108 protein-coding genes (1 of these 108 running past the window's edge) are annotated in these 115,343 nt (G+C 75.4%); 75 read left to right on the top strand and 33 right to left on the bottom strand.

Annotated features, from left to right (window positions below):
• On the bottom strand, positions 1-161 hold the start of the coding sequence (locus tag WAB14_RS12685; RefSeq protein ID WP_377003204.1) for an urease subunit beta. It extends 172 nt beyond the left edge of the window; only the first 161 of its 333 coding nucleotides appear in the window; it begins with the start codon at positions 159-161; its stop codon lies beyond the left edge, outside the window.
• Positions 158-475 (bottom strand): urease subunit gamma, encoded by a 318-nt coding sequence (locus tag WAB14_RS12680; RefSeq protein ID WP_340270270.1) that lies wholly within the window; start codon positions 473-475, stop codon positions 158-160. Before WAB14_RS12680 ends, WAB14_RS12685 begins: the two co-directional genes overlap by 4 nt.
• 119 nt (positions 476-594) lie before the next feature.
• Here WAB14_RS12680 and WAB14_RS12675 point away from each other — a divergent pair, with 119 nt between their 5' ends.
• Both WAB14_RS12675 and WAB14_RS12670 read left to right on the top strand, forming a co-directional pair.
• Complete coding sequence (locus tag WAB14_RS12675) at positions 595-2,025, top strand: AAA family ATPase (protein WP_340270268.1); 1,431 nt, start codon at positions 595-597, stop codon at positions 2,023-2,025.
• A gap of 10 nt (positions 2,026-2,035) precedes the next feature.
• Positions 2,036-2,806 carry a ribonuclease III domain-containing protein gene (locus WAB14_RS12670; protein WP_340270266.1) on the top strand — a complete coding sequence of 257 codons (771 nt, stop codon included), beginning with the start codon at positions 2,036-2,038 and terminating at the stop codon, positions 2,804-2,806.
• A 28-nt stretch (positions 2,807-2,834) separates the two neighbouring features.
• Here WAB14_RS12670 and WAB14_RS12665 read toward each other — a convergent pair whose 3' ends face one another.
• From WAB14_RS12665 to WAB14_RS12655, 3 genes are read right to left on the bottom strand one after another with little or no spacing between them, the layout of a single operon-like run.
• Positions 2,835-3,023, bottom strand: a complete 189-nt coding sequence (locus WAB14_RS12665; RefSeq protein ID WP_340270264.1) for a DUF2795 domain-containing protein — start codon at positions 3,021-3,023, stop codon at positions 2,835-2,837.
• Positions 3,024-3,065: 42 nt separating this feature from the next.
• The gene (locus WAB14_RS12660; RefSeq protein WP_340270262.1) at positions 3,066-4,472 is read right to left on the bottom strand and encodes a cytochrome P450; all 1,407 of its coding nucleotides are present in this window, start codon (positions 4,470-4,472) and stop codon (positions 3,066-3,068) included.
• Between the two features lie 41 nt (positions 4,473-4,513).
• Complete coding sequence (locus WAB14_RS12655; RefSeq protein WP_340270260.1) at positions 4,514-6,289, bottom strand: alpha-amylase family glycosyl hydrolase; 1,776 nt, start codon at positions 6,287-6,289, stop codon at positions 4,514-4,516.
• Between the two features lie 143 nt (positions 6,290-6,432).
• Here WAB14_RS12655 and WAB14_RS12650 point away from each other — a divergent pair, with 143 nt between their 5' ends.
• The 5 genes from WAB14_RS12650 to WAB14_RS12630 are packed head-to-tail and all read left to right on the top strand — an operon-like array spanning position 6,433 to position 11,126.
• Complete coding sequence (locus WAB14_RS12650; RefSeq protein ID WP_340270258.1) at positions 6,433-7,371, top strand: methylated-DNA--[protein]-cysteine S-methyltransferase; 939 nt, start codon at positions 6,433-6,435, stop codon at positions 7,369-7,371.
• Positions 7,368-7,958: a VTT domain-containing protein gene (locus tag WAB14_RS12645; RefSeq protein WP_340270257.1), complete on the top strand. Its 591-nt coding sequence runs from the start codon at positions 7,368-7,370 to the stop codon at positions 7,956-7,958. Before WAB14_RS12650 ends, WAB14_RS12645 begins: the two co-directional genes overlap by 4 nt.
• 44 nt (positions 7,959-8,002) lie before the next feature.
• Positions 8,003-8,839, top strand: a complete 837-nt coding sequence (locus WAB14_RS12640) for a phosphatase PAP2 family protein (protein ID WP_340270255.1) — start codon at positions 8,003-8,005, stop codon at positions 8,837-8,839.
• Positions 8,836-9,777: a prolipoprotein diacylglyceryl transferase gene (locus tag WAB14_RS12635; RefSeq protein WP_340270254.1), complete on the top strand. Its 942-nt coding sequence runs from the start codon at positions 8,836-8,838 to the stop codon at positions 9,775-9,777. Before WAB14_RS12640 ends, WAB14_RS12635 begins: the two co-directional genes overlap by 4 nt.
• Before the next feature lie 35 nt (positions 9,778-9,812).
• On the top strand, positions 9,813-11,126 hold the full coding sequence (locus WAB14_RS12630; RefSeq protein WP_340270252.1) for a bifunctional alpha/beta hydrolase/OsmC family protein: 1,314 nt from the start codon (positions 9,813-9,815) through the stop codon (positions 11,124-11,126).
• Positions 11,127-11,141: 15 nt separating this feature from the next.
• Here the strand turns inward: WAB14_RS12630 and WAB14_RS12625 are convergent, their stop codons facing one another.
• Positions 11,142-11,642 (bottom strand): inorganic diphosphatase, encoded by a 501-nt coding sequence (locus WAB14_RS12625; protein WP_340270251.1) that lies wholly within the window; start codon positions 11,640-11,642, stop codon positions 11,142-11,144.
• Positions 11,643-11,784: 142 nt separating this feature from the next.
• On the opposite strand from WAB14_RS12625, the gene dacB reads away from it, so the two are divergent.
• The 5 genes from dacB to WAB14_RS12600 are packed head-to-tail and all read left to right on the top strand — an operon-like array spanning position 11,785 to position 17,263.
• Entirely contained in the window at positions 11,785-13,227 is a 1,443-nt protein-coding gene (gene dacB / locus WAB14_RS12620) for a D-alanyl-D-alanine carboxypeptidase/D-alanyl-D-alanine endopeptidase (protein ID WP_340270250.1), read from the top strand.
• Between the two features lie 54 nt (positions 13,228-13,281).
• Entirely contained in the window at positions 13,282-14,433 is a 1,152-nt protein-coding gene (locus WAB14_RS12615) for a zinc-dependent metalloprotease (RefSeq protein WP_340270248.1), read from the top strand.
• Complete coding sequence (gene tilS, locus WAB14_RS12610) at positions 14,409-15,473, top strand: tRNA lysidine(34) synthetase TilS (protein WP_340270247.1); 1,065 nt, start codon at positions 14,409-14,411, stop codon at positions 15,471-15,473. The genes WAB14_RS12615 and tilS overlap by 25 nt, the downstream gene beginning before the upstream one ends.
• The gene (gene hpt / locus WAB14_RS12605; RefSeq protein ID WP_340270246.1) at positions 15,460-16,011 is read left to right on the top strand and encodes a hypoxanthine phosphoribosyltransferase; all 552 of its coding nucleotides are present in this window, start codon (positions 15,460-15,462) and stop codon (positions 16,009-16,011) included. The genes tilS and hpt overlap by 14 nt, the downstream gene beginning before the upstream one ends.
• Before the next feature lie 4 nt (positions 16,012-16,015).
• The gene (locus tag WAB14_RS12600) at positions 16,016-17,263 is read left to right on the top strand and encodes a YibE/F family protein (RefSeq protein WP_340270245.1); all 1,248 of its coding nucleotides are present in this window, start codon (positions 16,016-16,018) and stop codon (positions 17,261-17,263) included.
• Here the strand turns inward: WAB14_RS12600 and WAB14_RS12595 are convergent.
• Complete coding sequence (locus WAB14_RS12595) at positions 17,250-18,311, bottom strand: PASTA domain-containing protein (protein ID WP_340270243.1); 1,062 nt, start codon at positions 18,309-18,311, stop codon at positions 17,250-17,252. The genes WAB14_RS12600 and WAB14_RS12595 overlap by 14 nt on opposite strands.
• A gap of 110 nt (positions 18,312-18,421) precedes the next feature.
• Here WAB14_RS12595 and WAB14_RS12590 point away from each other — a divergent pair, with 110 nt between their 5' ends.
• From WAB14_RS12590 to WAB14_RS12550, 9 genes are all read left to right on the top strand, one after another.
• Positions 18,422-19,870 (top strand): sensor histidine kinase, encoded by a 1,449-nt coding sequence (locus WAB14_RS12590; protein WP_340270241.1) that lies wholly within the window; start codon positions 18,422-18,424, stop codon positions 19,868-19,870.
• Positions 19,867-20,520 carry a response regulator gene (locus WAB14_RS12585; protein WP_340270239.1) on the top strand — a complete coding sequence of 218 codons (654 nt, stop codon included), beginning with the start codon at positions 19,867-19,869 and terminating at the stop codon, positions 20,518-20,520. The genes WAB14_RS12590 and WAB14_RS12585 overlap by 4 nt, the downstream gene beginning before the upstream one ends.
• 221 nt (positions 20,521-20,741) lie before the next feature.
• Positions 20,742-22,727, top strand: coding sequence for a coiled-coil domain-containing protein (locus WAB14_RS12580; protein ID WP_340270238.1), 1,986 nt, complete (start codon positions 20,742-20,744; stop codon positions 22,725-22,727).
• Between the two features lie 129 nt (positions 22,728-22,856).
• The gene (locus WAB14_RS12575) at positions 22,857-23,279 is read left to right on the top strand and encodes a hypothetical protein (protein WP_340270236.1); all 423 of its coding nucleotides are present in this window, start codon (positions 22,857-22,859) and stop codon (positions 23,277-23,279) included.
• A gap of 210 nt (positions 23,280-23,489) precedes the next feature.
• Entirely contained in the window at positions 23,490-25,622 is a 2,133-nt protein-coding gene (gene ftsH, locus WAB14_RS12570; protein WP_340270234.1) for an ATP-dependent zinc metalloprotease FtsH, read from the top strand.
• Positions 25,577-26,524 carry a dihydropteroate synthase gene (folP, locus tag WAB14_RS12565; protein WP_340270232.1) on the top strand — a complete coding sequence of 316 codons (948 nt, stop codon included), beginning with the start codon at positions 25,577-25,579 and terminating at the stop codon, positions 26,522-26,524. Before ftsH ends, folP begins: the two co-directional genes overlap by 46 nt.
• Positions 26,521-27,504: a 2-amino-4-hydroxy-6-hydroxymethyldihydropteridine diphosphokinase gene (gene folK / locus WAB14_RS12560; protein WP_340270230.1), complete on the top strand. Its 984-nt coding sequence runs from the start codon at positions 26,521-26,523 to the stop codon at positions 27,502-27,504. Before folP ends, folK begins: the two co-directional genes overlap by 4 nt.
• A gap of 6 nt (positions 27,505-27,510) precedes the next feature.
• The gene (locus WAB14_RS12555; RefSeq protein ID WP_340270228.1) at positions 27,511-27,999 is read left to right on the top strand and encodes a DUF3180 family protein; all 489 of its coding nucleotides are present in this window, start codon (positions 27,511-27,513) and stop codon (positions 27,997-27,999) included.
• 61 nt (positions 28,000-28,060) lie between these two features.
• The gene (locus WAB14_RS12550) at positions 28,061-29,305 is read left to right on the top strand and encodes an FAD-dependent oxidoreductase (RefSeq protein WP_340270227.1); all 1,245 of its coding nucleotides are present in this window, start codon (positions 28,061-28,063) and stop codon (positions 29,303-29,305) included.
• Between the two features lie 87 nt (positions 29,306-29,392).
• Here the strand turns inward: WAB14_RS12550 and WAB14_RS12545 are convergent, their stop codons facing one another.
• Positions 29,393-30,316 (bottom strand): hydroxymethylglutaryl-CoA lyase, encoded by a 924-nt coding sequence (locus WAB14_RS12545; RefSeq protein WP_340270226.1) that lies wholly within the window; start codon positions 30,314-30,316, stop codon positions 29,393-29,395.
• Positions 30,317-30,444: 128 nt separating this feature from the next.
• On the opposite strand from WAB14_RS12545, the gene WAB14_RS12540 reads away from it, so the two are divergent.
• From WAB14_RS12540 to WAB14_RS12520, 5 genes are all read left to right on the top strand, one after another.
• The gene (locus tag WAB14_RS12540; protein ID WP_340270225.1) at positions 30,445-31,110 is read left to right on the top strand and encodes a GntR family transcriptional regulator; all 666 of its coding nucleotides are present in this window, start codon (positions 30,445-30,447) and stop codon (positions 31,108-31,110) included.
• Complete coding sequence (locus tag WAB14_RS12535) at positions 31,107-32,309, top strand: CaiB/BaiF CoA transferase family protein (protein ID WP_340270224.1); 1,203 nt, start codon at positions 31,107-31,109, stop codon at positions 32,307-32,309. Before WAB14_RS12540 ends, WAB14_RS12535 begins: the two co-directional genes overlap by 4 nt.
• 62 nt (positions 32,310-32,371) lie before the next feature.
• Entirely contained in the window at positions 32,372-34,444 is a 2,073-nt protein-coding gene (locus WAB14_RS12530; protein WP_340270223.1) for a hydantoinase/oxoprolinase family protein, read from the top strand.
• Positions 34,445-34,447: 3 nt separating this feature from the next.
• Positions 34,448-36,325 carry a hydantoinase B/oxoprolinase family protein gene (locus WAB14_RS12525; RefSeq protein ID WP_340270221.1) on the top strand — a complete coding sequence of 626 codons (1,878 nt, stop codon included), beginning with the start codon at positions 34,448-34,450 and terminating at the stop codon, positions 36,323-36,325.
• Complete coding sequence (locus WAB14_RS12520; RefSeq protein WP_340270219.1) at positions 36,322-36,966, top strand: isochorismatase family protein; 645 nt, start codon at positions 36,322-36,324, stop codon at positions 36,964-36,966. The genes WAB14_RS12525 and WAB14_RS12520 overlap by 4 nt, the downstream gene beginning before the upstream one ends.
• A 4-nt stretch (positions 36,967-36,970) precedes the next feature.
• Here WAB14_RS12520 and WAB14_RS12515 read toward each other — a convergent pair whose 3' ends face one another.
• The 4 genes from WAB14_RS12515 to WAB14_RS12500 all read right to left on the bottom strand — a co-directional run bounded on the left by WAB14_RS12515 (position 36,971) and on the right by WAB14_RS12500 (position 40,729).
• A complete protein-coding gene (locus tag WAB14_RS12515) occupies positions 36,971-37,888 on the bottom strand; it encodes a sucrase ferredoxin (RefSeq protein WP_340270218.1) in 918 nt (305 codons plus the stop codon).
• Positions 37,885-39,069 (bottom strand): cupin domain-containing protein, encoded by a 1,185-nt coding sequence (locus tag WAB14_RS12510; RefSeq protein ID WP_340270217.1) that lies wholly within the window; start codon positions 39,067-39,069, stop codon positions 37,885-37,887. Before WAB14_RS12510 ends, WAB14_RS12515 begins: the two co-directional genes overlap by 4 nt.
• A gap of 80 nt (positions 39,070-39,149) precedes the next feature.
• Positions 39,150-39,413, bottom strand: a complete 264-nt coding sequence (locus WAB14_RS12505) for a hypothetical protein (RefSeq protein ID WP_340270216.1) — start codon at positions 39,411-39,413, stop codon at positions 39,150-39,152.
• 104 nt (positions 39,414-39,517) lie between these two features.
• Positions 39,518-40,729 (bottom strand): ABC transporter ATP-binding protein, encoded by a 1,212-nt coding sequence (locus WAB14_RS12500; RefSeq protein ID WP_377003190.1) that lies wholly within the window; start codon positions 40,727-40,729, stop codon positions 39,518-39,520.
• On the opposite strand from WAB14_RS12500, the gene WAB14_RS12495 reads away from it, so the two are divergent.
• From WAB14_RS12495 to nadC, 10 genes are all read left to right on the top strand, one after another.
• Positions 40,706-41,413 carry an ABC transporter permease gene (locus tag WAB14_RS12495; protein WP_340270214.1) on the top strand — a complete coding sequence of 236 codons (708 nt, stop codon included), beginning with the start codon at positions 40,706-40,708 and terminating at the stop codon, positions 41,411-41,413. The genes WAB14_RS12500 and WAB14_RS12495 overlap by 24 nt on opposite strands.
• Positions 41,410-42,174, top strand: a complete 765-nt coding sequence (locus WAB14_RS12490; protein ID WP_340270212.1) for an ABC transporter permease — start codon at positions 41,410-41,412, stop codon at positions 42,172-42,174. The genes WAB14_RS12495 and WAB14_RS12490 overlap by 4 nt, the downstream gene beginning before the upstream one ends.
• 182 nt (positions 42,175-42,356) lie before the next feature.
• Positions 42,357-43,340: an ABC transporter substrate-binding protein gene (locus WAB14_RS12485; RefSeq protein ID WP_340270211.1), complete on the top strand. Its 984-nt coding sequence runs from the start codon at positions 42,357-42,359 to the stop codon at positions 43,338-43,340.
• A gap of 114 nt (positions 43,341-43,454) precedes the next feature.
• Positions 43,455-44,291, top strand: a complete 837-nt coding sequence (locus WAB14_RS12480) for a hypothetical protein (protein ID WP_340270209.1) — start codon at positions 43,455-43,457, stop codon at positions 44,289-44,291.
• A gap of 128 nt (positions 44,292-44,419) precedes the next feature.
• Positions 44,420-45,010, top strand: a complete 591-nt coding sequence (locus tag WAB14_RS12475) for a PH domain-containing protein (protein ID WP_340270208.1) — start codon at positions 44,420-44,422, stop codon at positions 45,008-45,010.
• Complete coding sequence (locus tag WAB14_RS12470) at positions 45,007-46,605, top strand: PH domain-containing protein (protein WP_340270207.1); 1,599 nt, start codon at positions 45,007-45,009, stop codon at positions 46,603-46,605. Before WAB14_RS12475 ends, WAB14_RS12470 begins: the two co-directional genes overlap by 4 nt.
• Before the next feature lie 577 nt (positions 46,606-47,182).
• Positions 47,183-48,139: a Rossmann-like and DUF2520 domain-containing protein gene (locus tag WAB14_RS12465; protein ID WP_340270206.1), complete on the top strand. Its 957-nt coding sequence runs from the start codon at positions 47,183-47,185 to the stop codon at positions 48,137-48,139.
• 9 nt (positions 48,140-48,148) lie between these two features.
• Positions 48,149-49,015 carry a pantoate--beta-alanine ligase gene (gene panC, locus WAB14_RS12460; RefSeq protein ID WP_340270204.1) on the top strand — a complete coding sequence of 289 codons (867 nt, stop codon included), beginning with the start codon at positions 48,149-48,151 and terminating at the stop codon, positions 49,013-49,015.
• Positions 49,012-50,709 carry an L-aspartate oxidase gene (locus WAB14_RS12455; protein ID WP_340270202.1) on the top strand — a complete coding sequence of 566 codons (1,698 nt, stop codon included), beginning with the start codon at positions 49,012-49,014 and terminating at the stop codon, positions 50,707-50,709. Before panC ends, WAB14_RS12455 begins: the two co-directional genes overlap by 4 nt.
• The gene (gene nadC, locus WAB14_RS12450) at positions 50,706-51,611 is read left to right on the top strand and encodes a carboxylating nicotinate-nucleotide diphosphorylase (protein ID WP_340270200.1); all 906 of its coding nucleotides are present in this window, start codon (positions 50,706-50,708) and stop codon (positions 51,609-51,611) included. Before WAB14_RS12455 ends, nadC begins: the two co-directional genes overlap by 4 nt.
• 26 nt (positions 51,612-51,637) lie before the next feature.
• On the opposite strand, the gene WAB14_RS12445 is transcribed toward nadC, so the two are convergent.
• Positions 51,638-52,018 carry an STAS domain-containing protein gene (locus tag WAB14_RS12445; protein ID WP_340270198.1) on the bottom strand — a complete coding sequence of 127 codons (381 nt, stop codon included), beginning with the start codon at positions 52,016-52,018 and terminating at the stop codon, positions 51,638-51,640.
• Positions 52,019-52,087: 69 nt separating this feature from the next.
• A complete protein-coding gene (locus WAB14_RS12440; RefSeq protein ID WP_340270197.1) occupies positions 52,088-52,864 on the bottom strand; it encodes a class I SAM-dependent methyltransferase in 777 nt (258 codons plus the stop codon).
• A gap of 97 nt (positions 52,865-52,961) precedes the next feature.
• Here WAB14_RS12440 and lysS point away from each other — a divergent pair, with 97 nt between their 5' ends.
• The 4 genes from lysS (at position 52,962) to WAB14_RS12420 (ending at position 56,047) form a co-directional block, all read left to right on the top strand.
• Complete coding sequence (gene lysS, locus WAB14_RS12435) at positions 52,962-54,497, top strand: lysine--tRNA ligase (protein WP_377003184.1); 1,536 nt, start codon at positions 52,962-52,964, stop codon at positions 54,495-54,497.
• Positions 54,498-54,499: 2 nt separating this feature from the next.
• Positions 54,500-54,706, top strand: a complete 207-nt coding sequence (locus tag WAB14_RS12430) for a hypothetical protein (RefSeq protein ID WP_340270196.1) — start codon at positions 54,500-54,502, stop codon at positions 54,704-54,706.
• Positions 54,703-55,572, top strand: coding sequence for an aldo/keto reductase (locus WAB14_RS12425; RefSeq protein ID WP_340270194.1), 870 nt, complete (start codon positions 54,703-54,705; stop codon positions 55,570-55,572). The genes WAB14_RS12430 and WAB14_RS12425 overlap by 4 nt, the downstream gene beginning before the upstream one ends.
• 139 nt (positions 55,573-55,711) lie before the next feature.
• A complete protein-coding gene (locus WAB14_RS12420; protein ID WP_340270193.1) occupies positions 55,712-56,047 on the top strand; it encodes a histone-like nucleoid-structuring protein Lsr2 in 336 nt (111 codons plus the stop codon).
• Between the two features lie 90 nt (positions 56,048-56,137).
• On the opposite strand, the gene WAB14_RS12415 is transcribed toward WAB14_RS12420, so the two are convergent.
• A complete protein-coding gene (locus WAB14_RS12415) occupies positions 56,138-57,229 on the bottom strand; it encodes a TerC family protein (protein WP_340270191.1) in 1,092 nt (363 codons plus the stop codon).
• 494 nt (positions 57,230-57,723) lie between these two features.
• On the opposite strand from WAB14_RS12415, the gene WAB14_RS12410 reads away from it, so the two are divergent.
• A complete protein-coding gene (locus WAB14_RS12410) occupies positions 57,724-60,264 on the top strand; it encodes an ATP-dependent Clp protease ATP-binding subunit (RefSeq protein ID WP_340270190.1) in 2,541 nt (846 codons plus the stop codon).
• A complete protein-coding gene (locus WAB14_RS12405) occupies positions 60,261-60,833 on the top strand; it encodes an amino-acid N-acetyltransferase (RefSeq protein ID WP_377003245.1) in 573 nt (190 codons plus the stop codon). The genes WAB14_RS12410 and WAB14_RS12405 overlap by 4 nt, the downstream gene beginning before the upstream one ends.
• Positions 60,834-60,897: 64 nt before the next feature.
• Here WAB14_RS12405 and WAB14_RS12400 read toward each other — a convergent pair whose 3' ends face one another.
• From WAB14_RS12400 to WAB14_RS12380, 5 genes are all read right to left on the bottom strand, one after another.
• Positions 60,898-61,740: an HhH-GPD family protein gene (locus WAB14_RS12400; protein WP_340270186.1), complete on the bottom strand. Its 843-nt coding sequence runs from the start codon at positions 61,738-61,740 to the stop codon at positions 60,898-60,900.
• Between the two features lie 29 nt (positions 61,741-61,769).
• Positions 61,770-62,852 carry a DNA integrity scanning diadenylate cyclase DisA gene (disA, locus tag WAB14_RS12395; protein ID WP_340270184.1) on the bottom strand — a complete coding sequence of 361 codons (1,083 nt, stop codon included), beginning with the start codon at positions 62,850-62,852 and terminating at the stop codon, positions 61,770-61,772.
• 57 nt (positions 62,853-62,909) lie between these two features.
• Positions 62,910-64,430 (bottom strand): DNA repair protein RadA, encoded by a 1,521-nt coding sequence (locus tag WAB14_RS12390; protein ID WP_340270183.1) that lies wholly within the window; start codon positions 64,428-64,430, stop codon positions 62,910-62,912.
• Positions 64,431-64,506: 76 nt separating this feature from the next.
• The gene (locus WAB14_RS12385) at positions 64,507-64,878 is read right to left on the bottom strand and encodes a hypothetical protein (RefSeq protein WP_340270182.1); all 372 of its coding nucleotides are present in this window, start codon (positions 64,876-64,878) and stop codon (positions 64,507-64,509) included.
• Between the two features lie 46 nt (positions 64,879-64,924).
• Positions 64,925-65,737 (bottom strand): DUF3109 family protein, encoded by an 813-nt coding sequence (locus WAB14_RS12380; RefSeq protein WP_340270181.1) that lies wholly within the window; start codon positions 65,735-65,737, stop codon positions 64,925-64,927.
• 81 nt (positions 65,738-65,818) lie between these two features.
• Here WAB14_RS12380 and WAB14_RS12375 point away from each other — a divergent pair, with 81 nt between their 5' ends.
• From WAB14_RS12375 to WAB14_RS12360, 4 genes are read left to right on the top strand one after another with little or no spacing between them, the layout of a single operon-like run.
• On the top strand, positions 65,819-66,652 hold the full coding sequence (locus WAB14_RS12375; protein WP_340270180.1) for a sugar phosphate isomerase/epimerase family protein: 834 nt from the start codon (positions 65,819-65,821) through the stop codon (positions 66,650-66,652).
• Between the two features lie 20 nt (positions 66,653-66,672).
• On the top strand, positions 66,673-67,620 hold the full coding sequence (locus WAB14_RS12370; protein ID WP_340270179.1) for a proline dehydrogenase family protein: 948 nt from the start codon (positions 66,673-66,675) through the stop codon (positions 67,618-67,620).
• Complete coding sequence (gene proC / locus WAB14_RS12365) at positions 67,617-68,465, top strand: pyrroline-5-carboxylate reductase (protein ID WP_340270178.1); 849 nt, start codon at positions 67,617-67,619, stop codon at positions 68,463-68,465. Before WAB14_RS12370 ends, proC begins: the two co-directional genes overlap by 4 nt.
• 40 nt (positions 68,466-68,505) lie before the next feature.
• Positions 68,506-68,850 (top strand): oxidoreductase, encoded by a 345-nt coding sequence (locus WAB14_RS12360; protein WP_340270177.1) that lies wholly within the window; start codon positions 68,506-68,508, stop codon positions 68,848-68,850.
• A 14-nt stretch (positions 68,851-68,864) separates the two neighbouring features.
• Here WAB14_RS12360 and WAB14_RS12355 read toward each other — a convergent pair whose 3' ends face one another.
• The 6 genes from WAB14_RS12355 to WAB14_RS12330 form a co-directional block, all read right to left on the bottom strand.
• Positions 68,865-69,431, bottom strand: a complete 567-nt coding sequence (locus WAB14_RS12355) for a GNAT family N-acetyltransferase (protein WP_340270176.1) — start codon at positions 69,429-69,431, stop codon at positions 68,865-68,867.
• 50 nt (positions 69,432-69,481) lie between these two features.
• Complete coding sequence (locus WAB14_RS12350; protein WP_340270174.1) at positions 69,482-70,870, bottom strand: TrkH family potassium uptake protein; 1,389 nt, start codon at positions 70,868-70,870, stop codon at positions 69,482-69,484.
• Between the two features lie 82 nt (positions 70,871-70,952).
• Positions 70,953-72,449: a TrkH family potassium uptake protein gene (locus WAB14_RS12345; protein WP_340270172.1), complete on the bottom strand. Its 1,497-nt coding sequence runs from the start codon at positions 72,447-72,449 to the stop codon at positions 70,953-70,955.
• Positions 72,446-73,225, bottom strand: a complete 780-nt coding sequence (locus WAB14_RS12340; protein WP_340270171.1) for a potassium channel family protein — start codon at positions 73,223-73,225, stop codon at positions 72,446-72,448. Before WAB14_RS12340 ends, WAB14_RS12345 begins: the two co-directional genes overlap by 4 nt.
• Before the next feature lie 48 nt (positions 73,226-73,273).
• A complete protein-coding gene (locus WAB14_RS12335; RefSeq protein ID WP_340270169.1) occupies positions 73,274-73,978 on the bottom strand; it encodes a DUF305 domain-containing protein in 705 nt (234 codons plus the stop codon).
• A 13-nt stretch (positions 73,979-73,991) separates the two neighbouring features.
• A complete protein-coding gene (locus WAB14_RS12330; protein ID WP_340270168.1) occupies positions 73,992-74,633 on the bottom strand; it encodes a DUF3105 domain-containing protein in 642 nt (213 codons plus the stop codon).
• A 222-nt stretch (positions 74,634-74,855) separates the two neighbouring features.
• Between WAB14_RS12330 and WAB14_RS12325 the strand changes: the two genes are divergently transcribed.
• The 17 genes from WAB14_RS12325 to ccsB all read left to right on the top strand — a co-directional run bounded on the left by WAB14_RS12325 (position 74,856) and on the right by ccsB (position 91,714).
• Positions 74,856-76,043 (top strand): acetoin utilization protein AcuC, encoded by a 1,188-nt coding sequence (locus WAB14_RS12325; RefSeq protein WP_340270167.1) that lies wholly within the window; start codon positions 74,856-74,858, stop codon positions 76,041-76,043.
• 144 nt (positions 76,044-76,187) lie between these two features.
• A complete protein-coding gene (locus WAB14_RS12320) occupies positions 76,188-76,286 on the top strand; it encodes a 30S ribosomal protein bS22 (RefSeq protein ID WP_012085056.1) in 99 nt (32 codons plus the stop codon).
• A 24-nt stretch (positions 76,287-76,310) separates the two neighbouring features.
• A complete protein-coding gene (locus WAB14_RS12315) occupies positions 76,311-77,366 on the top strand; it encodes an NAD-dependent epimerase/dehydratase family protein (RefSeq protein ID WP_340270165.1) in 1,056 nt (351 codons plus the stop codon).
• Positions 77,363-78,490 carry a lysophospholipid acyltransferase family protein gene (locus tag WAB14_RS12310; RefSeq protein ID WP_340270164.1) on the top strand — a complete coding sequence of 376 codons (1,128 nt, stop codon included), beginning with the start codon at positions 77,363-77,365 and terminating at the stop codon, positions 78,488-78,490. The genes WAB14_RS12315 and WAB14_RS12310 overlap by 4 nt, the downstream gene beginning before the upstream one ends.
• A 13-nt stretch (positions 78,491-78,503) precedes the next feature.
• Positions 78,504-78,854: a glutaredoxin family protein gene (locus tag WAB14_RS12305; protein ID WP_340270163.1), complete on the top strand. Its 351-nt coding sequence runs from the start codon at positions 78,504-78,506 to the stop codon at positions 78,852-78,854.
• A 212-nt stretch (positions 78,855-79,066) separates the two neighbouring features.
• On the top strand, positions 79,067-79,843 hold the full coding sequence (locus WAB14_RS12300; protein ID WP_377003243.1) for a redox-sensing transcriptional repressor Rex: 777 nt from the start codon (positions 79,067-79,069) through the stop codon (positions 79,841-79,843).
• Positions 79,840-81,213: a glutamyl-tRNA reductase gene (locus WAB14_RS12295; protein WP_340270159.1), complete on the top strand. Its 1,374-nt coding sequence runs from the start codon at positions 79,840-79,842 to the stop codon at positions 81,211-81,213. Before WAB14_RS12300 ends, WAB14_RS12295 begins: the two co-directional genes overlap by 4 nt.
• Positions 81,210-82,223, top strand: coding sequence for a hydroxymethylbilane synthase (gene hemC, locus WAB14_RS12290; protein WP_340270157.1), 1,014 nt, complete (start codon positions 81,210-81,212; stop codon positions 82,221-82,223). Before WAB14_RS12295 ends, hemC begins: the two co-directional genes overlap by 4 nt.
• Entirely contained in the window at positions 82,220-83,899 is a 1,680-nt protein-coding gene (locus WAB14_RS12285; protein ID WP_340270155.1) for a bifunctional uroporphyrinogen-III C-methyltransferase/uroporphyrinogen-III synthase, read from the top strand. The genes hemC and WAB14_RS12285 overlap by 4 nt, the downstream gene beginning before the upstream one ends.
• Positions 83,900-83,980: 81 nt before the next feature.
• The gene (gene hemB, locus WAB14_RS12280) at positions 83,981-84,997 is read left to right on the top strand and encodes a porphobilinogen synthase (RefSeq protein ID WP_340270436.1); all 1,017 of its coding nucleotides are present in this window, start codon (positions 83,981-83,983) and stop codon (positions 84,995-84,997) included.
• A gap of 11 nt (positions 84,998-85,008) precedes the next feature.
• On the top strand, positions 85,009-85,479 hold the full coding sequence (locus WAB14_RS12275; protein ID WP_340270154.1) for a MarR family winged helix-turn-helix transcriptional regulator: 471 nt from the start codon (positions 85,009-85,011) through the stop codon (positions 85,477-85,479).
• Between the two features lie 70 nt (positions 85,480-85,549).
• Positions 85,550-86,932 carry a glutamate-1-semialdehyde 2,1-aminomutase gene (gene hemL, locus WAB14_RS12270; protein ID WP_340270153.1) on the top strand — a complete coding sequence of 461 codons (1,383 nt, stop codon included), beginning with the start codon at positions 85,550-85,552 and terminating at the stop codon, positions 86,930-86,932.
• Positions 86,929-87,552: a histidine phosphatase family protein gene (locus WAB14_RS12265; RefSeq protein WP_465251635.1), complete on the top strand. Its 624-nt coding sequence runs from the start codon at positions 86,929-86,931 to the stop codon at positions 87,550-87,552. Before hemL ends, WAB14_RS12265 begins: the two co-directional genes overlap by 4 nt.
• A gap of 2 nt (positions 87,553-87,554) precedes the next feature.
• Positions 87,555-88,160, top strand: a complete 606-nt coding sequence (locus WAB14_RS12260; RefSeq protein ID WP_340270152.1) for a TlpA family protein disulfide reductase — start codon at positions 87,555-87,557, stop codon at positions 88,158-88,160.
• Positions 88,157-88,954: a cytochrome c biogenesis CcdA family protein gene (locus WAB14_RS12255; protein WP_340270151.1), complete on the top strand. Its 798-nt coding sequence runs from the start codon at positions 88,157-88,159 to the stop codon at positions 88,952-88,954. The genes WAB14_RS12260 and WAB14_RS12255 overlap by 4 nt, the downstream gene beginning before the upstream one ends.
• A 25-nt stretch (positions 88,955-88,979) precedes the next feature.
• Positions 88,980-90,662, top strand: a complete 1,683-nt coding sequence (resB, locus tag WAB14_RS12250; RefSeq protein ID WP_340270150.1) for a cytochrome c biogenesis protein ResB — start codon at positions 88,980-88,982, stop codon at positions 90,660-90,662.
• Positions 90,659-91,714: a c-type cytochrome biogenesis protein CcsB gene (gene ccsB / locus WAB14_RS12245; protein WP_340270149.1), complete on the top strand. Its 1,056-nt coding sequence runs from the start codon at positions 90,659-90,661 to the stop codon at positions 91,712-91,714. The genes resB and ccsB overlap by 4 nt, the downstream gene beginning before the upstream one ends.
• A gap of 22 nt (positions 91,715-91,736) precedes the next feature.
• Here ccsB and WAB14_RS12240 read toward each other — a convergent pair whose 3' ends face one another.
• A complete protein-coding gene (locus WAB14_RS12240; protein WP_340270148.1) occupies positions 91,737-93,443 on the bottom strand; it encodes a GGDEF domain-containing protein in 1,707 nt (568 codons plus the stop codon).
• A gap of 128 nt (positions 93,444-93,571) precedes the next feature.
• Here WAB14_RS12240 and pruA point away from each other — a divergent pair, with 128 nt between their 5' ends.
• Entirely contained in the window at positions 93,572-95,245 is a 1,674-nt protein-coding gene (gene pruA / locus WAB14_RS12235) for an L-glutamate gamma-semialdehyde dehydrogenase (protein ID WP_340270147.1), read from the top strand.
• Positions 95,246-95,275: 30 nt separating this feature from the next.
• Here the strand turns inward: pruA and WAB14_RS12230 are convergent, their stop codons facing one another.
• Both WAB14_RS12230 and WAB14_RS12225 read right to left on the bottom strand, forming a co-directional pair.
• A complete protein-coding gene (locus tag WAB14_RS12230; protein WP_340270145.1) occupies positions 95,276-97,024 on the bottom strand; it encodes a GGDEF domain-containing protein in 1,749 nt (582 codons plus the stop codon).
• A 15-nt stretch (positions 97,025-97,039) separates the two neighbouring features.
• Positions 97,040-97,522 carry a DUF2505 domain-containing protein gene (locus tag WAB14_RS12225; RefSeq protein WP_340270433.1) on the bottom strand — a complete coding sequence of 161 codons (483 nt, stop codon included), beginning with the start codon at positions 97,520-97,522 and terminating at the stop codon, positions 97,040-97,042.
• 134 nt (positions 97,523-97,656) lie between these two features.
• Here WAB14_RS12225 and WAB14_RS12220 point away from each other — a divergent pair, with 134 nt between their 5' ends.
• Both WAB14_RS12220 and WAB14_RS12215 read left to right on the top strand, forming a co-directional pair.
• The gene (locus tag WAB14_RS12220) at positions 97,657-102,774 is read left to right on the top strand and encodes an NAD-glutamate dehydrogenase (RefSeq protein ID WP_340270143.1); all 5,118 of its coding nucleotides are present in this window, start codon (positions 97,657-97,659) and stop codon (positions 102,772-102,774) included.
• Positions 102,771-104,276 carry a sensor histidine kinase gene (locus WAB14_RS12215; protein ID WP_340270142.1) on the top strand — a complete coding sequence of 502 codons (1,506 nt, stop codon included), beginning with the start codon at positions 102,771-102,773 and terminating at the stop codon, positions 104,274-104,276. Before WAB14_RS12220 ends, WAB14_RS12215 begins: the two co-directional genes overlap by 4 nt.
• A 72-nt stretch (positions 104,277-104,348) precedes the next feature.
• On the opposite strand, the gene WAB14_RS12210 is transcribed toward WAB14_RS12215, so the two are convergent.
• The gene (locus WAB14_RS12210) at positions 104,349-104,597 is read right to left on the bottom strand and encodes a WhiB family transcriptional regulator (RefSeq protein WP_336923923.1); all 249 of its coding nucleotides are present in this window, start codon (positions 104,595-104,597) and stop codon (positions 104,349-104,351) included.
• A gap of 425 nt (positions 104,598-105,022) precedes the next feature.
• On the opposite strand from WAB14_RS12210, the gene WAB14_RS12205 reads away from it, so the two are divergent.
• On the top strand, positions 105,023-105,454 hold the full coding sequence (locus tag WAB14_RS12205) for a hypothetical protein (RefSeq protein ID WP_340270137.1): 432 nt from the start codon (positions 105,023-105,025) through the stop codon (positions 105,452-105,454).
• A gap of 12 nt (positions 105,455-105,466) precedes the next feature.
• Here WAB14_RS12205 and WAB14_RS12200 read toward each other — a convergent pair whose 3' ends face one another.
• From WAB14_RS12200 to WAB14_RS12190, 3 genes are all read right to left on the bottom strand, one after another.
• Complete coding sequence (locus WAB14_RS12200; protein ID WP_340270136.1) at positions 105,467-106,279, bottom strand: SigB/SigF/SigG family RNA polymerase sigma factor; 813 nt, start codon at positions 106,277-106,279, stop codon at positions 105,467-105,469.
• Positions 106,272-106,772, bottom strand: coding sequence for an anti-sigma regulatory factor (locus WAB14_RS12195; RefSeq protein ID WP_340270135.1), 501 nt, complete (start codon positions 106,770-106,772; stop codon positions 106,272-106,274). Before WAB14_RS12195 ends, WAB14_RS12200 begins: the two co-directional genes overlap by 8 nt.
• Positions 106,773-106,881: 109 nt before the next feature.
• Positions 106,882-107,529: a DUF1684 domain-containing protein gene (locus WAB14_RS12190; protein ID WP_340270134.1), complete on the bottom strand. Its 648-nt coding sequence runs from the start codon at positions 107,527-107,529 to the stop codon at positions 106,882-106,884.
• Between the two features lie 73 nt (positions 107,530-107,602).
• Here WAB14_RS12190 and WAB14_RS12185 point away from each other — a divergent pair, with 73 nt between their 5' ends.
• The 8 genes from WAB14_RS12185 (at position 107,603) to smpB (ending at position 115,071) form a co-directional block, all read left to right on the top strand.
• Positions 107,603-108,322: an SDR family NAD(P)-dependent oxidoreductase gene (locus tag WAB14_RS12185; protein ID WP_340270133.1), complete on the top strand. Its 720-nt coding sequence runs from the start codon at positions 107,603-107,605 to the stop codon at positions 108,320-108,322.
• Positions 108,323-108,341: 19 nt separating this feature from the next.
• The gene (locus WAB14_RS12180) at positions 108,342-108,746 is read left to right on the top strand and encodes a hypothetical protein (RefSeq protein WP_340270132.1); all 405 of its coding nucleotides are present in this window, start codon (positions 108,342-108,344) and stop codon (positions 108,744-108,746) included.
• Between the two features lie 90 nt (positions 108,747-108,836).
• On the top strand, positions 108,837-109,922 hold the full coding sequence (gene prfB, locus WAB14_RS12175; RefSeq protein WP_377003241.1) for a peptide chain release factor 2: 1,086 nt from the start codon (positions 108,837-108,839) through the stop codon (positions 109,920-109,922).
• Between the two features lie 242 nt (positions 109,923-110,164).
• Positions 110,165-111,262: a hypothetical protein gene (locus tag WAB14_RS12170; protein WP_340270130.1), complete on the top strand. Its 1,098-nt coding sequence runs from the start codon at positions 110,165-110,167 to the stop codon at positions 111,260-111,262.
• Between the two features lie 189 nt (positions 111,263-111,451).
• Positions 111,452-112,141 (top strand): cell division ATP-binding protein FtsE, encoded by a 690-nt coding sequence (gene ftsE / locus WAB14_RS12165; RefSeq protein WP_340270129.1) that lies wholly within the window; start codon positions 111,452-111,454, stop codon positions 112,139-112,141.
• Positions 112,138-113,052 (top strand): permease-like cell division protein FtsX, encoded by a 915-nt coding sequence (gene ftsX / locus WAB14_RS12160; protein WP_340270128.1) that lies wholly within the window; start codon positions 112,138-112,140, stop codon positions 113,050-113,052. The genes ftsE and ftsX overlap by 4 nt, the downstream gene beginning before the upstream one ends.
• 59 nt (positions 113,053-113,111) lie before the next feature.
• On the top strand, positions 113,112-114,527 hold the full coding sequence (locus WAB14_RS12155) for a peptidoglycan DD-metalloendopeptidase family protein (protein ID WP_340270127.1): 1,416 nt from the start codon (positions 113,112-113,114) through the stop codon (positions 114,525-114,527).
• A 58-nt stretch (positions 114,528-114,585) separates the two neighbouring features.
• Positions 114,586-115,071 carry an SsrA-binding protein SmpB gene (gene smpB, locus WAB14_RS12150; RefSeq protein WP_340270126.1) on the top strand — a complete coding sequence of 162 codons (486 nt, stop codon included), beginning with the start codon at positions 114,586-114,588 and terminating at the stop codon, positions 115,069-115,071.
• The last annotated feature ends 272 nt before the right edge of the window (positions 115,072-115,343 follow it).

Raw genomic sequence — 115,343 nt, 5'->3', positions numbered from 1 at the left:
GCGAGCGCCGCGTTGGCCTGCGCGAGGTGGAAGTGGCTGCCGACCTGCACGGGCCGGTCGCCGGTGTTGACGACCTCGAGCTCGGTGACGGGCCGGCCCTCGTTGAGCTCGAGCGACCCCTCGGCCGGCCACACCTCGCCCGGGACGACGTGCCCGGTCACGGCCGCGTCTCCAGCACGATCGGGTCGTGGACGGTGACGAGCTTGGTCCCGTCCGGGAACGTGGCCTCCACCTGCACCTCGCCGACGAGCTCGGCGACGCCCGGCATGACGTCGTCGCGGGCGAGCACCTCACGGCCCGTCTGCATGAGGTCCTGGACGCTGCGCCCGTCGCGGGCGCCCTCGAGCACCGCCGACGTGATGACGGCGACGGCTTCCGGGTGGTTGAGGAGCAGGCCGCGACCGCGGCGGCGCCACGCGAGCTCGGCGGCGTAGGAGACGAGCAGCCGTTCCTGCTCGTGCGGACTCAGGTGCATCGACGCTCCTCGTGCCTCGCCACCGGTGGCGGGAGTCAACCCGACCCGGGTTTCGCCCGTGTTTCGTGCCACCGTATGGCTGCCGCGGCGACCACCGCAGCGGGAAGGGGGGTAGAGCGATGTCGGCCTCGGAGCAGGAGGCGCGTGAGTTCGCGGTCGCCTTCACCCGCTTCCTCGACTGGGTCCACGGTGGGGGCAGCGCACGGGCGAGCCACGTGGTGTCGCTCGTCGGTGAGCACCTCGGTGCACACGGGCTCGACCGCTCGGTCGTGACGCGCGCCCTGCCGCCCTTCGAGCACGTCAACCTCCAGCTCGCCCTGGAGGACTGGATGCAGCGCACCGGTCGCGCCGCCGTCGTCCACGGCGTGTCGGTGCCGCCGCACTACGCGGCGATCGGCCTCCAGCAGCTCCTCGACGGCGAGGGGCTGCCCCCGGTGCGGCTGTCGGCGCCACCGCTCGTCGACCTGCCGAGCGGCCCGGGCCGCACCCACGCGTGCCTGCAGTCGGCACTCGTCCTCGTCGAGGACGACCGTGGCAACTACGTCCTGATGCTCCGTGGACCCGTCCCCCACCAGGAGCCGACCCTCTCCCTGGAGGTCGCCGGCCTCGCGGTGGCGGACGCGCAGGCGGTCCTCGCCGAGCTGGACGGGCTGCGTGCGCACCACAACGTCTTCCGGGGCCACGTGCTGGAGCTCGGGACCAGCGACTCCGGCGAGCTGGCGCTGGCCTTCGCCGAGCTGCCGCTCACCGAGCGCGACGACGTCGTGCTCCCCGAGACGGTGCTGCAGCGCATCGAGCGGCATACGGTCGACGTCGCCGCCCACCGCGACTCCCTGCGCGCCGCCGGGCAGCACCTCAAGCGCGGGCTGCTGCTCTTTGGCCCGCCAGGGACCGGCAAGACGCACACGACGCGGTACGTCGTCGGTCGCATGACCGGCTGCACCGTCCTGCTGCTGTCGGGCCGGTCGATGCACCTCATCGGAGCAGTGGCCGGGCTGGCCCGGCAGCTGCAGCCGACGGTCGTCGTGCTCGAGGACGTCGACCTCGTGGCCGAGGACCGCGGCTTCGGCCCCGGCGCGAACCCGGTGCTCTTCGAGCTGCTCGACGCCATGGACGGCGCCGCCGCGGACGCCGACCTGCTGTTCCTGCTGACGACGAACCGCGCGGACCTGCTGGAGCCGGCGCTCGCCGCACGTCCGGGTCGGGTCGACGTGGCCGTCGAGATCGGTCTGCCGGACGCCGAGGCCCGCCGCCGGCTCCTCGAGCTCTACTCGCGGGGCGTCCCCCTCCGCCTGGCAGAGGCCGACGTCGCCGAGGTCGTCGAACGAACGGACGGGGTGACGGCCGCGTTCCTCAAGGAGCTGATCCGTCGAGCGGTCCTCGAGAGCCTCACGGAGACCGCGCCCCTGGAGCTCGTGTCGGCCGACCACGTCAGGGCAGCCCTGTCGGAGCTCCTCGCGAGCGGCGAGCGGATCACCCGGGTCCTGCTCGGCATCACGGACGAGGACGGCGACCCGGACGAGCGGCTCGGCGTCGAGGACGGCTGGTGAACAGCGGGTGGTGAGCGAGGGCAGCCGGACCGGGCCGCTGCGCCGCGGGGTCGACGCGACCGACCGTTCGCGGGTCGCGGCGGTCCTCGGTGTCGTCGTCGCCGACGCGGACGCCGCGCTCGTCCTCGACCCGCGGGGCCGGGCGTTCCAGCGCCTGGAGTGGCAGGGCGACTCGGCCCTCGATGCCGTGCTCGCCCTGCACCGCTGGGGCGACCCGGCCTGCTGCGCGGACCGCCGCTTGGAGGACCTCGTGTCCGACGCCGTGCTCGCGCCGGCCGCGGTGAACGCGGGTCTGCCGGACCTGCTCGACTGGCCCGCCGGCCCCGAGCGGCTCGCCGACACGGTCGAGACGTGCGTCGGGGCCGGCTGGCACGTCGGCGCGCAGGCAGCGGCGACCGTCGTGCGTCGCCTCGTCCACGACGCCGTCGACGTCGTTGAGGTGGGTCCCCGGCCGGAGCTCGCCGACCGTGCGGCGGCTCTGCGGTGCGACGGGCTCGGGCCGCCCGCCCACGTCGGCGCCTACGTCTGCGAGCTGTCCGCCGCCGACCACGCGTACGCACGCGACGACCTCGCCGACGCCGACGAGGGCCGGCTCAGCGACGTGCGCGCGCTCCTGCTCGACGGCGAGCGGGTGCTGCAGGTGGCCGAGGACCTCGGCTGGCTGCCCGGCTGCGGCGGGCCGCCACGGCACGTCCTCGACCACGTCCAGGCGCGGGTGGGGCTCGTGGCGGTGACGGCCGGCCTCGAGGCGGGCGTCCTCGAGGCCGGCCGGCTCTGGTGAGCGCCTCCCCGGCTCGGCGCCGAGGGACTCAGTTCTGCCCGCTCAGCTGTTCGCTGACGCCGCTCGGGCCGTCGTACTCCCGGTCGGCGATGCCCTGGAGCTCCTCGACGACCTCGTCCGGTGCGCCGTTGTCACGGGCACGCCGCACGAGGGCGTCGCGTCCGGCCGGGTAGTCGACGCCGGACAGGTACTTCTGGACCTCGATCGCGTTGGCCATGGCGGCCGGGTACCCGCGCTCGGGCGGTCCACTCCTCCTCGCTCAGCCGTCGAGGGGGTGCGGGCGGAAGCGCAGCCCGAACGGGTCGAGCGTGCCCGGCAGCGGGCCGTCGGACAGCCCCGACCGGTCGAGGAGCTCGAGGTCGTGCTCCTCGACGAGCCGTGCGAGCACCTGGCTCGTCACGAGCAGCGTGATGTTGCGCCCGGGGCAGATGGCGGTCCCGCCGCTGAACGGCACGAGGGGGTGCTCGTCGTGCCCCCGCTCGCGCAGCCAGAGCTCCGGCGCGAAGCGGTGGGCCTGGGGGAGCGTCGCGTCGTCACGGTGGAAGAACGGTGCGAAGACGACGACCGAGGTGCCCGCCCGCATCGTCCGCCCCCGCCACGACGTCTCCCGGTCGGTGTCCCGGAGGATGGCGGGCGTCGTCGGCCACAGCCGCAGGGACTCCAGGACGCACGCCCGCCCGTACGGCAGGTCGGGGGCCGTCCCGAGCTCGTCGCGCAGCCGCGCGGCCGCTCCCTCGTGCGTCGTCACGAGCGCGAGGGCGCGGGCGAGCGCCCAGCCGGCCGCGTCGAACGCGAACAGCCACTGCGGCACCTGCTGGACCGGTTCCGTGCCGGGTGGGGCCGGGGTCCGGCGCAGGACGGCGGCGAGGCTGCCCTCCTCCGCCGCCTCGACCCGGGAGGCGAGACCGGTGAGGAAGCGATCACGGAGCCCGGCGTCCGCCGGTCGCAGGTACGCCCAGTTCCCGTGCCGGCGCAGCCGCAGGAGCCGGTCGGTGAGGGCGTCGTCGTCGCGCGCGGAGTCGCCGAGCACGACCCGTCGCACGACCCGCCACCACGTGCGGACGAGGCGGTCGAAGTCGAGGACGTCGTCGTGGCGCAGCTGCTCCCGCAGACCCGCCACCTCCTCGCGGACGACGTCCCGGGTCCGGTCGCCGATCTCGTGGACGGTGCGACCGGACTGCAGGACGGCCTCGTTGAAGGGTCGGCGCACCTCGCGCTGCCCCGGGTCGGAGGCGAGCACGCCCTCGGGCTGGAAGTGGCCGAGGGCCGGTCGCTTCTCGCGGGTGTCGGCTCGGAACGGCTCGGGCGTGCCGTCGAGGACCCGGTGCACGTCGGACGGGTCGAGGACGAGCGCGACCCGGCGCGCCCCGAGCCGCAGCTGGACCGGGCCCGGCCCGTATCGGTCCCGCAGGTGCTGCATGACGGTGACGGCGCGCGCGTCCGCGTCGACCCGGTCGAGCGCCCCGACGACGCGGGGCCGCCGTGTGATCGCCCCCCGCGCCGCGACGGGCAGGACGACCTGGGCGAGGGCGCGTGCGGTGTCGGCAGCGGACGCGACGGGCAGCTCCTCCGCCGCCTCGCCGGGGGACGGCGGTTCGTGGGCGGCAGCCCGTGCGGCGGCGTCAGCGGCGGCGGGGTCGAGGTGGTCGACGTGCTCAGGGGTCATGCCCCTGACCTACCCCGGGGACGGCAGGTGAAGCGCTCGCGTCAGCGCACCTCGACGAACCAGGCGTTCCCGTACGCGGCGAGCGGCTCGCCGGCGGCCTGCGCGGCCCCGCGCCGGTCCGCACCGGAGTCGACTCGCGCCCAGCGGCCCTCGGGCAGCTCCAGCGGCACCGGGGAGCCGGAGACGTTGACGGCGACGACGGCGCGGCAGCCGTGGTCCGGCACCCGCTCGACGACGACGAGCGCCGGGTCGTCACCCTGGACGACCTGCGCGGCGTCGGGGGAGAAGGCGGCGTGGGCGCGCCGCAGGTGGAGCAGCTCGCTGATCGCCCCCAGCGAGGCGGCCTCGCGCGTGCCCGGCGACGTGAGGAGCAGCTCGAGGTCGTCGGCGTCGAAGCGCATGCGGTTGAGGTCGCGCGCGTGTCCCGTCCGGTCGAACGTCGCCTCGTCGTTGCCGGCGCCGAGCAGCGCCCCCAGGTACAGCAGCGGTACACCGCGCAGGGCGAGGGCGAGGGCGTACGACGACACGTGCCGGCGCAGGGCCGTCGCCTCGTCGTGGCCGGCGCCCATGACCGCGGCCCACGACACGGCGAGCTCGTACGGCCGGGTCGAGCCGTCGGCGCACGAGCGGGCGTTGACGCGCCCGCCGGCGCGCTGCGTGGCGGCGACGAGCCGGTCGAGGGCCGCGTCGTCGAGCAGCCCCTCGACGGCGCGGACGCCGATCCCGTCGTGGCTGGCGAGGAACGTGAGGTACGTGCGGCCGTCGCCGGGGAACCACAGCGCGCGGGCCCACTCCTTGAGCCGCGTGGCGTCACCCCCGACGAACGCGTCGAGGGTGAGCGGGGGCAGGGCGAACTGGTAGACCGCCTGGGCCTCCCGCTCCCCGTCGAGGCCGAGGTACGCGACGTTCTCCGCGTGGGGGACGTTGGTCTCGGTCACGAGGACGAGACCGGGGTCGACGGCGTCGAGGCACGCGCGGAACAGCTGGACGAGCACGTGGGTGCGGGGCAGGTTGAGCGAGGGTGTCGCCGGGTCCTTCCACGCGAACCCGACGGCGTCGAGGCGGATCGCCCGGGCGCCCTGCGCGACGTAGCGCAGCAGCACCTCGACCATCGCGAGGAGGACCCGGGGCTCGCGGTAGTCGAGGTCGACCTGGTCGGGGGAGAAGGTCGTCCACACCCCCACCTCGCGCCCGTCCCCGCGGGTGACGACCGTCCGCAGGGGGCTCGTGCGGGGACGCGTCACCGCCGTGGTCGGCGTCCCGGCGTCCAGCTCGCGGAAGAACCCGGCGTACGCGGGGTCGCCGGCGAGCCAGCGCGTGAACCACGTCCCCTGCGCGGAGACGTGGTTGACGACGGCGTCGGCCATCCACGTGGCGCCGGCGGCGAGCCGGCGGACGTCCTGCGCCGAGCCGTACGCGGGGTCGACCTCCGCGTGGTCCATGACGGCGAAGCCGCCGTCGGAGCTCGACGGGTGCAGGGGCAGGGTGTGGACGCCCGTCACGGCGGGCGACAGGTGGGCGTCGACGAGGTCCGCGAGCGCGGCGAGCGGGCTGCGCGCGCCGCTGCTGTCCTGCACGTGGTCGGGGTAGGCGATGAGCCAGGCGTCGGTCTCGTCGAGCGGCCGGGTCGGTGTGGTGCGCGGTGCGGCGGCGAGCAGCGCCTCGAGCCGGTCCGCCGTCGCCGTCAGCGCGGCCCCGTCGAGCACGCCGTCGTACAGGCGCGTCAGCAGGTGGCGTCGGCGCGCCGCGAGCGGGGAGGGTCCGCGGCGGACGGGTGCGGCGGGCAGCACGGCACGGCCGGTCGATGTTTCAGGCATGTTACGTCGGTGTCCCGTGCGGCTGCGGCGGTGCGAGAAGGGGGGTCACCGAAGAGGTAACGGCACGCACGGGCCCCGGGTCAAGTCGGATCACGGCACGGATCGGGAGGGATCGCCCGGACGCCCGGCCTACCGTCGGGGGTGTGAGTGCGGAGGTGGGTGTGGACAGCGCGGCAGCAGGACCCGACAGGGCCGTCGGCGGCACCGCGGAGGACCGACGGCGCGTCGCCGTCGCGTGCCGCGTCCTCGACGACACCGGCGGTCCGGTCCCCGCCGTGGAGCTCGCCCGGGTCGCCGCCTGCAGCACCCGGCAGCTGCACCGCGCGTTCGCGGCCGTCCTCGGGGTCGGTGCGCTCCAGTACGGCCGTGCCGTGCGCACCGGCAGGGCGCGCGAGGTGCTGCGCGGCGCGCGCGGGTCCGTCACCGACGCCGTGTGGGAGGCGGGCTACGGCTCGGCGCGGGGCTTCTACGAGGAGGTCGGCCGCCGGCTCGGCATGAGCCCCGCCGAGTACGCCCGGGGCGGGCCCGGCCGGCGGCTGCAGTGGTCGTGGACGGCGACCGCGGTGGGGGCGGTGCTCGTCGTCGTGAGCCCGGACGGGATATGCGCGGTCCGCGTCGCGGCCGACGGGGAGGCCGACGTGCCTCGCCTGCTCGACGAGGTGGCGGCCGAGCTGCCGCACGCCGAGCTGGTCCGCGACGACGCCGCCCTCGTCCACGTCCTCGACGCGGTCCGAGAGCTCGCCGACGGGCGTCCCCTCGGCCCCGCCGCGAGGGCCGGGCTGCCCCTCGACGTCGCCGGGACCGCGTTCCAGGCCCGCGTGTGGGAGGCGCTGCAGGAGATCCCCGCCGGCGAGACGCGCACGTACACGGAGGTCGCCGCCGCCGTCGGGCGTCCCACGAGCGTCCGCGCGGTCGCCCGGGCGTGCGCGACGAACCCTGTCGCCCTCGTCGTCCCGTGCCACCGCGTCGTCCGCGCCGACGGGTCGCTCGCCGGCTACCGGTGGGGCCTCGCGGTCAAGCGGTCGCTGCTCGACGCGGAACGCCGGTCGGTGGACGCGGGCGACCGTACGCTGGCCGGGTGAGCGAGGCCCCGGCACGGCCCCGCGCCGGCCGCGGTCGGGCGGTCGCCCTCGTCGCCCTCGTCGTCGTCGTCAACGTCGGGGCGTACGCCCTGCTCGCCACCGACACCGCGCAGCGCTGGCTCACTGCCCTCGAGCAGTACGCCTACGGCGGCTCGTTCCTGCTGTCGCTGCTGACGAACGCGACCGTCGCGGTGCCCGTCCCGTACAACCCCGTCGTCCTGCAGATCATGACGGTGGTCGAGTGGCCGTTCCTCGTCGCGGTGCTCGCCGCGGCTGGCAGCGCCCTCGGGGAGTCGACGGGCTGGTGGGTCGGCGCCCAGGGGCGTGCGGTGCTCCCCTCCGAGGGGCGCTCGGGGCGGGTCGTCACGTGGCTGCACCGGCAGAGCGAGCGGCGCGTTCCGGCCGCCGGGGCGCTCGCGGTCCTCGCCGCCGTGCCGAACCCCGCCTTCGACGTCGCCGGGCTCGTCGCGGGCACCGCCGGCCTGCCATACCCCCTGTTCCTCGTGGCGACGTTCGTGGGACGGCTCGTCCGCTTCCTCGTCTTCGTGCTCGCGGCGCCGGTCCTGCTCGACGCCTGGCCCTTCTGACCACCGAGGGTGCGGATCCGGTCGTCCCCGGGTACCCAGGACGGATGGACCAGCGCGACCTCGCCCAGCGACGCGACGACACCACGGGTGCGCCAGGCGCCGTCCGCCCGCCCACCATGGAGGAGGCCCGGTCCGGCTGGCGCCGCGTCGTCGAGGTCGCCGCGTCCCAGTGGCAGCTGCTCCTCGTCCTCGTCCTCGCGGGCGGGCTGTTCGCCGCCATGGTCGCCGCGGTCGCCGAGGTCTACGACAACGTGCAGGACGGTGACGAGCTCGCGGCGGTCGACGAGCCGCTGCTCCGTGCGGCTCTCGAGCTGCGGTCGCCGTCCCTCGACCGGGCGATCACGCTCTACACCGACCTCGGCGGCACCGTGTGGGCTCCGGTCCTCACCGCCCTCCTCGTGGCGGGGCTGTGCGTCCTGTGGCGCTCGTGGACCCCCCTCGTCCTCATGGTCGTCGCGACCGCGGGCTCCCTCGCGATGACGGCGGTCGGCAAGGCAGTCGTCGCCCGGGCGCGGCCCGACATGGACCTCGCCGTGCCGCCGTTCGAGACGTCCGCCGCCTTCCCCAGCGGCCACACCCTCAACGCCACGGTCATCGCCTTCACCCTCGCCTACCTCGTGTGGCTCCACGTGCGCTCGGGGGCGGTGCGGGTGCTCGTCGTCATGGGGGCGGTCGTCCACGCCGTCCTCATGGGCCTGTCCCGGGTGTACCTCGGCCACCACTGGTTCACCGACGTCGTCGTCGCGTGGGCGCTCGGGCTCGGCTGGCTCGCCGTCGTCGTCGCCGTCCACCAGCTCGTGCTCGTGCGGGCCGGGCGCCGGTCCAGCCGCCACGAGCAGTCCGGGGAGCACCCGGGTGAGGCGGATACCGTGACGTCGTGAGCCCTGCGCCCCTCGCCGCCGCCGTCCCGGCCGGCATCCCCTACGTGCCGTTCCCGACCATCGAGCTCGGTCCGGTCACGATCCAGGTGTTCGGGCTGTGCGTCGCCGTCGGCGTCCTCCTGGGCGGGCTCGTCACGGCCCGGCGCAACGCGCGTCTCGGCATCCCGACGGAGCAGACCGAGAAGATCGTCATCGCGCTCGTCGTCGTCGGCGTCATCGGCTCCCGCCTGCTGTGGGTGCTGACGAACCTCGACGCCATCGAGTCCCCCGTCGACGTCATCGCCGTGTGGGACGGGGGTCTCCAGTTCTCCGGCGGCTTCATCTCCGCGTTGCTCGTGTCCCCGCTCCTCGTGCGGGGCATGTCCTCGGCGCAGCGCTGGCACCTGCTCGACGGGGCGGCCATCGGCCTCGCCCTCGGTCTCGCGATCGGGCGCATCGGCTGCTACGCGGTCGGCGAGCACCTCGGCGGGACGACGTCGTCCCCGCTCGGCATCACGTACCAGGGCACGCCCGGTGACACGGTGGAGGGCCCGCTCGTCTTGGGGGAGACGTACTGGTCGCTTCCCGTGCTGGAGTTCCTCTACGTCATGGCGATCTTCGTCGTCATGGTGCTCGTGGACCGCCGCGGCGAGTACGGCGCCGGCACGCTCGCCGGCATCTTCAGCGTCGGCTACGCGATCACCCGCTTCCTGTCGGACTTCCTCCGCACGTACGACGACACCGTCTACGGGCTCACCGGCGCCCAGTACATGTGCCTCGCGCTGTTCCCCGTGGGGCTGTGGTTCCTCCGTTCGGCGCGACGCCGCGAGAGCCCGGCGGTGTACCGGGCCCGGCTCGCGGCCGGGACGGGGGTCGACGGGCCCGGTGTCACGGTCGAGGAGGCCGGGGACACGGAGGAGACGGACGGGACGACCGCGCGCGACGAGACGCGCGGCTGAGGCGCCCGCGCCCGCCGACGGAGGGGACGACTGCCATGGCCCGGGAACGGATCACCTTCGAGGGCGCGCGCGGCCAGCGGCTGAGCGGGGTCCTCGAGCTGCCCGACGGGCCGGTCCGGTCGTGGGCGGTGTTCGCCCACTGCTTCACGTGCAGCAAGGACAGCCACGCCGCCTCCCGGGTGTCCCGGGGGCTCGCGGAGCGCGGCACGGCCGTGCTCCGCTACGACTTCAGCGGCCTCGGCGACTCCGAGGGCGGGGACGAGGGTGCGCTCGCCGGCTTCACGGCCGACGTCGACGACCTCGTCGCCGCCGTCGGCCACGTCGAGTCCGAGCGGGGTCCCGTCACCCTGCTCGTCGGGCACTCCCTCGGCGGCGCCGCGGTCCTGTCCGCGGCGGCCCGCCTGTCGGGCGTCGCGGCCGTCGCGACGATCGGCGCCCCCGCCGACCCGGCGCACGCCTCCCGGCTGCTCGCGGGGGCGGGGGCCGAGCTCGCGGCCGAGGGCAGCGCGTGCGTCAGCATCGCCGGTCGGGAGTTCCTCGTCCGCCAGGAGCTCGTCGACGACCTGCGCTCGCAGCGGCTCCTCGAGCAGGTCGGGGAGCTCGAGGGCGCCCTGCTGGTCCTCCACTCCCCGCTCGACGAGGTCGTCGGGATCGAGAACGCCGCGAGGCTGTTCGCCGCCGCCCGCCACCCGCGGTCGTTCGTCACCCTCGACGGCGCCGACCACCTGCTGAGCCGCCGCTCGGACGCGCTGTACGTCGCTGACGTCGTGAGCGCGTGGGCGTCCCGCTACGTCGCGGTGACCCCGCCCCGGCGTACGGTGTCGGCGACCGCGGAGGCCGAACCGGTCGTGTCGGACCGGGAGGTCGAGGCGGAGGCGTCCGCCGGCTCCTCGCCCGACCCGGCCGTCGCGCTGGCCGACGGGCAGGTCCTCGTGACGGAGACCGGCGAGGGACCCTTCGCGCAGGAGGTCCGGGCCGGACGGCACTCGTGGACCGCCGACGAGCCGCCCGAGGTGCCCGGCGGCACCGACACGGGGCCGACGCCGTACGACCACCTCCTCGCGGGGCTCGGCGCGTGCACCGCGATGACCGTCCGCATGTACGCCGACCGCAAGGGCTGGCCGCTGCGGCGGGTCGAGGTCCTCCTCGGGCAGGAGCACCGCCACGGCGACGACGCGACCGAGTGCGTCGCCGGGCGCCCCGGCTGCGTGCGGGAGTTCCACCGCGAGGTGCGGCTCGAGGGCGACCTCGACGACGACCAGCGCGCCCGGCTGCTCGAGATCGCCGACAAGTGCCCGGTCCACAAGACCCTCGAGCAGGGGGTGCGCGTCGTCACGACCGCCGGCTGAGGGCGAGCCCGGGCGTCAGTGCGAGGTGGAGTACCCCGCCTCGCGCGCCCGCACCACCGACCGCTGGACCTCCCGCTCGGCCTGCTCGCGGCCCGCCCAGTGAGCCCCCTCGACGCTCTTGCCGGGCTCGAGGTCCTTGTACGTCTCGAAGAAGTGCTGGATCTCGAGGCGGTGGAAGTCCGCGACGTCGTTGAGCTCGCGGATGTGGGCCATGCGGACGTCGTTGTACGGCACGCACAGGACCTTGTCGTCGCCGCCGGCCTCGTCGCGCATGCGGAACATGCCGATCGCCCGGCACGCGATGAGGCAGCCGGGGAAGGTCGGCTCGTCGAGCAGGACGAGGGCGTCGAGCGGGTCGCCGTCCTCACCGAGGGTGCCCTCGATGAAGCCGTAGTCCGCGGGGTAGCGCGTGGCGGTGAAGAGCATGCGGTCCAGCCGGATCCGCCCCGACACGTGGTCGACCTCGTACTTGTTGCGCTGACCCTTCGGCACCTCGACGGTGACGTCGAACTCCATGAGAGTGGCTGACCTTCCTGTCGCTGCCGGCACCTGTGTCGAGCGGCGCCGGGTACGGTGCGGTCGGCCCGGCGCGCGAGGACCCGGCGGCCGGGGGACGGCGCCGAGCGGGGCCATTGTGTCGCAGTGACGGAGGTCGGGCATGACCGGACCGGGGGAGGTGCCCCGCCGCGTCGCCGCGCCCTGGCTCGCCCTGCTGGTCGCCGGTGGTCTCGCGCCCGTCGCGGCGTCCGCGCCCACGGGGGAGCCGCAGGTCGTCGCGCCGCCCGTCGAGCGGGTCGTGCCGCAGGACCCCGCCCTCGACCCCGCCGCCCCGCCGCCCCCCGACCCCGCCGTGCTCGCGACGAGCCTCGCGCCCCTCCTCGCCGACGACGCCCTCGGGCCGTCCCCCGCGGTCAGCGTCCGTGACCTCGCCACCGGCGCCGAGCTCGCGCAGCGCGACTCCACGACCCCGGTCGAGCCGGCCTCGACCGCGAAGATCGTCACGGCGGCCGCCGCCCTCGACGTGCTCGGTGCCGATTGGCGGCTCGTCACCCGCGTCGGCTGGGTGCCGGCCACCGAGCGCGGCGGCGACAGGCCCGCCCTCGTGCTCGTCGGTGGTGGGGACCTCCTCCTCGCGCCCGGCGCGGGGGACCCCGGCACCGTCGACGGCCGCGTCGGGCTCGGCGACCTCGCCCGGTCCGCCGTCCTCGCGGTCCTCGAGGGCGATCCGGGGGAGCGGCTGCTCGCGCCCGACGCCGCGGGGGTCGACGTCCTCGTCGACGACTCCCTCCTCGGCGCGCCCCAGCAGCTGCTCCGCTCGCCGGGCGACGCGTTCTTCGCCGCCACGCCCGCGTCCCTCGCGGTGTCGGCCGGGCGGCTCGGGGCAGGGGCCGGTCGGGACGACGACCCCGCCGGTACGGCGGCTCTCGCGTTCGCCGACGCGGTAGAGGACGAGCTGGCCCGGGTCCTCGGTGCGGACGCGCCCGCCGTCGGGTCGCCGGTGGTGACGACCCGTCCCGTCGCGCTGCCCGTCGTGGTCGCCGAGGCGCGGTCGGCCCCGCTCGCCGACGTCCTCTCCTACCTGCTCGTGACGAGCGACAACACCATCGCGGACTCCGTCGCCGGTCTCGTGGCGGCCGAGCAGGGGCGCAGCACGACCCTCGCGTCCGCGAGCGACACGATCGTCGAGGTGGTGGAGGCGCGCGGCGTCGACCTCGGCGCGACGGACCTCACCGACGGCAGCGGGCTCTCCGACGACAGCGTCGCCACCGCCGCCGGGCTCACGGCGCTGCTCGCGGCCGCGGCCGCCGCCCCCGACGAGGACGACCTGCGGCTCCTGCCGCACCTGCTGCCGGTGGCCGGTCTGGAGGGCACCCTCGACGACCGCTTCGGCGTCGACTCGGCGGCGGCCGCGGGCCGGGGTGTGGTCCGGGCGAAGACGGGCACCCTCACGGGCACGACAGCCCTCGCAGGTGTCGTCACCGCCGCCGACGGGCGGGGCCTCGCCTTCGCCGTCCTCACCGACGAGGTCCCCGCCGGGTCGACCGCGGCGGCCCGCCGCGCCGTCGACCGCGTCGCCGCGGCCGTGGCCGCCTGCTGCTGACCTGCCGCTGACCGGGGCACCCGGCGTCCGCCACCCAGCGCCTACTCTCGGGGGATGACGGCCACCACGAGCACCCGCCACCCCGGGAGCGGCCGGCGTTCCCCCGTCGACTGGGCCGCCGCGGGAGAGGCCGCCGCGGCCATCGCCCCGCCCGGCCCCGCGATGACCCGCGAGGAGATCGCCGAGCTCGTCGCCGAGCTGCGCGACTGCGCGGGCCTCGCGGTCGACCCTGTCGCGGAGACCGCGCAGCTGGAGGCCGGACCGGACGCCGGCGAGGTGCTCGTCGTCGACCGCGCCGGCTGGGCCCGGGCGAACGCCCGCTCGTTCGGCCACCTCGTCGACCCCGTCCTCGCCCGCGCCCTCGAGCGGCAGCGCCTCGAGAAGGGCCGCGACGTCCCCGACGCGTTCCTCGGCCTCAGCCGGGCCCTCAACGCCGCCGAGACCGGGGGGCTCCTCGCGTTCATGGCGACGAAGGTGCTCGGGCAGTACGACGTCCTCGCCCCGGACGGGGGCCGGCTCCTCCTCGTCGCGCCGAACGTCGCGCAGGTGGAGCGGGAGATCGGGGCCGTGCCGGCCGACTTCCGGCTGTGGGTGGCCCTGCACGAGGAGACGCACCGCGCCCAGTTCGGCGCCAACCCGTGGCTCGCGGGCTGGTTCCGCGGACAGGTCACCGACCTCCTCGACGACCTGCTCGCCGACCCCGGCTCCACCGTCGAGCGGTTCGTCGAGGGCCTCGGGCGCCTGCCCGACATCCTCCGGGGCGCCTCCGACGACCCGACGGGCGGCGCCGCGGGCGACGGGACGGCAGGTGGGCGGCGGACGCCGACGGGCCTCGTCGACCTCGTCCAGACGCCGGAGCAGCGGGCGCGCCTCGACGCCCTCACCGCCGTCATGAGCCTCCTCGAGGGGCACGCCGACGTCGTCATGGACGAGGTCGGGCCCTCGGTGGTGCCGAGCGTCGCGCAGATCCGCGCCCGCTTCGACGCCCGCCGTCGCGGCACGGGACCCGTCGACCGCGTGGTCCGGCGGCTCCTCGGGCTCGAGGCGAAGGCCGCGCAGTACCGCGACGGCGCCCGGTTCGTCCGCGCCGTGACCGACGAGGTCGGCATCGAGGGGTTCAACGCCGTGTGGGCGGGCCCGGACGCGCTGCCGAGCCCCGCGGAGCTCCGCGAGCCCTCGACGTGGGTCGCCCGGGTCCACGGCTGAGCGCGGGCGCGGGCGCCGCCGTCGCGCTCGCCGTCCGCCGCCACCTGCGGGACCTGCCCCCCGGGCCGGTCCTCGTCGGGGTCAGCGGGGGCGCGGACTCGCTCGCCCTGCTCGCGGGGGCGCTCGACGTCGCCGACGGGCTCGGCCGGGCGGTCGGGGCGGTGTGCGTCGACCACGGCTGGCGGCCGCAGACAGCCGACGTGGTGCGCCGGGCCGCCCGCGCCGCGCTCGCCCTCGGCGCCTCGCCCGTGCGGGTCGTCCGCGTGGTCCCGCAACGGCACGGCCCCGGCGCCGGGGGAGCGGAGGAGGCGGCGCGGACCGCGCGGCTCGCCGCTCTCGACGCGGTGGCGGCCAGGGACGAGGCGGTCGCGGTGCTGCTCGGGCACACCCTCGACGACCAGGCCGAGCAGGTGCTCCTCGGGCTCGCGCGCGGGTCCGGCACCCGCAGCCTCGCCGGCATGCCCGCGGTGCGGGACGGGCTGCTCCGCCCGCTGCTCGGGGTCCGCCGCGCGGTCGTCCGGGAGGCGACGGTCCCGCTCGCCCCGCTGCTGGCGCCCCTGGGCCTGCCGTGGGAGGACCCGTCGAACACCGACCCGGTGCACCTGCGCCCACGCGTGCGCCACGACGTCGTGCCCGCGCTCGAGGCGGCGCTCGGCGAGGGCGCCGTCCGGTCGCTCGCCCGCACCGCCGACCTCGCCCGCGCCGACGCGGACGCCCTCGACGGCTGGGCGGGCGCCGTCGTCGCCGGGCTCCCGGACCTCGACGCCCCGGACGGCGTGCCGGTGGCGCCCCTCGCCGGGCTGCCCGGCGCCGTGCGGCGTCGCTGCCTGCGCCTGCTCGCGCTGCGCGCCGGGGCCGGGGCGCTCACCGCCGCCCACACCGCCGCCCTCGACGCGCTCGTCGACGACTGGCACGGGCAGGGCCCGGTCGCGCTGCCGGGCGGTGTCGGGGTCCGGCGGTCGAGCGGCCCCGACGGCTGTGGCAGGCTTCGGGCGACCCCCGCACCGAGGCCTCGAGAGGACCCCCATGGACGCCCGTGACGCCGGTCAGGACCTCGAGCGCGTGCTCCTCACCGAGGACCAGGTGCACACCAGGCTCCGCGAGATGGCGGCGCAGATCGACGCCCACTACGCCGGGTCGGATGTGCTGCTGGTCGGGGTGCTCAAGGGCGCCGTCATGGTGATGGCCGACCTCGCCCGTGCGCTCACGGTGCCGGTGACCATGGACTGGATGGCGGTGTCGAGCTACGGCTCGGGCACGAAGTCCTCCGGTGTCGTGCGGATCCTCAAGGACCTCGACACCGACCTCACCGGGAAGAACGTCCTCATCGTCGAGGACATCATCGACTCCGGTCTCACCTTGTCGTGGCTCAGCGCGAACCTCGGCTCCCGCGGGCCGGCGTCGGTGAAGATCGCGACGCTGCTCCGCAAGCCGACGGCCGCGAAGGTCGACGTGGCGGTCGAGTGGGTCGGCTTCGACATCGGCGAGGAGTTCGTCGTCGGGTACGGCCTGGACTACGCCGAGCGCTACCGCAACCTCCGCGACATCGGGGTGCTCGCCCAGCACGTCTACGCCTGAGCAGGTGGGCGCGCGTCACGGGCCCGCGGAGGGCGTCACGGGGGACCGCACCGCCCTGCGGGTCATGCTCGGCGTGCTCGTGCCGCTGCTCGTCGCGTCGGTGGTCGGGCTCGTCGCGGTGTGGCCCTCCGGTGCGTCCTTCGAGGGCGACGAGCGCGGCGGGATCGTCGACCTGTCGGGCACGGAGCAGGTCCCCGGCGAGGTGCTCGCCGCCACGGCCGACCTCTGCGAGGGCGCACCCGACGAGCGGGAGCCGGACGGCTCCATCCCGCTCGACTCCCTGTGCGCCGAGGCGCTCGTCCGCGTCCTGCAGGGTCCCGAGGCCGGCGACGTCGTCACCGTCCCCCTGCCGCCCCAGCTGGTGCAGGCCGGGATCGGTCCCGGCGAGCGGGTCGTCCTCGGCCGGAACCTGCCGACGACCGTCGAGGGCACCGAGGTCGAGGCCGACACCGGCCAGGTCGTCTACTCCTTCGTCGACTTCGACCGGGCGCAGCCGCTCCTGCTGCTCGCCGGGCTCTTCGCGGTCCTCGTCGTCGCGATCGGCCGGCTGCGCGGGGCGGCGGCCATCGCAGGGCTCGCCCTCACGTACGCGGCCATCGCCTACGTCGTGCTCCCGGCCCTGCGCGAGGGCGAGGACCCGGTGCTGGTGGCGCTCAGCGTCGCGGTGCCGCTGATGACCGCGGTCCTCTACCTCGCGCACGGCCTGTCGACCCGGACGACGGCCGCACTGTCGGGGACCGTGTTCGGGCTGCTCGCCACCACGGGCCTCGCGGTCTGGGCGACCCGGGCGGCCGACCTCACGGGCCTCACGAGCGAGGACGCCTACGTCCTCAGCACCGCCACGACCGGTGCCGACCTCCGGGGGATCGTCCTGTGCGGGCTCGTGGTCGCCGGGCTCGGCATCCTCAACGACGTCACGATCACCCAGGTGTCGGCGGTCTGGGAGATCCGGGCGCTGGCGCCGACGGCGGGGTTCCGCGAGCTGTTCCGGGGCGGCATGCGGGTGGGTCGGGACCACCTCGCCTCCACCGTCTACACGATCGCGTTCGCCTACGCCGGGGCGGCGCTGCCGACGCTGCTGCTCCTCGGGCTGTACGGGCAGCCCCTGGAGCAGGTCGTGACGTCCGGCGCCGTCGCGGAGGAGATCGCCCGCACGGCCGTCGGCTCCATCGGGATGATCCTCGCCATCCCCGTGACGACGGCAGTGGCGGCCGTGAGCGTCGGTCGGGCGGCGCCGCTCACGGCGCGCTGACCTCCCGCACCGCCGCGAGCCCGAGCTCGGCCACCACCCGCAGCTCCTCGCCGTCGAAGGGCGTCGCGGTGGGCCGTTCCGCCAGCGGGCCGGACTCGTCGAAGCGCGGTGCGACGAGCACGTCGACCTGCCACGGGCCCGTCACGAGGCGGACGCGCCGCGTCAGGTAGGGCCGCCCCGGTGGCGACTTGCCGAGCGACTGGACGGTCCGCACCTGCCCCCCGCCGTCGCGCGGCTCGAGCTCGCAGACGTCGTAGGCGGTCGGCGCCGCGCAGCGCAGCTCGGTGGGCAGCGCGGTCGTGCCGAAGCGCCGGACGCTCGCCTCGACGTACCACCCCCCGTCGGCGGTCCCGAGCCGGCAGCGGGTACCGGGCTCGCACTGCCAGACCTCGGCGTCCGGCAGCCGGGTCCGCAGTGCCTCGAGCAGGGCCTCGTCGGAGTCCGGGACGCACCGGACGTCCCGCGTCGACAGCTCGGCGGGGGACAGCAGCTGCTCGACCTGCCGGGCGACGGCGACGTGCCGGCACTGCCCGCTGACGAGCGCGTCCGTCGCCCACACGGCCCCGTCCGCGACCTCGACCTCCCGCACGAGCAGCGGCTCCGGGCCCCTCACGCCGTCGGTGCCCACGGCGGTGGCGAGGACGGAACGGACCGCGAGCGGCAGGTCGTCGAGGGGGACGAGGGGCCCGCCGGTGCTGACGGACAGGGCGAGGTCCTCCCCGCACGCCCCGCCGGACTGGGCGAGCACCCGGCCGCGCGGGGCGGGGTCGGTGCGCCACGTCTCGTCGAGGGCGGCGGCGTCGAGCCCGACCTCGGCGAGCCGCTCCCGCGCCGTCGCCACCGCGAGCCCCACGACGTCGGGGACCTCGTCGGCGGTCGGGAGGAGCACGGCCTCCGGCTCGCCGTCGCAGCGCCCGAGGCCCGACCGCGCGGGATCGGCGACGAGCACGGCACCCACGAGGACCGCGACGCCGACCACGACGGCGAGAGCCGCGGGGCGCGACGTGGGTCGTCGTGGGATCCGGACCCGGTCGCTCGGAGCACGCACGGGTCCAGGATGCCCGTCACGGGGCGAGCCCTTCGGGTGATCAGGGTCTGGTCGAACGGTGGACCCCGTCGGGTTGCCCGTGCCGCGTGCCCTCAGCAACAGTCACAGGAGTGCCGACTACCTCCCTCGTGGACCCCGGACCCGGCGCTGTGTCCGCCGGGCCTCGCGCGGCGGGTCCTGCGCTGCGCCTCGTCCGCCGCGCGGCGGTGGTGGCACTGCTCGCGACGGCGGCCGTCGTGGCCAGCCCGTTCCTCGCGTTCGCCGTCAGGGCGCCGTCGCTCCACATCATGCTCGAGACGGCCAACGCCGTCGTCGCGCTGCTCGTGCTGTACCTCGTGTACGGGCGGTTCGTGCAGCACGGACGGCTCCAGGAGCTCCTCCTGGTCCTCGCGCTCGGCGTGGTGGCCGTGGCGAACCTGGTCCTCACGGCAGTGCCGGACGCGCTGACGCCGGGCCGTGGGGAGGAGCTCGCGTACTGGGTGCCGCTGTGCCTGCGACTGCTGGGGACGCTGCTGCTCGCCGCGGCCGCCTGGACGCCCGTGCGGGCACGGGTCGACGCCCGGACGGCGGCTGCGGTGTCGGTCGGGGTCGTGCTCGTCGTCGTGGTGGTCGCCGTCGTCGGGAGGCTGGTCACCGACACCCTGCCGCCCGCGGTCGACCCCGCAGCGGCCGGTGACGCCTCACGCCCCGCGCTCGTGGCGCACCCGGTCGTGCTCGTCGTGCAGCTGCTGGGCGCGGCGCTCTACGGGCTGGCGGCCGTGGCCTTCGCCCGGCAGTCGGACCGCACCGACGACGCGCTGCTGCGCTGGGTGGCCGTCGGGTGCGTCCTGGCGGGCGCGGCCCGGGTGCACTACTTCCTCTTCCCCTCCCTCTACAGCGAGTTCGTCTACACCGGCGACGTGCTGCGTCTGGGGTCGTACCTCTGCATGCTCGTCGGCGCGGCCCGCGAGATCACCGGCTACTGGCAGGCGCGGGCGCGGAGCGCGGTGCTGGAGGACCGTCGGCGCCTCGCCCGCGACCTCCACGACGGCGTCATCCAGGAGCTCTCCTACATCCGGGCCCAGTCGCACCGCCTGACCGCGGAACCCGGTGACGAGGTGGCCGTGGCGCGCATCGCGGCTGCCGCCGAGCGGGCGGTCGGCGAGTCACGGCGCGCGCTCGCGGCGTTGCGTCGGGAGGACGACGACCCGGTGCCGGTCGTCCTGCGGCAGACGCTCGACGAGCTGGCCGGGCGCTACGACGTGTCCGTCTCCGCCTGTCTCGACCCGGCGTCCCACGCCGACGCGCCGATGACGGAGGCACTCGTCCGCATCACGACGGAGGCGGTGGGCAACGCGGTCCGGCACGGTGGTGCCACGCGCATCGAGGCCCGGCTCGACTCGGTGCCGCTGCGGCTCACGGTGCGGGACGACGGCTGCGGCTTCGATCCCGGGTCGCCCGGGCGGCCGGGCGCCTACGGCCTGAGGAGCATGCGGGAGCGCGCCGAGGGCATCGGAGCAGTGCTGGCGGTGGAGTCCGAGCAGGGGAAGGGGACCACGGTGCGGGTGAGCTGGGTGTGAGCGGGGCGCTGCGGGTCGTCGTCGCCGACGACCACGGACCGACGCGTGAGGTCGTCCGCGAGGCCCTCGAGGCGGAGGGCTGCGAGGTGGTCGCGGACGTCGGCAGCGCGTCCGCCGCCCTGGCCGCGGCCCACGAGCACGCGCCGGACGTGTGCCTGCTCGACATCAACATGCCGGGCAGCGGGTTGCTCGCGACGGCGGACATCACGCGCGACCTGCCGGGGACGGCGGTCGTGATGCTGACGGCGTCGCGCGACGACGAGGACCTGTTCGCCGCGCTGCGTGCCGGTGCGTCCGGCTACCTCGTGAAGGACATGGACCCTTCCCGCATCGCCGCGGCGCTCCGGGGCGTCCTGGCCGGCGAGGCGGCCCTGCCTCGCTGGCTGGTCCGCCGGGTGGTCGACGAGCTCCGGTCCGCGCCGGCGCGGGTCGCCCCGCTGCGGGCCCGGCGCTCACCGTCGCAGCTGACACCACGGGAGCAGGAGATCCTCGACCTGATGGCCGAGGGGCTGACGACGGACCAGATCGCCCGACGGCTCTTCGTCGCGCAGGTCACGGTGCGGACCCACATCTCGACGGTCCTGCGCAAGCTGCGCGTCCCGGACCGGGCCGCCGCGGTCCGGCTGGCGCAGGAGGTCCGGGAGCGTTGAGCGTTGAGGACGTTGACCTCCGGGATCTCAACGCCCGGACGGCCCGTTTCCGCTCCGCCGGGCGGTCGACGGCTCGTACGGTTCTCGACGACAGACCGTGACGCACTGATCCGGGGACCAGGACCTGGTCGCTTTAGGCCCCGGGGAGCGAGCAGCGAAACCGACGCGGTCGCAGGCGCAGTCCGTGCGCCTGGAGACCCCAGTCGAGGAGCCGCTTCGTCATGTCCGCACGCACCCCCGCCCGCCGCGCCGTGTCCGCCGTCGTGCTGCCCGGCCTCGTCGCCGGCCTGCTCACCTTCGCCGCGCCGGTCGCCGTCGCGGCACCCGCCGGCACGTCCGGGATCTGCAACGGCGTCGTCAACCAGCTGAGCCACCGCGGAAACGTCCAGGCCAACCTCGTGAAGGCCGCCGCCACGCAGAACGCCGCCCTCGTGGCCCGGCTTCAGGCGGAGCGCGACAGCCTGGTCGTCACGCAGCAGCAGCTGGCTGCCGACATCTTGCTCGTGGAGCAACGACTCGCCGCCCTCGAGACGGAGGGCACACTGCTCGACGCGGAGATCGCGGCGGCGGTGGCCGCTCTCACCGCGATGACCGCGGACAGCACGGAGCGGGCGGCGGCCATCGAGCAGGCGGAGGCCGACCTGGCCGCGTTGAAGGACGACCGGACTGCGCTCCTGGAGGAGATCGCGCCGCTCGTCTCGCTGCTCGAGGCCGCCACGGCAGCGGTCGCCGACCTCGAGGCCGAGCGCGACGGCCTCAACGACGAGCTCAGGACCGCCGCGGCCGAGCTCGCGGCGGCCCAGGGCCGGCTCGCGGCTGCGGACGCGACCGCCGCCACGGCGAAGGCAGCCCTCGCCGACCAGGTCGCGGCCGTGGCGGACTCGACGCAGCGGCTGGCCGACCTCGAGGCCCGCGACGACGCCACCCAGGCCGCTCTCGAGTCGGCCCGAAGCGACCTGGCCGACGCCCGCGACGCCCTCACCCGTCTGTCCGCTGCGGCACTGCAGGCCGCTGCGCACGCATCGGCCGCCGCAGGGACGGTCGCTGCGGCCGAGGAGGCGCTGCGCATCGCGGAGCAGGAGGTCGCGGACCTCACGAGCGAGATCGGCTTCGTCGAGGCGCGGATCTCCGCCCTCCAGACCCAGATCGGGGGACTGCAGACCGACGTCGCGACGATGAGCACGGAGATCGACGCCAAGCAGACGGAGATCGCGATCGTCTCTGCCGAGGCCACCGGCACCGCGGCGGCCGTCAGCGCCCTCGAGGCCGAGATCGCGCGGCTGCGGGACCTGCGGCAGAACACCAACGACAACGCCCTGAAGCAGCAGCTGCAGAACCAGATCCAGGACCTCAACAGGCAGCTGACGACGGCGCAGCAGCAGGCCGCCGCCAAGGCGGCGCAGCTGCAGGCCCTCCAGGGCGACCTCACCGCCCTGCAGCAGCAGCTCGCGACGCTCAACGCGCAGCTGTCCACGAAGCAGCAGGAGAGCAGCGCCCTCCAGCAGCAGCTGTGGTCGCTGCAGTCCGACCTGGCCGGCGCGCAGCAGGAGGTGGCCGCCGGGACGACGGCGCTCACGGCCGCGAAGGAGGCGGCTGCAACGGCGGCCGCCGACCTCGCCGACGCCGACGCGGCTGTCACGGAGGCCGCGAGCGAGGTCGCGAGGCTGGAGGCCGCCCTCGAGAGCGCGTCCCAGGATGCCGACGCGGCCGCTGCGGCCGTCGTCGCCGAGCAGGCACGGCTCACGGCGCTCCAGGCGGGGATCCCCGCCTTCGAGGACGCGCTGGCGGCGGCGCAAGCCGTGGTCGCGAGCGAGACCAGCGCGGTCTCGGCGCTCGAGGCCGAGGTCGACGAGCTGGTTGTCTCGCTCGACGGGGTGAACTCGGCCATCGCAGGCAAGGAGCGGGACATCCTCGACCTGCAGACCCGGCTGGCGCCGCTCCAGGACTCGCTGAACCTGATCGACAAGCAGATCAGCGAGCGGGAAGCGGCTCTCACGGACGCGAAGGCCGAGCTGTCGGCACTCGACGCGCAGATCGTCACCGAGACGTCGAGGCTCAACACGCTCGAGAGCGCGAAGAAGGTCAACCGCACGGCCGTCGCCGCGCAGAAGGCCGTCGTGAGCGACCTCCAGGCGAAGTACGGCGCGGTCCTCGACAGGATCGCCGGCCTCGACCGGCAGATCGCGATGGGCGGCTGCCTCGTCTGAGGTCGGCGCCCGACCGCCCGGCCCCACCCGACCACACCGGGTGGGGCCGGACCCGTCCTCCCGCGAAGCGGCCCTGGCCACGGGGCGTTCCGGGGAGAACACTCGGTCCAGCACGGGAGGAGGCCCGCTGTGAGCGCTGCGGACGACGGCCCGGAGGTGCCCGTCGACGTGTACGTGCCGCTGCAGGAGGCCTCCCGCGCGTACCGCGCGTCCGTCGCGTCCCTGCGCGCCCGCGCCCGGTCAGGACGCCTCCGCGCCTACAAGGTGCCCGGGCCCCACGGTCGTGAGTGGCGGGTGAGCCTCCGGTCGCTGGCCTCCCTCGGGGTGCTCCCGCGGGTGCCGGCGCAGGCCGGCGACTCGGAGGGCCGCGTCGCGCGGCTCGAGGCGGAGGTCCTCGAGCTGCGGGCGCGGCTGGCGGCCGAGCGGCGTCGCGCCGACCGGGCGGACCAGGAGCTCGGCTACGCCCTGCTGCAGCTCGGGCGGCTGCGCTCCGCCGAGGCGGCTGCCGGCGACCGGACGCTGACAGGACACGCGTCGTCCGGACCGGCCTGACGTCCGCTCCCGGCGAACACCCGCACCCGCCGGAACGGGTGGGCGGGTACCCCCGTTGAGCAGGTGACGGGAGACGCGGTCGCGCCTCCTCGCCGGAGCCGGTCCGCGCCACCCGCTGTACCCTCGTGACCAGGGACGTCGCGGGCCGGACGTGCCGGACGACGAACCCGAGACGAACAGGACGGGGCCACGGCCCCGTGTGGTGACCACATGAAGATGCGCAGCTTCCTCCGCAGCGGGGCGATCTGGATCGTCCTCGCGATCGTGATCGTGCTGCTGGGGGCGCGCCTCATCACCGGCGACCGCGTCACGCAGGTCGACACGAGCGAGGCGTTGCAGCTGATCCGCGACGAGCGGGTCGCCTCGGCGCTCGTCGTCGACCAGGAGCAGCGCCTCGACCTCACCCTCCGCGAGGGCGAGGAGGTCGACGGCGCGTCGCAGGTCCGCGCGAACTACGTCTTCCAGCGCGGCGACGAGATCCTCGAGCTGCTCGACGAGCACCCGCCACCGGAGGGCGTCGACGAGGAGAACCCCCAGGGCTCCATCCTCACCGGCCTGCTCTTCACCATCCTCCCGCTGCTGCTGATCCTCGGGCTCTTCTGGTTCGTGCTGTCCCGCATGAGCGGCGGCGGGAACCGCGTCATGCAGTTCGGCAAGTCCAAGGCGAAGCTCGTGAGCAAGGACATGCCGAAGGTCACGTACGCCGACGTCGCCGGGGCCCAGGAGGCCGTCGAGGAGCTGACGGAGATCAAGGAGTTCCTCTCCGACCCGCAGAAGTTCCTCTCCGTCGGCGCCAAGATCCCCAAGGGCGTGCTGCTCTACGGCCCCCCCGGGACCGGCAAGACCCTGCTCGCCCGGGCCACGGCCGGCGAGGCGGGAGTCCCCTTCTACTCGATCTCCGGTTCCGACTTCGTCGAGATGTTCGTCGGCGTCGGCGCGAGCCGCGTCCGCGACCTGTTCGAGCAGGCGAAGCAGAACGCGCCCGCGATCATCTTCGTCGACGAGATCGACGCGGTCGGTCGCCACCGCGGCGCCGGCATGGGCGGCGGTCACGACGAGCGCGAGCAGACGCTCAACCAGCTCCTCGTGGAGATGGACGGCTTCGACGTCAAGACGAACGTCATCCTCATCGCCGCGACCAACCGCCCCGACATCCTCGACCCCGCCCTGCTGCGCCCGGGCCGCTTCGACCGGCAGATCACCGTCGAGGCCCCCGACATGCAGGGCCGGCTCAAGATCCTGCAGGTCCACGGCAAGGGCAAGCCGCTCGCCGACGGCGTCGACCTCGAGTCGATCGCCCGCCGCACGCCGGGCTTCACCGGCGCCGACCTCGCGAACGTCCTCAACGAGGCCGCGCTCCTCACCGCTCGCAGCGAGCAGCAGACGATCGACAACGCGACGCTCGACGAGGCCATCGACCGCGTCATGGCCGGTCCGCAGAAGCGCACCCGGATGATGAACGACAAGGAGCGGCTCATCACCGCCTACCACGAGGGCGGGCACGCCCTGGTGGCCGCGGCGCTGCCGAACACCGACCCCGTCGCGAAGATCACGATCCTCCCGCGCGGCCGGGCGCTCGGGTACACCATGGTCCTGCCGACCGAGGACAAGTACTCGACGACCCGCAACGAGATGCTCGACCAGCTCGCGTACGCCCTCGGCGGCCGGGTGGCGGAGGAGCTCGTCTTCCACGACCCGACGTCCGGCGCCGCGAACGACATCGAGAAGGCGACGGGGCTCGCCCGCAAGATGGTGACGCAGTTCGGCATGAGCGAGGCCATCGGGGCGATCAAGCTCGGCCAGGGCTCCGGCGAGGTGTTCCTCGGCCGCGACATGGGTCACGAGCGGGACTACTCCGAGTCCGTGGCCGCGACGGTGGACCGCGAGGTGCGCCGGCTCATCGAGGCCGCGCACGACGAGGCGTGGGAGATCCTCGTCGAGCACCGCGCCGTCCTCGACCGGCTCGTCCGGGAGCTCCTCGAGAAGGAGACCCTCAACGCCGAGCAGATCGCGGAGGTCTTCTCCGACGTCGTCAAGCGCGAGGCGCGCCCCGTGTGGCTGTCGAGCGAGCGGCGCGCGGTGTCCGACCTCCCGCCGGTCGACGTGCCGCCGCGCGTCAACGGCACCAACGGCGTGAGCGCCAACGGCCACGGGACGCCCAACGGCGGCTCGCACAACGGCGGGGCGCACCCGGGTGACGGCGGCTCCGCCGGCGGCACGACGGACGGCGCGGGCGCGGGCGGTCAGGGCGTCGGTACGCCCGGCGGCGGTGCGCCCGCCGGCGAGCCCGCAGGTGGGTGGAACCCGCCGGCGCCGGGCGACGCCCCCCGGCACCGCTCCTGACCCCTCATGCCGGGCCTGCCGGGCTGCCCGAGGCGGCCCGGCGGCGCCTCGTCGGCCTCGACCGGCCCGCCGTGCTCGCGGTCCTCAACGTCACGCCCGACTCGTTCTCCGACGGGGGGCTGTGGCACGACCCGGACGACGCCGTCCGCCACGGCCTGCACCTCGTGGCGTCGGGCGCGGACGCCGTCGACGTCGGTGGCGAGTCGACCCGGCCCGGCGCCGCGCGGGTCGACGCGGCCGAGGAGCTGCGCCGCACCGTGACCGTCGTGCGCCGGCTCGCCGGTGACGGCGTGCCGGTGAGCATCGACACGATGCGTGCGGAGGTCGCCGCCGCCTGCCTCGAGGCCGGTGCGGTGCTCGTCAACGACGTGAGTGGCGGTGCCGCCGACCCGGCGATGGCCCGGGTCGTGGCGGAGGCGGGCTGCCCGTTCGTCGTCATGCACTGGCGCGGCCACTCGCGGTCGATGGCGTCGCAGGCGACCTACGCGGACACGGTCACCGACGTCGTCGCGGAGCTGCGGAGGCGGGTCGACGACCTCGTGGCCGCCGGGGTCGACGCCGACCGGCTGGTGCTCGATCCCGGCATCGGCTTCGCGAAGGACGCCGGCCACAACTGGGACCTCCTCGCCGGGCTCGACGCCCTGGCGGCCCTCGGCCTGCCGCTGCTCGTCGGCGTCAGCCGCAAGCGGTTCCTCGGCGCCCTGCTGCCGGGGCCGGACGGCGAGCCGCGACCGGTCGAGCAGCGGGACGACGCCTCCGCCGCCGTCGCCGCCCTCCTCGCGGCGGAGGGGGTGTGGGCGGTGCGCTCGCACACGGCCCTGGCCACCCTCGACGCCGTGACGGTCGGCGCGGCCTGGCGCCGTGCGCGCGCGGCCGTCGCTCGGCAGGATCGGTCGACGTGAGCGACGTGGGCGACGACGGTCCCGGCCCCCTCGACCGGGTGAGCGTCACCGGCATCCGGGGCCACGGGTTCCACGGGGTGCTCGCGCACGAGAAGCGCGACGGGCAGGAGTTCTCGTGCGACGTCGCCCTGCACGTCCGTCGCCTGCGCGGCGGGCGGACCGACGACCTCGCCGACGCCGTCGACTACTCGGTCGTCGCCCGCAAGGCCCACGAGGTCCTCACCGGCCCGTCCCTCGACCTCGTCGAGGCGGTCGCCGAGCGCATCGCCGCGGCGGTGCTCGAGGACCGCCGGGTGTCCGTCGTCGAGGTGACGGTCCACAAGCCGCAGGCTCCGGTCGGCGTGCCGTTCGACGACGTCACGGTACGGGTGGTCCGCACGCAGGACGACGCGCTCGCCGACCAGGCCCCCGACGCGCCGCACCGCGCCGTCCTCGCGCTCGGCGCCAACCTCGGGGACGCCTACGCGACGCTCCACCAGGCCGTCCTCGACCTCGCCGACCGCGACGGCGTCGAGGTCATGGAGGCCTCGCCCGTGGTCGACACCGCGCCCGTCGGCGGGCCGACGCAGGACCGCTACCTCAACGCCGTGCTGCTCGTCCGCACGCGGCTGTCGCCGCGGGCGCTGCTGCACGCCTGCCAGGACGTCGAGCAGGCGCACGGCCGCACGCGGGACCTGCGCTGGGGGCCCCGCACGCTCGACGTCGACGTCGTCGAGGTGCGCCGCGACGACGGCGCACCGCTCGTGCTCGACACCGAGGACCTCGAGCTGCCGCACCCGAGGGCGGCCGACCGCCGCTTCGTCCTCGAGCCGTGGTCGCTCGTCGACCCCGAGGCGCGGCTGTGGCACTGGCCGGGGGTCGAGCGTCCCGTCCGCGAGCTGCTCGAGGAGCTCGTCGAGCTCGAGGACGAGGACGACGACGAGGCGGTGGTCGTGCGGCACGACCTCGCGCTCCCCTTCGGGCTGCCGCCGAGCGGCTGAGGCGCCGTGCACGTCGCTCCCACCCGGGCCGGCCCGCTCCTCCTCCTCGCCGGCGTCGCGTTCGCCGTCACCACGGCCGTGCTCCAGGTCCGCAGCGCCGGGGGGCAGGCGTTCGCCGCGCCCCCGCTCGCCGCCTCCGCCGTGCTCGCCGCGCTCGCCGCGGCGATCCTCGTCGTCGCGTGGCCCGTCCGGCGGTGGACGAAGGGGGAGCGGGACCGGCACCTCGACCCGCTGCGCGCCGCCCGGACCGTCGCCCTGGCGAAGGCGGCCGCGCTCGCGGGTGCCGTCATGAGCGGGGCGTGGACCGGCTTCGCGCTCGTCGCCGTCCCGCTCGTCAGCGTGTCCGCGCAGCCGGGCCGGGTGGCGCTCACCGCGGCCGTCGTCCTCGCCTCGCTCGCGGTGACGGTCGCGGGCCTCGTCGCCGAGCGCTGGTGCATGCTGCCGCCGGAGGACGACGACGACGGCCCGCCCGGCGGGGAGGCCAGCCCCGCCTGACGCGGGGTCCCGCGCTCGGGCGCGTCGACGGGTCGGTGTGTCCTCGGCAGTACCGTGGCGGATGGCTGCGACCCAGGTGTGCGTGGTCGGCGGCGGGCCGGCCGGGATGGTCCTCGGGACCCTCCTGGCGCGGGGCGGGGTGCGCGTCACCGTGCTGGAGAAGCACACGGACTTCCTTCGCGACTTCCGCGGCGACACGGTGCACGCCTCGACGCTCACCCTCCTCGACGAGCTCGGACTCGGCGAGGAGCTCGCGCGGCTGCCGCAGCGGCGCGTCGAGACCGCCGAGGTGGTGCTCGACTCCGGGCCGGTGCGCGTCGGGGACCTGCGCCGCCTGCCGGGACGGCACCGCCACATCGCGCTGGTGCCGCAGTGGGACTTCCTCGAGCTCCTCGCGTCCGCCGCCGCCCGCGAGCCGACGTTCTCGCTGCGCCGCGACGCCGAGGTGGTCGGGGTGCGGCGCGACGGCGGCGGACGGGTGTGCGGGGTCGTGGTCCGCGACCGGACGGACGGTGCCACGAGCGAGGTGGGCGCCGACCTCGTCGTCGCGTGCGACGGGCGCGGGTCGACCGTCCGGGCGGCGGCCGGGCTGCCGACGCGTACGTTCGGGGTGCCGATGGACGTCGAGTGGTTCCGGCTGCCGCGCGCGGACTCCGACCCGTCGGGGCTCGTCGGGAGGATCTCGTCCGGCCGGATGGTCGTCATGATCGACCGGGGCGGGTACTGGCAGTGCGGGTTCCTCGTCCGCCACGGGGGCGACGAGGAGCTCCGGCGGCAGCCGGTCGACCACCTGCGCGCCGAGCTCGAGCGCCTGCTGCCGTGGCTCCGCGGGCGCACCGCTGACCTGGCGGGGTGGGACGACGTCAGCCTGCTCGCGGTCCGTCTCGACCGGCTGCGCCGCTGGCACGCTCCCGGGCTCCTCGTGATCGGGGACGCCGCGCACGCGATGTCGCCCGTAGGCGGGGTCGGCATCAACCTCGCGATCCAGGACGCCACGGCGGCCGCGCGGCACCTCGGTGAGGTGCTGCGTGCCGGCGACCCTGCACCGGAGGCGCTCGATGCCGCCTGCCGCCGGGTGCAGCGCCGCCGGTGGCTGCCCACGGTCCTGGTGCAGGCGGGGCAGCGCCTCGCCCACCGGCGGATCATCCGGCGGGTCCTCGGCGGGGACGCGCCGGGCGCGTCGGCGACGCGGCCGCCGCGGGCCCTGCAGGTGCTGCAGCGCCTGCCGTGGCTGCAGGGCGTGCCCGCGCGGCTCGTCGCCATCGGCCCGCTGCCGGAGCACGCCCCGCCGTGGGCTCGACGCTGAGTGCGGGCGGCCCTCGGCCTCGTCCCACGTGGTCGTGAGAGCGGCCCACGTCGCCCGCCGGTGTGATGGCACCGACGGGCGGTCAGGTCACGGCCAGTCGCCTGCCCGCCCGAGGAGACCCGGTGCCTGGTCGGCGCCCAGCGCGCTCGTGACGAAGTCGCGCGGGGCCGCGAGGTCGTCGACCCGCAGGCCGACGTCGTGCCCGGACCGTCCCAGCGCGTACACGAGGTCCTCCGTCGCGATGTTGCCCGTGGCGTTCGGCGCGAACGGGCAGCCGCCGTACCCGCCGATCGAGGCGTCGAGGGCGAGCACCCCCTCCTCGGCCGCGGCGAGGGCGTTGGCGTAGCCGGTGTTGCGGGTGTTGTGGAAGTGGGCGCGCAGCGGCACGTCGGACTCCGCCCGCACCGCGCGCACGAGCCGCCGGACGTCCGCGGGCACACCGACGCCGATGGTGTCGGCGAGGGCGACCTCGACCGGCTCGGCGGGCAGCACGGCCCGCACGACGCGCATCACCTGCTCCGTCGTCACCTCGCCCTCGAAGGGGCAGCCGAACGACGCCGACACCGTCACCGAGGCCGGCACGCCGGCGGCCCGGGCGCGCTCGAGCATCCGGACCGTCGCCGCGAGCACGTCGTCGACCCCCGCGCCCTGGTTGCGGTGGGAGAACGTCTCGGTCGTGATCGCGACGAGGTTGACCTCGTCGACCGCCGCCGCGAGCGCCCGGTCGAGGCCGCGCTCGTTGAGGACGAGACCGATGTGCGCGACCGGCGACCCGTCCGGCGCCGTGCGCGGCACCTCGGCCATGACCTCCTCCGCGCCCGCCATCTGCGGGACGCGGGTCGGGTTGACGAAGCTCACTGTCTCGAGCCGGCGCACCCCCGCCGCGACGAGCCGGCGCACGAGCTCGACGCGCGTGGCGACGTCGAGCACGCGGCGCTCGTTCTGCAGCCCGTCGCGGGGGCCCACCTCGACCACGTGCACACCCGCCGGCCGGACACCGTCGTCTGCCATGGCACCTAGAGTGCCAAGTCCGACAGGTGCATGCAACGGGCCTCCAAAGCGCCGGACAACCCCTTGTGCGACCGGGTCGGGCCTCCTAGATTGCACACACCCCATCCCTGCTGTGTGCGGAGCTGCGCATGGACGGCGTCACGGTCGAACCGGCCACCACGGCCGACTCGCTGCGTGCGCTCATCCTGCGCGGCGTCTACGCGCCCGGCGAGCGGCTCGGCGAGGTCGAGCTCGCGCGCCAGCTCGGCGTGTCCCGCACACCGGTCCGCGAGGCCCTCCGCCGCCTGTCGGCGGAGGGCCTCGTCGACATCACCCCCCACAAGGGCGCCCGCGTCGTCGAGCTGTCGCCGGCCGACCTCGACCACGTCTTCCTCCTCCGGGCCCACGTCGAGGGCCTCGCCGCGCGCCTCGCGGCGGCGACCATCGAGGAGGAGGCCCTCGACCGGCTCCGGGCCGACGCGGAGGAGATGGTCCGCTACGCCCTGCCGGGTCCGGCGCAGGACCTCGACCGGGTGTACGTCCTCAACTCCCGCTTCCACGCGGGGATCGTCCAGGCGACCGGCAGCGGCGTCCTGCCGGGCGTCGTCGACTCCCTCGTCCACACCGGCGCCGTGCTCCGCACCCTCCACGGCTTCGACGACGACGCCATGCGGCGCAGCACCCAGCACCACCTCGAGATCGTCGCCGCGCTCCGCGCCCGCGACGGGCTGTGGGCGGAGTCGGTGATGCGCAGCCACCTCATGTCCGCCCGGGCGTCCCTGCTCGGGCCCCGACCCGCCGAGAGGACCGCGTGAGCGAGCCCCCCCTGCCCCTGTCCGACGTCCGCGTCGTCGAGCTCGGCCAGCTCCTCGCCGGCCCGTTCTGCGGGCAGCTGCTCGGCGACTTCGGCGCCGACGTCATCAAGGTCGAGGACCCCGGCCGGGGCGACCCGATGCGGGAGTGGGGCCGGGAGAAGCCGCACGGGAAGTCGCTGTGGTGGCCGGTCGTCGCGCGGAACAAGCGGAGCGTCACGTGCGACCTGCGGACCCCGGAGGGCCAGGACCTCGTCCGCCGCCTCGTCGCCGGGGCCGACGTCCTGCTGGAGAACTTCCGTCCCGGCACGCTCGAGCGGTGGGGGCTGTCCCCGGAGTCCCTGTGGGAGGTCAACCCCCGTCTGGTCGTCACCCGCGTCACCGGCTTCGGGCAGTCGGGCCCGTACTCGCCGCGCGCCGGGTACGGCTCCATCGGGGAGGCGATGGGCGGTCTGCGCCACGTGACGGGTGACCCCGACGCTCCGCCCGCGCGGACCGGCATCAGCATCGGGGACTCCCTGGCCGCGACGTTCGCGTGCGTCGGCACGCTCGTCGCGCTCCACCACCGCGACCGCACCGGCCGCGGCCAGGTCGTCGACTCCGCGATCTACGAGGCCGTCCTCGCGATGATGGAGTCGCTGCTGCCGGAGTGGGAGGTCGCCGGCTACCAGCGCGAGCGCACGGGCACGACCCTGCCGAACGTCGCGCCGAGCAACGTCTACCCCACCGCCGACGGGGAGATGGTCCTCGTCGCCGCGAACCAGGACACGGTCTTCGCGCGGCTCGCGACCGTCATGGAGCGCCCGGACCTCGCGACGGACCCCCGCTACGCCACCCACGGCGCACGGGGTCAGAACGCCGAGGAGCTCGACGGCCTCATCGCGCGGTGGACGGCGACCGTCCCCGCCGACGACCTCCTCGCCCGCCTCGAGGCGGGCGGCGTCCCGGCCGGGCGCATCTACCAGGCGAAGGACATGCTCGCCGACCCGCACTTCGCGGCGCGGCAGTCCGTCGTCCGGCTCGCCCACCCCGACTTCGGCGAGCTCCCCATGCAGAACGTGTTCCCCCGCCTCTCGGCCACCCCCGGCCGGGTCCGCGCCGTCGGGCCCGCGCTCGGGGAGCACACCGACGAGGTGTACCGCGACCTCCTCGGCCTCGACGACGCGGAGCTCGCGCGGCTCCGCGGCGCCGGGATCGTCTGACCTACCCGGAGAACCGACCGCACAACGGAGTGAGAGGACACGCGATGGCGCACCGTCTCGGCGTGGACGTCGGAGGCACCTTCACCGACGTCCTGCTCATCGACACCGGCACCGGACGGACGTGGCGGGCGAAGACCGCCTCGACCCCGGAGGACCAGTCCGTGGGGGTGCTGCGGGGCATCGAGCGCGTGTGCGCCGAGGCGGGCGTCGGCCTCGCCGACCTCACGGAGGTCCTCCACGGCACGACGGTCGCGACGAACGCGATCCTCGAGGGCAAGGGCGCGAAGGTCGGGCTCGTCACGACACAGGGCTTCCGGCAGGTCCTCCAGATCGCCCGCTCGTTCGTGCCCGGCGGGCTCGCCGGCTGGATCATCTGGCCGAAGCCGGAGCCGCTCGCGGCGCTGGAGAACACCGTCGAGGCCGTCGAGCGGGTCGGCAGCGACGGCAGCGTCGTCACACCGCTCGACGCCGACGACGTCCGGGCGAAGATCCGGACGCTGAAGGAGCAGGGCGTCGAGGCGCTGTGCGTCAGCCTCATCAACTCCTTCGCCAACGGCGACCACGAGAAGCAGGTCGGCGTCATCGCGACCGAGGAGCTCGGCGCCGGCTTCCCCGTCTCCCTGTCGAGCCACGTGCTGCCGGAGCTGCGGGAGTACGAGCGGACGGTGACGACGGTGGCGAACGGCTACGTGCAGCCGCAGGTCGCCCGCTACGTCAGCAGCCTCGCCGAGCAGCTGTCCGGGGCCGGCGTCGACGGCCCGCTCTACATCCTCCGCTCCGACGGCGGCCTCGCCTCCGCCTCCGCCGCGGCCGCGAACCCCGTCAACCTCCTGCTGTCCGGTCCCGCCGGCGGCGTGACGGGCGCGGCGTGGGCGGCCGAGCAGGCCGGCTACCGCGACTTCCTCACCTTCGACATGGGCGGCACGAGCACCGACGTCGCCCTCGTCCAGGACCTCGTGCCGCGCGTGGGGCGCCAGACCCGCGTCGGCGACCTCGACGTCCGCGCCGCCAGCGTCGACGTCCGCACCGTCGGGGCGGGCGGCGGCTCGATCGCCCACGTCCCGCCACTCACCCAGGCGCTGCGGGTGGGGCCGCAGTCCGCGGGCGCCGTGCCCGGACCCGCCGCCTACGGGCAGGGCGGCGAGGCGCCGACCGTCACCGACGCCAACGTCGTCCTCGGGTACCTGCCGAGCAGCCTCGCGGGCGGGGAGATCACCCTCGACGTCGACGCCGCCCGGGCGGCGGTGCAGACCATCGCCGACGCGACGGCGCTGGAGTCCGTGGAGGCCGCCGCGGCGGGGATCGTCGACATCGTCAACGAGAACATGTTCGGGGCGCTGCGGCTCGTGAGCGTCCAGCAGGGCTTCGACCCCCGCGACTTCGCGCTCGTCGCCTTCGGCGGCGCCGGACCGCTCCACGCCAACGCCCTCGGCCGGCTCACCGGCGCGTGGCCGGTCATCATCCCGCCGAGCCCCGGCGTGCTGTGCGCGTACGGCGACGCGACGACGAGCCTGCGCGACGAGGCCGCCCGCACGTACATCCGCCAGTTCCCCGAGACCTCCGACGACGACCTCCGCGCGGCGCTGGAGGAGCTCGCCGCCTCCGCCCGGGCGACGCTGCGGGCCGAGGGCCTCGACGACGCCGACGTCACCGTCGGGTACTCCGCCGACCTGCGCTACCACGGGCAGGGCTTCGAGATCCCGGTGACGATCGACCTCGACGCCTTCGACGGCGAGGGCGCCGGCCTCGCCTCCCTCGCCGAACGCTTCGACGCCGAGCACCAGCGCCTCTTCGGCTTCCTGCTCCGCAACGCCCACGAGGTCGTGACGCTGCGCGCCTCGGCCACCGGGCCCCGGCCCGCCGTGGCGGCCGAGACGCTGCCGGAGGGCGGCGACCCGTCGGCGGCGAAGGTCGCCGACCACGACATCTGGGTCGAGGGCGGCCGTGTGAGCGCCGGCGTCTACGACCGGGCCCGGCTCGGTGCCGGGGCCGTCGTCGCCGGGCCCGCCGTCATCACCGAGATGGACTCCACGACGCTCGTCCTGCCCGGGCACGAGGCCCGCGTCCACCCCAGCGGCTCGCTGCTCCTCACCCCCGTCGGCCACGCACCCACCCACGAGAGCACGGAGGACTGAGCCGTGGCACGCATCATCGAGACCGCCACCGAGCCCGTCGCGCGCGTCGACGTCGACGTCGTCACCCTCGACCTCGTCGAGAACGCCCTGCGCAACGCCCGCTACGAGATGGACGAGGTGCTGTTCCGCACCGCGCTCAGCCCCGGCATCCGGGAGCAGCACGACGAGTTCCCCCTCATCGGAGACCCCGAGGGGAAGATGGTCGTCGGCCAGTTCGGCCTGTCGATCCCGGACTTCCTCGACAACTACGACGGCACGATCGAGGAGGGCGACGTCCTCCTCACCTCCGACCCGTACTCGTGCGGCGCCGCGATCAGCCACGCCAACGACTGGCTCGTCGTCATGCCCGTCTTCCACGAGGGCCGGGTCGTCGGGTGGGCGTCGATGTTCGGCCACATGAGCGACGTCGGCGGCAAGACGGCGAGCTCCATGCCGACGGACGCCCGCACGATCTACGAGGAGGGCGTCGTCATCCCGCCCTTCAAGCTCTACCGGAAGGGGGAGCTCGCCGAGGAGGCCCTCGAGATCATCCTCAACCAGGTCCGCAAGCCGGACTGGAACCGCGCCGACCTCAACGGCATCGTCGCCGCCTGCCGCACCGCAGGGCGCCGCATCCAGGAGATGTGCGACCGGTTCGGCACCGACACCTACCTGTCGGCGCTCGACGCCCTGCTGCAGCGCAACCACGACGCGATGAGGACGCTCCTCGCGATGGTGTTCGAGGACGGGCGGACGATCAGCTTCACCGACTACATCTGCGACGACGGCGTCGGCTTCGGCCCGTACGAGCTGAAGCTGTCGCTCACCCGGCACGGCGACAAGGTCGTCCTCGACTTCACCGGCAGCTCGCCGCAGGCGGCCGGGCCCATCAACTACTACATCAACGAGAACCTCATCCGGATGTTCTTCGGCATCTACATGATCACGGTCGCCGACCCGCAGATCCTGTGGAACGACGGCTTCTACCCGCTCGTCGACGTCGTCATCCCCGAGGACTCCTTCTGGAAGCCGCGGTTCCCCGCGGCCCTGTCGGGCCGCAACCACGGCATCGGGCGGGTGTTCGACCTGCTCGGCGGCCTGCTCGGGCAGACGAACCCGCAGCTGATGAACGCCGCCGGCTTCTCCTCCTCCCCGCACTTCATGTACTCGGGCCGGTACTCCAGCGGCGACCAGAAGGGGGAGTGGTTCCAGCTGTACTCGATCGGCTTCGGCGGCATCCCCGGCCGGCCGATGGGCGACGGCCCGGACGGGCACTCGCTGTGGCCGAGCTTCACGAACATCCCGTGCGAGTACCTCGAGTCGTACTACCCGCTGCGGATCGAGAAGTGGGAGACCGTCACCGACACCGGCGGTGCCGGCCTGCACCGCGGCGGCAACGGGGTCGACGTCGCCTACCGGTTCCTGTCCGACGGCGAGATCGCCATCCACGACGACCGCTGGCTCACCTACCCGTGGGGTGTGCTGGGCGGGGAGCCCGGGGCCCGCGGCACCAAGTGGGTCGAGCGGCTCGACGGCACCCGCGAGGTCCTGCCGAGCAAGTGCCACGACGTGCCGGTGAGGGCGGGCGAGGTGCTCCACTTCGTCACGTGGGGCGGGGGCGGCTGGGGCGACCCGCTCGAGCGGGACCCGGCGCTCGTCGCGCTCGAGGTGCGCCGCGGCCTCGTGAGCGTCGAGGGCGCCCGCCGCTACGGCGTGGTGTGCTCCGAGGCCGGGGACGTCGACGCCGACGCCACGGCCGCGCTGCGGGACGAGCTGCGCGCCGGCCGGCCGGCGGAGGTGCCGATCGTGAACTCCGGGCCTCCGCTGGAGGAGATCCTCGCGAACGCGCTCGAGGAGACGGGCCTGCCCGCACCCTCACCGCCGGTGGGCCTGCGCGCGTGACGCCCGACCTGTCCGCCCACCAGGGCACGCACGACCGGTCCGGCTGGGGCGGCACGCTCCGGCCGGGCCGGCGCACCGCCCTGCTGTGCATCGACATGGTCCGCGCCTACTACGACGAGGGCGGCACCTTCCAGCTGCCGTCGCTCGAGCCGCTCCGGTCGGCGGCGCGGCTCCTGGAGGCCGCCCGGTCCGCCGGCGTCCTCGTCGCCCACTCGGGGGTCCGCTACGCCGCCGGCGGTCTCGACGGCGGGCCCTTCGTCCGGAAGGTCCCCGGGCTCCTCGACTTCGTCGGGGACACCGCGGCCGGGCAGTTCCGGCCGGAGGTCGCCCCGCGCGACGACGAGGTCGTCCTCCTCAAGCAGATGCCGTCGGCGTTCTTCGGCACCACGCTCGCCTCGACGCTCACCGCCGCCGGCGTCGACACCGTCGTCGTGTGCGGGGTGTCGACGTCCGGCTGCGTGCGGGCCACGGTCGTCGACGCGATGTCCCACGGCTTCACGCCCTTCGTCGTCGCCGACGCGTGCGGCGACCGGTCCGCGGACGTCCACTCCGCCAACCTCCGGGACCTGGCGGCGAAGTACGCCGAGGTCGTCGACGAGGCGTGGGCGCTCGAGCACCTGCGCGGTCGGTCGCCGGGCTGACGCGTCAGCGCAGGCCGGCGAGCCGCCACCCCTGGGGCGCGGCGGGACGGGTCGCCGCGCACGTCAGCAGGGTCGGCGCTGCTGTGTCCTCACGGGCGACGGTGACGTCGACGACCTGGTCGGTGCGGGTGCGCAGCAGGCGCACCTCGACGCGGCCCCCGCCGAGCCCGCGCTCGCGCAGCGCCCGGAACGCGTCGAGGCGGGTGACGTCGGGTCCGGCGAGGACGCGGCGGGCGTGGTGCTCGGCCGCCTGGGCGGCGCCGCTCAGGGAGGACCGGCCCCGCAGGAGGTCGGCCACGACGTGGCCGTGGTCGGTCGCCTCGACGAGGGCCGGGGCGGACGCGGGGCCCACGCGCCCGTAGTACAGCCCGTGGGGGAGGACCACGACGTTGGCGGCGAACCGGCAGCCGCCGACGTGGGAGCACTCCCACACCCGCCCGGGTGCGACGTCGTCGAGGGCCGCGGCGACGCCGCGACCGCGGACCGCGCAGCACGTGTCGTGCCGGGCGTGGGTGCACACGAGGTAGACGGTCTCGGCCGGGCCGGCCGCCGCCGGTGGGCCGACCAGGGTCGCCGGGTCGAGGTCGAGCAGCTCCCGCTCGTCGTCGTAGCGGCCCCACCGGAGGCTCTCCGATCCGGGTCGGGAGTCGGCGACCGCCCAGTGCCGGCGGCCGTGGCCGTGCCGACCGGCCCGCCCGTGACGTCGGACGAGGAGCACGCGTGCGCCCACCTCCCGGGCCACCGTCCCGAGGTGGGCCGCGACGTCGACGTCGAGCCGGGACTGCGTGAGCGCCTCCCGGCCCCACGGGCCCGGTTGCTCGACGAGCAGCCAGCGGGCGACGGGGACCGCGGACCCGGCGAGCGGGTCACCGCGTCGTTCGGCGGCGTCCGCGCAGCGCGGTGGCCGGTGCGACGCGCTCACGCCGGCGGTGCCGGCACCACGAGCCCGTCGCGGAGCAGACGCCGCACGAGGTCGACCGCGTCGTCGACGCCGAGGCCGGGCAGGCCGGCGGCCGAGACCGTGGCCCCGGACAGCAGGGTCCGGACGGCGTCGCCAGCGCGCGCCGGCACGGCGAGACGGCGGTCGCCCGTCACGACGACGACCTCGTCGGTGTCCTCGCGGAGCACGTGGCGCAGACCAGGCCGGAGACGCACCCGCGTGGCCGCGTCGGTCGTACGGACGGCCGCAGCCTGCGCGAGCGGTGCCAGCGGCGCGGGGCGGTTGCCCGAGAGCACGGGACCGGTGAGGCGGTCCGCGAGCGCCGCGGGGTCGACGGTGCGCAGCCGTGAGACGAGCGCGTCGACGGTCGCGTCCAGGTGCGGGGCGAGCGCGTCGGGTGCGGTGAGGTCGGTGCCGAGCGGCAGCGTCGACCGCAGGGCGGGGTCGTCGAGGACGAGCCGGGCGAGCTCCTCGACCAGCGCGGCGCGCGTCCGCACGTGGACCCCGACGGTGAGGTGGGCCGACACGTCACCCAGTGCCGTCGCGGCGTGCAGCCAGCCGCGCGGCAGGTAGAGGGCGTCGCCGGGGCGCAGCACGGCCTCGAGGTACGGCGCCTCGGCCGCGCGGGCCTCGACGTCGGCGCGGTGGTCGGTCCACGGGTCGTCGCGCAGCGGGTCGGTGACGACCGGCGCGTGCAGGCGCCACCGCTTCTCGCCCGCGACCTGGAGGACGAAGACGTCGTGGACGTCGTAGTGGGAGGCGAACCCCTGGTTCTGCGGCGGCGTCACGTAGGCGTTGACCTGCACGGGGTGGCCGAGGTCCGCGGCGAGGTCCGCGGCGAAGCGGACGAGCGGCGCGTGCGTGCGGTGCAGCGCCTGCAGCACGACCGTCGCGCCGTCCGCGAAGAGCTCGGCGACCCGGTCGTCGCGGACCTGGTCGGCGATGCCGGCGCCGACGCCGCCACCACCGGTCCAGCGCCACTCGGGCACGACCTGCCCGTCCTTCGCCAGACGCAGGAACGGGGTGCGCAGGCCCTGCTCGGACAGCAGCCGGTCGACGTCGGCGAGGTCGAGGAGGTCGGTGAAGTCCCGCGGCAGGTCGGCGGCGCTGCTGAGGGAGGGCACGCGCGCCCACACGCGCTCGGCGAACTCCCCGACCGGCACCGCGGTGCAGCGCGACAGCGCCGGGCGGTCGGTGACCGCCCGGCGCGTCGTGCCGCCCTGGTGGGCGCTGTCCGTGGTCGTCAGCGGTCCGCCCCGCTGTCGGCGCCGCCGTCCGCCCCGCCGTCGTGCTCCCCGGGGGTGCCGTCGGCGCCGTGGTCGGCCGGGCCGTGCTCCGCCCCACCGTCCGCGCCGCCGTCCGCGCCGCCGTCCGCACCGCCGTCCGCACCGCCGTCCGCACCGCCGTCCGCGCCGCCGTCGTGCTCACCGGGCACGCCCTCGGCGCCGTGGTCCGCGGGACCGTGCTCGTCCCCGCCGGTCGTCGTCATCTCGTCGTCGAGCGCCATGTGCGTCCTCCTCGTGTGGTGGTCGGTACGGGGAGCATCTCCCAGCCCCGACCCGCCCGCGAGGCGGGACGGCCCGGTCGCCGCTCCGGGCGCGGAGCGGGACGTCAGACGGCGAGGTTCACGACCCGGGGGAGCTCCCCGTCGACCCGCTCCGGCAGGAGGCGCCGCAGCGCCCGGTGCACCGAGTCCGGAGTGAGGACGCCCATGTAGCGCTCGCCGTCGAGGACGGGCAGCCAGCCGGCGTCGTGGGCGACGATCTCGCTGAAGCCCGTCTTGAGGCTGTCGCGGCAGTCGACCGTGTCGTCGAAGCGGCGGCGCACCTCCCCGACGGTGTGCCCGCGCCGCAGCGCCTGCTGCGACACCCAGCCGCGCAGCGCGTCGCCGTCGAGGACGACGGCGTAGTCGAGGTGGGACGCCTCGAGGAGGGCGAGGGCGTGGTCGGTGGTGTCCGACACCTGCACCGTCGGCGGGTGCTCGAGGTCCTCGTCGAGGATCGGGGTGACGGCGAGGCGGCGCAGGCCGCGGTCGGCCCCGACGAAGTCCGCGACGAACTCCGTCGCGGGAGCCCCGAGGACGTTCGCCGGCGCGTCGTACTGCTCGAGCCGCCCGCCGACGCTGAGGACGGCGATGCGGTCGGCGATGCGTACGGCCTCGTCGATGTCGTGGGTGACGAGGAGGACCGTGGTCCCCAGACGCTGCTGCAGCCGGCGGAACTCGATCTGCAGCCGGTCGCGCACGAGCGGGTCGACGGCGCCGAACGGCTCGTCCATGAGGAGGACGGGCGGGTCGACCGCGAGCGCCCGCGCGACGCCGACGCGCTGCCGCTGCCCGCCGGACAGCTCGTGGGGGTACCGCGGTCCGTGCCGCTGGGCGTCGAGCCCGACGAGGCCGAGCAGCTCGTCGACCCGCTCGCGCGTGCGGCGCCTGTCCCAGCCGACGAGGCGGGGGACCGTCGCGACGTTGTCGGCCACGGTCCGGTGCGGGAAGAGGCCCCCGGACTGGATGACGTACCCGATGCCGCGGCGCATGGTGGGGCCGTCGGCGTGGATGACGTCGGTCCCGTCGACCTCGATCGACCCGCCGCTCGGCTCGATGAGCCGGTTCACCATCCGCAGGATCGTCGACTTGCCGCAGCCGGAGGGGCCGACGAGGGCGACGAGCTCGCCGCGGCGGACGTCGAGGTCGAGGCCCTCGACGGCGACCGTGCCGTCGGCGTACTCCTTGCGGACGCCCCGGAGCCGGATCATCACCTCACCGGGCGGTGTCGCGGTGTCGTCGCTAGCGTCGGTGGCGTGCCGGGCGCCCTCGTCGACCATCCGATGAGCGTCGCCGAGTCCTGTCTGCAGCGCAACGCGTGGGTCTGCCCCGAGTACGTGACGACGCGCCAGGACATCCTGCTCGACGCCCTCGTCGACCACGTCGGGCTCACGTTCGCCGCGGTCCTGCTCGGGCTCGTCGTCGCACTGCCCCTCGGGGTGCTGGCGAGCCGGTCCGCGCTCGTCGAGACAGGGGCGTCCGCCGTCGCGACGGTCCTCTACACCGTGCCGTCGCTCGCGATGTTCCCCCTGCTGCTCGCCCTGGGGCTGCCCTTCGGTCCGAGCATCGTCGTCGTCGGTCTCGCCATCTACTCCCTCGGGATCCTCCTGCGGAACATCGTCGTCGGGCTCCAGCAGGTGCCCGCCGACACCCTCGACGCCGCCGCCGGCATGGGGCTGAGCGCACGTCGGCGGCTGTGGAGCGTCGAGCTCCCGCTCGCCCTGCCCGCGATCCTCGCCGGCGTCCGGATCGCGACGGTGTCGACAGTCGCGCTCGTGACCGTCGGCGGGCTCTTCGGCTACGGCGGCCTCGGCAACCGCATCATCATCGGGCTCAACAGCCGCTTCAACGCCGAGGTCCTCACCGCGACGGTGCTCGTGGTCGTCCTCGCGCTCGCCCTCGACGGGCTGCTGCTCCTCCTCGAGCGCCGGGTCACGCCGTGGTCGCGGGAGCGTGCCGCGTGAACGACTCCCTCCTCGGCGCGGTCTGGGCGTGGCTCACCGACCCGGCGAACTGGTCCGGCAGCGCGGGCATCCCCGTCCGGCTGTGGGAGCACGTGTGGATATCCGGTGTGAGCGTCCTCATCGCCGCCCTGGTCGGCCTGCCGGTGGCGCTCGTGCTCGGGCACCTCGGCCGCGGCGGGGCGCTCGCGTCCGCGGTCGCGAACCTGGGCCGCGCCGTCCCGACCCTCGCCGTGCTCGTGATCCTCGTCCTGTCGCCCGAGCCCTTCGGCATCACGAACGTCGTGACGTGCACGGTCGCGGCCCTGGTCCTCTTCGCGATCCCCCCGATCCTCACCAACGCGTACGCCGGCATGCGGGGGGTCGACGCGGACCTCGTGGAGGCGGCGCGGGGCATGGGGCTCACGGGACGCCAGGTGCTGTTCCGGGTCGAGCTGCCGCTCGCGGTGCCGCTCGTGGTGGCCGGGCTGCGGATCGCCACGGCCCAGGTCATCGCGACCGCCACGATCGCGGCGATCATCGCCGGGCCGGGCCTCGGCCGGTTCATCACCGCGGGGTTCGGCAACCAGGACACCGCCCAGCTGATCGGCGGCGCCGTGCTCGTCGCGCTGTTCGCCGTCGCGGTCGAGCTCGCCTTCCAGCTCCTCCAGCGGCGCCTCACGCCGGCGAGGTCGAGTCGTGCGGTGGGTGAGGCGGAGGTCGACGAGGCCGAGGCGGCCGACCGGCCGGGCACGACCGACCGGCAGCGGGTCCCGACGGGCTGAGTCCGCAACCGTTCCCGGATCGTGATGTGGGGGACGGCTCCCGTGGGATGCGGCTGTCAGCCGTGGGGGTTAGACAGACCGGACAGGCGGGACGTCCCGTCCAGCGGTGCCGACACCTGCCGGCCACCGTGCACGGCCAGACACGCGGGGCGCAGGCCCCGGGACACAGAAGGCGAACACCCATGACCACCAGCATCCTGCGGCGCGCCCTGCTGCCCGCCGCCGTCGTCGCCACGTTCGCGCTCGCCGCGTGCGGGTCCGGCGACCCGCTCGCGGAGTCCTCCGAGCCGGCGGCGGGCGGCGGTGCCTCCGACGCCGCCGACGCCCCGGCCGGCACCGTCGTCGTCGGCGGCGCCAACTTCACCGAGATGCAGATCATGACGGCGATGTACGCCGCCCTCCTGGAGGACGCGGGCTACACGGTCGAGACCGTGGCGAGCGACTCCCGCGAGATCTACGGCGACGCGCTGATCAGCGGCGAGATCGACGTCGTGCCGGAGTACGCCGCCACGATGGCGGAGTACCTCAACCGCGAGGTCAACGGGCCCGAGGCCGAGGTGGTCGCCACGAACGACGCGCAGAGCACCGTCGAGGCGATGCGGCCCCTCGCCGAGGAGCTCGGTCTCGTCGTGCTGGAGCCCGCGGCAGCATCGAGCCAGAACGGCTACGCGATCCTCGAGTCGGTCGCCACCGAGAACGACATCACGACGCTGTCGGACTTCGCGGCCTTCCAGCCGGAGATCGTCCTCGCCGCCACCGAGGAGTGCCCGACCCGGCCCTTCTGCGAGCCCGGGCTGGAGGAGACCTACGGCTTCGACGTCACCGAGGTCCTGCCTCTCGGCTTCGGCAGCCCGCAGGCCAAGCAGGCCGTCATCGCCGGCGAGGCCGACATGGCGCTCGTCGGCACGACGGACGCGACCCTCGCCGACGACGGGCTCGTGCTGCTCGAGGACGACCAGTCCCTGCAGCTGGCCGACAACCTCGTGCCCGTCGCCAACGCCGGGGCGGCCGAGGACCAGACCCTCGTCGAGACCCTCAACTCGCTCGCCCCGGTGCTCGAGACCGAGGACCTGGCCGAGCTCAACCGCCGTGTCGACGCCGACCGCGAGCTGCCCGAGGACGTCGCCCGCAGCTTCCTCGAGGAGGAGGGGCTGCTCGGCGGCTGACCGTCGTCGTCGCGGGCCCGGTGCGACCTTCGCGCCGGGCCCGTGCCGCGCCCGGTCCGGTGCGCGGCGTGGCGTTCCCGGCGACGCAGGGTGCCGTCCGTAAGATCACGGACCGTGTCCGGTCGTCATCGTGCGTCCACGCGCCGACGGTGGTGGCAGCTCGTCCTGCCCACGCGCCGTCGCGTCGCCCAGCCGTCGCGTCCTGCGGGCGCGCGGCCGTCCGGTCCCGCGCTCGCCCTCGTCGGGGCGGCCGGGCTCTGCGGCGTGCTCGTCGGATCGACCCTCGACCCCGCGGCCGGGACCGCGCTCATGGCCGTGTCCGCGGTGGCGCCGGCGGTCGTGACCGGCCGTGCCCTGGGGCGGGCCCGCCGCGCGCTCGCGACCGAGACGCGCCGCCGGCACGTGCTCGCCGGTGAGGTCGCCGTCGCCGACCTGCAGCTGCGCCGCATGTCCGACCGTGTCGGGGCGCTCGCCGACGCCCGCGCGGACGCCGCGGCCGAGCTCGAGACCGCCCGGCGGCACCTGCGGCAGGTGCGGGTGGAGCTCGCGACGGCGCGGGGCGAGCTGTCGGGCGCCCGCGAGGACGCCGCTCGCGCCCGTGCCGCGGCCGCTGCCGCAGTGGCCGCGCGCGAGGAGCTCCGGGTGCGCCTGCACGCGGCCCGTGCCGAGACGGCGGCCGCGACCGAGGCCGTTCGGCGCGCCGAGGCCGCGGGCGTCCCCGTGGCGTCCCGGCCCCTCCCGATCCGGGGCCAGCGGAGCTTCGCCAGCGTCGACCTGCGGGTGTTCGACGCGTTCACCGAGGCCGACATGGGCCTCGAGGACGCCGCCCTCGACGCTCCCGCCCGCCGGGGCCGTCACGCCGCCGACCCGGTCCTCGAGCCGCGCACGTCCGAGCCGTCGCGCGTCAGCACGGCCCGGTCGACCGTGCGCGCCGCCCGCGACGTCGCCTGAGAGCCGGGGGGGCGTCCACGACGGCGTCCACGGTCCCTGCGGAGCAGGGGGTGTAGCGCCGGAGTGGGCGTTCGGGCGTCCACGGTCCCTGCGGGGCAGGGGTTGTACCGGTGGGGGAGGATCGACACGTGACGACGTCCCAGCCAGAGCCGAGCGGCGAGCCCGAGGCCCCCGGGTCCGCGCACGCCGTCCCGCGCGACATCCCCCCGCGCGACATCCTGCCGCCGGTCGAGGGTGCGGAGCCGTTCGACCCCGAGGGCGTGCGGTGGACCCGGGTGAGCCCGCGCCTCACGTGGGTCCGCCTCGCGGGCGCCGGGATCTTCCTCCTCCTCACCGTCGTCGCCTCGGTCGTCCTCCTGGTCGTCGCCGACAGCCGTCTCGGCCTCCTGCCGCTGGCGGTGGGCGTCGTCGTCGCCGTCGTGAGCCTCGTCGTCGTGCCGCGGCAGGTCCGGGCGTGGGGCTACGCCGAGCGCGAGGAGGACCTCCTCGTGCGGCACGGGATCATGTTCCGCGCCCTCACCGTGGTGCCGTACGGACGCATGCAGTACGTCGACGTGAGCGCCGGGCCCGTCGACCGCGCGCTCGGGCTCGCGACGGTCCGCCTCCACACCGCGAGCGCCTCGACCGACGCCACCATCCCCGGGCTCACGAAGGAGGCCGCCGCGCGCCTGCGGGACCGGCTGTCGCAGGCCGGGCGGGCGCAGCTGGCGGGACTGTGAGCGAGCCGGCCGACCACGGCTCGCCGGAGCTGGCGGCGGCGAGCCGGCAGCTCGGCGCCACCGACTGGCGCCGGCTCCACCCCGTCACCCCCCTGGTCAAGGGCTGGGCGGCCCTCCTCATCGGGCTCGCGATCGTGCTCGAGGGGGTCGTCGGTGGGCCGATGCCCGGGCCGGAGCTGGAGTTCCTCGGGAACCTCGGCGTGCAGGTGGGCGCCGTGTTCGCCGTGGCGGTGCTCGTCGTCCTCGGCAACGTCGTGGGCTGGGCGGTCGCCCGTTACCGGATCGACGCCGAGGCGGTCCACCTGCACACCGGTGTCCTCAACCGCAACCAGCGGCAGGCGCGCCTCGACCGGCTGCAGGCCGTCGACGTCGTCCAGCCGCTCGTCGGCCGCCTCGTCGGGCTCGCCGAGGTGCGCATCGAGGTCGCCGGTGGGGCCGACTCGCAGGTGCGGCTGCAGTACCTCAAGGAGTCGGAGGCCCAGCGGCTGCGCAACGCGCTGCTCGCCGCCGCCGCGGGCGTCGACTACGAGACCGAGGACGCCCCCGAGGCGCCGGAGACCCCCGTCCTGCAGGTCCCGCTCGGCCGGCTCGTCGGCGGGAGCGTCCTCACCGGCACGACCATCGCCCTCCTCGTCCTCGCGATCGCGGCGGGCGTCGGGCTCCTCGTCGCGGCGCTCGTGCCCGCCGTCCCGCTGTCCGCCGTGCTCGCGCCCTTCGCGGCCGGTCCCGGCGCCCTCATCGCGCTCGTCGTGACGTCCGCCAACCAGTTCGCGAAGTCGTTCGCCTTCCGCGTGGCGGTGTCCCCGGACGGCCTGCGCGTGCGCTCGGGGCTCACGGAGACCCGCGCCGCGACCGTCCCGCCGGGCCGCGTCCAGGCGGTCAAGGTGAGCCAGTCGTGGCTGTGGCGGCCGTTCGACTGGTGGCACGTGAAGGTCAACATCGCCGGGTACGGCGCCGACGCGCAGTCGCAGAGCACGAGCGCGGTGCTCCTGCCGGTCGGTAGACGTGACGACGTGCGGGCCCTCCTCGGGCTCGTCACGCCCGGCCTCGACACCGGGGACTGGTCGGTCGTCCGCCACGGCCTCGACGGGTCCGGCCCCGACGGCGGGTACACGACGGTGCCGCGGCGGGCCCGCTGGCTCGACCTGCTCGCGTGGCGGCGCATCGGCTACGCCGTCACCGAGGACGTGCTCCTCGCCCGATCGGGTCTGCTCAACCGCGAGCTCGTCGCCGTGCCGCACGCCCGCACGCAGAGCCTCGGCCTCACCCAGGGACCGCTCCAGCGGCGGCTCGGCGTCGTGACGTTCGCCCTCCACTCGACGCCGGGCCCGGTCAGCCCGACGGTGCCGCACCTGTCGGAGGCCGAGGGGCAGCGGGTGCTGTGGGAGCAGGGGGCGAGGGCGCGTGCGGCGAGGGCCGCCGCGGGGCCCGAGCGGTGGATGCGCCGGGCGGGCGCGGCGACGCCGTCAGCAGCGGGGGTTGGTCTCCCCCCGCACGACGAGCCCGTCGGCGTACGCGAGGGTGACGGCGCTGTCGTCGAGCGAGGCGAGGAAGGTGTCGAGCTCGACCGGCGCGGACCGGATGACCGGACCTGAGTCGTCGCGCGCGCACGTCGTGAGGTAGAAGCGCGCGTCGGGGGACACGCCCACCTCGTACAGCCGCACGGTCTGGTTGGTGAACTGCTCGCCCGTGTCGACCGTCACCGGCGTGCCCTCGCTGGCGAGCCGCGCGTCGTCGAGACCGACGACGGTGAGCCGGTCGAAGGACAGCACGGTCCCGCCGTCCACCGTCGACGACCCCTCGACGAGCGCGACGTCGTGGCCCCGGTCCTGCCGCGGCAGGGCCGCGAGGTCGACGGACGGCGCGACCGACGGCGCGACCGACGGCGCGACCGACGGCGCGGCGGACGCATCGTCGCCCGGCTCGTCGGAGGTGGGGACCGGGTCCGGCGCCTCGGCCGTGACGGTCACGGTGACGGGGACGGGACCCGCCGCGACGTCGCCGCCGCAGCCGGCGAGCAGGACGGGCAGCACGGCGCACACGACGGCCACCGCACGCGGCGGGACCGCCCGGGCAGGGGTCGGGCGCATGCGCGACATGCTCGCACGGGGCCGGGCCGGGCCTGGCCGGGCCGAGCCGAGTCGAGCCGGGTCGGCGCGTACCGTGCGGGCCGTGACCGCGCACCCGGCCCCGCCGCCCGCCCGCGACGGCCGGCTCGGTGTCGGCGTCGTCGGCGCCGGCCGCGTGGGCGCCGTCCTCGGCTCCGCCCTCCGCGCCGCCGGGCACGCGGTCGTCGGCGCCTCCGGCGTGAGCGAGGACAGCCGCGAGCGCATCGAGCAGCTGCTGCCGGGCGTCCCCCGGCTCGACGTCCCCGAGGTCGTGCGACGCGCCGAGCTCGTCCTCCTCGCGGTACCGGACGACGCCCTGCCGGACCTCGTCGCCGGGCTGGCCGCCACCGGCGCGTGGCAGGCCGGGCAGCTGGTCGTCCACACCGCGGGCCGCTTCGGCACCGGCGTGCTCGCCCCCGCCGCGGCCGCCGGGGCCATCGGCCTCGCCGTGCACCCCGCGATGACCTTCACGGGCACGAGCGTCGACCTCGCACGCCTGGTCGGCTCGAGCATGGCGGTGACGGCACCACCGGTCGTGCTCCCGGTCGCGCAGGCCCTCGTCATCGAGATGGGCGCCGAGCCGGTGGTGGTGCCGGAGGCGGCCCGCGCGGCGTACCACGCGGGCCTGGCCCACGCCGCCAACCACCTCGTCACGGTCCTCGCGCAGGCCCGGCAGGTGCTCGCCGAGGCGGGGGTCGAGGCTCCCGCCGCCCTACTCGGACCGCTCGCCCGGGCGGCGCTCGACGAGGCGCTCCGCGCCGGGGACCTCGCGCTCACCGGGCCGGTCGCCCGCGGCGACGCGGGCACGCTGGCCGAGCACGTCGCCGCCCTCGCGGCCGTCGACGCCCGCCGCCCCGACGGCGAGGCCGTCCTCCCCGCCTACCGGGCGCTGTCCCGGGCCACGGTGCTGCGCGCGCTCGCCCAGCGCCGCCTGGCCCCGGCCGCGGCGGACGCGCTGCTGGGCGCCCTCGACGAGCGCCCGCCCGGGTCCGCGGACGCCGACCCGCGCGGGCGTGGGTAGCGTGCAGGCGTGACACACGTCGTCCGGGACCGCGCCGGTCTCGCCGCCGTCCGCGACGGTCTCCCGGGCACGGTCGCCGTCGTCATGACGATGGGCGCCCTCCACGACGGGCACGTCGCGCTCGTCCGACGCGCGCGCGAGCTCGCGGACCACGTCGTCGTCACCGTCTTCGTCAACCCGCTCCAGTTCGGCGCGGGGGAGGACCTCGACGCCTACCCCCGCACCCTCGACGCCGACCTCGCGGTGTGCGAGCGGGAGCGGGTCGACGTCGTGTTCGCCCCGGACGCCCACGCGGTGTACCCGCACGGGCAGCCGAGCGTCCGCGTCGCCGCGGGCCCCCTCGGGCAGCGCCTGGAAGGGCAGTCGCGGCCCGGTCACTTCGACGGCGTCCTCACCGTCGTCACCGTCCTGCTCCACCTCGTCCGCCCTCACGTCGCGGTCTTCGGCCGCAAGGACCGGCAGCAGCTCGCCCTCGTCCGCCGCCTCGTCGGGGACCTGGCGATCGACGTCCGCGTCGAGGGCGTCCCGACGGTGCGGGAGCCGGACGGGCTCGCGCTGTCGAGCCGCAACGCCTACCTGTCGGAGGCGGAGCGCCGCCGGGCCCGTGCGGTGCCCGCCGCCGGTCGCGCCGCCGACCAGGCCGCGGCCGCGGGCGCCGGCGCGCACCAGGTCCTCGGGGTCGCCCGGGAGGTGCTCGCCGACGCCGGCGGCGTGGAGGCGGACTACGTCGCCCTCGTCGACCCCGGCGACCTCGCCCCGGTCGACGCCGACTACGCAGGTCCCGCCGTCCTGCTCCTCGCCGCCCGGGTCGGGGCCACCCGGCTCATCGACAACGTCGACGTCGTCGTCGCACCGCCGGGTGTGAGCGGCGCGTGACGCGGGTCCCGACGCGGCTCGCGGCCCCCGCCCCCGCACCCGGCCCGCCGCGGGAGCGTGACGTCGACGACGTCGTGGTCGTCGGGTCCGGCATCGCCGGGCTCACCGCGGCGCTGCGCCTGTCGGCGCGCGGGCTCGGGGTCACGCTCGTGACGAAGACCGTCGCCGCGAGCGGGTCGACGCGCTGGGCGCAGGGCGGGATCGCCGCGGCGCTCGCGGAGACCGACTCCCCCGACGCCCACTACGCCGACACGGTCGGGGCCGGCGGCGGGCTCTGCGACCCCGCTGCGGTGCGCGTGCTCGTCGACGACGGGCCGCGCCGCGTGCGCGGCCTCGTGCGCCTCGGGGCGCGCTTCGACCTCGACCCCGCCGGCGAGATCGCCCTGACGCGCGAGGGCGGGCACGGCGCGGACCGGATCGCCCACGCCGGCGGCGACGCCACCGGGGAGGAGATCTCCCGCGCGCTCGTCGCCGCCCTCGAGGGCGTGGTCGGGGACGAGCGCGTGCGCCTGCTCGAGCACACGTTCGCCGTCGACGTCCTCACCGACGCGACCGGCGCCGCCACCGGTGTGCTCGTCGCCGGGACGGACGGCACCCGGCGGCTGCGTGCGAGGGCCGTCGTCCTCGCCAGCGGCGGCATCGGCCAGGTGTACCGGTCGACGACCAACCCGCCGGAGGCCACCGGCGACGGGGTGGCGGCGGCGCTGCGCGCCGGGGCCGTCCTCGCCGACCTCGAGTTCGTCCAGTTCCACCCGACCGTCCTGTGGCTCGGCGGCGGGGCCCGTGGGCAGCAGCCCCTCATCTCCGAGGCGGTGCGCGGGGAGGGGGCGGTGCTGCTCGACGAGAAGGGCCACCGGTTCATGCCCGACCTCGATCCCCGCGGCGACCTCGCCCCCCGGGACGTCGTCGCCCGCGGCATCGTCGACCGGATGCGCGCCACCGGTGCCGACCACGTGCTGCTCGACGCCCGCCACCTCGGCGCCGACTACCTGGCCCGGCGCTTCCCCTCGATCGTGCGGCGCCTCGCCGAGCACGGCTTCGACCTCGCCGCGGACCCCGTCCCGGTCGCGCCGGCCCAGCACTACCACTCGGGCGGGGTGCGGACCGACCTCGACGGCCGCACGAGCGTCCCCGGCCTCTACGCGGTCGGGGAGACCGCGTGCACCGGCGTCCACGGCGCCAACCGGCTCGCGAGCAACTCGCTGCTCGAGGGCCTCGTGTTCGCCGCGCGGCTCGCCGACGACATCGCGGGCCGCCTCGCCGCCGACGAGCTCGCCCCCGGCCCGCCCGTGGTGCGGCCGGGCCCGGTCGGCCTCGTCCCGGCCACCGCACGCTCCCGGGTCCAGCGCGCGGCCTCGAACGGTCCCGGCGTGCTCCGCGACGCGAACGGGCTCGCCGCCGCGGCCCGGGCCCTGGGCGACGTCGTCATCGACGCGCACGACCACGCGGGCGTCAGCGCCCGCACCGACCGCCCCGAGTGGGAGGCGGCGAACCTCCACGCGGTGGCCGTCGCGCTCACCGCCGCCGCGCAGGTGCGCGAGGAGTCGCGCGGCGGGCACGTGCGTCGCGACTTCCCCCACGAGGAGACCGCGTGGCGGCGGCACGTCGCGGTTCGCTCCGGCGCCGACGGGACCGTCGACGTCACCGTCGAGGCGCCCCTCGCCGGCGTCGGGCACGCGGCGGCCGGCCGGTGAGCGTGACCGCCGGCGCGATCGCGCCGGAGACGCTGCGGCGGCTCGTCCGCGTCGCGCTCGACGAGGACCTGGGCGGCGACCCCGGTACCGACCTCACGACGGTCGCGACCGTGGCGGAGGCCGACCGCGCGGTCGTCGAGGTCCGCGCCCGCGCCGCCGGCGTCCTCGCCGGGCAGGTCGTGTGGGGTCCGCTGCTGACGGACGCCGCACGCCGGACGGCGCAGGACCCGCCCGTCGTCGAGCTGCTCGCCGACGACGGCGCGCCCGTGCGCCCCGGTGACGTCGTCGCGCGGCTCACCGGCCCCACCCGTGCGCTCCTCGTGGCCGAGCGGTCCGGGCTCAACCTCGCCGGCCGAGCGTCCGGCATCGCGACGCACACCCACCGCTGGGTCCAGGTCCTCGCCGGGACCGGGGTGCAGGTCCTCGACACCCGCAAGACCACGCCGGGGCTGCGGGCGTGGGAGAAGTACGCCGTGCGCTGCGGTGGCGGGGTGAACAAGCGCGTGGGTCTCTTCGACACGGCGATGGTGAAGGACAACCACGCGTCGGCCGCCGGGTCCGTCGTCGCCGCCTACCGGGCGGTGCGCAGCCGGTGGCCGGACGCCGCGGTCGAGGTCGAGGTCGAGTCGACGGCGGACGCGCTCGCCGTCGTGCGCGCCGGTGGCCGCTACCTCATGTGCGACAACATGGACCTCGACGCCCTCGCCGCCACGGTCCGGGCGGTGCGCGACCTCGTACGGGACCTCGACGGTCCCGACGGGCGCGTCGAGGTCGAGGCGACGGGCGGGCTCAGCCTCGACCGGGTGCGCGACGTCGCGGCGACGGGCGTGGACCACGTGTCCGTCGGCGCCCTCACCCACTCCTCGCCGCAGCTCGACCTCGGCCTCGACTGGGTGGGCTGAGCCGGCAGCGCCGACCCGCCGGGCGCTCAGCCCTCGGCGGTGCGGACCGCTGCCAGCCGGGGGATGCGCCCCCGGAGCTGGTTGGGCGTGTTGAGCAGGCGCACCTTCCAGCGGCGGTGCAGACCGACGAGGAAGTCCAGCCCCGCGCCCTCGATGGAGTCGACCTCGTCGAGGTCGACGACCACGCGGCTCAGCACCATGCTCTCGACCTCGGCCGTCGCGTCCGCGAGGCGCTCCGCGGCCCGGTCGTCGAGGTGGCCGTACAGGCGAACGACGACCTGCGTGCCGACCCGCTGGACGGCCACGTCGCCCGCGCGGTCGCGGGGCTCCGGGATCCCGGGTACCTGCACGTCCGCTCCCTCGGGTCGCCGGTCGTCCTCGTGCGCGGCCATCGTGACCTGCCTCACTCAGGTTCGCACGCTGAGGGTCTGCCCGCCAGGCCCCTCGCCACGTGTCGGACGGGCGCGGCAGCCCGATCAGACGAGGCGGAAGCGGTACGCGAACGCCCGCTGGGCCAGGACCACCCGGCCGCCGTCCGCGAGGCCCTCGAGCCGGCCCCGCAGACCGTCGAGCAGCTCGTCCCGCGCGGCGGACAGCGCGACGTACGACCACGTGGCCGCGAGGGCGACGGCGTCGTCGAGCGACAGCGGGACGTCGTTGCGGACCTCGAGGGTCCCATCGTGCACGAGCGGCCCGGGCAGCCGGGGCACCTCCGCCAGCGCGCTGCTGTCCGCGGTCGAGCGCTCGAGGAGGCCCGGCTCGACGTCGGCGACCGTCGTCGCCACCGCACGCGTGAAGGGCGCCTCGGGGTCGCGGCGGTTCCACACGAGCACGAGGCGGCCGTCGGGACGCAGGACCCTCGCCACCTCCGCCGTCCCGGCGTCGGGGTCCACCCAGTGCCACGACTGCGCGAACGTGACGGCGTCGACGGAGCCGTCCGGCAGCGGCAGCGCCTCGCCCGCCCCGGCCAGCACCTCGACGTCAGGGAGGACCCCGGCCAGCCGCGCCCGCATGCCCGGGTCCGGCTCGACCGCGACGACGTCGTGCCCGAGGTCGCGGACCACGCGGGTCCACTTCCCCGTCCCCGCGCCGACGTCCACCACCCGGCGCGGCCGGTCGCCGAACGCCCAGCGGGCGACCTCCGCCGGGTAGCCGGGCCGGACCCGCTCGTAGCCCTCGGCGACCGCGCCGAACGACAGCGCCTGGTCACGGGAGCCGTGCCAGCGCGCGGCGCCGTCGGGGTCCTGCGTCACGAGGTCCTCCTCACCACCCGGGCCACGCGCCCGGTGGCCGGCATCCTGCCGGGCGGGCGGGCCGGGCGCCCGCCCGCCGGTCCTTATCCTGGGACGTGTGAGCGACCCCACCACAGCCGTGGCCGCCCCGCCGGGCGAGGACACCACGGAGTCCCGCGAGGCCGTCGAGGAGCAGGTGGCGGTCCGCCGCGCGAAGCGGCAGCGGATCCTCGACGCGGGCGGTGAGGCCTACCCCGTCGAGGTGCCCCGCACCCACTCCCTCGCGGAGGTCGCCGCCGACCCCGCCTGGGCCGCGCTCGCGGCGGGCGAGGAGAGCGACGACGTGGTGTCGGTCGCCGGCCGGGTGATGTTCCTGCGCGGCACGGGCAAGCTCGCCTTCGCGACGCTGCAGGAGGGCGACACGCGCCTCCAGGTGATGCTCAGCCTCGCCGAGGTCGGCGCGGACGCGCTCGAGCGGTGGAAGCACGACGTCGACCTGGGTGACCAGGTGTCGGTCACGGGCCGCGTGGTCAGCAGCCGGCGCGGCGAGCTGTCGGTGATGGCGGGCTCGTGGTGCATGGCCGCGAAGGCGCTGCGGCCGCTGCCGACGCTCCACAAGGAGCTGGCGGAGGACACGCGCGTGCGGCGCCGCTACGTCGACCTCGTGGTGCGGCCCGAGGCCCGCGACGTCGTCCGCACCAAGGCGACGGTCCTGCGCTCGCTGCGGGAGACGTTCCACCGGCTCGGCTACCTCGAGGTCGAGACGCCGGTGCTGCAGCTGGTCCACGGCGGGGCGACCGCGCGTCCCTTCCACACCCACCTCAACGCGCTCGACGTCGACATGAGCCTGCGCATCGCGACGGAGCTGTACCTCAAGCGGTGCATCGTCGGCGGTCTCGAGAAGGTCTACGAGATCGGCCGGACGTTCCGCAACGAGGGCATCGACTCCACGCACTCGCCGGAGTTCACGATGCTCGAGGCGTACGAGGCGTACGGCTCCTACGACACGATGGCCGTCCTCGTCCGGGAGCTCGTCCTCGACGCGGCCCGGGCCACGGGCCGCACGAGCGTCCCCGACGGTCACGGCGGCGAGGTCGACCTCCTCGGCGAGTGGCGCACCGTCACCGTGCACGACGCGGTGTCCGAGGCCCTGGGCGAGTCCGTGGGCGTCGACACCGACGTCGCGACCCTGCGCCGGCACGCCGAGCGGACGGGCGTCGAGCTGCGGCCGGGCTGGGGCGCCGGCGAGGTCGTCCTCGAGCTGTTCGAGAAGCTCGTCGAGCACACGCTCCTGCAGCCGACCTTCGTGCGGGACTACCCCGCCGAGGTGCGCCCGCTCGCGCGCCCCCACCGCGACGACCCGCGGCTCGCAGAGGCGTGGGACCTCATGGTCGCCGGCGCCGAGCTGTCCCCGGCGTACTCCGAGCTCGCCGACCCCGTCGTGCAGCGCGAGAAGCTCCTCGCGCAGTCTCTGCTCGCGGCGGGTGGCGACCCCGAGGCCATGCAGCTCGACGAGGACTTCCTCCGCGCCCTCGAGCACGGGATGCCGCCGACCGGCGGGATCGGTCTCGGCGTCGACCGGCTCGTCATGATCCTCCTCGGGGTCGGCATCCGGGAGACGATCCTCTTCCCCCTCCTGCGGCCGGAGGTCTGAGCGTGGACGTGCTCGCCGAGGTCGTGCGGGGGCTGCTGCCCACCGTCGGCGTCAGCCTGCTGTTCGGCGCCGCGATCTGGGCGATCGTCCGCGCCGACGCCGCCGAGCGCGCCGAACGGGCCCGCCTCGAGGCGGAGGAGGACGCCGCCGACAGCGCGGCCGACGACGAGGTTGTGGAGCGGGGGCGCCCGGGTACACCCGGGGCATGACCCACACCCCAGGAACCACCAGCCAGTCCGTCCCCCTCGTCCGACTCCTCGACGGTCGCGAGATCCCGCAGGTCGGGGTCGGTGTCTTCCAGGTACCGCCGGAGGAGACCGCCGACAACGTCGCCACCGCGCTCGGCATCGGCTACCGGCACGTCGACGGCGCGCAGATGTACCGCAACGAGGCCGAGGTCGGCGAGGGCCTGCGGCGCTCGGGGTTGTCCCGGGACGAGGTGTGGCTCACGAGCAAGCTCGGCAACGGCGCCCACCGCCCGGACGACGCCCGTGCTGCCGTCGACCGGTCGCTGGAGCAGCTGGGGACCGACCACCTCGACCTCCTGCTCATCCACTGGCCCCTGCCCACCCGGTACGACGGCGACTTCGTCACGACGTGGCGGGTGCTCGAGGAGCTGAAGGAGGCCGGGAAGGCGCGCTCCATCGGGGTGTCGAACTTCGAGGTGGCCCACCTGGAGGCGCTCGCGGACGCCGGCACCGAGGCGCCGGTCGTCAACCAGGTCGAGTGCCACCCGTACCTCGCCAACGACGAGGTGCGCCGCTACTGCCGGGAGCACGGCATCGTCGTGGAGGCGTGGTCCCCGATCGCCCAGGGCGGGGTGCTCGACGACCCCGTCGTCACCGACATCGCCGAGGCGCACGGCCGCAGCGCCGCGCAGGTGGTCCTGCGCTGGCACGTGCAGGAGGGTCACGTCGTGTTCCCGAAATCGGTCACCACGTCGCGGCTGGAGGAGAACATCGCCCTCTTCGACTTCTCACTCGACGACGACCAGATGGCCCGCATCAGCGCACTCGACAAGGGCGAGGACGGTCGCACCGGGCCCCATCCGGAGGAATTCGACCACGTCGGGTGAGTGGGGTCCCGGAATTGGCGGCCGGAAAGCACGCGGAGGACGGCCGGGCGCCGACCCCGCTATTGCGCGGACAATGGAAGATGGGCATGATCGTCGGCGCACGACTCCTTTTCCCTTTGTCCGATCGGAGAATGCCGAAATGGCGCAGCAGGTGAATGTCGTCCTCGTCGACGACATCGACGGTTCCCCGGCCGAGGAGACCGTCACGTTCGGCCTCGACGGCATCACGTACGAGATCGACCTCAACGCCGACAACGCCGCCCGGCTGCGCGACACGTTCGCGGAGTGGGTGGGCCACGGCCGACGCGTCGCGGGCGCCCGCCGGCGCGGCAGCCGCAGCGTCACCAAGCGCAGCAGCGTCGGCGCCGACAACGCCACCATCCGCGAGTGGGCCCGCTCCAACGGCTACGAGGTCTCGGAGCGGGGCCGCATCAAGGCCGAGATCGTCGAGGCCTTCAACGCCGCCAACGGCTGAGCGACACCCCGTAGGGCCTGAGCGCCGCCGCACCGACCTGGTCGGTGCGGCGGCGCTCGGGCGTTCCGGACGGGTGGACCCGCCGGTGGGTCAGCGCTCCGGGGTGCGGGCGTCCTCGGCGTCGCGGACGTCGTCGGACGGGGTCGCGGAGTCGCTGACGAGCTCCTCCGGCGGGGTCGTCCGGCGGTTGGACACGAGCGAGGTGACGGTGACGACCGCGAGGGCACCGACGATGACGACGAGGCTCCACAGCGTCGGCACCTCCGGCACCGCGGTGGAGATCGCCTCGTGCGCCCAGTGCAGGAGCAGCTTCACGCCGATGAAGGCGAGGATGAACGCCAGGCCGTACGACAGGTGGACGAGCTTCGACAGCGCCCCCTCGAGGAGGAAGTACAGCGCCCGCAGCCCCAGGAGCGCGAAGGCGTTGGTCGCGAACACGAGATACGGGTCCCCGGTGATGCCGTAGACGGCGGGCACGGAGTCGACCGCGAAGACGACGTCGGTGAAGAGCAGGACGATGACGACGAGAGCGAACGGCGTGAGGTAGCGGACGCCGTCCTGCTTCACCTGGAACTTCGTCCCGACGTAGTCGTCGCTCACCGGGGTGAGGCGCCGCACGAACTTCACGACCCGCAGCTCGGAGACGTGGATCTCCTTCTCGCCGCCCTTCAGCTCCTCCCGGAGCAGGTGGACGGCCGTGGCGACGAGGATGAGCCCGAAGATCAGGAAGGCGAAGCTCAGCTGGGCGATCGCGACCGCGCCGATGGCGATGAAGACGCCGCGCAGGACGAGTGCCCCGAGGATCCCCCACAGCAGCGCCCGCTGCTGCAGGTGCCGGGGGACGGCGAACGCGCTGAGGATGAGGATGAAGACGAAGAGGTTGTCGACGCTCAACGACTTCTCGACGATGTAGCCCGTGTAGTACTCGAGGCTGATCTGCGTGCCGTGGCGCCAGAGGATGTAGACGCCGAACAGCAGGGGCAGCGCGATGTAGAACGCCGACCAGCCGGCCGCCTCGCGCATCGACACGTCGTGCGGCTTGCGGGTGGCGATGAAGTCGAAGACGAACAGGCCGATGACGACCGCGATCGTGCCGATCCACAGCGTGGGGTGGCCGATCGTCTCCAGCGAGCCGCTGCCGGGTCCCGTGGCCGACAGCGGCACGAGGAGGGTCGAGGTCATGCGCGAGGGTTCCTTCCTGGTGGGCGCGGGGCAGCACCCTGGCGGCGAGGTCTCCGTCGCCCGCACGGCGGCGGGCTCGGCCCGGGGTCGCGACGCGACCGTGATGACCGGGTCCGGTTCTGAGGACGTACTCCCCTCGGCGTGGATGGTACGGGTGACTGGTACCCGCCCGCGCCACGTGTGACACCTGTGTGACACCTGCGGCCGCGTCCGCGCCACCGGAACGGAGCCGGCCCGTCACGGTTCGCCGTCGGCGGACACGCCGACGTCACCGGAACAGCCTAAGGTCCCCCGCCCGTTGTGCCGATCGACGGCAGAACACCCACCGGGTGGGCCGCTGGTCGGGAGCCGCTGCGCTGAGCGCGAACGGACGCCCGAACGGCGGGTGGTCGGTCGGTACGCCAGCTGCCGGACGTCTAGCATCGAGCGGGAACGAGATCGGAACCGGGGTCGCACCCGGGCACGGTCCCCGCCCGCTCGTGAGGGAGCGACACATGTTCGAGAGGTTCACCGACCGCGCTCGTCGCGTGGTCGTCCTGGCGCAGGAAGAAGCCAGGATGCTCAACCACAACTACATCGGCACCGAGCACATCCTGCTCGGGCTGATCCACGAGGGCGAGGGCGTCGCCGCGAAGGCGCTGGAGTCCCTCGGCATCTCGCTGGACGCGGTGCGCGAGCAGGTCCAGGAGATCATCGGGCAGGGGCAGCAGGCCCCCTCCGGCCACATCCCCTTCACCCCGCGGGCCAAGAAGGTCCTCGAGCTGTCCCTGCGCGAGGCGCTGCAGCTCGGCCACAACTACATCGGCACCGAGCACATCCTGCTCGGGCTCATCCGCGAGGGCGAGGGCGTCGCCGCCCAGGTCCTCGTCAAGCTCGGCGCGGACCTCAACCGCGTCCGCCAGCAGGTCATCCAGCTCCTGTCCGGCTACCAGGGCAAGGAGCCGGCGACCGCCGGCGGCCCCGCGGCGGAGAACACCCCGTCCGGCTCCCTGGTCCTCGACCAGTTCGGCCGCAACCTCACCCAGGCCGCGCGCGAGTCCAAGCTCGACCCCGTCATCGGGCGCGAGAAGGAGATCGAGCGCGTCATGCAGGTGCTGTCGCGCCGCACCAAGAACAACCCCGTCCTCATCGGCGAGCCCGGCGTCGGCAAGACCGCCGTCGTCGAGGGCCTCTCGCAGGCGATCGTCCGCGGCGAGGTGCCGGAGACCCTCAAGGACAAGCAGCTCTACACCCTCGACCTCGGCGCGCTCGTCGCCGGCAGCCGCTACCGCGGTGACTTCGAGGAGCGGCTGAAGAAGGTCCTCAAGGAGATCCGCACCCGCGGCGACATCATCCTGTTCATCGACGAGATCCACACCCTCGTCGGGGCGGGGGCCGCCGAGGGCGCGATCGACGCCGCGAGCATCCTCAAGCCGATGCTCGCCCGCGGCGAGCTGCAGACCATCGGCGCCACCACCCTCGACGAGTACCGCAAGCACGTCGAAAAGGACCCCGCGCTGGAGCGCCGCTTCCAGCCGATCCAGGTCGCGGAGCCGTCGCTCGCGCACGCCATCGAGATCCTCAAGGGCCTGCGGGACCGCTACGAGGCCCACCACCGGGTGTCCATCACCGACGCCGCGCTCGTCGCGGCGGCGAACCTCGCCGACCGGTACATCAACGACCGGTTCCTGCCGGACAAGGCGATCGACCTCATCGACGAGGCGGGCGCGCGCCTGCGCATCCGTCGGATGACGGCCCCGCCGGACCTGCGGGAGTTCGACGAGCGCATCGCCCAGGTGCGGCGCGAGAAGGAGTCCGCGATCGACTCGCAGGACTTCGAGAAGGCGGCGTCCCTGCGCGACGACGAGAAGCGCCTGCTGGGCCAGAAGGCCGAGCGGGAGAAGCAGTGGAAGTCCGGCGACATGGACGTGGTCGCGGAGGTCGACGAGGAGCTGATCGCCGAGGTCCTCGCCATCGCCACGGGCATCCCGGTCTTCAAGCTGACCGAGGAGGAGTCCCAGCGCCTGCTCCGCATGGAGGACGAGCTGCACAAGCGCGTCATCGGCCAGGACGAGGCCATCAAGGCCCTGTCCCAGGCGATCCGGCGCACGCGTGCGGGCCTCAAGGACCCGAAGCGTCCCGGTGGCTCGTTCATCTTCGCCGGCCCCACGGGCGTCGGGAAGACCGAGCTCGCGAAGTCGCTGGCGGAGTTCCTCTTCGGCGACGAGGACTCCCTCATCCAGCTCGACATGAGCGAGTTCTCCGAGAAGCACACCGTGTCGCGGCTCTTCGGTTCCCCGCCCGGCTACGTCGGGTACGAGGAGGGCGGCCAGCTCACGGAGAAGGTGCGGCGCAAGCCGTTCTCGGTCGTCCTCTTCGACGAGGTCGAGAAGGCGCACCCGGACATCTTCAACTCGCTGCTGCAGATCCTCGAGGACGGCCGCCTCACCGACTCCCAGGGTCGGATGGTCGACTTCAAGAACACCGTCATCATCATGACGACGAACCTCGGCACGCGTGACATCGCCAAGGGCGTCTCCATGGGCTTCAGCGCCGGCAACGACACCCGCACCGGGTACGAGCGCATGAAGGCGAAGGTGACGGACGAGCTCAAGCAGCACTTCCGTCCGGAGTTCCTCAACCGCGTCGACGACACGATCGTCTTCCCCCAGCTCACGCAGGAGGAGATCGTCACGATCGTCGACCTCATGATCGCGAAGCTGGACTCGCGCCTGCGCGACAAGGACATGGGCATCGAGCTCACGCCCGCCGCCAAGGCGCTGCTCGCGACACGCGGCTACGACCCCGTCCTCGGGGCCCGGCCGCTGCGCCGCACGATCCAGCGCGACATCGAGGACGCCCTCTCGGAGAAGATCCTCTTCTCGGAGCTGACGGCCGGCCAGCTCGTGCTGGTCGACGTCGACGGCGAGGGCGAGCTCGCGCACTTCACGTTCACCGGCACGGAGCGTCGGGTGCCCGAGGCCCCGGAGCTCGAGGGCGCGGGCGCCGGCGGTCCCTCCGCCGGTGAGGACGGCACGGGGGCGGCAGCCTCCTGACGAGCACCTCGCACCACCGCGGAGCCCGGCCTCCCCTCACGGGGACGGTCGGGCTCCGTGCTGCCCGGCCGGCGGACGTGCCGCGCATCGCCGAGCTCGTCTCGGCGTACGTCGTCGACCGCCGGCTGCTCGCCAAGGACCTCGTGACCCTCTACGAGGACGTCCAGGAGTTCGTCGTCGCCGAGCGCACCGTCCGCGGCGCCGACGGCGGCCCGGGCACCGTCGAGGTCGTCGGCTGCGGGGCCCTGCACGTCATGTGGGCGGACCTCGCCGAGGTCCGCACGGTCGCCGTCGACGAGCGCCTCCGCGGGTACGGCGTCGGTCGTGCGCTCGTCGCGGAGCTGCTGCTGCACGCCCGTCGCCTCGGGATCGCCCGGGTCTTCTGCCTGACGTTCGAGCGGGAGTTCTTCGGCTCCTTCGGCTTCCGCGAGATCGAGTCCGCGCCGATCAGCGCGGACGTCTACGCCGAGCTGCTCCGCAGCCACGACGAGGGCGTCGCCGAGTTCCTCGACCTCGCGCGCGTCAAGCCGAACACCCTCGGCAACCACCGGATGCTCGTCGAGCTCTAGCGACCGCGCCCGTCGACAGGAGCGCCGACCGCGCCCCACGTCGGCAGGCACGTGGACAGCCGGGTCAGAGGGGGAGCCGGACGCCGTCGTCCGCGCGTTCGGCGAGGCCGTCGACCGCCAGCGAGTCGAGGCAGCGACGTGCCTGGGCGGGGTCGTCGCACACCGCGAGCAGCGTCGCCTCCTCGACGAGCCCGTGGCTCGCCCGCAGCAGCGCCATGATCCGCCCGCGCACCTGGCGGTCGGTGCCGTGCCAGGGCTGCCGTCGCGTCGTGCGCGACCGTGCCGGCGGCGGGTCCGCCGCCCATGCGCAGTCCGCCTGCAGCGGGCACTCCGGGCAGCGCGGGGCGCGCGCGGTGCACACGAGCGCGCCGAGCTCCATGACGGCCGCGTTCCACGCCACCGAGGTCGACGCCTCGACCGGCAGCAGCGCCTCTGCGCGCGCCCGCTCCCCGACGGTCGGAGCCGCCGCGGTCGGGTCCGCGCCGTCGTGCACCCGGGCCAGCACCCGCCGGACGTTGACGTCGAGCACGACGGCGCGTCGCCCGAAGCCGAACGCCGCGACCGCGCCCGCGGTGTACGGGCCCACCCCGGGCAGCGCGAGCAGCTCCTCGTAGGTGCCCGGCACGACGCCGCCGTGCCCGTCGCGCACGGCCACGGCGGTCTCGTGCAGCCGCAGCGCCCGGCGGGGGTAGCCGAGGCGTCCCCACATCCGCACCGCCTCGCCGGGGGAGTCGTCGGCGAGGGCCGAGGCGTCCGGCCAGCGGGTGAGCCACCGCAGCCACACCGGCACGACCCGGGCCACCGGCGTCTGGTGGCTCATCACCTCGCACACGAGGACGGCCCACGGGTCGGTGCCCGGGGCGCGCCACGGCAGGTCGCGACCGTGCGCGGCGAACCACGCGACCACCGCGCCCGTGAGGCTGCGTGCGGGAGCGCTCAGACGTACCGCTCGAGGATGCTCGTCTCGGCCAGGCGCGACAGGCCCTCGCGGACGCCCCGGGCGCGCGAGAGGGTGAGGCCGTCGACCTGCTGGAGGTCCTCGACGCCCGCGGCGAGGAGCTTCTGCAGGCTGCCGAAGCGGTCGACGAGCCGGTGCACGACGACGTCGGGCAGGCGCGGCAGGCGGCGGAGCATCCGGTACCCGCGGGGGCTCACCGTGGCGTCGAGCCCACCCTCGACCCGCCCGCCCGTCACCTGGCGCGCGACCGCCTCGAGGCTCAGCAGCTCGGAGGAGTCGAGCGCGGCGAGCCCCGCCAGTGCGGCCCCGGCCTCGCCGCTGCTGCCGTCGGGGCCGACGTAGTCGTGGACGACGCTCGACAGCTCGGTCTCGAAGCCGGCGATGAGCTCGTCCATCTGGAGCTCGACGAGACGGCCGTCCGTGCCGAGCTCGACGACGTAGCCGCGGACCTCGTCGGAGATGCGGCGCACCATCTCCGCGCGCTGCAGGACGGTGGCGACGTCCCGGACGGTCACGAGGTCCTCGATCTCGAGCGCAGACAGGTTGCCCGTCACCTCGTCGAGGCGCGAGGCGTACCGCTCGAGGGTGGCGAGGGCCTGGTTGGCGCGGGCGAGGATGGCGCCGGAGTCCTCGAGGACGTGCCGGCGCCCGTCGAGGTAGACGGCGATGAGGCTCATCGACTGCGAGACGGAGATGACGGGGAAGCCGCACTGGCGCGACGCCTTGTCCGCCGTGCGGTGGCGGGTGCCGGACTCCGGCGTGGCGATCCGCGGGTCCGGGACGAGCTGGACGCCGGCGCGCACGACGGTGCCGGAGCCGCGGCCGTCGGTGTCGATGACGATGGCGCCGTCCATCTTCGCGAGCTCCCGCAGGCGGGTGGCGGAGAAGTCGACGTCGAGCACGAAGCCGCCCGTGCACATGCTCGCGACCACCTCGTCGAAGCCGAGCACGATGAGCGCCCCCGTGCGTCCGCGCAGGATCCGCTCGAGCCCGTCCCGCAGCTGGGTGCCGGGTGCCACGAGCGCAAGGACCTGGCGGAGGCGGTCGTCGTCGCCGTCCATCGCCCTCCCCGGGGGCTCGTGCCACGGCGCCCCGACGGGCGCCCCACCGGCCAGAGTCTAGGGCCGCCCGGCGCGCGCGTGCGCGAGGTCCCGCAGGGCGGCGAGCGCCACCGTCACGTGCGAGACCTCCCGCAGCCGCGCGGGCGCCGGGACGGGCCCGACGCGTGCGGCGGTGCCGGTGGGGACGACGATGCGGCGGTAGCCGAGCCGCACGGCCTCGGCGACCCGCTGCTGGAGCATGGGCACGGCCCGGACGTCCCCCGACAGCGTGACCTCCCCCAGGGCGATGACGTCGGCGGGCAGCGGGGCGTCCCATGCCGCGGAGGCGAGGGCGAGCGCGACGGCGAGGTCGGCGCCCGGCTCCACGAGCCGGGCCCCGCCGACGGTCGCGACGAAGACGTCCCGGTCACCGAGGCGCAGGCCCACCGCCCGCTCGGTGACGGCGAGCAGCATGGCGGTCCGGGACGCGTCGAGACCGCTGACACCACGGCGCGGGTTGGGGGTGGCGGCGGCCGTGACGAGCGCCTGCACCTCGGCGAGGAGGGGCCGCCGGCCCTCCACCGCGACGGTGACGCACGTGCCGGGGACGGGCTCCTCGCGGTGGCCGCGGAAGAGCTCGGAGGGGTCGACGACCTCGCGCAGGCCGTCGTCGGCCTGCTCGAAGCACGCGACCTCGTCGGCCGGCCCGAACCGGTTCTTGGACGCGCGCAGCAGCCGCAGGGCCGTGTGCCGGTCGCCCTCGAAGGTGAGGACCGTGTCGACGAGGTGCTCCAGCGCGCGGGGCCCCGCCACGGAGGAGTCCTTGGTCGACTGCCCGACGAGCAGCAACGGGGTGGGACGCGACTTCGCCATGCGGGTGAGGACCTGCGTGACGTGCTGCACCTGCGACGTGCCGCCGGGGCGGCCGTCGACCTCGCTGCTCGCGACGGTCTGGACGGAGTCGACGACGACGAGGTCGGGGTCGTGCTCCTCGACGAGGGCGAGGACGGCGTGGAGGTCCTGCTCGTCGGCGAGGAGCACGCCGTCCGCGTCGACGCCCGTGCGCCGGGCCCGCACGGCGAGCTGCTCCGCGGACTCCTCGCCCGACACGTACAGGACCGTCCGCGGGCCGGGCGCCTCGGCCGGGGCCTCGGCGAGGGGGGTCGCACCCTGCCACGGCCCGACGACGACCGCGCCGTCCCGCTCGCGGGCGGCCAGCGCCGCGGTGCCGAGGGCGAAGCGGTGCGCGACCTCGAGCAGGAGGGTCGACTTCCCGACGCCCGGCTCGCCGGCGAGGAGGACGACCTGACCGGGCACCAGGCCGCCGCCGACGACGCGGTCGAACTCGCCGAGACCGGTGCCCGTGCGCGCGGTGGTGGCGCCGTCGACCTCGCTGACGCGCCGCGCGCGTCGCACACCGCCCGCACCGGCCCCCGCACCCGCGGTCCCGGCGCGGCCGCTCGCGGACCCGAGGAGCCCGGTGGGCACCTGCTCGACCGTGCCCCAGCCCTGGCACTGCGGGCAGCGTCCGACCCACCGCGCGTGCTCCGCGCCGCACGCGGTGCACGCGAACACCGGCTTGCGGGCCTTCGACGTCACGGCAGGACCGTACGCGCGGCCCCGGACACACGGGCTCCTCCCGCGCCGTGGCGCGTGCCGTCGCCCGAGCGGCGGCTCAGATGGCGAGGAGGGTGGCGGTGAGGATGACCCCGCCGCTGACGATCGACACGGCCGGGACGAGGGCGAACACGAGCACGGCGGAGCTCTTGAGGTGCCGCCACAGGAGGAGCCCGGACCCCACGAAGATCGCGACTCCGACCATCGTCGCGAGGAAGGCGTACCCGACCTGCGACGGCGCGGGGTCCGGGCTCGTCGGCGGCACGATGAGGAACGGCACCACCGTCGAGACCAGGACGCCCGCGACCCAGCCCGCGAACAGCACGAGCGACAGCGCGTCCGGCTTCGGCAGCCGGAACGGCTTGCGCCCCGACGGGGTGTACTCCGCCTCGCGGGCGTACCGGGCGTCCTCGCTCGAGGTCTGAGTCATGGGGACAGGGTGCTCGCCCGGCCCCCGCTGGTCCACCCGACAGGCCTCACGACCTGCCCTCCGACGCCCGGGTGGCGGGGTGGACGACGCTCAGCGGCAGCAGCCGGGGTCCGCTGTCGGGGACGAGCTCGGCGCAGTGCCGGTCGAGCACGTCGTACACCTGCGCACCGACGAGCTCGACGAGCTCCGCGCGCAGGCTCCGCCACACGGGCTCCGGGCCCACGTGCGCGGTGGGGGAGGCCGTGCAGTACCAGTCGAAGTCCGCCCCGCCGCCGCCCCAGCCCTCGCGGGTGTACTCCGTGACCGTCACCTGCAGGTACGTGGAGCCGTCGGCGCGGGCCGGCTCGTCGTACGTCCGCCGGACCGGCAGCTGCCAGCAGACGTCCGGCTTCGTGCGCATCGGGTCCTCGCCCTCGGCGAGCGCGAGCCCGTGGAGGGCGCAGCCGTACCCGCCGGGGAAGTCCCGGGGGTTGTGGAAGACGCAGACCCCGCCGACCCGGGCGGTGCGCCGGGCGCCGTCCTCGTCGCTCACGGCCCAGCGCCGGCCCGCGCCGTGGCGCCGGTGGCCGGCGTTCGCCCACGTCGTCGCGTCGAGCCGCGCGACGGCGGCGGCGACGCGCTCCTCGTCGGCGGCCTCGCTGAAGTACGCGCCGTGCACGCAGCAGCCGGCGTCGGGCAGCGAGGCGTCGATCCCGGGGCAGCCGGCACCGAAGACGCACCGCCACGACGAGGTGAGCCACGTGAGGTCGAAGCGGTAGACGGTGTCCGGCGTCGAGCCGTCGGTCACGGGGACCTCGCCGTCGGCGCCGACCTCCAGCCACAGCCGTGTGCCGGGAGCGGGCACCTCGTCGCTCGCCACACCACGAGGCTAGCCACCGACCGGGGGCGGGGGGACCGCCGCATCGCCGTCGACCGCGGCACGGTCGTAGGCTCGGGCACCGTGACGGGACAGGGCAGCGTGGGCGCGACCGGGACCGGTCGACCCTCCGGCGGCACCCCCGCCCCCCTCGTCGGGCTCGCGACGACGTCGGTGTACCCCGATCCCGCCGAGGAGGCCTTCCGCGCCGCCGCCGAGCTCGGCTACGACGGCGTCGAGGTCATGGTGTGGTCGGAGCCCGTCACCCGCGACGCCGACGCCCTCCAGAAGATGTCGGACACCTACGGCGTCCCCATCCTCTCCATCCACGCCCCGACGCTGCTGCTCACCCAGGGCGTGTGGGGCCGCGACAACTGGGCCCGCCTCGTCCGCTCCGCCGAGCACGCCGAGGCGCTCGGGGCGGGTGTCGTGGTCGTGCACCCGCCGTTCCGGTGGCAGCGCACGTACGGCAAGGCGTTCGAGGAGGGCATCGCCGCCCTCGGCGAGGAGCACCACTGCACGTTCGCGGTGGAGAACATGTTCCCGTGGCGGGTCGGCGGCCGGGACGTCCGCGCGTACGCCCCGGGCTGGGACCTGCTCGACCACAGCTACAGCCACTGCACGCTCGACTTCTCCCACGCGGCCACGGCGCGGCAGGACTCCCTCGAGCTGCTCGAGGACCTCGGCGACCGCGTCGTCCACGTGCACCTCGCCGACGGCTCCGGGTCGCTGAAGGACGAGCACCTCGTGCCCGGGGACGGCAACCAGCCGGTGGCGGAGGTGCTGGAGAAGCTCGCGGCCGACGGCTGGGCGGGTCACGTCGTCGCCGAGATCAACACCCGGCGGGACAAGACCCGCCGGACCGTCGCCCTCCAGCGGACCCTCGACTTCGCCCGGCGCCACCTGGGTGCCGGATAGCCTGACCCGGTGAGCGCCACGTGATCGCCAAGGCCCAGCGGGCCCTCCTGCTCGCCGCCTCCCGCAACGACGCCCTCCGCGAGGCCGTCGAGCGCGCCCCCGTCACCCGGGACCTCGTCCACCGCTTCGTCGCGGGTACCGGCGACGACCACGCGCTCGAGGCGGCCGCCGAGCAGCGCTCGCGCGGCCTCCTCGTCACCCTCGACCGGCTCGGCGAGGACGTCGCCGACGAGGCGGACGCCGCGAGGACGCGGGACGCGTACGTCGGCGTCCTGGGCCGTCTGTCCGCGCTCGGGCTGAGCGACGGCGGGGACGTCGAGGTGTCCGTCAAGCTCTCCGCCCTCGGCCAGGCGCTGGGCCGCGACGGCGAGTCGGTCGCGCTCGAGAACGCCCGCACGATCTGCGAGGCCGCCGCCCTCGCCGGGACGACCGTCACCCTCGACATGGAGGACCACACGACGGTCGACTCGACGCTGCGGGTGCTCGAGGCGCTCCGCGCGGAGCACCCGTGGGTCGGCGCGGTCCTGCAGTCGCAGCTGCGCCGCACCGAGGCCGACTGCCGGGACCTCGCGACGACCGGCTCGCGGGTGCGGCTGTGCAAGGGCGCCTACGCGCCGCCGGAGACCGTCGCCTTCACCGACCCCCACGGCGTCGACCGCTCCTACGTGCGCTGCCTCAAGGTCCTTCTCCACGGCGAGGGCTACCCCATGCTCGCCACGCACGACCCGCTGCTGCTCGAGATCGGTGAGGCCGTCGCCCGCGACGCCGGTCGTGACGCCGACGCGTGGGAGGTCCAGATGCTCCTCGGCGTACGGCCGCAGGAGCAGGCGCGGCTCGGCTCCCTCGGGCGTCGGGTGCGCGTGTACGTGCCCTACGGCGACGACTGGTACGCCTACCTGGTGCGGCGGCTCGCGGAGCGACCCGCGAACCTCGCCCTGCTCCTGCGCTCCCTCACGAGCCGCTCGTGAGCGGCACGAGCGACCGTCCGGGCGCCGACGTCGTCGCCGTCCTCGGTGCCGGGGTCATGGGGGAGACGCTCCTGTCGGGTCTCCTGCGGGCCGGGCGGGCGGCGGAGGCGCTGCTCGTCACCGAGCGGCGCCCGGAGCGCGCGCAGGAGCTCACGCACCGCTACGGCGTCCGTGTCGTCGACACCGCGACCGCGGTGCAGGAGGCGGGGACCCTCGTCCTCGTCGTCAAGCCGCAGGACGTGCCGTCCCTGCTCGCCGACGTCGCCCCGCACCTGCGCGCCGGGACGCTCGTCGTGTCCCTCGCCGCGGGCGTCACGACCGCCGCCCTCGAGCACGGGCTCGTCGCGGGCGGCGGACCGCACGTCCCGGTCGTCCGCGTCATGCCGAACACCCCCGCGCTCGTCGACGAGGGCATGAGCGCCATCGCCGCCGGCACGGGGTCCGGACCCGAGCACCTCGACGCGGCCGAGGCCCTCCTCGGGGCCGTCGGCAAGGTCGTCCGGGTCCCCGAGCACCACATGGACGCCGTCACCGCCGTCTCCGGTTCCGGTCCCGCGTACGTGTTCTACGTCGTCGAGGCGATGATCGAGGCGGGGGTGCTGCTCGGCCTCTCGCGCGAGGTCGCGACGACCCTCGTCGTCCAGACCGTCGTCGGTGCGGGCCGCATGGTCGCCGAGACCGGCCAGCACCCGACCGTCCTGCGCGAGCAGGTGTCGTCGCCCGCGGGCACGACGATGGCGGCGGTCCGGGTGCTCGACGACCACCGCGTGCGGGCGGCGTTCGTCACGGCGATGGAGGCCGCGCGGGACCGCTCGGCGGAACTCGGCCGGCTCGCGGGTAGTTGAGCGAGCAGACACCCTGAGGGTGCCGGAGGAAGGAGCGACGGTGAGCTGGTTCTCGCGGCTGCGGCCGCGTCGTGGGGGGTCGGCAGGGGGACTGCGCGGCGCCGCCGCCGACGACCAGGGCGTCCGCCACCTCCGCGACTTCGTCGCCTCCCGGCGCGGGGTCGAGTTCTACCTCGAGCCGGAGACGAGCGACTTCACGACGACCGTGGTCGCCGTCGCGCACGACGGCGAGTGGACCCGCCGTCCCGTCCGCTCCCCGCGGGTGGCCGCCGACCTCGCCCGCGGGCTCGCACTGCCCCTGTACGAGGCGAAGGTGACCGGTTACCCCAGGCGGATGAAGGAGTGGAGCCGCCGCCACCCCGAGCGCCGCCTCGGCCCTCGCTGACCCGTCCCCCGCGCTCAGGCGAGCTCGCGCCGAACGAGCCACCGGACCCGGTGTCCGCTGTGCGCGGTGGTCGCCTGCACGCGCGTGAAGCCGGACCGCTCGAACAGCTGCACCGAGCCGACGTAGCCGGAGACGACGTCGACCCGGCCGTCCGAGGCGTCGACGGGGTAGCCCTCGACCACCTCCGCGCCGTGCGCCTGCGCGTGCGCCACCGCGCCGTCCAGCAGGTCGTGGAGCAGGCCCCGGCGGCGGAAGCCGGCCCGGACGACGAAGCAGACGACGCACCACGCGTCCCGCTCGTCGAGCACGGGGATGGTGCGCGAGCGCAGCAGCCGTCGGTACGTGCTCCGGGGCGCCACCGAGCACCAGCCCGCGACCTCGCCCCCGACGTACGCGAGGACCCCCGGTCCCGGCTCCTGCGCACACAGCGACCGCAGGTACGCCGGGCGCTCCGCGTTCGGCACCCGGCTGTCCCGGTACGCCGTGCACCAGCACGCGCCGGCGTCCGGTCGGCGCGTGCCCACGACGGTCGCGACGTCGTCGAAGCGGCCGAGGGCGGGCAGGACCGTCACGTCGTCCACGCCCGTCGACGCTAGACCCCGGCACCGACACCGGGACCGGCACGACGACCTCAGCCCACGAGGGGGTGCGTCTCCGGCATCCGGTACAGCCGCCCGCGCTCTCGGAGGGCGAGCGCCGCGACGGCGGTCGTCGGCCCGATGCGGCCGAGGAACATGCACGTGACGAGGACCCAGTCCCCGCCGGGCGGCAGGTCGTCGGTGATGCCGGTCGACAGCCCCACGGTCGCGTAGGCGGAGACGACCTCGAACAGCGCCGGTGCGAGCCCGGCGTCGGTGACCGCGAGCAGCCACACCGTCGCGGTCGAGATCACGGCCCCGGAGATGCCGATGACGGCGAGCGCCTGCCGGATCACGGCCGGGGAGATGCGGCGGCCGAAGACCTCGGCGTCGGGGTCGCCGCGGCCCTCGGCGACGACCGCGGCCACGAGGACCATGAGTGTCCCGACCTTGATGCCGCCGGCGGTGCCGCCCGAGCCGCCGCCGACGAACATGAGCAGCGTCGTGAGGAAGAGCGAGCCGTCGTCGAGGTCGGCGTAGTCGACGACGTTGAACCCGGCCGTGCGCGCCGACACCGACATGAACAACGCGACCCAGACCCGATCGGCCCCGGCGAGGCCGGCGTAGGTCTCGGCGTTCTCCCACTCCAGCACGAGGTAGAGCGCCGTCCCCCCGACGAGCAGCACGGCCGTCCCGAGCAGGACGAGCCGGGTGCTCACCCGCCACGGCAGGCCGGTCCGCCGCAGCACCTCGAAGATCACGGGGAAGCCGATGCCGCCGAGGACGACGGCGACCATGACCGGCACGGTCACCCACTCGTCGGTGGCGTACGGGACGAGGTTGGCGTTGTCCTCCGGTAGCGCGAAGCCCGCGTTGTTGAAGGCGGACACGGCGTGGAACACGCCGTACCAGAGGGCCCGCCGCAGGGGCATGTCGTAGCCGAGGAGGAACCGCAGCGACAGCGCGACGGCGACGACCCCCTCGACGAGCAGCGTGATGCGCACGATGCCCGCGAGGACGGAGCGGGCCTCGGCGGGGGTGCTACGGGTCGCGGCGCCGGTCGCCAGCCGCGAGCGCAGGCCGAGGCGGCGGCGCAGGAGCAGCGCGAGGAGCGTCGCCAGCGTCGAGATGCCGAAGCCGCCGACCTGGATCATCACGAGGATCGCCGCCTGCCCGGCCGCCGACCAGTACGTGCCGGTGTCGACGACGACGAGCCCCGTCACGCAGACCGCGGACGTCGCGGTGAAGACGGCGACGACGAGCGGCGTCCCGCCGTCCGGTGCGGCGCCCTCGGCGACCGCGACCGGCGTGAGGAGCGCGAGGGTGCCGAGGACCACGGCCGCGGCGAAGCCCGCCGGGATGACCCGGGCCGGGTGGAGGAGGGTGCGGACCCGGCGGCGCCGGGCGAGTGGACCGCGGTCGGCCCGTGCGCGAGGTGGCACGGTCGGTGACGGTACGCCCGCGGGGTCCGGCCGGGGACCGGGTCCACCCGCACCGGTGACCGCGGTCGCCGGGCGGTCGGTCTCAGCCGATGAGCGGGCGGGCCTCGGGCAGCCGGAACAGCCGCCGCCGCTGCTTCGTCGCGACCGCCGCGGCCACCGCCACGGGACCGACGCGGCCGACGAACATGCAGGCGGTGACGAACCACGCCGCCGCGTCCGGCAGGTCGTCCGTCACACCCGTCGACAACCCCACCACCGCGGTCGCGGAGACGGCCTCGAAGATCGTGTCGCTGAGGTCGAACGGGGTCGTCTGGAGCAGCACGACGATGGCGACGCCCGTCAGCATGATGGAGAAGCCGAGGACCGCGAGCGCCTGCCGGACGGTGGCCGTCGCGATGCGCCGCCCGAACGCGTGGACGTCGTCGTCGCCGCGGGACTCCGCCCAGACGGCGAGGGCGAGCACGGCGAGCGTGCCGACCTTGATGCCGCCGCTGGTCCCGGCGCTCCCGGCCCCGACGAACATGAGCGCGTCGGTGACGAAGCGCGCGGCCTCCCCGACCTCCCCGTAGTCGATGGTCGCGAACCCGCTCGAGCGCGGCGTCACCGACATGAACGCGACGGCGAGGAGCTTGGTGCCGAGCGGCAGACCCCCGATCGTCGCCTCGTTGCCCCACTCGAGCGCCCCGAGCGCGATCGCCGCGCCCACGAGGAGCACGGCGGACGTCACGATCGTCAGCTGCGTGTGCAGCGACCACGCCGACGCACGCCGGAACCGGGCGAGCTCGACAAGCACGGGGAACCCGAGCCCGCCGAGCACCACCCCCGTCATGACCGGGACGACGATCCACGGGTCGCCGACGAACCCGACGAGGCTGTCGCTGAAGAGCGCGAAGCCGGCGTTGTTGAACGCCGAGACCCCGTGGAAGACGCCGAGCCACAGCGCGCGCCCGAACGGCTCGTCGTAGTGCACCCAGAAGCGCGCGAAGAGGACGAGGGACACCACCCCCTCGATGACCGCGGTCGTGAGCAGCAGCCGGGGCAGGATGCCGCGGATCTCGCCGAGGTCGAAGCCCTTCGTCTCCTGCCGGGCTGCGAGCATGCTCGACAGGCCGAAGCGGCGGAGGACGGCGAGGCCGACGAGGGAGCCGAGCGTCGCGATGCCGAGCCCACCGACCTGGAACAGCACGAGGATGACGGCCTCGCCGAACGTCGACCAGTACGACGGCGTGTCGACGACGACGAGGCCCGTGACGCAGGCCGCGCTCGTGGCGGTGAAGACGGCGACGAGCGTCGGCGTCACGCCGTCGGGTCCGCTGCCGCCCTCGCCCGCGTCCTGCACGGCGAACGGCGTGTGCAGGAGCGCGGCCCCGATGGCGATGACCGCGAGGAGACCGACCGGGATGATCCGCACCGGGGACAGGAACGACTCCAGGCCGGCGCGGCGGGCCAGGGTCGACACGCGACCGCCCGTGCCGCGCCGCAGGAGGCCCGCACCGGGGTGGCGCGGCCCGCCGCCCGCCATGTCCGCGGCCAGCTGCTGCTGGTCGTCGGGGGCGTCCTCGCCCCGGGCTCCGCTCACGGACGCGCCGCGAAGGCCTCGATCTGGTCCACGTGGCCCGACACGATGAGCGTGTCCTCGGGGTGGACCTTCGTGCTCGGCACGGCGTACGTGAAGTCCTCGCCCGGCCGCTTCACGCCGACCACCGTGATGCCGTACTTCGAGCGCACGCCGGCCTGGTCGAGGGTGAAGTTGTGGGTCTCCTTCGGCGGCGCCATCTTGACGATCGCGAAGCCGTCGTCGAACTCGATGTAGTCGAGCAGCTTGCCGGTGACGAGGTGGGCGGTGCGCTCGCCCATCGTCGCCTCCGGGTACACGACGGTGACCCGGCTGCCGGTCCTGCGGGGGACGACACCGCGCTGCCGGGCCTCGCGCGAGCGCCGGGCCACCTCGTCGAGGCTGTCGGCGCCGCCGGCGACACGGTCGATGGTGCCCTCGGTCGCGAGCCGCTCGAGGATGGTGCCGTGGGCGTGGGAGATCGCCTTCGCCCAGATCTGGCCGACCTTGAGGTCGACGAGGTTGAGGGTCGTGAGGACGCTCGCCTCGATGGAGGTCCCGATGCCGACGACGGCGATGGGGAACTGGCTCGCGCCCAGCTGCTTGAGCGCCTCGACGTTCGTCGCGTCCGCCTCGACGACGTGCGTGAGCCGCCCCGACCACTCCTGCACGAGCTCGGGACTGCGCTCGACCGCGAGCACCTCGTGCCCGAGGCGGTGCAGCGCCTGCGCGGCGGAGGCCCCGAACCGGCCGAGCCCCACCACCAGCACGGCGTCGGAGTGCAGCTTGACGTTGCCCATCAGCGGTGCCCCTCGGTGCGCCTCACGGGCGCACACGCTACGCCGGGCTCAGGCGTCGGCGAGGTCGACCGGGCCGCCGCGCTCGTCGAGCATGTCCTGCAGCACCGTCAGCTCGGCGCTCTGCGCGTCGACCATGGACTGCGCGAGGTCGCGGACGTAGGACTGCGAGGCCTCCTCCGCGGCGACGTCCGCCATGGCCACGCCGCCGGAGTGGTGGTCGATCATGAGCTGGAGGAAGAGCCGCTCCGCCTCGACGCCGTCGGACGCGCGGAGCGCGGCCATCTGGTCCGGTGTCGCCATGCCCATGGCCGTCATGGGGTTGCCGGCGCCCTCGGCGTCCGTCCTGCCTGTCGCCGTGTCCATCCCCGCCATGCCCGTGTGCTCGCCGTCGCCGGCGAACGGCCCGGACATCCACCCCATGACCGGCAGGGTCGAGCTCTGCGGCAGCCCCCACGAGCTGAGCCAGCCCGCCATTCGGCCCTGCTGGTTCTGCTGGGTGAGCTCGATGTCGAGGGCGAGCTGGCGGAGCTCGGCGTCGTCGCTGCGCTCCCGGACCAGCACCGACATCTCGACGGCCTGGCCGTGGTGGACCTGCATGTCCCGGGCGAAGCCCGCGTCGACGGAGTCCTCGGCCGGCGCCGCCGACGCCGACCCCGCGAGCGCGACGCCCACGAGGAGGCCGACGACGACGAGGAGCGACCCGCCGACGAGGGCGAGGGCGGTGGCGGCCGGACGGGCGAGCACGCGGCTCATGCGGTCCTACCGCTCAGACGGTCGCGTCGGTGCCGCCGGAGCAGGCGGCGCCGGGCTCGGGCGTCTGCTCGCCCTGGAGGTACTTCGCGAGGAACACCTCGAGGCGCTCGTCGTCCGCGCTGTCGAGGACGAGCTGGTAGCCCCAGGCGCTCGCCGTCACGGCGCCCGGCAGCTCGCCGTCCTGCCACGGGGAGACCAGGAGGTACGGGTTGCGCTCGGCGAGGTCCTGCAGCGTCGTGACCTGCTCCTCGGGCAGCGACGGGTCGTACGTCACCCACACCGCGCCGTGCTCGAGCGCGTGGACGCCCGGCTCGGTCTGCACGGGGGCGTCGTAGAACCCGCAGTTCTGCCAGAACGGGGTGTGGTTGCCGCCGACGGGCGGCACGACCTCGTAGTCGACCGGGGTCTGCACGTGGTCCCGGGTCTGGTCCGGGTACTCCTCGACGCCCTCGATGTCCTCGGCGGCGGCGCGCTCGATCTCGCTGCGCTGCGCCTGCGACTGGACGATCACGGCGACGACGACGCCGATGAGGAGGACGGAGACGAGCGCGGCGGCGCCGATCACGAGGAGCGAGCGGCGGCGCTCGGCGCTGCGCTGGGCGGCCTGCATCTTCGCGATGCGCGCCTGACGGTCGTCGGGGGTCTTCGTGGCCACCGGTCGGCTCCTCTGGTGGATGGGTCCGTCTGGACGTGTCGGCGCCGGGATCGGCGCTGCGGGGCGGGGTCCGCCGGACACCATGGTGCACGTTCCTGGGAGCCGTCTGGGACCTCGGTCCCGGGCGGCGGCTCCTGCTGCGGTCCACGGAGCCGTCCACGCGCGGTCCCACGGGTCGCGACGGCGGCCGGGGGAGGGCCCGGCCGCCGCTAGCGTGTCGCCATGCCGCCGGGGACGCTCCACCGCACGCGCGTCGTGTGGGACGAGGACTTCGTGCGCTACGACTTCGGTCCCGGGCACCCGCTCGCCCCCGTCCGGATCGCCCTCACCGCGCGGCTGTGCCGCGATCTCGGCCTCTTCCGGCACGTCGACGTCGTCGACGCGCCCGTGGCCGACGACGCCCTGCTGCGCACGGTCCACACCGCGGGGCTCGTCGCGGCCGTGCGGGCGGCGTCCCTCGACGTCCGTGCGGACGTCGGCCACGGCGTCGGCACGGTCGACACGCCCGCCTTCCCCGGCATGCACGACAGCGCGGCCCGCGTCTTCGCCGGCTCCGTCGCGCTCGCTCGCGCGATAGCCGCGGACGAGGTCCGGCACGCCGTCAACTTCGCCGGCGGCCTGCACCACGCCTCCGCCGACGCCGCCTCGGGCTTCTGCGTGTACAACGACTGCGCCGGAGCGATCCGGGCCCTCCTCGACGCGGGCGTCGAGCGGGTCGTGTACGTCGACACCGACGTCCACCACGGCGACGGCACGGAGTCCGTCTTCTGGGACGACCCGCGGGTGACGACGATCTCGCTCCACGAGTCGGGCCGGACGCTGTTCCCCGGCACGGGCTACCCGACGGACGTCGGCGGGCCCGGTGCGGAGGGGACGGCTGTCAACGTCGCGCTGCCCGCGGGCACGGGCGACGCCGGCTGGCTCCGCGCGCTCCACGCCGTCGCCCGACCCGTCGTGCGCGAGGTGCGCCCCCAGGTCCTCGTCACCCAGCACGGGTGCGACACGCACGTGCTCGACCCCCTCGCCCACCTCCGCGTGTCCGTCGACGGCCAGCGCGCCGCCGCCGCGCTGCTCCACGACCTCGCCCACGAGGTGACGCGCGGGCGCTGGCTCGCGCTCGGCGGCGGCGGCTACGAGCTCGTCGACGTCGTGCCCCGCGCGTGGGCGCACCTCGTCGGGATCGCCGCGCACCAGCCGGTCGACCCCACGACCGCGGTCCCGCCGGAGTGGCTCGAGCACGTCGTGCAGCTGACCGGGCAGCCCGGTCCGCGCCGCATGACCGACGGGGTCGAGGCGACGTTCCAGCCGTGGGAGGCCGGCTACGACCCGGCGGACCCCGTCGACCAGGCGATCCTCGCGACCCGCAAGGCGGTCTTCCCGCTGCTCGGGCTCGACCCCTGGTTCGACTGACGGATCCGCCGCCCACCGGCGGGCGGTAGCCTTGCGTGCGGAACCCGTCGGCGCCGCGCGCCCGACGCGCGCGCCGGCCAGGGTCGGTGCTCGTCGGTCGGGGCGGCGTGCCGCACCACCTGCACCCGAGAGAGAAGGTCCTCCGTGGGCTCTGTCATCAAGAAGCGCCGCAAGCGCATGGCGAAGAAGAAGCACCGCAAGCTGCTGCGCCGCACGCGTCACCAGCGCCGCAACAAGAAGTAGCCGACCGGCGGGGCGGGGTCCGTCGTGGCCGGTCGCACGGTCCTCGTCACCGGGGTGTCCAGGTACCTCGGTGGCAAGGTCGCCGCTGCGCTGGCCCGCCACCCCGCCCGGCCCCGGGTCGTCGGGCTCGACGTCGTCCCGCCCCCGGTGCCGCTCGGCGAGGCGGCCTTCGTCCGCGCCGACATCCGCAGCCCCGCCGTGGGCCGGCTGCTGCGGGAGGAGCGGGTCGACACCGTCGTCCACATGAACGTCATCGCCACGCCGCGCTCCGCAGGCGGGCGGGTGCCGATGAAGGAGATCAACGTCCTCGGCACGATGCAGCTGCTCGCCGCGTGCCAGAAGGCGCCCGGCGTGCGCCGCCTCGTCGTGAAGTCGACGTCCGGCGTCTACGGCGCCGGGCCGGCCGACCCCGCGATGTTCACGGAGTCGACGGCCGCGTCCTCGCCGCCGCGCACCGGCTGGGCCAAGGACTGCCTCGAGGTGGAGGGCTACGTCCGCGGGTTCACACGCCGGCGCCCCGACGTCCAGGTCGCGCTGCTGCGCTTCGCCTCGATCGTGGGGCCGGGGCTGGAGACGCCGCTGTCGAAGGTGTTCGCGCTGCCCGCCGTGCCCACGCTGCTCGGCCACGACGGCCGGCTGCAGGTGGTCCACGAGGACGACGCGGTCGAGGCCATGGTGCGCGCCACCATCGGCCCGCCGGGGGAGCACGTGACCGGGGCCGTCAACGTCGCCGGTGACGGCGTCCTCACGACCGTCCAGGCGGCGGCGCTCGCGGGTCGGCCGGTCGTGGGGGTGCCCGAGCGGTTCGCCGGCGCCGCCGCGCGGTGGCTCACGCGGGCCGGCGCCGCCGAGCTCACCGTCGAGGACCTCCGCCTGCTCGGCTACGGCCGCGTCCTCGACACCACCCGCTGCCGGACCGAGCTCGGCTTCGTGCCGGCCCGGACCACCCGGCAGGCCTTCGAGGACTTCTGCGCCTCCCACCGCCTGCGCGGTGTCCGCCCGGCCGTCGACCTCGTCGCCGAGGAGCTCCGCAGCGCCGTCGTCGACACCGTCGCCTCCCTCGAGCGGGCGTCCCGGTGAGCGGCACCGGCCGGTCCGGCCTCGACCAGGCCGCCGGCCGCGCGGCCGCCGAACGGGCACGACGACGACGGGCCGGCACACCGCTGCTCGACGCGCCGGCGGCCGACGCGCTCGACGAGGCCGTCACCCGCCACGGCGAGGCCGCGGGCCTCGAGGTCGTCGAGCGGCTGGCGGAGGGCCCGCCGCCCCGCCTGCGGGTCGTCCCGGACCTGCCGGCCACGGAGCCCGTCGCGACTGCACCCGCGCCGGAGGGGACGACCGCGCGCGAGGTGACGAGCGACGGCGGCCACCTCGCCGAGCTCCTCGTCGACGCCGTCGAGCTCGTGCGCCGCCGGCTGGAGGGCGACTACGCCGTCGACGAGTTCGGCTTCGACCCCGAGCTCACCGAGCGGGTGCTGCTCGCGGTGCTGCGCCCGGTCTACCGGCACTGGTTCCGGGTGGAGCTGCGCGGTCAGGAGAACATCCCCGCGGACCGGGGCGCCCTCCTCGTCGGCAACCACAGCGGGACGCTGGCGTGGGACGCCCTCATGACGCAGGTCGCGGTCCACGACGCGACCGACGGGCGCTTCCTCCGGCTCCTCGGGGCGGACCTCGTCTTCGCGACACCGCTCGTCGGTGACGTGGCCCGGCGGATGGGCGCCACCCTCGCCACGACGAGCGACGCCGAACGGCTCCTCACCGCCGGCGAGCTCGTGGGCGTGTGGCCCGAGGGGTTCAAGGGGATCGGCAAGCACTACCGCGACCGGTACCGGCTCCAGCGCTTCGGCCGCGGGGGGTTCGTCTCCGCCGCCATCCGCACGCAGGTGCCGATCGTGCCGGTCAGCATCGTGGGGGCGGAGGAGATCCACCCGATGCTCGCCGACGTGCGCCCGCTCGCCCGCCTGTTCGGCGCCCCGTTCTGGCCGGTGACGCCGACCTGGCCGTGGCTCGGTCCGCTCGGTCTCGTCCCGCTGCCGAGCAAGTGGCTCATCGAGCTCGGGGAGCCCGTCCCGACCGACACCCTCGACCCGGCCGCCGCCGACGACCCGATGGTGGTCTTCGAGATCACCGACCGGGTGCGCGAGGTCATCCAGCAGACCCTCTACGCGCTGCTCGTCCAGCGGCGCTCGGTCTTCCTCGGCTGACGGGGGCCCGGAGGTGCTCGACCGGGTCACGGACCGGATCCGCCGGCTGCTGCCGCGGCGCGACGCGGCAGCCGCCGCCGGGGCGCGCGTGCCCGAGGTGCGGCTGGTCGGGCGCCGGGGCTGCCACCTGTGCGACGAGGCGCGCCCCGTCGTGGCCCGCGAGTGCGCGCGCGTCGGCGCGCGGCTGCAGGAGGCGTCGGTCGACGACGACCCCCGGCTGCACGCCGCCTACTGGGACCGCATCCCGGTCGTCGAGGTCGACGGCAGGGTCGTCGAGCAGCTGCGCGTCGACGCCGAGCGCCTCCGGCGGGTGCTCGCCGCTGCCGCCCGGGGCGAGGGACCCGCCGAGCGCCTCACGTGGTGAGCCCCGCGGCCGATCACCACCTCGTGGCCGCTACCACACCCCGCCGCGCCGGTGCCGCAGGAGGGTCGCGCGACTTTGTGCCTGTCGTCACAAGCACGTACGATCGAGCCAGTCCACGAGGAGGTCATGTGCCGCTGAAGCGTCTGCGCCTGCCCCGGGCCGACGCCCGCGGGCGCAGGGGTCCGGCGGCCCGTACGACGTCGTCCGCCGCCGTGGGTGCCGCCGAGTGGGAGGCGACCGCCTCGCCCGCCGCGCCGGCGGTCGACGGGGTGCCGGAGGCGACCGTCCAGCGCCTGCCCACTTACCTGCAGGCGCTCCACGCCCTCGCCTCCGCCGGCGTCACCACGGTGTCGAGCTCCGAGCTCGCCGAGAGCGTCCACGTGTCCGCGGCCATGCTCCGCAAGGACCTGTCCCACCTCGGCACGTACGGCACCCGCGGGGTCGGGTACGACGTCGCGACCCTCGTCCACGAGATGTCCGCCGTCCTCGGGCTCGAGCACGACTGGCCCGTCGCCATCGTCGGCGTCGGCAACCTCGGGCGCGCCCTCGCGCACTACGGCGGCTTCTCCAGCCGCGGCCTCAGCATCGCCGCCCTCTTCGACGCCGACCCCTCGGTGGTCGGCACCGAGGTCAACGGCCACACGGTCCACCACGTCGACGAGGTGCCTGCGCTCGTCGCGCGCCGCGGCGTCCGGATCGCCGTCGTCGCGACCCCCGCCGCCGCGGCCCAGCCGACGTGCGACGCGCTCGTCGCCGCCGGCGTGACGAGCATCCTCACCTTCGCGGGCGCCACCGTGCGCGTCCCGGCGGGGGTGACGGTGCGCGCGGTCGACCTGTCGAGCGAGCTGCAGATCCTCGGCTTCCACGAGCAGCGCAAGCGCAGCGCCCTCCTCGGGGAGCTGCCCGCGGTCGCCCGGGTCGTGCCCGCCCCCGAGCCCGCGGTCCGCGGCAGCGAGGGGCCGGCGGCCGGAGCGGGGGCCGGCCGGTGACCCTCCTCGTCGTCGGGGCCAGCCACCGCACGGCCCCCCTGCCGCAGCTCGAGCGGCTCGCCGCCGCCACGTCGGACGCCGACGCGGTCGCCCGCGCCGTCCTCTCCCAGCCGTACGTCAACGAGGCGATGGTCCTCGCGACGTGCAACCGGGTCGAGGTGTTCGTCGACGTCGACCGGTTCCACAGCGGTGTCGCCGCGGTCTCGGCCGCCCTGTCCCACGGCAGCGGCGTCGCCGTCGCCGACATCGTCGAGCACATGTACGCCCACTACGACCAGGCGGCCGTCGAGCACACCTTCCGCGTGGTCGCGGGCCTGGACTCCATGGCCATCGGCGAGGCGCAGGTCCTCGGCCAGGTCCGTAGCGCCTACGCCCACTCCCGGGCCGCCGGTCACGCCGGGGGTCGTCTCGCCGCGGTCGTCGAGCGCGCCCTGCGCGTCGGTCGGCGCGCCCGCGCGGAGAGCGGGCTCGAGCGGCTCGGCAACCGGATGGTGAGCGAGGCGCTCGCGCGGGCGGAGCAGGTGGTCGGCGACCTCGCCCGCGCCCGGGTGGCGGTCGTCGGCGCCGGCGGCATGGCCGGGCTCGTCGTCGCGACACTCGCCCGCTCGGGCGTCGGCACGGGGGACGTCACGGTCCTCAACCGCACCCCCGGACCGGCCGCGCGCCTCGCCGCCACCGTCGCCGGCCGCACCGCCGCGCTCGGCGACCTGCCCGCCGTGCTCGACGAGGTCGACGTCCTCGTGTCGTGCACGGGGTCGGTCGGGCACGTCGTCCACGCCGCGGACGTCCGCGCCGCCGTGGCGCGCCGCGGCGGCCGCCCGCTCGTCCTCGTCGACCTCGCCCTGCCGCGCGACGTCGAGCCCCTCGGGGACCTCGACCCGACGGCCGTCCACCTCGTCGACCTCGAGGAGCTCGCGGGCCTGCTCGCGGGGACAGGGCCCGACGCCGTCCGCGCCGACGGCGAGGTGGCCCGCGCCCACGCCGTCGTGGCGGAGGAGGTAGAGCTGTGGCGCGCCGAGGCGCACGCGGCGAGGGTGACGCCGACCGTCGTCGCGCTGCGCTCGCAGGCCGACGCCGTCGTCGAGGCGGAGCTCGACCGGCTCCGCGGCCGGCTCGGTGCCCTCGACCCCGCCGTCGCGGCGGAGGTGGAGCGGACGGTGCGCCGCGTCGTCGACAAGGTCCTCCACACCCCCACCGTCCGCATCAAGGAGCTCGCCGCGCAGCCGGACGGCTCCGTGTACGCCGAGGCGCTGCAGACCCTCTTCGGCCTGACGGTCGGCGACAGCCTCGACCCCGTCTCGGTCGTCGGCGAGCACGGCGACGACCCCGCGGCCGGCCTCGGCCGCCCCGCCCCGGGGGGGCGGCCGTGATCCGCGTCGGCACCCGGGCGAGCGCGCTCGCCCGCACCCAGTCCGGTCTCGTCGCCGCGGCGCTCACGGCGGCGACCGGCGAGGCGACGGAGCTCGTCGAGATCAGCACCGCGGGCGACACCGACCCCGCGCCGCTGCGCGAGCTGGCCCGCCGCGCCAGCGGGGTCGGGGTGTTCGTGTCGGCCTTGCGCGAGGCCCTGCTCGACGGCCGCGTCGACGTCGCCGTCCACTCCCTCAAGGACCTGCCGACGGCGCCCGCGCCGGGGATCGTCCTCGCCGCCGTCCCGGAGCGAGAGGACCCGCGCGACGTCCTCGTCACCCGCCCGGGCCTCGGCGGGCTCGCCGACCTGCCCGACGGGGCGCGCGTCGGCACCGGCTCCCCCCGCCGCGCCGCACTGCTGCGCGAGGTCTGCCGCCGCGACGGCCGGCACGTCGAGGTCGTCGACGTGCGCGGCAACGTCGACACCCGCCTCGCCCGGGTCCACGCGGACCTGGACGCCGTGATCCTCGCCCACGCCGGCCTGCGCCGCCTCGGCCGCGGCGACGAGGTGAGCGAGGTCCTCGACCCCGCGGTCGTCGTCCCGGCTCCCGGTCAGGGTGCCCTGGCGGTCGAGACCCGGGCCGACGACCCGCTCGCCGACCGGGTCCGCGCGGCGCTCGACCACCCGCCCACCCGGGCCGCGGTCACGGCGGAGCGCCGCCTCCTCGCCGTCCTCGACACCGGCTGCTCCGCGCCGGTCGGCGCGTGGGCACGGGTGGAGGGCGACCGGCTCGTCCTGCTGGGAGCCGCCGCACCCGACGCCGACGCCGACGCCGACGTCGCCGCCGACGCCGACGCCGGGGACGTCGTCCGGGTCGAGGAGCACGGGGGGACGCACGAGGCCGAGGCGACGGGGGAGCGGGCGGGACGGCGGCTGCTCGCCGCCCGCACCGGCACCGCCGGGACCACACGCCGGACCAGCACGCGTCCGGGCCCGCGCACCACCGAGCACGAGGAGAGCCTGCGATGACCAGCCGCACGCCCGACACCCGGGCCACGCCCGCCACCTCGCCCACGGGGCCGGTCGGCGGCGACGGGCCCTCGGTGCGGCCGCGCCGGCAGGACGGCCCCGCCCACGTCGCCTTCGTCGGCGCCGGCCCCGGCGACCCGGGGCTCCTCACGCTGCGGGCGGCGGAGCTCCTCGCCCAGGCCGACACCGTCCTCACCGACACCCCCGCGCCGCACGCCCTGCTCGCGCGGTGCGCGCGCGGCGACGTCGCCCTCGTCGAGCTCGACCAGACCGACGACAGCCAGCTCGCCCGCGCGGCGAGGGCCCGTGCCGTCACCGCCGCCGCGAGCGCCGGCGCGCGGGTGGTGCGGCTCGTCCCGGGGGACGCGACGACGTTCTCGACCGTGACCGCCGAGGTGGCGGCCGCCCGTGGCGCCGGCGCCGAGGTCGAGGTCGTGCCCGGCATCAGCCCCGCGGTCGCCGCCCCGGCGTACGCCGGCGTCCCGCTGGCCCCCGCAGGCACCGACCACGTCCACCTGCTCGACGTCCGCGAGGACCGCACGGGTGACGAGAGCGCCCTGCCCGCCCCCGGCGACGGCACGCTCGTCCTCGTCGGGCCCCGCGACCGGCTCGCCGTCGCGTCCGAGCGCCTCGTCGGCGCCGGGTGGGCCGTCGACACGCCGACCGTGGCGGTGTCGCGGGCCACGACGACCCTCCAGCACAGCGTCGAGGTGCCGCTGGCGAAGGCGGGCGACGTCCTCGGCGACCTGGCCGAGCCGGTGACACTCGTCGTGGGGGACGCCGTCCGCCAGCGCGGGGCGATGTCGTGGTTCGAGACCCGTCCGCTGTTCGGGTGGCGCGTCCTCGTTCCCCGCACCAAGCAGCAGTCCGAGCCGGTCGTCGCGCACCTGCGCGAGCTCGGCGCGGACCCCGTCGTCGTGCCGACCATCAGCGTCGAACCGCCCCGGACGCCGCAGCAGATGGACAAGGCCGTCCGCGGCCTCGTCACCGGGCGCTACGAGTGGGTCGGCTTCACGAGCGCCAACGCGGTCCGGGCGGTGCGCGAGCACCTCGAGGCCCTCGGGCTCGACGCGCGCTCCTTCTCCGGACTGAAGATCGCCGCGGTGGGCGGGGTCACCGCCGACGCCCTGCGCGACTGGGGGCTCGAGCCGGACCTCCTCCCGACGGGCGAGCAGTCGGCCAAGGGCCTGCTCGAGGTGTGGCCCGCCTTCGACGCCCAGCTCGACCCCATCGACCGTGTGCTCCTGCCCCGCGCGGACATCGCCACCGACACCCTCGTCGCGGGCCTGCAGGGCATGGGGTGGGAGGTCGACGACGTCACCGCCTACCGGACCGTCCGCGCGGCACCTCCGCCGGCCCACGTCCGCGAGGCCATCAAGACGGGCGGCTTCGACGCCGTGCTCTTCACGTCGAGCTCGACGGTCCGCAACCTCGTCGGGATCGCGGGCAAGCCGCACGCGGCCACCGTCATCGCGTGCATCGGCCCGCGGACCGCGGCCACGGCCGAGGAGCACGGCCTCCGGGTCGACGTCCTCGCCCCGGAGCCGGAGGTCGGCGTGCTGGTCGACGCGCTCGCCGACCACGGCTCGGCCCTGCGGGCCGCCGCGGAGGCCGACGGGCAGGAGTGGGCCCGCCCGTCGCAGCGCACCCCGGCCGCGCGCCGGCGCGCCCGGTGAGGTCGCTGCCATGAGGTCGCGGCGGTGAGCACCGTCCCGGTCCCGGGCCACGCCGGCGACGGCGGCACCGCGGGGGCGGCGGTGGCGGGCTTCCCCGTCGGCCGTCCCCGCCGCCTGCGGGCGACGCCCGCGCTTCGCCGGCTCGTCGCGGGGACCAGGCTCCACCCCGCCGACCTCGTCCTGCCCGTCTTCGTCCGCGAGGGGCTGCGCGAGCCGCGGCCGGTCGCGAGCCTGCCGGGTGTCCTCCAGCACACGCGGCGCAGCGTCGTCGCGCTCGCGCGGGAGGCGGTCGCCGCGGGGGTCGGCGGGATCATGGTCTTCGGCGTGCCGGAGCGCCGGGACGCCACCGGCAGCGGCCTCGACGACCCCTCGGGCGTCCTCAACGTCGCGCTCGCCGACCTCGCCGACGCCGTCGGCGACGACACCGTCCTCATGGCCGACCTCTGCCTCGACGAGTTCACCGACCACGGCCACTGCGGCGTGCTCGACGGCGCGGGCCGGGTCGACAACGACGCCACGCTCGAGCGCTACGCCGCCGGCGCGCTCGCGCAGGCCGCCGCCGGCGCCCACCTGCTCGGCACGAGCGGGATGATGGACGGCCAGGTCGGCGTCGTGCGACGCGCGCTCGACGGGCACGGGCGCACCGACGTCGGGGTGCTCGCGTACGCCGCGAAGTACGCCTCCGCGTACTACGGCCCGTTCCGCGACGCCGTCGAGTCGACGCTGCAGGGCGACCGCGCGACGTACCAGCAGGACCCCGCCGACGCCCGGGGTGCGCTCGTCGAGCTCGCCCACGACCTCGCCGAGGGCGCGGACGTCGTCATGGTGAAGCCCGCGCTGCCGTACCTCGACGTCCTGCGTCGCGTCGCCGACGCCAGCCCCGTCCCGGTCGCGGCGTACCAGGTGTCGGGGGAGTACGCGATGGTGCACGCGGCGGCGGGCAACGGCTGGCTCGACGGGGACCGGGCGATGCTCGAGAGCCTCCTCGCCATCCGCCGCGCGGGGGCGGACGTCGTCCTCACGTACGCCGCCCTCGACGTCGCGCGGGCGCTCGACGTCACCGGTCCGCAGGCCGGTCCCTCGCAGGTCAGCGGCTAGGCTCACCCGCTGTGACGCAGGAGCGGTGGCTCGACGCCGACCAGCAGCGCGCGTGGCGCGCGTGGCTCGAGGGCTCGGCGCTGCTCGAGGACGCCCTCAACCGCGACCTCGCCGCCCACGGCCTCAGCCTCAGCGAGTACGACATCCTCGTGCAGCTGTCGGAGACCGAGGGCCGCTCGCTGCGGATGAGCGAGCTCGCCGGTCTGGTGCTGCACTCCCGTTCCCGGCTCACCCACACGGTGTCGCGCATGGAGTCCCGCGGGCTCGTGCGCCGCGAGCCGTGCGAGGAGGACCGCCGCGGCGTGCGGTGCACCCTCACCGACGAGGGCATGGCCGCGCTCGTCGCGACGGCACCCCACCACGTGGCGAGCGTCCGCGAGCGGCTCGTCGACCGTCTCGACCGGGACGACTTCCTCGCCCTCGGCGCCATGATGGCGACGGTCCGCGACTCGCTCCGCCCGGGCAGCGGTCGTCGGCCCTGACCCGGCCGCCCGCGCGGCCCGCTCGGAACCCGGTCCGGTGGCACCCCGCCGGGCTTGGGACACTGGGGCCGTGACGACGACCCCGCACGCACCGGCCGGATCGACGGCACGCTCGGCCGCGCTCCTCGACCGCGCCCGCGCGCTCGTGCCCGGCGGCGTCAACTCCCCGGTGCGGGCGTTCCGTGCCGTCGGGGGGACGCCCCGCTTCATCGCCTCCGCACGCGGGCCGTGGCTCACCGACGCCGACGGCACCCGCTACGTCGACCTCGTGTGCTCGTGGGGTCCCATGCTGCTCGGCCACGCGCACCCCGAGGTGGTCGAGGCCGTCCAGGCGGCGGCCGCCCGCGGCTTCTCCTTCGGCGCGCCCACGGAGCCCGAGGTCGAGCTCGCCGAGGAGATCGTGCGCCGGGTGCCCGCCGTCGAGCAGGTCCGGCTCGTCTCCAGCGGCACCGAGGCGACGATGAGCGCCGTCCGGCTCGCCCGCGGCGCCACGGGTCGGCCGGTCGTCGTGAAGTTCGCCGGGCACTACCACGGCCACGTCGACGCCCTGCTGGCCCAGGCCGGGTCGGGGCTCGCGACGTTCGGGCTCCCGAGCAGCCCCGGCATCACCGGCGCCGCGGCCGCCGACACCGTCGTCCTGCCGTACAACGACCCCGGCGCCCTGCGCGCGGCCTTCGCCGAGCACGGCGAGCGGATCGCGTGCGTCATCACCGAGGCGGCCGCCGGGAACATGGGGGTCGTGCCCCCGCGACCCGGGTTCGCGGCACTGCTGCGCGAGCTCACGGCCGCCCACGGCGCCCTGCTCGTGTACGACGAGGTGATGACGGGGTTCCGCGTCGGGCCCTCCGGCTGGCACGGCCTCGAGCAGGACTGCGCGGCCGCCGGGGGCGAGACGCTCCCGCCACCGGACCTCTTCACGTTCGGCAAGGTCATGGGCGGCGGCTTCCCGGCCGCCGCGTTCGGCGGGCGCGCCGACCTCATGACCCACCTCGCCCCGCTCGGCCCCGTCTACCAGGCGGGCACCCTCAGCGGGAACCCGGTCGCGGTCGCCGCCGGCCTCACGACCCTGCGCCTGGCGGACGCCGCGGTGTACGAACGCGTCGACGAGGTCGCCCGCACCCTGTCCGCGGCCGCGGGTGCCGCCCTCGACGCGGCCGGGGTCCCGCACGTCGTCCAGCACGCGGGCAGCATGTTCAGCGTGTTCCTCGCCCCCGACGACGCGGTGGTCGCCGACGGCGTCCACGACTACGACGCCGCCCGGACCCAGGACGCGACGGCGTTCGCCGCGTTCTTCCACAGCATGCTCGAGCAGGGCGTCCACCTGCCGCCGTCCGCGTTCGAGGCGTGGTTCGTCTCCGCCTCCCACGACGACGAGGCCGTCGGGCGCGTCCTCGAGGCCCTGCCGGCCGCGGCGCGCGCGGCCGCCGCCGCCCGTGCGGGGACGGGCGCGTGAGCGCGTCGGGCCCGGTGCGGACCACCGTCCACCTGCTGCGCCACGGTGAGGTCCACAACCCCGCGCAGGTGCTCTACGGCCGCCTCGAGGGCTACCGGCTGAGCGAGCGCGGGCAGCGCATGGCGGCCCGGGTCGCCGACGACCTGTCCCGCGGCGACGTCGTCGCGGTCGTGGCCTCCCCGCTGCAGCGGGCGCAGGAGACCGCCGCGCCGCTCGCCCGGATGCTCGGGGTCGAGGTCGGCACCGACCCGCGGCTCATCGAGAGCGCGAACGTCTTCGAGGGCCTCACCATCGGCACGGGCGGCGGCTCGCTGCGCAAGCCCGTCCACTGGCGGCACCTGTGGAACCCGTTCCGTCCGTCGTGGGGCGAGCCGTACGAGGAGATCGCCACCCGCATGCTCGCCGCGGTCGCCGACGCACGGGACGCCGCACGGGGCCACGAGATCGTGTGCGTGTCCCACCAGCTGCCGATCTGGACCGCCCGGAACGCCGCCGTCGGCCGGCGGACGTGGCACGACCCGCGCCGGCGGGAGTGCGCCCTCGCCTCCCTCACGTCGTTCCGGTTCGACGACGACCGGCTCGTCGGGGTCGGCTACCGCGAGCCCGCGGCGGGGGTGTGAGCGTGCGCGTGCGAGGAGCCGTCGCCGTCGGGGCGGCGGCGGCGACGCTGCTGCTCGGGGCGTGCACGGCCGGGGAGGCCGGGGTGCCCGGGCTGCGGGACGAGGCCGCCCGCGCGTACGTGTCCGGCGACGCGACCGTCGAGGTCCTCCCGGCCGACGACCGCGGCGAGCCCGTCGACGGCGTGACCGGGACGACCCTCGACGGCGAGCCGCTCGACGTCGCCGACCTCCGCGGGGAGACGGTCGTGCTCAACGTGTGGGGCTCGTGGTGCGCGCCGTGCCACGCCGAGGCCCCCGACCTCGTCGAGGCCGAGGCGCAGCTCGCCGACGAGGGCGTCCGGTTCGTCGGGATCAACATCCGCGACCGCTCGGTGGAGGCGGCCGCCGGTTTCGAGGAGGAGTACGGCATCGGCTGGCCGAGCCTCCACGACCCCGACTCCCTCCTCCTGCTGCCGCTCGCGGGCTCCGTCCCCCCCAACACCGTCCCCGCCACCCTCGTCCTCGACGAGGAGGGCCGTGTGGCGGCCCGCATCCTGTCCCGCGTCGACCGGGCCACCCTCGTCGGCGTCGTCGAGGACGTGCGCGGGGCGGCGGCGGCCGGGCGATGACGGGCGCCGCGGAGACCGTCCTCGACGGCTCGCTCCTCCTCGCCCTCCCGCTCGCCCTGCTCGCGGGGCTCGTGTCGTTCGCCTCGCCCTGCGTCCTGCCGCTGGTGCCCGGCTACCTCGCGTACGTGTCGGCGATGGGGGAGCAGCGGCCGCAGCCGGCCGCGACCGGTGGCGGTGGGACCGCGGTCGCCACACGGCTCGCCGACCCCGCGACCGCTCCCACCCGCCGGCTGGTGGCAGGGGCGTCGCTGTTCGTCCTCGGCTTCGCCGTCGTCTTCGTCGCCCTCGGCTCCCTCGCGGGCGTCGCCGGGGCGCTGCTGCCCCGCGCCCGGCTCGTCGACGTCGTCGCGGGCGTCCTCGCCGTCGGGCTCGGCCTCGTCTTCGCCGGGGTCGTGCCGCTCGGGCGCACCGAGCGCCGCCTCCACGTGCGCCCCGCCGTCGGCCTCGCGGGGGCCCCGCTGCTCGGCGCCGCCTTCGGCGTCGGGTGGGTGCCGTGCGTCGGTCCGACGCTCGGCGCGGTGCTCCTGCTCGCGGGGACAGAGGGCGGCGCCGGCCGCGGCGCCCTCCTCGCGTTCGTCTACTGCCTCGGTCTCGGGGTGCCGTTCGTCCTCGTCGCCGCCGCCTACGCGCGCGGCCTCGTCCGGCTGGAGCCGCTGCGGCGGCACCGTCGGCTCCTCACGGGCATCGGGGGCGCCATGCTCGTCGTCGTCGGGCTGCTCCTCGTCACCGGGGCGTGGGACTGGCTCGTCGGCTGGCTCCAGGGCCCCATCAGCCGTTTCGGCGTCCTCCTGTGAGCAGCCCCGTGTCGAGCGGGCACCGGTGAGCGCCCCCGCCTCGCCGCGCCCGGCCCCGCCGGAGGAGCCGCCCGCCCCTCCGGCGCTCGGACTCCTCGGGTCGCTGCGGTGGCTGTGGCGACAGCTCACGAGCATGCGGACCGCGCTCCTGCTCCTCCTGCTGCTCGCCGTCGCGACCGTCCCCGGCTCGCTGTTCCCGCAGCGGGGCGTCGACGCGGGCGCCGTCGCCGCCTACCTCGCGGACAACCCGACGAGCGGGCGGTGGCTCGACCGCCTCGGGTTCTTCGACGTCTACGCCTCGCCGTGGTTCGCCGCCGTCTACCTGCTGCTGTTCGTCAGCCTCGTCGGCTGCATCGTCCCGCGCGCCCGCGACCTGGTCCGCACGTGGCGGCGTCCGCCGCCCCGGACCCCCGCCCGCCTCGACCGGTTGCCGGCGTCCGGTCGCGTCCTCGTCGACGCCGACCCGCCGACCGTCCTCGCCCGCGCGCGCGGCGTCCTCGCCGCCGACCCGCTCCGCGCTCGCCTCGGGCACGTCGTGGCGGAGCGCGAGGAGGCCGACGGTGCCCGCTCGCTCGCCGCGGAGACGGGCAGGCTCCGCGAGACCGGCAACCTCCTGTTCCACGTGAGCCTCATCGGCGTGCTCGTCGCCCTCGCCACCGGGTCGCTGTACGCGTACCGGGGTGAGGCCCTCGTCGTCGAGGGTGGGTCGTTCAGCAACGTCCTGCCCGCCTACGACTCCGTGACGCCGGGGGCACGTTTCGACGCGAGCGCCCTCCCGCCCTTCTCGTTCCGCCTCGACCGCCTCGACGTCGCCTTCGAGGAGGAGCAGGTGAGCGAGCTCGGCGCCCCGCGGGACTTCGCCGCGTCCCTCACCTACCGCACCGGCCCCTCGGCGGACCCCGTGCCGGGCCGGGTGCGCGTCAACGAGCCGCTCGAGGTCGCCGGCACGAGCATCTTCCTCACCGGCAACGGGTACGCGCCCGTCGTCGAGGTCCGCGACGGCGACGGCGACGTGCGCTGGTCCGGGGCCGTGCCGTTCCTGCCGCTCGACGCGACGTACACCTCCGAGGGCGTCGTGAAGGCGCCCGTGCCCGGCGGGGACGACATCGGGCTCAGCGGCTTCCTCGTGCCCACCGCCCCCGCGGAGACCGACGCGGGCATCCGCTCCCTCTTCCCCGACGCACGCCGCCCGCGGCTCGTCCTCACGGCCTTCACCGGGGACATCGGCCTCGGCGACGGCACCGCGCAGTCGGTGTACGAGCTCGACACGACGGACATGACGCAGGTGCAGGACGCCTCCGGTGCGCCCGCCGTCCTCGTCCTCGCCCCCGGCGACACCGTCGAGCTGCCCGACGGGCTCGGCACCGTGACGTTCGACGGGCTGCCGCGCTTCGCCGCCTTCCAGCTGCGGGCGGACCCCTCGGGTCCGCTCGCGCTCGTCGCGTCCCTGCTCGCCACCACCGGGCTCGTGCTCAGCCTCTTCCTGCCGCGCCGCCGGGTCTGGGTGCGGGTGCGCCCGGCCGAGGTGTCCGACGACCCGTCGGCCGGCGGCGGTGTGCCCGCGCGTACCGTGGTGGACGTGGCCGCGCTGTCCCGCGGCCGGGACGCCGGACAGCAGCCGCTCGTCGACCGCGTCCTCGCCGCCGTCCGGGCCGACGTCCGGGCCGACGCCGCCACCAGGTCCGACACGACAGGAGGACGCGGATGACCGACGTGCTGCAGGCGCTCACCGGCCTGGCCCCCACCGCCCTGCTCGGCACGGGCAGCCCCGTCGACGAGGGGTGGGCGGGTGCGAGCGACGCCGCCACGTACTCCGCGATGGCCGTCTACGCGGGGTCCCTCGTCGCGTACGCCGTCGACCTCGCCGGCTCCCGGCGCGTGTCCCGGGTGCGGGAGCGACGCGGTGCCGAGGTGCGTGAGGCGGTACCGGCCGGCGCCCCCACCGTCCCGTCCGACGTGAGCGGCGCGGGCACCGGCGGCGACACGACGGCGGGTCCGGCAGTGCGGAGGGGCCGCGCGGGCGGGATCGGCACGAGCCTGTTCGTCCTCGCGACCCTCCTCCACCTCGTCGCGGTCGTCGCCCGCGGTGTCGCGGTGTCGCGGGTGCCGTGGAGCGACGCGTACGAGTTCGCGCTGTCCGGGTCGCTCGCGGTGAGCCTCGTCTACCTCGTGCTGCTCCGCACCGGGGGCTGGCGCTGGCTCGGCAGCTTCGTCGTGTTCCCCGTGCTGCTCACGCTCATGGTCGCGACGTCGTTCTTCTACACCGAGGCCAGTGCGCTGTCGCCGGCGCTGCAGAGCTCGTGGCTCGTCGTCCACGTGTCGATCGCCTTCGTCGCGTCGGCGCTGTTCACGATCGGGTTCAGCCTCGCCGTCGTGCAGCTCGCGCAGCACCGGCAGGAGGCGGCGGTCGCCGCCGGCGCGACGCCGGGCCGGTTCCTCGCCCACGTCCCCTCGGCCCGACGGCTCGAGCAGACCTCCTTCCAGCTGCACGCGGTCGGCTTCGTCCTGTGGACCTTCACCGTCGTCGGAGGCGCGATCTGGGCCGCGGAGGCGTGGGGCCGCTACTGGGGCTGGGACCCGAAGGAGGTGTGGTCGCTCGTCATCTGGGTCGTCTACGCCGCCTACCTCCACGCCCGCTCGACCGCCGGGTGGGCCGGCACCCGCAGCGCGTGGATCGCGGTGCTCGGCTTCGCGTGCCTGCTCTTCAACTTCTTCGGCGTCAACTACCTCTTCGTGGGCAACCACTCGTACGCGCTGTAGCCGCCGGGACGGCGGAGCGGGCTCACGGGCCGACGAGCCGGTCCCGTCCGCTGCGCTTGGCCTCGTAGAGGTGACGGTCGGCGGCCCGCAGCAGGTCCCCGGCGGGCGATGCGGCGTCGACGGGCACGCCGATCGTCGCGCCCGCGGACGCCGAGACCTGCAGCGGCCCGTGCTCGTCGAGCAGGGCCGGCACGTCGGAGAAGTCGACGGCCGTCACGGCGGTCCGCACGGTGTCGACGACGTGCGCGACGGCGGCCGCGTCGAGGTCGTGGACGGGGAACGTGACGACGAACTCCTCCCCGCCCACCCGGTAGAAGCCTGCGCCGGCCACGCCCACGAGCGCGGCGGACATCGCCGCGGCCACGCGGACGAGCACCTCGTCGCCCACGACGTGCCCGTAGCGGTCGTTGACGGCCTTGAAGTGGTCGAGGTCGACGATGGCGAGCGCGAGGCGGGTCCCCGCCGTCGCGTGGTCGGCCATGGCGTCGGTGAACGACCGCCGGTTGTCGATGCCCGTGAGGGCGTCGACGCGGGCGGCGCGACGCTCGCTCTCCGACGTCCGCCGCCACGTGTCCCGCTCCCGCTCCAGCTCCTCCCGACGCAGGCGGGCCGCGTTGACGGCCGCCGTGCTGTGCACCTGCATGTCGCGTGAGGCGGTGACCGCGGTCACGTACCGGCGCATGGCGGCGAGGGCCCCGACGAGGTCGCCGCGCCGTTCCCGGCACGTCGCGAGCATGTGCCACACCATGACGCTCGTGACCGAGCCGAGCCGGTCGGTGCTGGCCGTGGCGTCGAGGAGGATGCGCTCGGCCTCGTCGAGCTCCCCGCGCTCCAGCAGGACCTCGGCGAGCAGCGCGCGGCTGCGGGCGAGGACGTCGACCTCGCCGAGGGTCCCGACGAGCTGGACGGTGTCGCGCGCGTGCCGCAGGGCCGCGTCGAGGTCGCCCCGCAGCTGCGCCCGCCGCGCGAGGCACCACGAGGCACCCCGTCGGTTCGCCATGCCCTCACCGACGGCGACGGCGCGCTCGGCGGCGGCGACGGCCTCGTCGGTCCACTCGTCGACGAGCGCGAGCAGCGCGTCGCGCTCCTCGCCGTCCACGGGTGGCTGGCCCTCGTAGCCGCGCAGGAGGAAGGACGCCGCGGCGACGGAGCTCATGAGGACCCACTCCTGCTGCCGGGGGTGCCCGAGGGAGCGGGCCTCGCGGCGGGCGTCCTCGAGCAGCCCGAGCGCGCCGCGCGCGTCGCCGAGGTCGTAGAGGGCCACCGCGAGGTTGTGGCGCATGACGGAGCGCAGCCGGGTCGACTCCGCCCCGCTCGTGCGCAGGAGCGCCTCGAGCCCGCGGTCGAGGCAGCGCAGCTGGGCGTGGAGGTCGCCGAGGTAGCCCGAGGAGATCGCGTGCATGTTGAGCGCCTGGGCGCACAGCAGCGGCTCGCTCGCGCTGTCGAGCAGCTCGAGCGCCCGGGCGGTGTCCTCGTGCGCGCGCAGGTCGCGACGGAAGTGACGGGCGCGGGCCCGCAGCACGAGGAGGCGCGGCTCGTCCTCCGGGTCCCCGGGCCCGCCGTCCGCGAGCGCGGCGAGCCGGGCGTCGAGCTGCTCGGTGGCGGCGACCGGGTCGGTGTCGACGAGCAGGCTGAGCGCGGCGAGCGGGTCCGTGGGCAGGGTGGCCGGGACGTCGCCGCGGGTGCCGTGGGCACGGCCCCCGGGATCCGCCTGCTGCTGGCCCCGCACGTCGACCTCCCGACGGGTCGACCCCGACGGCCGGCCCCGATGGCAGTATGGCGAGGAGTCGCGTCGTGCGGCAGCAGGTCGGCGGCAGCGGTGGACGCGTCGTCCCCCACGAGGGCTAGCGTGACGACATGACGAGCACCGACCACACGCCGGGTGGCGGCTTCGACGCCGTCACCTCGCCCCCGCCGCCCCGCAACGAGCCGGTCCTCGGCTACGCGCCCGGCAGCCCCGAGCGGGCCGCCCTCGAGAAGGCGGTCGGCGCGACCCTCGGCGAGGTCGCGGAGCTGCCGCTCACCGTCGGCGGCGACGTGAGGCTCGGGTCCGGTGAGGAGTTCGAGGTGCGCCGGCCGGACGCCCACGCCCACGTGCTGGGCCGCGGCCGCGGCGCCGACCACGCCGACGCCGAGGCGGCGCTGCGGGCCGCCCGCGCCGCCGCGCCCGGGTGGCGGAGGCTGTCGTTCGACGACCGCGCCGCCGTGCTGCTGCGTGCCGCCGACCTGCTGAGCGGGCCGTGGCGTGCGCGCATGAACGCCGCGACCATGCTCGGGCAGTCGAAGAGCGCGCAGCAGGCGGAGATCGACTCCGCGTGCGAGCTCGCCGACTTCTGGCGCTTCAACGTCCACTACGCCCGCGGGCTCCTCGCCGAGCAGCCGCCCCGCAACTCGCCGGGGGTGTGGAACCGCACGGACCACCGGCCGCTCGAGGGGGTCGTGTACGCGATCACCCCCTTCAACTTCACCGCCATCGCGGGCAACCTGCCGACCGCCCCGGCGCTCATGGGCAACACGGTGGTGTGGAAGCCGTCGCCGACGCAGACCCTCGCCGCCGTCGTCACCATGCGGCTGCTGCGCGAGGCGGGCCTGCCGGACGGCGTCGTCAACCTCCTGCCCGGCGACGGCCTCGCCGTCTCCGACGTCCTGCTGGCGGCGCCGGACCTCGCCGGCATCCACTTCACCGGCTCGACGGCGACCTTCCAGCACCTGTGGCGCACGGTCGGGGAGAACATCTCCCGCTTCCACTCCTACCCGCGCCTGGTCGGGGAGACCGGCGGCAAGGACTTCGTCGTCGCCCACCCCAGCGCCGACCCGGAGGCGCTGGTGACCGCGCTCGTGCGGGGCGCCTTCGAGTACCAGGGTCAGAAGTGCTCGGCGGCGTCCCGCGCGTACGTGCCCGCGTCGCTGTGGCGGGCGGGTGTCCGCGACGCCCTCGTCGCGACGACGGAGTCGCTGGCGTACGGCCCGGTCGACGACTTCTCGAACTTCGGGGGCGCAGTCATCGACGAGCGGTCGTTCGCACGCAACTCCGCCGCCGTCGACCGCGCCCACGCCGAGCCGGGCATCGAGGTCCTGGCCGGTGGCACGTACGACCGGAGCGAGGGGTGGTTCGTCCGCCCGACGGTCGTCGAGGTCGCCGACCCGGCGGACGAGGTCTTCTCCACCGAGTACTTCGGGCCGGTCCTCGCGGTCCACGTGTGGGACGACGCCCGTCCCGACGGCTGGTCGTCGATGCTCGCGCAGATGGAGTCCGTCGCGCCGTACGCCCTCACGGGGGCGGTGTTCGCGCGGGACCGGTACGCGGTGGCCGAGGCGACGACGACGTTGCGCTTCGCGGCCGGCAACTTCTACGTCAACGACAAGCCGACGGGCGCGGTCGTCGGGCAGCAGCCCTTCGGCGGTGGCCGGGCGAGCGGCACCAACGACAAGGCCGGCGCCGTGCACAACCTCCTGCGGTGGGTGTCGCCCCGGACGGTCAAGGAGACGTTCGTCGCGCCGACCGACCACCGCTACCCCCACATGGGGTGAGTGCCGCGTGAGGGGCCGTCGCCGCTGCGGCTAGTCGGCGACGACCCGGTCGCGGCCGCGCCGCTTGGCCCGGTACAGGTTCTGGTCGGCGTGGCTCAGCAGGGCGCGGTGGGTGGAGTCGCCGAGCGTGCCGACGACCCCGACCGCGAGCCCGGCCGACAGGGTGAGGGTGATCGTCGCGGTGGCGGTCCGGACCTCGAGGGCGGCCACCCGCCGCCGGACGAGCTCGAGGGTCTGGACGGCACCGGCGCGCGGCGCCTCCTCGTCGTGCGTGAGCACCGCGGCGAACTCCTCGCCCCCGATCCGGAACACCCGCGCCCCGGCGTCGGCCTCGGCGAGGACGGCCGTCACCTCCGCCGCCACGCTGCGGAGGACCTCGTCGCCCACGAGGTGGCCGTGGACGTCGTTGACCACCTTGAAGTGGTCGAGGTCGAGGAGCGCCAGGCACGTCGGGGAGCCGGCCGCCGCGAGCCCGGCGAGCGCGTCCTCGAACGCCAGCCGGTTCCCCACGCCGGTCAGGGGGTCGACGCGGGCGAGGCGCCGTGCCTCCTGCCCGTCCCGTCGTGCGAGGTCCCGCTCCTGCTCCGCCCGCTCCCGCATGAGCGTGACCGCGGCCATCGCCGCGGTGTTGCGCAGCCGCAGGTCGCGGGACACGCCGCTGTGCCGGACGTACTCGTGGAGGGCGGACATCGCCTCGCGGTGGCGGCCGAGCGCCTCGAGGCAGTCGGCGACGAGGTACCAGGAGGTGAGCTGGGAGGCCGTCGCGACGACGCCGGAGCCTGCCACCACCTGCTGGAGCTGCTCGAGGGCCTCCTCGTGGTGGCCGCGCGCGACGAGCAGCTCACCGGCGAGCGCCCGGCAGCGCACGAGGTGGTCGGGCTCGCCCCGCTCCTCGGTGAGCCGCACGGCCTCCTGGGCCAGCCGCAGCGCCTCGTCGGTCTCCCCCCGCAGGTGCGCGGCCCGGGCGAGGGCGTACGTCGCGTGCCGGCGGTTGGACACGACCGGGTCGCGTCGGGCGGCGGCCTCGGCCGCCTCGGCGGCCGCGGCGGCCCACAGCTGGACGTCCTCCCGCACCCGCTCGGCGCGGTCGTGGGGGGCCTGGTCGACGCCGTCGGGGCGGACCAGCCACTGCCCGGCCACCCGCACCGCGGTGGAGTGGATCTGCTCGAGCTGCTCGGGGTCGCCGAGCACGCGGGTGTCGGGCAGGGCCGCCGTCAGCAGCCCGAGGGCGCGCTCGCTGTCGCCGACGTCGGCGAGCACCTCCGCGAGGTTGATCCGCACGGCGCCGCGCACGGCCAGCGCGCGCTGGCCGTCGACCCGCGACACGACGTCGAGGGCGCGGGTGAGGGTGACGACCTGGTCCTCGACGCGCCCCTCGAAGCCCTCCCAGATCGCGCGGCCGTTGAGCACGAGCGAGGCGAGCAGGGGGCTGCGCTCGGCGTCGACGATGTCGGCGGCGAGCTGGAGGTCGACGAGCGCCTTCGGCTCGTTGCGGTAGTGCCGCTGCGCCGCGCGCGCGTACAGCAGCTGGGCGCGCCAGTGGTCGAGGTCGACGTCGGCGGCGACGCCGGCGACCCGCGGTCCCTCCCGGACCGCCCGCTCGAGCCGGTCGACGGCGAGGCTGAGGAGCTCGTCGGCCTGGAGGGGGTCCGGGCCGAGCAGCGCACGGGCCCGCGAGTCGACCTCGTGGAGGTCCTCGGTGCCCAGCAGGGCGGGCAGAGGAGGGGGGCCGCCCCCGTCGCCCGCGCGCTCGCCGCCGGGGGTCGCCGCGCGCGTCACGACGGCCCCGTGCGCTCACCCACGGCCGCGGCGCTCCTCGAAGATGTCGACCTGCGCGGCCATCGCGGCCTCGAGCGCCGGCACGACGGCCTTCTCGATGCGGCCGCCGACGATCGGCACGCGCGCCACGACCTCGCCGCGCACCTGCTCGACGGTCCCGTCGCCCGCCGAGGGCTCGAGCGCGGTGGTGAACCGTGCCCGCAGCGGCGCCCCGTCGACCTCGAGCTCGACGACCCCGGTCCGACCGCCCGTCGCGGTCGGGTCCGGCGCCCACGTCGTCGTCTCGACGAGCGTGAGGCGGTCGCCGGCGAGGCGACGGGCGAAGTCGGGGAACCGGTCGGTGGGCATGACGCGCCGCACCGTGGTGCGGAGCCCGTCGACCCGGACCTCGTGGTCGAGCGCGCCGGTGCGGCGGGCCACGGCCGCGAGGAAGTCCTCGTCGAGTCGCGCGCCGACGACCTCGTCGGGCGGCGCGGGCCAGCGCAGGTCGGTCGACATGTCCACGTGGTGACGGTAGAGCAGCACGGCGCCGCAGTCAGCCGGTCGGTCACACAGTGCCGCAGTCCGGTGACGGCGAACGGGTGGTCCGGCCGCCGGTTGGGTGCATCGCGGGGCAGGACTACGGTCGGGGCATGGTCGACGACCGATCGTCCCTCCTCGACCGTGCCGAGACCGTCGCGACGCAGCGGGGGTGCGGTCCGGGCGACCGGACGCTGCTCGCGGGGTACTACGCGGACGTCGCGGACGACGACCTCCTCCACCGGGACCCGACCGACGTGTGCGGGCAGGTCCTCGCCCACCGTGGCCTCGCCGAGCGCCGCACCCCGGGCACGCACCTCGTCCGCGTCTTCACGCCCTCCGTCGAGGTCGACGGGTGGGCCTCGCCGCACACGGTCGTCCACGTTGTCACCGACGACATGCCGTTCCTCGTCGACTCGGTGACGAACGAGATGTCCCGCCACGGGCGCGGCATCCACCTCGTCGTGCACCCGCAGGTCGTCGTGCGCCGGGACGACGACGGCGTCCTGCAGGAGGTCCTCGCCGTCACGCACGGGGAGACCGACCCCGACGACGAGCGGCCCGGCGTCGTCGTCGAGTCGTGGATCTCGGTCGAGGTCGACCGCAGCGCCCCCGGCGAGGCGGGCCGCTCGGGGACCGGCGCGTCCGGCGACGACGAGGCCGACGGGACCGGCTCCGACGACGACGCGCTCGCCGAGGGCATCGGGGCCGTCCTCGACGACGTCCGGGCGGCGGTCGAGGACTGGCCGGAGATGCGCCGGCGGGCCAGCAGCCTCGCCGACGAGGTCGCGGTGCTCGCGGACTCCCTGCCCGCGGGGACCGTCGACCCCGACGACACCGCCGAGGCCGCGCGGCTGCTCCACTGGCTCGCCGACGAGCACTTCACGTTCCTCGGGTACCGCGAGTACGCGCTGCGGCCGGGCGCCAGCGACGACACCGCCGTCCTGGAGTCCGTGCCCGGCACCGGGCTCGGCATCATGCGCAGCGGGGACGAGCAGCCCAGCCGCAACGAGCTCGGGCCCTCGGTGACGGCCCAGGCCCGTCGCCCGGACGTCCTCGTGCTCACGAAGGCGAACTCCCGCGCGACGGTCCACCGCGCCACCTACCTCGACTACGTGGGGGTCAAGACGTACGACGACGACGGGCGGGTGGTGGGGGAGCGCCGCTTCCTCGGGCTGCTGTCGTCCGCGGCGTACACCCAGTCGGTCAGCTCGGTGCCCGTGGTCGACCGGAAGGTGGCGACGGTCCTCGAGCGCAGCGGCTTCGGCCCCCGCAGCCACTCCGGCAAGGACCTCCTCACCATCCTCGAGACCTACCCGCGCGACGAGCTGTTCGCCTCCGACGTCCCGACGCTCCAGCGGATCGCCCTCGGGGTCCTGCAGCTGCAGGAGCGGCGGCGCACCCGCCTGTTCGTCCGGCACGACCCCTTCGGCCGGTACGTGTCGTGCCTGGTCTACCTGCCGCGCGACCGGTACACGACCGAGGTCCGGCTCGTCATGCAGGACATCCTCGTCGAGGCCTTCGGCGGCACCCACATCGAGCACTCGGCCCGGGTGTCGGAGTCGGTCCTCGCCCGGCTGCACTTCGTCGTGAGGCTCGCCTCGCGGCAGGCCCCGGACGGCTCCTCCGGCGACGAGGCCCGCGAGGTCGACCTCGACGCCGTCGAGCAGCGGCTGGTGGCCGCGACCCGGACCTGGGAGGAGGACCTCGCCGACGGCCTGCGGACCGAGCTCGGCGAGGGCGAGGCCGTCCGGATGGCGCGGCGCTGGTCCGGCACGTTGCCCGAGGGGTACAAGGAGGACGTCCAGGCGAGGGTCGCGGTGGGGGACCTCGTCCGCCTCGAGCGGCTGGAGGCCGGTCGCGCCGCCGCGCCCGACCTCGACCTCCTCCTCTACACGCCCGTCGGGGCCGCCTCCCGGCACTCGCGCCTCAAGATCTACCGCCGGGAGCAGCTCGGGCTGTCGGAGGTGCTGCCGTTCTTCGACCACCTCGGCGTGGAGGTCGTCGACCAGCGGCCGTACCACCTGCGCGGCGACGACCAGGACGGCGAGGACGACGCGAGGGCCGGCACCCCGCGCGTCGACCACTGGGTGTACGACTTCGGGCTCCGCCTGCCCTCCGGCGCCGTCGAGCCCGGCACGACGACGGACCCCGCGCGGCTGGCCCGGCGCTTCACGGACGCGTTCGTGTCCGCGTGGTGCGGCACGAGCGAGTCCGACCGGTTCGACCGGCTCGTGCTCCGTGCCGGGCTCACGTGGCGGCAGGTCGTGGTGCTGCGGACCTACGCGCGGTACCTGCGCCAGACCGGGACGACGTTCTCCGAGGACTACATCGCGGGCGTGCTGGCGGCGAACCCGGAGGTCGCCCGGCTGCTCGTCGCCGTCTTCGAGACGCGTTTCGAGCCGGACCGCTTCAGCCAGACCGACGCCGGTCGCCCCTCCCCGGCCCGCCTGGGGGCGGCCGACCGCGCCGCGATGGCGGTGGAGCAGGCGCTCGACGACGTCGACAACCTCACCCACGACCGGATCCTGCGGTCGCTGCTCGCGACCGTCGTGGCGACGGACCGGACGAACTTCTACCAGCGCGACGGTGCCGGCGAGCCGAACCCGACGGTGGCGGTGAAGCTCGACCCCCGCCTCGTGCCGGACCTGCCCGACCCGCGCCCGGCGCACGAGATCTGGGTGTGCGGGCCGAAGGTCGAGGGCGTGCACCTGCGCTTCGGCGACGTCGCGCGCGGCGGGCTGCGCTGGTCGGACCGGCTGGAGGACTTCCGCACGGAGGTGCTGGGGCTCGTCAAGGCGCAGCAGGTGAAGAACGTCGTCATCGTGCCGACCGGCGCCAAGGGTGGCTTCGTCGGCAAGCACCTGCCGGACCCCGCGAAGGACCGCGAGGCGTGGTACGAGGCGGGCAAGGAGTGCTACCGGACCTTCATCCGGGCCCTCCTCGACGTCACCGACGACCGCGACCTCGCCGCGGGCGAGGACCCGGCACCGGTCGTCCCGCCCGTGCGCGTGGTCCGCCACGACGACGACGACCCGTACCTCGTGGTCGCCGCGGACAAGGGGACCGCGGCCTTCAGCGACGTCGCCAACGCCATCAGCCTCGAGCGGGGCTTCTGGCTCGGCGACGCCTTCGCCTCCGGCGGCTCGAAGGGCTACGACCACAAGGCCATGGGCATCACCGCCCGCGGCGCGTGGGAGAGCGTCCGCTGGCACTTCGACGAGCTCGGCGTCGACGTCGACACCGACCCCTTCACCGTCGTCGGCGTCGGGGACATGTCGGGCGACGTCTTCGGCAACGGCATGCTGCTGTCGAAGGCCATCCGGCTCGTCGTCGCCTTCGACCACCGGCACGTCTTCATCGACCCCGACCCCGACCCCGGACGGTCGTGGGAGGAGCGCGCGCGGCTGTTCGCGCTGCCGCGCTCCTCGTGGGCGGACTACGACACCTCGCTGCTCAGCGAGGGCGGCGGTGTCCACCCGCGGAGCGCGAAGTCCGTGCGGCTGCCGGCGAGGGCCGCCGCGGTCCTCGGGCTACCGGAGCGCGACACGGTGATGACCCCCACCGAGATCATCCGGGCGGCGCTCACCGCTCCGGTGGACCTGCTGTGGAACGGCGGCATCGGCACGTACGTCAAGGCCTCCGACGAGAGCAACGCCGCCGTCGGCGACAAGGCGAACGACGCCCTCCGCGTCGACGGCGCCGACCTGCGCTGCCGGGTCGTCGGGGAGGGCGGCAACCTCGGTCTCACCCAGCGCGGACGGATCGAGGCGGCGCTCGCCGGTGTCCGGCTCAACACCGACGCCATCGACAACTCCGCGGGCGTCGACACCTCCGACCACGAGGTCAACATCAAGATCCTGCTCGACCGGGTGGTCGCCGAGGGCGACCTCACCGACAAGCAGCGGGACCGGCTGCTCGCAGACATGACCGACGACATCGGGGCCCGCGTGCTGCGCCACAACGTCGACGCCAACGTGCAGCTCGGCAACGCGCGGCTGCAGGCGGCCGAGATGCTGCCCGTGCACCGTCGCTTCATCGGCAACCTCGTCGCCAACGGGCTGCTCGACAGGGCGCTGGAGTTCCTGCCCGACGACGACACCCTCGACGAGCGCGCCGAGCGGGACCTCGGCCTGGCCTCGCCGGAGCTCGCGGTCGTCTCCGCCTACGCCAAGCTCACGCTCACCGACCAGCTCCTCGACAGCGCCGTGCCCGACGAGGCGTGGTCCGAGGGCTATCTCGTGCGGTACTTCCCCGAGCGGCTGCGGGAGGCCTACGAGCGGCAGGTCCTCACCCACCCCCTGCGCCGGGAGATCATCGCCACGTCGCTGGCGAACACCGTGCTCAACACCTCCGGCACGACGTTCCTGTTCCGCCTCGGGGAGGAGCTCAACGCGGCGCCCGACCGGGCCGTCCGCGCGTGGGCCGTCGCCCGGGAGGTGTTCGGCCAGGCGGACTGGCACGAGGAGGTCATGCGCCGCTGCGCCGACCTGCCCGTGCCGACGCGGCTCGCCCTGCTGCTGGACTTCCGTCGCCTCCTCGACCGCGCGACGCGGTGGCTGCTGCAGAACCGACCCGACCCCCTCGACGTCGACGCCGAGATCGCCCGCTTCGGTCCTGTCGTCTCGCGACTGCGCGCGCGCAGTCTCGAGGTCGTGCAGGGCCAGGAGCGGGAGGAGATGCTCGTGCGCGTCGACGAACGGCGTGAGGCCGGGGTGCCGGAGGACCTCGCGACCCGCGCCGCGGGGTTCCTCGAGGAGTTCTGCCTCCTCGACGTCACGGAGATCGCGCTCCGCGAGGACGCCCCCGCGGAGGAGGTCCTCGAGGTGTACTTCGCCCTGTCCGACCGGTACGCGGTCGACGGGGTCCTCAGCCGCATCACCCAGCTGCCGCGTGGCGACCGCTGGCAGGCGCTCGCGCGCGCAGCCCTGCGCTACGACCTCTACGCCGCGCTCGAGGAGCTCACGACCGTCGTCGTGCGGACGACGAGCGCACCGGCCGCCGGCGACGGCGGTGCCGGGGACGGCGGTGACCGCGGCGCGGACGGCGTCGCCGCCGCGGCCGAGCGGATCTCGGCGTGGGAGTCGGCGAACACGGCGGCGCTCGACCGGGCGCGGCTCACCCTCGACGAGGTGCAGCGGCTGCCCGGTCGTGACCTCGCGCCCCTGTCGGTGGCGTTGCGTACCCTGCGCAGCGTCGTGAAGAGCGGGACCGCGGACGACGCCCGGTGACGACGATCACCGACATCGTCCGCCGGCACGCGGACCTGCCGGACGCCGACGCCGAGTGGTTGCGCACCCTCGTAGGGGACTGGCAGCTGGTCAGCGACCTCTGCTTCGCCGACCTCGTGCTGTGGCTGCGGGACCGGTCCGGTGGCTGGTCCGCCGTGGCGCACGCGCGTCCGAGCACGTGGGCGACCGTCTTCTACGACGACGTCGTCGGGTCGGTCGCGCGGCCGGGCCTCGCCGAACGCCTCTCGGCGGTGGCGGCGGGCGGCAGCGACCCGGCGCCCCCGACGGCGCAGGACGACGCGGCGCTCGCGGACGAGCAGCCGTGGCAGGTCGACCTGTTCCCGGTCCGGCGGCGTCAGGGTCGCGCCCTCGGTGACGTCGTCGCCGTCGTCGTCCGCAGCACCGACCCGGGGTCGACGCGCACGCCCGGCCGCCTCGAGCTCGTGTACCGGGAGAGCGGCACCCACCTGCTCGGCATGCTCGCGGAGGGCACCTACCCCTACGGCTCGGCGCCGACGGGACCCCGTCGCGGCGCCCCCCGCGTGGGTGACGGGCTGCTGCGCCTGGACGCCGACGGCGTCGTGACGTACGCCTCGCCGAACGCCGTGTCCGCGTTCCGTCGCGTCGGCGTCGTGTCCGTCAGCGGTCGCTCGCTGGCGGAGGTCGTCACCGCCAGCCTGCAGGAGCGCGACCCCGTCGACGAGGCCCTCCCGCTCGTCGTCATGGGCCGGGCGCCGTGGCGGTGCGACCTCGAGATGCGGGGCTCGGTGCTGTCCCTGCGGGCGGTGCCGCTGCTGCGCGGGGCGGGGGCCGTGCCCGAGCGGGTGGGCGCGCTCGTCCTGGTCCGGGACGTGACGGAGGTCCGCCGCTCCGAGCGGGCCCTCATGACGAAGGACGAGACGATCCGCGAGATCCACCACCGGGTGAAGAACAACCTGCAGACGGTGTCGGCCCTGCTGCGCATGCAGGCCCGCCGCACCGACAGCGAGCAGGCCCGGCTCGAGCTGCGCGAGGCCGGTCGGCGCATCGCCGCGATCGCCGGTGTCTACGACACCCTCGCGCACGAGGTCGACGAGTCGGTGCCCTTCGACTCCGTCGTCGACACCGGCCTGGCCAACGCCCTCGACCTCGCGAGCACGGACGGCCGCTCCCGGGTCCGGCTGCGGCGGGAGGGCTCCTTCGGCCGGGTCCGGGCCGCGGACGCCACCCCTCTGGTCCTCGTGCTCAACGAGCTCGTGAGCAACGCGGCCGAGCACGCGTTCCCCGTCAACGGGTCGGAGGACCCGCGCACGGGCACGGTCGTCGTCACGGCGGAGCGCGACGGGGACGCGCTCGTCGTCCACGTCGACGACGACGGGTCGGGCGTCGCCGCCGACGCCCGGCCCGGGCTCGGCACGCGGATCGTCGAGAACCTCGTCCGGACCGAGCTGCACGGCACGTTCGTGCGGGAGGCGCGCCCGGGCGGGGGGACGAGGGTCACCCTCGACCTGCGGCTGCGGTGAGACGCCCCCCGGACGTGCGAGGAGGCGCCCACCCCTGCGGGTGGGCGCCTCCTGTGCGGGCGGGTGGCCGGCTCAGCCGGCGCGGCGGGCGCGGGCGGCGCGCCGCTTGAGGGCGCGGCGCTCGTCCTCGGACATGCCGCCCCAGACACCGGAGTCCTGGCCGGTCTCGATGGCCCACTTCAGGCACGTGTCGACGACGTCGCAGCGCCGGCACACGGCCTTGGCCTCCTCGATCTGCAGGATCGCGGGACCCGTGTTGCCGATCGGGAAGAAGAGCTCGGGGTCCTCTTCCAGGCACGCTGCACGGTCACGCCAGTCCATCGTTCTCTCCACTTCGCGTCAACGCGCACCGGTGTGCGCGGGGTTCCACGTCTGTGCTCGGTCCGAGGGTCGCGAGGTGCGACCGCTCCGGGGCTGCTGTGGTGCTCGCGCCTCCGGGCGCCGAGGTCCTGCTGGTCCTGGGCGCGGGTGTCCCGCGCCTGCCTGATCCCATGGGACCACGCTTGTGCACGCTGTCACAAGACCTCGCCGCGAATTTGTTGTGCCAACTACGTCACATACGCGTAACGCGCGGGTCGCACGTCCGTCATGTCGTCGTCGCCTCGCCGTCATGGGGCGGACGAGGTCCGACGTTAGGGGCCCCGGCTCACTCGGGCCACTCGGCATGTGGTACCCGGTCCCCCCGCCGGTCACACCTTCCCCGGCCGCGCCGCCCACGTCCCGGCGCCGTGACTACCGTGTCCAACGTGCCGGGCGCCCGAGTCCTTCCTCCGTGGGGCGCCCTCACCTGCGCCGTCGTCGCCGGCGTCGAGGCGACCGCCGCCCTCGTCGCCGCCGTCCTCGCGCTGCTCTCGGGCCTGGGCTCCGGGGGCTGGGCGCTGGGAGCCGCGGTGGCCGCCGCGGCCGGCGGCGTCGCCTACCTGCTGCTGCGCGTTTCCGCCGCGTGGTGGCGCGGGCGGACGTGGCAGCGGGGGATCTTCGTGACGGTCCAGCTGCTGGTGGCCCTCGTCGCGCTGAGCGTCGGGTCCCCGGCCCTGCTGTCGCCGGGCGACGCGCCCCGCGTCGCGCTGCTCACCGGTGCGGCTCTCCTCGCGGCGGTCACCGGCCTGGTGGGCGCGGCCGCCGCGGCGCGCGTCGGCCCGGCCGGCGGGGCGCCGAGGGAACGCCCCGCCCCCTGAGCCGCCGGGCCGTCAGTCGGTCTCGGCCCCCGGGCGCGTCATCTCGGCCCGGAGCCGGGCCAGCGTCTTGGTCAGCAGCCGCGACACGTGCATCTGGCTGATGCCGACCTCCTCGGCGATCTGCGACTGCGACATGCCCCGCACGAAGCGCAGGGCGATGATGCGCCGCTCGCGCGGGGCGAGGCGGGCGAGGACGGGGCGCAGCGTCTCCCTCGTGAGGACCTCGTCGAGGGCGACGTCGTCCTCGCCGAGCGTGTCGCCCACGCCCGACTCGACGTCGAGCGGCACCGTCGACAGCGTGTAGGCGCTCTCGAGGACCTCCAGGACGGTGTCCGCGTCGAGGCCGGCGTGCTGGGCCACCTCCTCCACCGTCGGGGTACGACCGAGCTGGTGGGTGAGGGTCTCGCGCGCCTGGGTGACGCTCACCTGGACCTCCTGCAACCGCCGCGGCAGGCGCACCGTGCCGGCGCGGTCGCGGAAGTGCCGTCGGATCTCGCCGGTGATGGTGGGGACGGCGTAGCCGGCGAAGGGGACCCCGCGGCCCGGCTCGTAGCGGTCGACCGCCTTGATGAGCCCGATGGTGCCGACCTGGACGAGGTCGTCGTGGGGCTCGCCGCGGCCGCCGAAGCGTCGGGCGATGTGGTGGACGAGGGGGAGGTGGGCGGTCACGACCGCGTCGCGCAGCTCGCTGCGCCGCGGCGAGGTCTCGGGGAGCCCGGCGAGCTCGGCGAGCAGGGGGTCGGTGTCGGGGCGGCCGGTCTCGTCGGTCCCCACCTCCACGCGCGCGTGCGGCTGCCCCCCGGCGGTGCCCCCCACGTCAGGCACCGCGCAGGCGGGTGTGCGAGAGCGAGATCCACGACTCGCCGACCCCCGTGCCGCTCGCGACGTCGCCGGCCAGCGCCTCGAGCACGGCCCACGCGTAGCTCGTCTCGTCGGGCAGGTGGGGGTTGGGCCCGACGACGCGGACGGCGAGCGTGTCGTCGCGCACGCTGAAGGAGGCCCGCAGGCGGGACGTCACCCGCACACCCGTGGCGGGTCCCGGTGCGGCGTCGGTCGTGTCGGCAAGGTCGTCCCGTCCCCCGGGGCGCAGCACGAGCGTGCACGCCTCGTCGACGGCGATGCGGAGGTCCTCGATCTCGTCGAGGGTGAGGTCGAGGCGGGCGCCGAGCCCCGCGCACGCGGTGCGGACGACGCCGAGGTACGCGGCGTCGGCGGGCAGGTCGAGCTCCACGACGTCAGGGGCCGTCGCGGCCGCGGGCGTGGCGGCGTGGGGTGCTCGCCCGTCGCGCTGCTGGGGCGCGGATGGGACGTGGGTCATCGTTGCAGGCCTCCTGCCCGGGGGTGGTACCGCGACGCTAGTGGTCCGCGACGCGACACGCTCCCACCCCTACGGGGCGGACGGCGCCGGACGGGGAGGTCGCGGCGGCTCAAGGGCCCGGCGCGGGCACGAGCTCCCCGACGGGCACCTCGGCCTCCAGGCGGTTCCCGGGCGGTGCCAGCGGGCACGCCCACGCCGGGTCGTAGGCGCACGAGGGGTTGTACGCGAAGTTGAGGTCGACGAGGAGCTCGTCCTCGCCGCCGGTCCCCAGGTCGGCACCCTTGACCGTGTCGAGCACGTAGCGCCCGCCCCCGAACGTGCCGCCGTCCCGGCCGGCCAGGGCGTCCCGGACCGGCAGGAAGAGCCCGCCGCCGTACTGGGCGAGCCACCAGAGGTCGAGCCGCCCGAGGTCGCCGAGCGCGACCGTGCCGATGCGCTCGAACACCACGACACCGTCCGTCCCCGTCACGACCTCCAGGCGCTCCGGTTCGGCGGGTTCCGGGGTGACGACGAAACGGAACCCCGGGTCGTACGGCGGCACCGGGAGGCCGCGGAAGGACGTCCGCTCCGCCGGGGTCAGCGGCGAGGCGGGGTGCGTGGCGAAGAGCTCGTCACGTCCCCGGCACCACGCCGCGTGGGCCACGGTCGGGTCGGGTTGCCCGCGCACGACCTCGTAGAGGTCGCGGACCCTCCGACGCCAGTCGAGCACGTGCAGCCGGTCCGCCGTCGGGATGGGCGTGGCCCCCGTCGTCACCACGCCCTCACCGTGTCACGCCGGCGGACGGCACGCTCGGCGTGCGGGGCTCCCGCCACCGTGTGAGCGTGCAGGGGTGAACGAGCACCCGGCGTCCTCGGACCGTCCGCTCGAGGGCCGCCCCGTCCTCGTCACCGGCGCCACGGGAGGGCTCGGCGGCCGTGTGGCCCGTCTGCTCGGGGAGGCGGGTGCCCCGCTCACGCTGGTCGCGCGCGACCAGCGACGCCTCGACGACCTGACCGGGGTGGAGGGGGCGAGGCGCGCCGTCGACCTCACGACACCGGAAGGGCCGGCCGAGGCCGTACGGGCGGCCCTGGAGGCGCACGGCTCGCTCGCCGGGGTGGTCCACGCGGCCGGCGTCGTCGCCTTCGGACCGGTGACCGACGTCGACGACGACACCGTCGACGAGCTGTTCCTCCTCAACGCGCTGGCCCCCCTCCGCCTCCTGCGGGCGGCGGCACCCGCGCTGCGGGAGTCGGCGGGCGCGCACGGCGACGCCTTCCTCGTGACCTTCTCCGGGGTCGTCGCCGAGCACCCGCAGAAGGGCATGGCGGCGTACTCCGCGAGCAAGGCGGCGTCGTGGGCGCTCGCCGCGGCGGCGGGCGACGAGCTGCGCCGGGACCGCGTGCGCGTCCTCGACGTGCGCCCGCCCCACACGGAGACCGGCCTCGCGGAGCACCCCGTCGCGGGCGAGGCGCCCAGGCTGCCGGCCGGCAAGGACCCGGACGACGTCGCCGCCCGGGTCGTGCGTGCCGTGCTCGACGGGGACCGGGACCTCCCGACGAGCGCCTTCTGACCCTCGTCCTGTCACCGACGTGGACGACCGGCGCACCGCGCTGCCGCGGGGGACGGCCCTCGTACTCCTCGGGGCCGCCGTCGTCCTGCTGGTCTGGGGGCTGACCGCCGGTCGGGGCGTCGGTCCCGGCGCCGCCGGGCACGGCGCCGACGGGGTCGAGGTCGTCGGAGCGTGCCGGCTGGTGCCGGTCGGCGAGGCGGGGCTCGCGGCCGCGGTCGTCCTCCGCAACACCACCGACCGCGACGTCACGGCCGCCGTCGCCGTCGAGGTCGTGCGTCCCGGGGACGAGGTCGCCGTCGCAGACCCGGAGGAGTCGTGGGTGCTCGCCGCCGCTCGCACGCAGCGTCTCCTCCAGCGGCTCGACGTCGGTCAGGGCGACGGCGCCACCGGGTGCCGGGTGCTGCGCGCCGACCTCCGGGAGTGACCCGGGCGGGGCCGCGGGCCGGGGTGCGGTCCCACCACCGGCGGGCGCGTACCCTCGCCAGGCGTGGCAGCAACGGACTTCCCGGCCGAGATCGCCGACTTGAGGAACACGCTCGAGGGCGTGCTCGCCGTGGTCGACGTCGCCGCGCTGCGGGCCACCATCGAGGAGCTCAACGAGCAGGCGGCCGCGCCGGACCTCTGGGACGACCCCGGCAAGGCGGCCGAGGTGACGAGCCGGCTCTCGGCCTCGCAGGCGGAGCTCGAGCGACTCGAGCGGGCCGGCGCCCGCGTCGACGACCTCGAGGTCCTCGTCGAGCTCGCCCAGGCCGAGGACGACGCCGACACCCTCGCGGAGGCCGAGAAGGAGCTGGCGGCGCTGCAGTCGCTGCTCGGCCAGCTCGAGGTCCGCACCATGCTGTCCGGGGAGTACGACCCGCGCGACGCCGTCGTGACGATCCGCGCGGGCGCCGGCGGCGTCGACGCCGCGGACTTCGCCGAGATGCTCATGCGCATGTACCTGCGGTGGGCCGAGAAGCACGGCTTCGGGACGGAGGTCTACGACACCTCCTACGCTGAGGAGGCGGGGCTGAAGTCCGCGACGTTCAAGGTCGCCGCGCCCTACGCGTACGGGACGCTCAGCGTCGAGCAGGGGGCCCACCGGCTGGTGCGCATCAGCCCCTTCGACAACCAGGGGCGCCGCCAGACGAGCTTCGCCGAGGTCGAGGTCCTCCCCGTGGTGCAGGAGGCCGACCACATCGAGGTGCCGGAGAAGGACCTGCGGGTGGACGTGTACCGCTCCTCGGGGCCGGGCGGCCAGAGCGTCAACACGACCGACTCCGCCGTGCGCCTCACGCACGTGCCGACCGGGATCGTCGTCACGTGCCAGAACGAGAAGTCGCAGCTGCAGAACAAGGAGGCCGCGATGCGGGTCCTCCAGGCGAAGCTGCTCGAGCGCGCACGCCGTGAGCGCCAGGCCGAGCTCGACGCGCTGAAGTCGGACACGGGCGCGAGCTGGGGCAACCAGATGCGCTCGTACGTGCTCCACCCGTACCAGATGGTGAAGGACCTCCGGACCGAGTTCGAGGTCAACAACCCCGACGCCGTCCTCGACGGGGACCTCGACGGCTTCCTCGACGCGGGCATCCGCTGGCGCCGTCGCCAGGACGCGACCGTCTGATCCCGTGCGGCGGCACCGCCGGCCGCCGCTCCCCCGTCCGCCACGTTCCGTGACTCCACGTGGGCACGGCGTGCCGGTGTCACCCGCTCGGTGACACGGACGGAGCAATCACCCGCTCCTCCGCCACCCTGCGTGTGTAGTGCTGCTCCGGGCTGGGTACCGTCGTCCTCGACGCCACACACAGTGACCAGCTCCCGTGCGCAGGCGTCGTCCTCTCACGACGGATGGATGGGTCTGCTCACATGGAGTACACGGTCAGCATCGGACGGCGGACACGCCGGGTCGCGTCGGTCACGGCCGGTGCCGTTCTGTTCGCGGCGCTCGGGCTCACGGTCGCGGCGCCGGGCGCGCTCGCCAACCCCGACCCGGGGCAGGTGTGCGCAGGCCTCGACTCCGGGAAGAAGGACACGACGGGCGACCCGCAGACCGTGACCATCACGGCGCCCGACGGCTTCCTCATCGACTCGTACTGCGTGAAGGCCGGTTCCGCGAAGCAGGGTCTGGGACCGGAGTACACGGACGTCGACCCGCCGGTGAAGAGCCTCACCATCAGCTCCACCAGCGGCAAGGCCGTCTCCAACTACTCCTTCTCCTGGGTCCCGGTGCCCACGCCGAGCGAGACCCCGTCCGGCACGGTCGAGCCCACCCCGACCCCGACCCCGACGCCGACGGAGACGCCGACGGAGACGCCGACCGGGACGCCGACGGAGACGCCGACGGAGACGCCGACGGAGACGCCGACGGAGACGCCGACCGGGACGCCGACGGAGACGCCGACCGGGGCGCCGACGGAGACCCCGACCGGCACCCCGACCGAGACCCCCTCGGGCACGGTCGAGCCGACCCCGTCCGGGACGCCCACGGAGACGCCGACCGGCACCCCGACGGAGACCCCGACGGAGACCCCAACCGGCACCCCGACGGACACCCCGACCGAGACCCCGACCGAGACCCCGACCGAGATCCCGACCGAGACCCCGTCGGGCACGGTCGAGCCGACCCCGTCCGGGACGCCCACGGAGACGCCGACGGAGACGCCGACGGAGACGCCGACGGAGACGCCGAGCGGGTCGCCGGAGCCCAGCGCGACCACCAGCACCCCGGCGGCCACCCAGGAGCCGTCGCCCTCGACCCCGGCGGCGACGACCACCACCACGCAGCCCGGGACCACCGTCACGGTCACGACGCCGTCGGGCACCTCGACCACGCCGACCGGCCGGGTGCTCGCCCGGACCGGCGCCGAGCTGTGGACCGTCGCCGGGGTGGCGGCGCTGCTCCTGGCCGCCGGCGGCTCCATGGTCGCGGTCGCCGGCGCCCCGCGGGGGCGGCGTCGCGCCTGATGCGCCCGTAGCGCCAGCGCTGCGGACGGAGGCCGCCACCCGGGAACGGGAGGCGGCCTCCGTTCGTCGTGTGAAGGTGCGCCCCGCGCGCCGCCCCGGGCTCTCCTGCGACGGGCTTACCATCGTCAGTCGGTCCGGTGCCCGACCCAGCACCGCTCCTCGTCCCTGTCCCCGACTCCTGGGTGTGCCGTGATCCGGTTCGACAACGTCACCAAGGTCTACAAGGCCAAGCAGCGAGCAGCGCTCGACGACGTCTCGGTCAACATCGACCGGGGCGAGTTCGTCTTCCTCGTCGGCGCGTCCGGCTCCGGGAAGTCGAGCTTCCTGCGCCTGTGCCTCAAGGAGGAGCGGGCCAACTCCGGCACCGTCCACGTGGCCGGCCGCGACCTCGCGAAGCTGGCGTCGTGGAAGGTCCCGCGCTTCCGGCGCCAGATGGGGGTCGTGTTCCAGGACTTCCGGCTGCTGCCCAACAAGTCCGCGGCGGAGAACGTCGCCTTCGCGCTGCAGGTGATCGGCAAGCCCAAGCACGTCACCGACCGCACCGTCCCGGAGGTCCTCCAGCTGGTCGGGCTGGACGGCAAGGGGGACCGTCGTCCCGACGAGCTGTCCGGCGGCGAGCAGCAGCGCGTCGCGATCGCCCGCGCCTTCGTCAACCGGCCCGCGATCCTGCTGGCGGACGAGCCGACGGGCAACCTCGACCCGACGACGAGTGTCGGGATCATGAAGCTGCTCGACCGGATCAACAAGACCGGCACGACGGTGGTCATGGCGACGCACGACGACGAGATGGTCGACCAGATGCGCAAGCGCGTCATCCAGCTCGAGGAGGGCGTGATCGTCCGTGACGAGGCGCGCGGCGTCTACGGGGGGGCCTCATGAGGGCGCGGTTCGTCCTCACCGAGATCGGCGTCGGGCTGTGGCGCAACCTCTCGATCACGATCTCCGTCGTCATCGTCACCGCGGTCTCGCTCTTCTTCCTCGGCAGCGGCCTGCTGTTCCAGCGCCAGGTCGACCAGCTCCGCACCGTCGTCTACGACGAGGTGCAGGTCTCGATCTTCCTGTGCGGCGCCGAGAGCACGGTGCCGTCGTGCGCCGACGGCGAGGTGACGCAGCAGCAGCGCGACGAGATCGCCGCGGAGCTGCGTGACCCGCTCATCGGCCAGTACATCGACTCCGTGGAGTACGAGTCGAAGCAGGAGGCCTACGAGCGCTTCCTCGAGCAGTTCGAGGGCTCGCCCATCACGGAGAACGTGACGGCCGAGCAGCTGCCCGAGTCGTTCCGGGTGCGGTTGTCGGACCCGGAGCAGTCCGGCACCGTCGCCGCCTTCTTCGAGGGGCGCGCCGGCGTCGAGTCCGTCGACGACCAGTCGGACCTGTTCGAGCAGATCTTCCGCTTCCTCAACGGCGCGACCTTCGCCGCCTGGGTGCTCGCCGGGGCGATGCTGATCGCGGCGCTGCTCCTCGTCGCGACCACGATCCGGTTGGCGGCGTTCAACCGGCGGCGCGAGATCGGCATCATGCGCCTGGTCGGGGCGAGCAAGGCGTTCATCCAGCTGCCGTTCATGCTGGAGGGCATCATCGCGGCGACCGTGGGTGCCTTGCTGTCGAGCGGCCTGCTCGTGGCCTTCGCACGGTTCTTCGTCGAGGGCTACGTGGGTGAACGGATCCAGCTCGGGGGACTGGTCGGGACGGCCGACGCCATGCTGATCGTCCCGTGGCTGCTGCTGACGGGTGTCCTGTTCGCGGGCGTGTCGTCGCTCATAACCCTCGAGCGATACCTCAGGGTGTAGAACGGCGGAACGTCCGTCGCCGTCCGGTCGACCGGACAGCCCCCTCCAGGAGGTCATGCGTGCCCCGGTCCCTCGTCGGCGCCCTCGGCGTCGTGCTGCTGGCGGCGGTCGCGGTCGTGCCGCAGCAGCTGCCGGCAGCGGCCGGTCCCGTCGTCCACCCGGACCGGGAAGAGGTCGAGCAGCGGCAGGACGAGGTCGAGCGCGGTCTGGCCGTGAGCGAGGGTGAGCTGGCCCACGTCAACGGTCAGCTCGTGGCCGCCTCCGAGCGGCTCGCCGGCCTGCAGGCGCAGGTCCCGGCCGCACGACAGGCGGTCGCGACGGCCGAGGCGGAGGCGGCCGCCGCCAGGCAGCGGGACGCGGAGCTCGCGCAGGAGCTCGTGCTCGCCGAGGCGGCGGTGGAGGCCGCGGGACTCGAGCTCGGGGCGAGGACCGCCGAGGCCGACCGGACGCAGCAGGTGGTGGGCGGGGTCGCGCGCGAGGTGTACCAGGGCGCGACGTTCAACCCCCTGCAGATCCTCGTCGAGGCGGGCAGCGCCAAGGACTACGCGGACATGGTGACGTTCGCCCAGGTCGCTCGACGCAGCCAGGAGCAGGCGCTGTCGCAGCTGCGCACCCAGCAGGTGGAGATCCGTAACGCGGAGGCGCGGCTCGAGGCCGAGCGCGTCCGCGTGGAGGACCTCAAGGCCCAGGCGGCGCAGCAGGTGGTCGTCACGGCCGCCGCGGAGGAGCAGGCCCGCGAGGCGCAGGCCGCCCTCGAGCGGCTCGTCGCCGAGGAGGACGCCGCCGTCCGCGCCTACGAGCAGGCGAAGGCCGCGGAGGAGGCCGAGATCGCGGAGCTGGAGGCGGAGAACCAGCAGCTGGAGGTCCAGCTCGCCGCGATCGCCGAGGCGGAGCGGAAGGCCGAGGAGGAGCGCCAGCGGCGCCTGGAGGAGGAGCGTCGACGCGCTGCCGAGGAGGCCGAGCGCCGCCGTCAGGAGGAGCTGCGGCGGCAGCGGGAGGAGGCGGCCAGGGACAACCGTCCCCCGCCCGCCGACCCCGGACCCGCGCCCGCTCCGGCGCCCGACCCCGGTCCGCAGGCGGACGGGTACCTGTCCGCCCCGGTCTCGGGGGCCCGTATCTCCTCGAACTTCGGGTACCGCATCCACCCGATCCTCGGGTACCGGAAGCTGCACACGGGCCGGGACTACGCCGCGGCCTGCGGCACCCCGGTGAGGGCCGCGGCGAGCGGGCGCGTGGTCTCCGCGGGCTGGGGCGGCGGCTACGGCAACCTCGTGGTCATCAGCCACGGCCGCGTCGACGGCACGTCACTCGCGACGGCCTACGCGCACCTGAGCCGGATCGCGCGCAGCGGCGGGTCGGTGTCCCGGGGCGAGGTCATCGGGTACATCGGCACCACCGGCTCGTCCACCGGCTGCCACCTGCACTTCGAGACCCGCGAGGCCGGGGTCGCGGTGGACCCGCGCAACTGGCTCTGAGCCCCGTCCGCCCGGCCGGGGACCGCCTCGCGGTCCGCGACTGGGGCACACTGGCGGGATGGCCAGGGAGCAGGGACGCACGGTCGTGGCCACCAACCGCAAGGCCCGGCACGACTACCACATCGAGGACACGTTCGAGGCGGGGCTCGTGCTGTGGGGGACCGAGGTCAAGTCCCTGCGCGCCGGCCGGGCGTCCCTCGTCGACGGGTACGCGTCGGTGGAGAAGGGCGAGGTGTGGCTCGAGGGTGTGCACATCCCCGAGTACACCCAGGGCACGTGGACGAACCACGCCGCGCGGCGCCGCCGGAAGCTGCTCCTCCACAAGCGCGAGATCGAGAAGCTCGCCGGGGCCCTGAGCGGCACCGGCCTGACGGTGGTGCCCCTGCAGCTGTACTTCAAGGACGGTCGGGCCAAGGTCGAGATCGCCGTGGCGCGCGGCAAGAAGGCGTACGACAAGCGGCACGCCCTGCGCGAGCGGCAGGACCGACGTGAGGCCGACCGTGCGATGTCCGCGGCCCGCCGTCGACAGGCCGCGCAGGCCTGACCAGCCGATTTGCACGTCGGCTCGACGCCGTCCTACCTTCTACCTCGTTGCCGCGAGGGCGAGCCGGACACCGCGAGGTGGTCGGGCCCGGAACGGAGCTGCCGACAGGCGGCTCGCGGTGACCACCTCGCACCGACTCGCGTCTCGCCGGGTCAGGACCGGGTCCAGGACCCGGGCTTTGACCGAGCCGGGACCGATGTGTAAGGTACGAGGGTTGCCCCCGCTGAGGCCTGGGAGGGTCTGGGGTGGGTGTGCGTCCGTTCCTTGAGAAC

It is taken from the genome of Aquipuribacter nitratireducens, assembly GCF_037860835.1.
GTDB classification, from domain to species: Bacteria; Actinomycetota; Actinomycetes; order Actinomycetales; family JBBAYJ01; genus Aquipuribacter; species Aquipuribacter nitratireducens.
Note: the sequence above shows the minus strand (reverse complement) of the source record. Positions and strands in the feature narration are given on the sequence as shown.

Excerpts from the sequence above, each read along its gene's own strand:
- WAB14_RS12195 (WP_340270135.1), bottom strand. The coding sequence starts at position 106,772 with ATGACCCACGTCCCATCCGCGCCCCAGCAGCGCGACGGGCGAGCACCC.
- WAB14_RS12220 (WP_340270143.1), top strand. The coding sequence starts at position 97,657 with ATGGTCGACGACCGATCGTCCCTCCTCGACCGTGCCGAGACCGTCGCG.
- WAB14_RS12340 (WP_340270171.1), bottom strand. The coding sequence starts at position 73,225 with ATGGGCAACGTCAAGCTGCACTCCGACGCCGTGCTGGTGGTGGGGCTC.
- WAB14_RS12415 (WP_340270191.1), bottom strand. The coding sequence starts at position 57,229 with ATGACCTCGACCCTCCTCGTGCCGCTGTCGGCCACGGGACCCGGCAGC.
- dacB (WP_340270250.1), top strand. The coding sequence starts at position 11,785 with ATGACCGGACCGGGGGAGGTGCCCCGCCGCGTCGCCGCGCCCTGGCTC.
- disA (WP_340270184.1), bottom strand. The coding sequence starts at position 62,852 with ATGGACGGCGACGACGACCGCCTCCGCCAGGTCCTTGCGCTCGTGGCA.
- WAB14_RS12225 (WP_340270433.1), bottom strand. The coding sequence starts at position 97,522 with ATGTCGACCGACCTGCGCTGGCCCGCGCCGCCCGACGAGGTCGTCGGC.
- ccsB (WP_340270149.1), top strand. The coding sequence starts at position 90,659 with ATGACCGACGTGCTGCAGGCGCTCACCGGCCTGGCCCCCACCGCCCTG.
- WAB14_RS12655 (WP_340270260.1), bottom strand. The coding sequence starts at position 6,289 with ATGCCTGAAACATCGACCGGCCGTGCCGTGCTGCCCGCCGCACCCGTC.
- WAB14_RS12410 (WP_340270190.1), top strand. The coding sequence starts at position 57,724 with ATGTTCGAGAGGTTCACCGACCGCGCTCGTCGCGTGGTCGTCCTGGCG.
- WAB14_RS12170 (WP_340270130.1), top strand. The coding sequence starts at position 110,165 with ATGGAGTACACGGTCAGCATCGGACGGCGGACACGCCGGGTCGCGTCG.
- WAB14_RS12615 (WP_340270248.1), top strand. The coding sequence starts at position 13,282 with ATGACGGCCACCACGAGCACCCGCCACCCCGGGAGCGGCCGGCGTTCC.
- WAB14_RS12545 (WP_340270226.1), bottom strand. The coding sequence starts at position 30,316 with ATGGCAGACGACGGTGTCCGGCCGGCGGGTGTGCACGTGGTCGAGGTG.
- WAB14_RS12660 (WP_340270262.1), bottom strand. The coding sequence starts at position 4,472 with ATGACCCCTGAGCACGTCGACCACCTCGACCCCGCCGCCGCTGACGCC.
- WAB14_RS12325 (WP_340270167.1), top strand. The coding sequence starts at position 74,856 with ATGCCGCCGGGGACGCTCCACCGCACGCGCGTCGTGTGGGACGAGGAC.
- WAB14_RS12640 (WP_340270255.1), top strand. The coding sequence starts at position 8,003 with ATGGACCAGCGCGACCTCGCCCAGCGACGCGACGACACCACGGGTGCG.
- WAB14_RS12580 (WP_340270238.1), top strand. The coding sequence starts at position 20,742 with ATGTCCGCACGCACCCCCGCCCGCCGCGCCGTGTCCGCCGTCGTGCTG.
- WAB14_RS12505 (WP_340270216.1), bottom strand. The coding sequence starts at position 39,413 with ATGGCGCTCGACGACGAGATGACGACGACCGGCGGGGACGAGCACGGT.
- WAB14_RS12420 (WP_340270193.1), top strand. The coding sequence starts at position 55,712 with ATGGCGCAGCAGGTGAATGTCGTCCTCGTCGACGACATCGACGGTTCC.
- WAB14_RS12630 (WP_340270252.1), top strand. The coding sequence starts at position 9,813 with ATGGCCCGGGAACGGATCACCTTCGAGGGCGCGCGCGGCCAGCGGCTG.
- WAB14_RS12625 (WP_340270251.1), bottom strand. The coding sequence starts at position 11,642 with ATGGAGTTCGACGTCACCGTCGAGGTGCCGAAGGGTCAGCGCAACAAG.
- smpB (WP_340270126.1), top strand. The coding sequence starts at position 114,586 with ATGGCCAGGGAGCAGGGACGCACGGTCGTGGCCACCAACCGCAAGGCC.
- WAB14_RS12255 (WP_340270151.1), top strand. The coding sequence starts at position 88,157 with ATGACGGGCGCCGCGGAGACCGTCCTCGACGGCTCGCTCCTCCTCGCC.
- WAB14_RS12425 (WP_340270194.1), top strand. The coding sequence starts at position 54,703 with ATGACCCACACCCCAGGAACCACCAGCCAGTCCGTCCCCCTCGTCCGA.
- WAB14_RS12500 (WP_377003190.1), bottom strand. The coding sequence starts at position 40,729 with ATGGTCGACGAGGGCGCCCGGCACGCCACCGACGCTAGCGACGACACC.
- WAB14_RS12540 (WP_340270225.1), top strand. The coding sequence starts at position 30,445 with ATGGACGGCGTCACGGTCGAACCGGCCACCACGGCCGACTCGCTGCGT.
- WAB14_RS12665 (WP_340270264.1), bottom strand. The coding sequence starts at position 3,023 with ATGGCCAACGCGATCGAGGTCCAGAAGTACCTGTCCGGCGTCGACTAC.
- WAB14_RS12285 (WP_340270155.1), top strand. The coding sequence starts at position 82,220 with ATGACCAGCCGCACGCCCGACACCCGGGCCACGCCCGCCACCTCGCCC.
- WAB14_RS12550 (WP_340270227.1), top strand. The coding sequence starts at position 28,061 with ATGGCTGCGACCCAGGTGTGCGTGGTCGGCGGCGGGCCGGCCGGGATG.
- pruA (WP_340270147.1), top strand. The coding sequence starts at position 93,572 with ATGACGAGCACCGACCACACGCCGGGTGGCGGCTTCGACGCCGTCACC.
- WAB14_RS12680 (WP_340270270.1), bottom strand. The coding sequence starts at position 475 with ATGCACCTGAGTCCGCACGAGCAGGAACGGCTGCTCGTCTCCTACGCC.
- WAB14_RS12210 (WP_336923923.1), bottom strand. The coding sequence starts at position 104,597 with ATGGACTGGCGTGACCGTGCAGCGTGCCTGGAAGAGGACCCCGAGCTC.
- WAB14_RS12485 (WP_340270211.1), top strand. The coding sequence starts at position 42,357 with ATGACCACCAGCATCCTGCGGCGCGCCCTGCTGCCCGCCGCCGTCGTC.
- WAB14_RS12385 (WP_340270182.1), bottom strand. The coding sequence starts at position 64,878 with ATGACTCAGACCTCGAGCGAGGACGCCCGGTACGCCCGCGAGGCGGAG.
- ftsH (WP_340270234.1), top strand. The coding sequence starts at position 23,490 with ATGAAGATGCGCAGCTTCCTCCGCAGCGGGGCGATCTGGATCGTCCTC.
- ftsX (WP_340270128.1), top strand. The coding sequence starts at position 112,138 with ATGAGGGCGCGGTTCGTCCTCACCGAGATCGGCGTCGGGCTGTGGCGC.
- hpt (WP_340270246.1), top strand. The coding sequence starts at position 15,460 with ATGGACGCCCGTGACGCCGGTCAGGACCTCGAGCGCGTGCTCCTCACC.
- WAB14_RS12675 (WP_340270268.1), top strand. The coding sequence starts at position 595 with ATGTCGGCCTCGGAGCAGGAGGCGCGTGAGTTCGCGGTCGCCTTCACC.
- WAB14_RS12335 (WP_340270169.1), bottom strand. The coding sequence starts at position 73,978 with ATGAGCCGCGTGCTCGCCCGTCCGGCCGCCACCGCCCTCGCCCTCGTC.